The 115343-nt window shown below is 55.5% G+C and carries 114 protein-coding genes (2 of these 114 running past the window's edge); 44 read left to right on the top strand and 70 right to left on the bottom strand.

The annotated features are described in order from the left end of the window. The 5 genes in view from C9I92_RS19680 to C9I92_RS19700 are tightly spaced (at most 11 nt apart) and all read left to right on the top strand, a layout consistent with a single transcriptional unit that may run on beyond the window. On the top strand, positions 1-121 hold the final stretch of the coding sequence (locus tag C9I92_RS19680; protein WP_047887212.1) for a glycosyltransferase family 4 protein. Its footprint begins 965 nt before the window's first position; only the last 121 of its 1086 coding nucleotides appear in the window; the start codon falls outside the window, past its left edge; its stop codon occupies positions 119-121. Between the two features lie 11 nt (positions 122-132). Next, the gene (locus C9I92_RS19685; protein WP_047887213.1) at positions 133-513 is read left to right on the top strand and encodes an HAD hydrolase family protein; all 381 of its coding nucleotides are present in this window, start codon (positions 133-135) and stop codon (positions 511-513) included. Next, complete coding sequence (locus C9I92_RS19690) at positions 504-2096, top strand: phosphotransferase (protein ID WP_047887214.1); 1593 nt, start codon at positions 504-506, stop codon at positions 2094-2096. The genes C9I92_RS19685 and C9I92_RS19690 overlap by 10 nt, the downstream gene beginning before the upstream one ends. Next, positions 2093-2821 carry a glycosyltransferase family 2 protein gene (locus tag C9I92_RS19695; protein WP_047887215.1) on the top strand — a complete coding sequence of 243 codons (729 nt, stop codon included), beginning with the start codon at positions 2093-2095 and terminating at the stop codon, positions 2819-2821. Before C9I92_RS19690 ends, C9I92_RS19695 begins: the two co-directional genes overlap by 4 nt. Then, positions 2818-3771 (top strand): WavE lipopolysaccharide synthesis family protein, encoded by a 954-nt coding sequence (locus tag C9I92_RS19700; protein WP_053061929.1) that lies wholly within the window; start codon positions 2818-2820, stop codon positions 3769-3771. The genes C9I92_RS19695 and C9I92_RS19700 overlap by 4 nt, the downstream gene beginning before the upstream one ends. 57 nt (positions 3772-3828) lie before the next feature. Here the strand turns inward: C9I92_RS19700 and C9I92_RS19705 are convergent, their stop codons facing one another. The 4 genes from C9I92_RS19705 to C9I92_RS19720 all read right to left on the bottom strand — a co-directional run bounded on the left by C9I92_RS19705 (position 3829) and on the right by C9I92_RS19720 (position 6644). Then, positions 3829-4209, bottom strand: coding sequence for a hypothetical protein (locus C9I92_RS19705; protein WP_047887217.1), 381 nt, complete (start codon positions 4207-4209; stop codon positions 3829-3831). A gap of 1 nt (position 4210) precedes the next feature. Continuing rightward, positions 4211-4744: a capsular polysaccharide synthesis protein gene (locus tag C9I92_RS19710; RefSeq protein ID WP_047887218.1), complete on the bottom strand. Its 534-nt coding sequence runs from the start codon at positions 4742-4744 to the stop codon at positions 4211-4213. Beyond that, the gene (locus tag C9I92_RS19715) at positions 4741-5511 is read right to left on the bottom strand and encodes a glycosyltransferase family 2 protein (protein WP_047887219.1); all 771 of its coding nucleotides are present in this window, start codon (positions 5509-5511) and stop codon (positions 4741-4743) included. The genes C9I92_RS19710 and C9I92_RS19715 overlap by 4 nt, the downstream gene beginning before the upstream one ends. Before the next feature lie 77 nt (positions 5512-5588). Next, positions 5589-6644 carry a CDP-glycerol--glycerophosphate glycerophosphotransferase gene (locus tag C9I92_RS19720; RefSeq protein ID WP_047887220.1) on the bottom strand — a complete coding sequence of 352 codons (1056 nt, stop codon included), beginning with the start codon at positions 6642-6644 and terminating at the stop codon, positions 5589-5591. Between the two features lie 151 nt (positions 6645-6795). On the opposite strand from C9I92_RS19720, the gene waaA reads away from it, so the two are divergent. Further along, positions 6796-8070: a lipid IV(A) 3-deoxy-D-manno-octulosonic acid transferase gene (gene waaA / locus C9I92_RS19725; RefSeq protein ID WP_047887221.1), complete on the top strand. Its 1275-nt coding sequence runs from the start codon at positions 6796-6798 to the stop codon at positions 8068-8070. Here waaA and C9I92_RS19730 read toward each other — a convergent pair. Beyond that, positions 8067-8771: a 3-deoxy-D-manno-octulosonic acid kinase gene (locus C9I92_RS19730; RefSeq protein WP_047887222.1), complete on the bottom strand. Its 705-nt coding sequence runs from the start codon at positions 8769-8771 to the stop codon at positions 8067-8069. The genes waaA and C9I92_RS19730 overlap by 4 nt on opposite strands. A 92-nt stretch (positions 8772-8863) precedes the next feature. Between C9I92_RS19730 and C9I92_RS19735 the strand changes: the two genes are divergently transcribed. Together C9I92_RS19735 and coaD are read left to right on the top strand one after the other, a co-directional pair. Continuing rightward, positions 8864-9901, top strand: coding sequence for a glycosyltransferase family 9 protein (locus C9I92_RS19735; protein WP_047887223.1), 1038 nt, complete (start codon positions 8864-8866; stop codon positions 9899-9901). A gap of 26 nt (positions 9902-9927) precedes the next feature. Continuing rightward, on the top strand, positions 9928-10419 hold the full coding sequence (gene coaD / locus C9I92_RS19740; RefSeq protein WP_047887224.1) for a pantetheine-phosphate adenylyltransferase: 492 nt from the start codon (positions 9928-9930) through the stop codon (positions 10417-10419). Between the two features lie 141 nt (positions 10420-10560). On the opposite strand, the gene C9I92_RS19745 is transcribed toward coaD, so the two are convergent. From C9I92_RS19745 to C9I92_RS19775, 7 genes are all read right to left on the bottom strand, one after another. After that, positions 10561-11568 carry an NAD-dependent epimerase gene (locus C9I92_RS19745; protein WP_047887225.1) on the bottom strand — a complete coding sequence of 336 codons (1008 nt, stop codon included), beginning with the start codon at positions 11566-11568 and terminating at the stop codon, positions 10561-10563. Between the two features lie 157 nt (positions 11569-11725). After that, positions 11726-12535: a bifunctional DNA-formamidopyrimidine glycosylase/DNA-(apurinic or apyrimidinic site) lyase gene (mutM, locus tag C9I92_RS19750; RefSeq protein WP_047887226.1), complete on the bottom strand. Its 810-nt coding sequence runs from the start codon at positions 12533-12535 to the stop codon at positions 11726-11728. Positions 12536-12575: 40 nt separating this feature from the next. Next, positions 12576-13076 carry a hypothetical protein gene (locus tag C9I92_RS19755; protein ID WP_047887227.1) on the bottom strand — a complete coding sequence of 167 codons (501 nt, stop codon included), beginning with the start codon at positions 13074-13076 and terminating at the stop codon, positions 12576-12578. Between the two features lie 146 nt (positions 13077-13222). Continuing rightward, entirely contained in the window at positions 13223-13390 is a 168-nt protein-coding gene (gene rpmG, locus C9I92_RS19760; RefSeq protein WP_002535344.1) for a 50S ribosomal protein L33, read from the bottom strand. A 13-nt stretch (positions 13391-13403) separates the two neighbouring features. Then, positions 13404-13640, bottom strand: coding sequence for a 50S ribosomal protein L28 (rpmB, locus tag C9I92_RS19765; protein ID WP_047875542.1), 237 nt, complete (start codon positions 13638-13640; stop codon positions 13404-13406). 171 nt (positions 13641-13811) lie between these two features. Next, a complete protein-coding gene (gene radC / locus C9I92_RS19770; RefSeq protein ID WP_047887228.1) occupies positions 13812-14486 on the bottom strand; it encodes a RadC family protein in 675 nt (224 codons plus the stop codon). Between the two features lie 143 nt (positions 14487-14629). After that, positions 14630-16303: a methyl-accepting chemotaxis protein gene (locus C9I92_RS19775; protein WP_047887229.1), complete on the bottom strand. Its 1674-nt coding sequence runs from the start codon at positions 16301-16303 to the stop codon at positions 14630-14632. Between the two features lie 217 nt (positions 16304-16520). On the opposite strand from C9I92_RS19775, the gene coaBC reads away from it, so the two are divergent. Then, the gene (coaBC, locus tag C9I92_RS19780) at positions 16521-17738 is read left to right on the top strand and encodes a bifunctional phosphopantothenoylcysteine decarboxylase/phosphopantothenate--cysteine ligase CoaBC (RefSeq protein ID WP_047887230.1); all 1218 of its coding nucleotides are present in this window, start codon (positions 16521-16523) and stop codon (positions 17736-17738) included. A gap of 212 nt (positions 17739-17950) precedes the next feature. Beyond that, a complete protein-coding gene (gene slmA / locus C9I92_RS19785) occupies positions 17951-18541 on the top strand; it encodes a nucleoid occlusion factor SlmA (RefSeq protein WP_047887231.1) in 591 nt (196 codons plus the stop codon). A 93-nt stretch (positions 18542-18634) separates the two neighbouring features. Here the strand turns inward: slmA and pyrE are convergent, their stop codons facing one another. Together pyrE and rph are read right to left on the bottom strand one after the other, a co-directional pair. Beyond that, a complete protein-coding gene (gene pyrE / locus C9I92_RS19790; protein WP_047887232.1) occupies positions 18635-19276 on the bottom strand; it encodes an orotate phosphoribosyltransferase in 642 nt (213 codons plus the stop codon). 108 nt (positions 19277-19384) lie between these two features. Continuing rightward, positions 19385-20101, bottom strand: coding sequence for a ribonuclease PH (rph, locus tag C9I92_RS19795; protein WP_047887233.1), 717 nt, complete (start codon positions 20099-20101; stop codon positions 19385-19387). Between the two features lie 265 nt (positions 20102-20366). On the opposite strand from rph, the gene C9I92_RS19800 reads away from it, so the two are divergent. After that, positions 20367-21230 (top strand): YicC/YloC family endoribonuclease, encoded by an 864-nt coding sequence (locus C9I92_RS19800; RefSeq protein WP_047887234.1) that lies wholly within the window; start codon positions 20367-20369, stop codon positions 21228-21230. 44 nt (positions 21231-21274) lie between these two features. Here the strand turns inward: C9I92_RS19800 and C9I92_RS19805 are convergent, their stop codons facing one another. Continuing rightward, positions 21275-22216: a LysR family transcriptional regulator gene (locus C9I92_RS19805; RefSeq protein ID WP_047887235.1), complete on the bottom strand. Its 942-nt coding sequence runs from the start codon at positions 22214-22216 to the stop codon at positions 21275-21277. A 100-nt stretch (positions 22217-22316) separates the two neighbouring features. On the opposite strand from C9I92_RS19805, the gene C9I92_RS19810 reads away from it, so the two are divergent. The 7 genes from C9I92_RS19810 to C9I92_RS19840 all read left to right on the top strand — a co-directional run bounded on the left by C9I92_RS19810 (position 22317) and on the right by C9I92_RS19840 (position 31591). Beyond that, the gene (locus C9I92_RS19810) at positions 22317-23519 is read left to right on the top strand and encodes an MFS transporter (protein WP_053061931.1); all 1203 of its coding nucleotides are present in this window, start codon (positions 22317-22319) and stop codon (positions 23517-23519) included. A gap of 271 nt (positions 23520-23790) precedes the next feature. Continuing rightward, the gene (gene gmk, locus C9I92_RS19815) at positions 23791-24417 is read left to right on the top strand and encodes a guanylate kinase (protein ID WP_047887236.1); all 627 of its coding nucleotides are present in this window, start codon (positions 23791-23793) and stop codon (positions 24415-24417) included. A gap of 50 nt (positions 24418-24467) precedes the next feature. Beyond that, positions 24468-24743, top strand: coding sequence for a DNA-directed RNA polymerase subunit omega (rpoZ, locus tag C9I92_RS19820; RefSeq protein WP_047887237.1), 276 nt, complete (start codon positions 24468-24470; stop codon positions 24741-24743). A gap of 18 nt (positions 24744-24761) precedes the next feature. Next, positions 24762-26888, top strand: coding sequence for a bifunctional GTP diphosphokinase/guanosine-3',5'-bis pyrophosphate 3'-pyrophosphohydrolase (spoT, locus tag C9I92_RS19825; protein WP_047887238.1), 2127 nt, complete (start codon positions 24762-24764; stop codon positions 26886-26888). A gap of 72 nt (positions 26889-26960) precedes the next feature. After that, positions 26961-27671 carry a tRNA (guanosine(18)-2'-O)-methyltransferase TrmH gene (gene trmH, locus C9I92_RS19830; RefSeq protein WP_047887239.1) on the top strand — a complete coding sequence of 237 codons (711 nt, stop codon included), beginning with the start codon at positions 26961-26963 and terminating at the stop codon, positions 27669-27671. 18 nt (positions 27672-27689) lie between these two features. Continuing rightward, positions 27690-29771 carry an ATP-dependent DNA helicase RecG gene (gene recG / locus C9I92_RS19835; protein WP_047887240.1) on the top strand — a complete coding sequence of 694 codons (2082 nt, stop codon included), beginning with the start codon at positions 27690-27692 and terminating at the stop codon, positions 29769-29771. A 449-nt stretch (positions 29772-30220) separates the two neighbouring features. Beyond that, positions 30221-31591, top strand: coding sequence for a uracil-xanthine permease family protein (locus C9I92_RS19840; protein ID WP_047887241.1), 1371 nt, complete (start codon positions 30221-30223; stop codon positions 31589-31591). 169 nt (positions 31592-31760) lie between these two features. On the opposite strand, the gene envZ is transcribed toward C9I92_RS19840, so the two are convergent. Both envZ and ompR read right to left on the bottom strand, forming a co-directional pair. Continuing rightward, complete coding sequence (gene envZ, locus C9I92_RS19845; protein ID WP_047887242.1) at positions 31761-33116, bottom strand: two-component system sensor histidine kinase EnvZ; 1356 nt, start codon at positions 33114-33116, stop codon at positions 31761-31763. 3 nt (positions 33117-33119) lie between these two features. Further along, positions 33120-33839 carry an osmolarity response regulator transcription factor OmpR gene (gene ompR, locus C9I92_RS19850; protein WP_047887243.1) on the bottom strand — a complete coding sequence of 240 codons (720 nt, stop codon included), beginning with the start codon at positions 33837-33839 and terminating at the stop codon, positions 33120-33122. 310 nt (positions 33840-34149) lie between these two features. Between ompR and greB the strand changes: the two genes are divergently transcribed. Together greB and C9I92_RS19860 are read left to right on the top strand one after the other, a co-directional pair. Beyond that, positions 34150-34620: a transcription elongation factor GreB gene (greB, locus tag C9I92_RS19855; RefSeq protein ID WP_047887244.1), complete on the top strand. Its 471-nt coding sequence runs from the start codon at positions 34150-34152 to the stop codon at positions 34618-34620. Between the two features lie 107 nt (positions 34621-34727). Further along, a complete protein-coding gene (locus C9I92_RS19860; RefSeq protein WP_047887245.1) occupies positions 34728-37076 on the top strand; it encodes a Tex family protein in 2349 nt (782 codons plus the stop codon). 140 nt (positions 37077-37216) lie between these two features. Here C9I92_RS19860 and C9I92_RS19865 read toward each other — a convergent pair whose 3' ends face one another. After that, entirely contained in the window at positions 37217-37678 is a 462-nt protein-coding gene (locus C9I92_RS19865) for a hypothetical protein (RefSeq protein ID WP_047887246.1), read from the bottom strand. A 236-nt stretch (positions 37679-37914) separates the two neighbouring features. Beyond that, the gene (gene bioH / locus C9I92_RS19870) at positions 37915-38688 is read right to left on the bottom strand and encodes a pimeloyl-ACP methyl ester esterase BioH (protein WP_047887247.1); all 774 of its coding nucleotides are present in this window, start codon (positions 38686-38688) and stop codon (positions 37915-37917) included. A 39-nt stretch (positions 38689-38727) separates the two neighbouring features. Between bioH and C9I92_RS19875 the strand changes: the two genes are divergently transcribed. Together C9I92_RS19875 and nfuA are read left to right on the top strand one after the other, a co-directional pair. After that, a complete protein-coding gene (locus C9I92_RS19875; protein ID WP_084712684.1) occupies positions 38728-39441 on the top strand; it encodes a ComF family protein in 714 nt (237 codons plus the stop codon). A gap of 123 nt (positions 39442-39564) precedes the next feature. Next, a complete protein-coding gene (nfuA, locus tag C9I92_RS19880) occupies positions 39565-40143 on the top strand; it encodes a Fe-S biogenesis protein NfuA (protein ID WP_047887249.1) in 579 nt (192 codons plus the stop codon). A gap of 159 nt (positions 40144-40302) precedes the next feature. On the opposite strand, the gene C9I92_RS19885 is transcribed toward nfuA, so the two are convergent. The 6 genes from C9I92_RS19885 to C9I92_RS19910 all read right to left on the bottom strand — a co-directional run bounded on the left by C9I92_RS19885 (position 40303) and on the right by C9I92_RS19910 (position 45759). Continuing rightward, positions 40303-40695: a 3D domain-containing protein gene (locus C9I92_RS19885; protein ID WP_047887250.1), complete on the bottom strand. Its 393-nt coding sequence runs from the start codon at positions 40693-40695 to the stop codon at positions 40303-40305. 106 nt (positions 40696-40801) lie between these two features. After that, the gene (gene dinF / locus C9I92_RS19890; RefSeq protein ID WP_047887329.1) at positions 40802-42151 is read right to left on the bottom strand and encodes an MATE family efflux transporter DinF; all 1350 of its coding nucleotides are present in this window, start codon (positions 42149-42151) and stop codon (positions 40802-40804) included. Between the two features lie 337 nt (positions 42152-42488). Further along, the gene (gene cyoE, locus C9I92_RS19895) at positions 42489-43412 is read right to left on the bottom strand and encodes a heme o synthase (RefSeq protein WP_047887251.1); all 924 of its coding nucleotides are present in this window, start codon (positions 43410-43412) and stop codon (positions 42489-42491) included. Between the two features lie 46 nt (positions 43413-43458). Next, a complete protein-coding gene (locus C9I92_RS19900) occupies positions 43459-44526 on the bottom strand; it encodes a COX15/CtaA family protein (protein WP_047887252.1) in 1068 nt (355 codons plus the stop codon). 10 nt (positions 44527-44536) lie between these two features. After that, the gene (locus C9I92_RS19905) at positions 44537-45085 is read right to left on the bottom strand and encodes a hypothetical protein (RefSeq protein WP_047887253.1); all 549 of its coding nucleotides are present in this window, start codon (positions 45083-45085) and stop codon (positions 44537-44539) included. After that, the gene (locus C9I92_RS19910; protein ID WP_047887254.1) at positions 45082-45759 is read right to left on the bottom strand and encodes an SURF1 family protein; all 678 of its coding nucleotides are present in this window, start codon (positions 45757-45759) and stop codon (positions 45082-45084) included. Before C9I92_RS19910 ends, C9I92_RS19905 begins: the two co-directional genes overlap by 4 nt. A gap of 29 nt (positions 45760-45788) precedes the next feature. On the opposite strand from C9I92_RS19910, the gene C9I92_RS19915 reads away from it, so the two are divergent. Continuing rightward, entirely contained in the window at positions 45789-45995 is a 207-nt protein-coding gene (locus C9I92_RS19915) for a DUF2909 domain-containing protein (protein WP_047887255.1), read from the top strand. 17 nt (positions 45996-46012) lie between these two features. Here C9I92_RS19915 and C9I92_RS19920 read toward each other — a convergent pair whose 3' ends face one another. The 6 genes from C9I92_RS19920 to lexA all read right to left on the bottom strand — a co-directional run bounded on the left by C9I92_RS19920 (position 46013) and on the right by lexA (position 52121). Further along, positions 46013-46915: a cytochrome c oxidase subunit 3 gene (locus tag C9I92_RS19920; protein ID WP_047887256.1), complete on the bottom strand. Its 903-nt coding sequence runs from the start codon at positions 46913-46915 to the stop codon at positions 46013-46015. Positions 46916-46923: 8 nt separating this feature from the next. Beyond that, on the bottom strand, positions 46924-47538 hold the full coding sequence (locus C9I92_RS19925; RefSeq protein ID WP_084712685.1) for a cytochrome c oxidase assembly protein: 615 nt from the start codon (positions 47536-47538) through the stop codon (positions 46924-46926). A 24-nt stretch (positions 47539-47562) separates the two neighbouring features. Then, positions 47563-49170 (bottom strand): cytochrome c oxidase subunit I, encoded by a 1608-nt coding sequence (gene ctaD, locus C9I92_RS19930; RefSeq protein ID WP_047887257.1) that lies wholly within the window; start codon positions 49168-49170, stop codon positions 47563-47565. A 12-nt stretch (positions 49171-49182) separates the two neighbouring features. Continuing rightward, a complete protein-coding gene (coxB, locus tag C9I92_RS19935; protein ID WP_047887258.1) occupies positions 49183-50328 on the bottom strand; it encodes a cytochrome c oxidase subunit II in 1146 nt (381 codons plus the stop codon). A 273-nt stretch (positions 50329-50601) separates the two neighbouring features. Continuing rightward, entirely contained in the window at positions 50602-51402 is an 801-nt protein-coding gene (locus C9I92_RS19940) for a class I SAM-dependent methyltransferase (RefSeq protein ID WP_047887259.1), read from the bottom strand. A gap of 98 nt (positions 51403-51500) precedes the next feature. Then, positions 51501-52121: a transcriptional repressor LexA gene (lexA, locus tag C9I92_RS19945; RefSeq protein WP_047887331.1), complete on the bottom strand. Its 621-nt coding sequence runs from the start codon at positions 52119-52121 to the stop codon at positions 51501-51503. Positions 52122-52436: 315 nt separating this feature from the next. Between lexA and plsB the strand changes: the two genes are divergently transcribed. Further along, positions 52437-54893, top strand: a complete 2457-nt coding sequence (gene plsB / locus C9I92_RS19950; protein ID WP_047887260.1) for a glycerol-3-phosphate 1-O-acyltransferase PlsB — start codon at positions 52437-52439, stop codon at positions 54891-54893. Between the two features lie 561 nt (positions 54894-55454). Here plsB and ubiA read toward each other — a convergent pair. Both ubiA and C9I92_RS19960 read right to left on the bottom strand, forming a co-directional pair. Continuing rightward, positions 55455-56306, bottom strand: a complete 852-nt coding sequence (gene ubiA, locus C9I92_RS19955) for a 4-hydroxybenzoate octaprenyltransferase (RefSeq protein ID WP_084712686.1) — start codon at positions 56304-56306, stop codon at positions 55455-55457. Further along, positions 56303-56848: a chorismate--pyruvate lyase family protein gene (locus tag C9I92_RS19960; protein ID WP_047887262.1), complete on the bottom strand. Its 546-nt coding sequence runs from the start codon at positions 56846-56848 to the stop codon at positions 56303-56305. Before C9I92_RS19960 ends, ubiA begins: the two co-directional genes overlap by 4 nt. Positions 56849-57006: 158 nt before the next feature. On the opposite strand from C9I92_RS19960, the gene C9I92_RS19965 reads away from it, so the two are divergent. Next, the gene (locus C9I92_RS19965; protein ID WP_053061932.1) at positions 57007-57432 is read left to right on the top strand and encodes a flagellar basal body-associated protein FliL; all 426 of its coding nucleotides are present in this window, start codon (positions 57007-57009) and stop codon (positions 57430-57432) included. Positions 57433-57565: 133 nt separating this feature from the next. Here C9I92_RS19965 and glpD read toward each other — a convergent pair whose 3' ends face one another. The 9 genes from glpD to ftsY form a co-directional block, all read right to left on the bottom strand. After that, entirely contained in the window at positions 57566-59074 is a 1509-nt protein-coding gene (glpD, locus tag C9I92_RS19970; RefSeq protein ID WP_047887333.1) for a glycerol-3-phosphate dehydrogenase, read from the bottom strand. A 210-nt stretch (positions 59075-59284) separates the two neighbouring features. Continuing rightward, on the bottom strand, positions 59285-60046 hold the full coding sequence (locus C9I92_RS19975) for a DeoR/GlpR family transcriptional regulator (protein WP_047887263.1): 762 nt from the start codon (positions 60044-60046) through the stop codon (positions 59285-59287). Between the two features lie 146 nt (positions 60047-60192). Then, positions 60193-61554 carry a glycerol-3-phosphate transporter gene (glpT, locus tag C9I92_RS19980; protein WP_047887264.1) on the bottom strand — a complete coding sequence of 454 codons (1362 nt, stop codon included), beginning with the start codon at positions 61552-61554 and terminating at the stop codon, positions 60193-60195. 272 nt (positions 61555-61826) lie between these two features. Beyond that, on the bottom strand, positions 61827-62669 hold the full coding sequence (gene glpG, locus C9I92_RS19985; RefSeq protein ID WP_047887265.1) for a rhomboid family intramembrane serine protease GlpG: 843 nt from the start codon (positions 62667-62669) through the stop codon (positions 61827-61829). A 72-nt stretch (positions 62670-62741) separates the two neighbouring features. Further along, a complete protein-coding gene (gene glpE / locus C9I92_RS19990) occupies positions 62742-63071 on the bottom strand; it encodes a thiosulfate sulfurtransferase GlpE (protein WP_047887266.1) in 330 nt (109 codons plus the stop codon). 477 nt (positions 63072-63548) lie between these two features. After that, positions 63549-64409 carry an RNA polymerase sigma factor RpoH gene (gene rpoH / locus C9I92_RS19995; protein ID WP_047887267.1) on the bottom strand — a complete coding sequence of 287 codons (861 nt, stop codon included), beginning with the start codon at positions 64407-64409 and terminating at the stop codon, positions 63549-63551. A 116-nt stretch (positions 64410-64525) separates the two neighbouring features. Then, positions 64526-65452 (bottom strand): permease-like cell division protein FtsX, encoded by a 927-nt coding sequence (ftsX, locus tag C9I92_RS20000; protein WP_047887268.1) that lies wholly within the window; start codon positions 65450-65452, stop codon positions 64526-64528. After that, complete coding sequence (ftsE, locus tag C9I92_RS20005; protein ID WP_047887269.1) at positions 65442-66110, bottom strand: cell division ATP-binding protein FtsE; 669 nt, start codon at positions 66108-66110, stop codon at positions 65442-65444. Before ftsE ends, ftsX begins: the two co-directional genes overlap by 11 nt. A 3-nt stretch (positions 66111-66113) precedes the next feature. After that, positions 66114-67511: a signal recognition particle-docking protein FtsY gene (gene ftsY, locus C9I92_RS20010; protein ID WP_047887270.1), complete on the bottom strand. Its 1398-nt coding sequence runs from the start codon at positions 67509-67511 to the stop codon at positions 66114-66116. Between the two features lie 147 nt (positions 67512-67658). On the opposite strand from ftsY, the gene rsmD reads away from it, so the two are divergent. Continuing rightward, positions 67659-68264: a 16S rRNA (guanine(966)-N(2))-methyltransferase RsmD gene (gene rsmD / locus C9I92_RS20015; protein WP_047887271.1), complete on the top strand. Its 606-nt coding sequence runs from the start codon at positions 67659-67661 to the stop codon at positions 68262-68264. Next, the gene (locus C9I92_RS20020) at positions 68261-68527 is read left to right on the top strand and encodes a DUF1145 domain-containing protein (RefSeq protein ID WP_047887272.1); all 267 of its coding nucleotides are present in this window, start codon (positions 68261-68263) and stop codon (positions 68525-68527) included. Before rsmD ends, C9I92_RS20020 begins: the two co-directional genes overlap by 4 nt. 129 nt (positions 68528-68656) lie before the next feature. Here the strand turns inward: C9I92_RS20020 and C9I92_RS20025 are convergent, their stop codons facing one another. The 5 genes from C9I92_RS20025 to C9I92_RS20050 form a co-directional block, all read right to left on the bottom strand. After that, positions 68657-69244, bottom strand: coding sequence for a YhgN family NAAT transporter (locus C9I92_RS20025; RefSeq protein ID WP_047887273.1), 588 nt, complete (start codon positions 69242-69244; stop codon positions 68657-68659). Between the two features lie 146 nt (positions 69245-69390). Then, positions 69391-69630 (bottom strand): YecH family metal-binding protein, encoded by a 240-nt coding sequence (locus C9I92_RS20030; RefSeq protein ID WP_047887274.1) that lies wholly within the window; start codon positions 69628-69630, stop codon positions 69391-69393. Between the two features lie 111 nt (positions 69631-69741). Beyond that, positions 69742-70056, bottom strand: a complete 315-nt coding sequence (locus tag C9I92_RS20035; RefSeq protein WP_047887275.1) for a putative signal transducing protein — start codon at positions 70054-70056, stop codon at positions 69742-69744. A gap of 142 nt (positions 70057-70198) precedes the next feature. Next, complete coding sequence (locus C9I92_RS20040) at positions 70199-70822, bottom strand: lysoplasmalogenase (protein ID WP_047887276.1); 624 nt, start codon at positions 70820-70822, stop codon at positions 70199-70201. 1004 nt (positions 70823-71826) lie between these two features. Then, the gene (locus tag C9I92_RS20050; RefSeq protein ID WP_047887277.1) at positions 71827-72192 is read right to left on the bottom strand and encodes a hypothetical protein; all 366 of its coding nucleotides are present in this window, start codon (positions 72190-72192) and stop codon (positions 71827-71829) included. Positions 72193-72432: 240 nt separating this feature from the next. Between C9I92_RS20050 and C9I92_RS20055 the strand changes: the two genes are divergently transcribed. After that, complete coding sequence (locus C9I92_RS20055; protein ID WP_047887278.1) at positions 72433-72765, top strand: DUF2500 domain-containing protein; 333 nt, start codon at positions 72433-72435, stop codon at positions 72763-72765. A gap of 58 nt (positions 72766-72823) precedes the next feature. Here the strand turns inward: C9I92_RS20055 and C9I92_RS20060 are convergent, their stop codons facing one another. After that, entirely contained in the window at positions 72824-73828 is a 1005-nt protein-coding gene (locus tag C9I92_RS20060; RefSeq protein ID WP_047887279.1) for an acyltransferase, read from the bottom strand. A gap of 551 nt (positions 73829-74379) precedes the next feature. Between C9I92_RS20060 and C9I92_RS20065 the strand changes: the two genes are divergently transcribed. Next, positions 74380-75975, top strand: coding sequence for an AbgT family transporter (locus tag C9I92_RS20065; RefSeq protein ID WP_047887280.1), 1596 nt, complete (start codon positions 74380-74382; stop codon positions 75973-75975). 121 nt (positions 75976-76096) lie between these two features. Here the strand turns inward: C9I92_RS20065 and C9I92_RS20070 are convergent, their stop codons facing one another. Together C9I92_RS20070 and rhtB are read right to left on the bottom strand one after the other, a co-directional pair. Beyond that, a complete protein-coding gene (locus C9I92_RS20070; RefSeq protein WP_047887281.1) occupies positions 76097-77317 on the bottom strand; it encodes an EAL and HDOD domain-containing protein in 1221 nt (406 codons plus the stop codon). A 98-nt stretch (positions 77318-77415) separates the two neighbouring features. Further along, complete coding sequence (gene rhtB / locus C9I92_RS20075) at positions 77416-78033, bottom strand: homoserine/homoserine lactone efflux protein (RefSeq protein WP_047887282.1); 618 nt, start codon at positions 78031-78033, stop codon at positions 77416-77418. A 172-nt stretch (positions 78034-78205) separates the two neighbouring features. On the opposite strand from rhtB, the gene C9I92_RS20080 reads away from it, so the two are divergent. Both C9I92_RS20080 and C9I92_RS20085 read left to right on the top strand, forming a co-directional pair. Next, complete coding sequence (locus tag C9I92_RS20080) at positions 78206-79207, top strand: alpha/beta fold hydrolase (protein WP_047887283.1); 1002 nt, start codon at positions 78206-78208, stop codon at positions 79205-79207. 96 nt (positions 79208-79303) lie between these two features. Then, on the top strand, positions 79304-80104 hold the full coding sequence (locus C9I92_RS20085) for a Cof-type HAD-IIB family hydrolase (protein WP_047887284.1): 801 nt from the start codon (positions 79304-79306) through the stop codon (positions 80102-80104). Between the two features lie 210 nt (positions 80105-80314). On the opposite strand, the gene C9I92_RS20090 is transcribed toward C9I92_RS20085, so the two are convergent. Next, positions 80315-80773: an EVE domain-containing protein gene (locus C9I92_RS20090; RefSeq protein ID WP_047887285.1), complete on the bottom strand. Its 459-nt coding sequence runs from the start codon at positions 80771-80773 to the stop codon at positions 80315-80317. A gap of 59 nt (positions 80774-80832) precedes the next feature. On the opposite strand from C9I92_RS20090, the gene C9I92_RS20095 reads away from it, so the two are divergent. From C9I92_RS20095 to C9I92_RS20110, 4 genes are all read left to right on the top strand, one after another. Next, entirely contained in the window at positions 80833-81876 is a 1044-nt protein-coding gene (locus C9I92_RS20095; protein ID WP_047887286.1) for a membrane protein, read from the top strand. Positions 81877-81957: 81 nt separating this feature from the next. Then, positions 81958-82569: a tRNA-uridine aminocarboxypropyltransferase gene (locus tag C9I92_RS20100; RefSeq protein WP_047887287.1), complete on the top strand. Its 612-nt coding sequence runs from the start codon at positions 81958-81960 to the stop codon at positions 82567-82569. 67 nt (positions 82570-82636) lie between these two features. Then, a complete protein-coding gene (locus C9I92_RS20105) occupies positions 82637-84073 on the top strand; it encodes a coniferyl aldehyde dehydrogenase (protein ID WP_047887288.1) in 1437 nt (478 codons plus the stop codon). A gap of 13 nt (positions 84074-84086) precedes the next feature. After that, the gene (locus C9I92_RS20110) at positions 84087-84683 is read left to right on the top strand and encodes a TetR/AcrR family transcriptional regulator (RefSeq protein WP_047887289.1); all 597 of its coding nucleotides are present in this window, start codon (positions 84087-84089) and stop codon (positions 84681-84683) included. Between the two features lie 163 nt (positions 84684-84846). Here the strand turns inward: C9I92_RS20110 and C9I92_RS20115 are convergent, their stop codons facing one another. The 5 genes from C9I92_RS20115 to ftnA all read right to left on the bottom strand — a co-directional run bounded on the left by C9I92_RS20115 (position 84847) and on the right by ftnA (position 89368). Further along, a complete protein-coding gene (locus C9I92_RS20115) occupies positions 84847-85386 on the bottom strand; it encodes a DUF3332 domain-containing protein (RefSeq protein WP_047887290.1) in 540 nt (179 codons plus the stop codon). Between the two features lie 454 nt (positions 85387-85840). After that, positions 85841-87028 (bottom strand): BaiN/RdsA family NAD(P)/FAD-dependent oxidoreductase, encoded by a 1188-nt coding sequence (locus C9I92_RS20120; protein WP_047887291.1) that lies wholly within the window; start codon positions 87026-87028, stop codon positions 85841-85843. A gap of 178 nt (positions 87029-87206) precedes the next feature. Beyond that, positions 87207-88316, bottom strand: a complete 1110-nt coding sequence (locus tag C9I92_RS20125; RefSeq protein WP_047887292.1) for a mechanosensitive ion channel family protein — start codon at positions 88314-88316, stop codon at positions 87207-87209. A 111-nt stretch (positions 88317-88427) separates the two neighbouring features. Continuing rightward, the gene (gene uspB / locus C9I92_RS20130; RefSeq protein WP_047887293.1) at positions 88428-88766 is read right to left on the bottom strand and encodes a universal stress protein UspB; all 339 of its coding nucleotides are present in this window, start codon (positions 88764-88766) and stop codon (positions 88428-88430) included. 74 nt (positions 88767-88840) lie between these two features. Then, a complete protein-coding gene (ftnA, locus tag C9I92_RS20135; protein WP_047887294.1) occupies positions 88841-89368 on the bottom strand; it encodes a non-heme ferritin in 528 nt (175 codons plus the stop codon). A gap of 295 nt (positions 89369-89663) precedes the next feature. Here ftnA and C9I92_RS20140 point away from each other — a divergent pair, with 295 nt between their 5' ends. Continuing rightward, on the top strand, positions 89664-90086 hold the full coding sequence (locus C9I92_RS20140) for a universal stress protein (protein WP_047887295.1): 423 nt from the start codon (positions 89664-89666) through the stop codon (positions 90084-90086). 159 nt (positions 90087-90245) lie between these two features. After that, positions 90246-91118 (top strand): carboxylate/amino acid/amine transporter, encoded by an 873-nt coding sequence (locus C9I92_RS20145; protein ID WP_047887334.1) that lies wholly within the window; start codon positions 90246-90248, stop codon positions 91116-91118. 62 nt (positions 91119-91180) lie between these two features. Here C9I92_RS20145 and fre read toward each other — a convergent pair whose 3' ends face one another. From fre to trxA, 6 genes are all read right to left on the bottom strand, one after another. Beyond that, positions 91181-91891, bottom strand: coding sequence for an NAD(P)H-flavin reductase (gene fre / locus C9I92_RS20150; protein WP_047887296.1), 711 nt, complete (start codon positions 91889-91891; stop codon positions 91181-91183). A gap of 9 nt (positions 91892-91900) precedes the next feature. Continuing rightward, entirely contained in the window at positions 91901-92167 is a 267-nt protein-coding gene (locus C9I92_RS20155; protein ID WP_207103666.1) for a 2Fe-2S iron-sulfur cluster-binding protein, read from the bottom strand. Between the two features lie 42 nt (positions 92168-92209). Beyond that, positions 92210-94081: a 4-hydroxy-3-polyprenylbenzoate decarboxylase gene (ubiD, locus tag C9I92_RS20160; protein WP_047887298.1), complete on the bottom strand. Its 1872-nt coding sequence runs from the start codon at positions 94079-94081 to the stop codon at positions 92210-92212. Positions 94082-94217: 136 nt separating this feature from the next. Further along, positions 94218-95198, bottom strand: a complete 981-nt coding sequence (locus tag C9I92_RS20165) for a hypothetical protein (protein ID WP_047887299.1) — start codon at positions 95196-95198, stop codon at positions 94218-94220. A 236-nt stretch (positions 95199-95434) separates the two neighbouring features. After that, positions 95435-96694 (bottom strand): transcription termination factor Rho, encoded by a 1260-nt coding sequence (gene rho, locus C9I92_RS20170; RefSeq protein WP_047887300.1) that lies wholly within the window; start codon positions 96692-96694, stop codon positions 95435-95437. Positions 96695-96894: 200 nt separating this feature from the next. Beyond that, positions 96895-97221: a thioredoxin TrxA gene (gene trxA, locus C9I92_RS20175; protein WP_047887301.1), complete on the bottom strand. Its 327-nt coding sequence runs from the start codon at positions 97219-97221 to the stop codon at positions 96895-96897. A gap of 113 nt (positions 97222-97334) precedes the next feature. Here trxA and rhlB point away from each other — a divergent pair, with 113 nt between their 5' ends. Together rhlB and gppA are read left to right on the top strand one after the other, a co-directional pair. Next, on the top strand, positions 97335-98636 hold the full coding sequence (gene rhlB, locus C9I92_RS20180; protein WP_047887302.1) for an ATP-dependent RNA helicase RhlB: 1302 nt from the start codon (positions 97335-97337) through the stop codon (positions 98634-98636). A gap of 15 nt (positions 98637-98651) precedes the next feature. After that, positions 98652-100145 carry a guanosine-5'-triphosphate,3'-diphosphate diphosphatase gene (gppA, locus tag C9I92_RS20185; protein ID WP_047887303.1) on the top strand — a complete coding sequence of 498 codons (1494 nt, stop codon included), beginning with the start codon at positions 98652-98654 and terminating at the stop codon, positions 100143-100145. A gap of 152 nt (positions 100146-100297) precedes the next feature. On the opposite strand, the gene prlC is transcribed toward gppA, so the two are convergent. Continuing rightward, positions 100298-102340 (bottom strand): oligopeptidase A, encoded by a 2043-nt coding sequence (gene prlC, locus C9I92_RS20190; RefSeq protein WP_047887304.1) that lies wholly within the window; start codon positions 102338-102340, stop codon positions 100298-100300. Between the two features lie 213 nt (positions 102341-102553). Here prlC and C9I92_RS20195 point away from each other — a divergent pair, with 213 nt between their 5' ends. The 5 genes from C9I92_RS20195 (at position 102554) to C9I92_RS20215 (ending at position 110477) form a co-directional block, all read left to right on the top strand. Continuing rightward, a complete protein-coding gene (locus C9I92_RS20195) occupies positions 102554-103393 on the top strand; it encodes a 23S rRNA (adenine(2030)-N(6))-methyltransferase RlmJ (protein ID WP_047887305.1) in 840 nt (279 codons plus the stop codon). 147 nt (positions 103394-103540) lie between these two features. Then, on the top strand, positions 103541-104896 hold the full coding sequence (gorA, locus tag C9I92_RS20200) for a glutathione-disulfide reductase (RefSeq protein WP_047887306.1): 1356 nt from the start codon (positions 103541-103543) through the stop codon (positions 104894-104896). 266 nt (positions 104897-105162) lie between these two features. Further along, a complete protein-coding gene (locus tag C9I92_RS20205) occupies positions 105163-106839 on the top strand; it encodes an alkaline phosphatase D family protein (protein WP_047887307.1) in 1677 nt (558 codons plus the stop codon). A 281-nt stretch (positions 106840-107120) separates the two neighbouring features. After that, positions 107121-108485 carry a YjiH family protein gene (locus C9I92_RS20210; RefSeq protein ID WP_047887308.1) on the top strand — a complete coding sequence of 455 codons (1365 nt, stop codon included), beginning with the start codon at positions 107121-107123 and terminating at the stop codon, positions 108483-108485. A gap of 258 nt (positions 108486-108743) precedes the next feature. After that, positions 108744-110477 (top strand): hypothetical protein, encoded by a 1734-nt coding sequence (locus tag C9I92_RS20215; protein ID WP_047887309.1) that lies wholly within the window; start codon positions 108744-108746, stop codon positions 110475-110477. Between the two features lie 156 nt (positions 110478-110633). Here the strand turns inward: C9I92_RS20215 and tatC are convergent, their stop codons facing one another. From tatC to rmuC, 7 genes are all read right to left on the bottom strand, one after another. After that, positions 110634-111380: a Sec-independent protein translocase subunit TatC gene (gene tatC, locus C9I92_RS20220; protein WP_047887310.1), complete on the bottom strand. Its 747-nt coding sequence runs from the start codon at positions 111378-111380 to the stop codon at positions 110634-110636. Positions 111381-111391: 11 nt separating this feature from the next. Then, positions 111392-111733 carry a Sec-independent protein translocase protein TatB gene (tatB, locus tag C9I92_RS20225; protein ID WP_047887311.1) on the bottom strand — a complete coding sequence of 114 codons (342 nt, stop codon included), beginning with the start codon at positions 111731-111733 and terminating at the stop codon, positions 111392-111394. Positions 111734-111736: 3 nt separating this feature from the next. Next, the gene (tatA, locus tag C9I92_RS20230; RefSeq protein ID WP_047887312.1) at positions 111737-111982 is read right to left on the bottom strand and encodes a Sec-independent protein translocase subunit TatA; all 246 of its coding nucleotides are present in this window, start codon (positions 111980-111982) and stop codon (positions 111737-111739) included. A 69-nt stretch (positions 111983-112051) separates the two neighbouring features. After that, positions 112052-113686 carry a ubiquinone biosynthesis regulatory protein kinase UbiB gene (gene ubiB, locus C9I92_RS20235; protein WP_047887335.1) on the bottom strand — a complete coding sequence of 545 codons (1635 nt, stop codon included), beginning with the start codon at positions 113684-113686 and terminating at the stop codon, positions 112052-112054. Next, positions 113686-114297 (bottom strand): ubiquinone biosynthesis accessory factor UbiJ, encoded by a 612-nt coding sequence (locus C9I92_RS20240; RefSeq protein WP_047887313.1) that lies wholly within the window; start codon positions 114295-114297, stop codon positions 113686-113688. The genes ubiB and C9I92_RS20240 overlap by 1 nt, the downstream gene beginning before the upstream one ends. A gap of 7 nt (positions 114298-114304) precedes the next feature. Continuing rightward, the gene (gene ubiE / locus C9I92_RS20245) at positions 114305-115060 is read right to left on the bottom strand and encodes a bifunctional demethylmenaquinone methyltransferase/2-methoxy-6-polyprenyl-1,4-benzoquinol methylase UbiE (RefSeq protein ID WP_047887314.1); all 756 of its coding nucleotides are present in this window, start codon (positions 115058-115060) and stop codon (positions 114305-114307) included. Between the two features lie 131 nt (positions 115061-115191). Next, positions 115192-115343, bottom strand: the 3' portion of a protein-coding gene (rmuC, locus tag C9I92_RS20250) for a DNA recombination protein RmuC (RefSeq protein WP_084712687.1). It continues 1399 nt past the right edge of the window; only the last 152 of its 1551 coding nucleotides appear in the window; the start codon falls outside the window, past its right edge; the stop codon is at positions 115192-115194.

Genomic DNA, 115343 nt, shown 5'->3' on the forward strand with positions numbered 1-115343 from the left:
AAACAAAATTGCCCGATTCAGCGCCGCGGCACAAAAGAAACTGGATACGGAATTCAATGCGATGGAAACCGTACGCCATCACATCGCCTTTTTTGAAAAGCTGCTGCACCCAACGAAGTAGGACAGTCTGATATGAAAAAACTGGTTGTTGATCTAGACGGCACGATAACGCTGGCCGATACCAATGATTACGAGAACGTCGCGCCGAATCTGGCAGTGATTGAGCAACTGAAAAATTACAAGGCGCAAGGCTACACGATCACCATCAGTACGGCGCGCAACATGCGCACTTACGAAGGGAATGTAGGACTGATTAACATTCACACCCTACCGATCATTACAGCCTGGCTGGACAAACATCAGGTACCTTATGATGAGATTCTGGTGGGCAAGCCCTGGTGCGGTCATGACGGCTTCTACATTGATGACCGTGCAGTACGCCCATCAGAATTTGCCTCTCTGTCAGTAGAGGAGATCAATGCCCTGCTCGACAAGGAAAAAGCATGTTTCTGATCATGTCCGCTGCTTATGTCAGTCAGGAGCTAGAGTCGGAGTTCGGCACCATTCCACCGGCGTTTCTGCCGCTGGGTAACCGCCGTCTGTTTCAGCATCAGGTCGCCAGTGCGCCGGAAGGTAAGAAAATTTACCTCAGCTTGCCGGAAAGCTATCAGCTCGAAACTTACGATGAAGCCTGGCTGAGCAAGCACGGTGTCGCCCTGCTGCGCATCCCGGATGGCCTGTCACTGGGCGCCTCGCTGGTCTCTGCCCTGACACTGGCTGATTATGACCATAAAAGTAGCCTCAGTATCCTGTTCGGAGACACCCTGTTTTCCGAGCTGCCTGGCGGCGAAGATATCATTACGATTTCCCAGGTCGAAAACAGCTACGATTGGGCCATCGTCACCAATGATAACTCCCACTGGCTCGACACCCCACAGCATCGCCATCTGCTGGATCAGAACAACGTGGTTTGCGGGTATTTCAAATTCAGCCAGCCCCAGCGGTTGCTCAAAGCACTGACGATGGCGCACTGGGATTTCATCCAGAGCCTGAACTATTACCACGAGGAATGTGGCCTCAACAGCGTTCACGTTTCCAACTGGCTCGACTTTGGTCACCTGAATACTTACTACACCTCCAAAGCCAAGTTCACGACCCAGCGGGCCTTTAATCATCTGGAAATCACGCCCAAATGGATTCGTAAGTCCAGCACAAAAAACCAGAAAATAGCCGCAGAAGCTCATTGGTTTGAACAGGTACCGCCGATTCTTCGCACCTATCTGCCTCAATTTCTCGGTACTCAGACACAAAACGGGACAGTGTCTTACCAGCTGGAATACCTGCACCATACCGCACTGAACGAGCTGTTTGTGTTCTCCACCCTGCCGGAGCTGGTGTGGAAGCAAATTCTCAGCAGTTGCCTGGACTTTATCGACGCCTGCCAGCAACACACCCCGGCCACTGACAACCATCAGCCGATCCAGTCTCTGGAGGTATTGTTCGGCGAAAAAACACGTCAGCGGCTGACTGAATACTGCCAATCCGTTGGTTGCGAGATGGCAACACCGTGGACGTTTAACGACAACCTGAGCGCCTCCTTTGCCGATTTACTGGCGGCCAGCGAGCAATATTTGCCAACGGCATCATTGCCACCAAGTGTCATGCACGGCGACTACTGCTTTAGCAATATTTTGTATGACTTTCGCAGCGATAAAATAAAAACCATCGACCCACGGGGCATGGATGTACATGGCGACTTCACCGTGTACGGGGATGTGCGTTACGATCTGGCCAAGCTGAGCCACTCGGTACTCGGCCTGTATGACTGGATTATCGCCGGCTACTATGAGGTTAGCGTGGTACAACGTGCGATCACCTTCCGGTTGGATATTCCTAAACACATTAAAAGCATTCAGCAGCTGTTCATTACCTTGATGAAAGAGAAGTATCAGCTATCCGATAAAGCCCTGTACGCCATGCAGATCCAGCTGTTTCTGTCTATGCTGCCACTGCATGCCGACGATTTACGCCGCCAGCAAGCGCTGATGGCCAATGCATTTCGCCTTTACCAACTGATTCAGGACGCCGAAGTATGATCGTCATTCCCATGGCCGGCCTAAGTTCCCGTTTTTTCCAAGCTGGGTTTACCGAGCCAAAATACATGCTCAAAGCCCACGGAGAGACACTGTTTGCTCACGCCATTAACAGCTTCTCACACTACTTCGACACCGAGTCATTTCTGTTCATCATTCGCGATGTGTACGGAACCCGGGCATTCGTCGAGCAGGAAGTAAAACGCCTGGGTATCAAAGAAGCCCACATTTTTGTGCTGGAGGAAGCCACCCGCGGTCAGGCGGAAACGGTGTACCTCGGGTTGCAATCGCTGCCCGAATATCAGGGCCCGATAACCATCTTTAATATCGACACCTTCCGTCCCGGCTTCACTTTCCCAGCCGAGTTGACCCAGTGGGACGGTTACCTTGAAGTGTTTCAGGGCAGTGGTGATAACTGGTCATTTGCTCAACCAGCATCGGCCGACTCCACCCGCGTGGTGCGCACCACCGAAAAAGAGCCGATCTCCGATCTGTGCAGCACCGGTTTATATTACTTTGCCTCAACGGTGCTGTTTACGGATGCCTATGAACGCTATCTTGCCCGCCCTCAAGCTGAATGGGCCAAAGGTGAGCTCTATATCGCCCCGCTCTATAACACCTTGATTCAGGACGGTCACGCTATCCATTACCACTTGATTGCAACCGATGACGTCATTTTCTGTGGCGTACCGGACGAGTACTACCAATTTCTGGAGGGACAAGGTTGAGCCAGGATTTCCAACACATCAGCGTTGTGGTTCAGGGACCGGTCCAAAACTATAAAGGCCGGACCCATCACGAAGAAGGCATCACCAAACGCTGCCTGGACAGTATCCGTACCCATTTACCGGGAGCGACGGTCATCCTGTCGACCTGGCCGGATCAGGACCTGTCGGGTCTGGATTATGACTTGCTGGTGATCAGTGAAGACCCGGGGCAAAACAGTGACGGCTTCTGCCCGGTGAATTACTATCGCCAGATCGTCTCGACCAAAGCAGGCCTAGCACGCGTGACAACCCCTTATGCTGTGAAGCTGCGCAGTGACAACTTCCTCACCGGCAACGAATTCGTGGCACTGCAGCAAGCCTTCCCTTGCAGTCAGGCCGAACACCGCGTGTTTGCCGAAAAAGTGGTCATCAACGCGAACCTGTTTCGACGGACCTCACACGGCCAACGGGTGATCATGAGCCCGAGTGACTTTTTCTATTATGGCCGCACTGACGATCTGCGGAAAATCTGGGACCAACCGCCATTTACCCAGCAACCCTTCGCGGCTGAACTGATGGCGCAGGCTACCCGCCGGTCAGCCGGAGAGCCGGCACTGGAAGCTGAGCAAGTGTACTGCCAAATCTGGCTCAAGGCCTTGTTACCCGAACGCACACCTCTAATGGCCAGCCGGTTTACCAGCCGTCAGCAAGACATCACATTCTGGGAATCATTCCTGGCCAGCAACATCATTATTGCCGATCCGGAGAACAGCGGCATTGGTCTGCGGAAAATTTCCATCAGGAAGCTGAAGCGGGCCAATGAATACAGTCATATCGACTGGCTGCGCCTGTACCGCAAATATTGTGATGCCCGCCAGCCGCTGACCTATACCGCACAGCAGTTGTTACTGGAGTTGCGCCGGCTGTTCAAACTGCCGCTGAGCAAGCTGATTTATAAATGGTCCCACTAAAAAAACCGCCAAAATGGCGGTTTTTCTTCGTACTGGAGATACCGAAACAGCAAGATCCTATAATATTTCCTGCTTCAAGAAGGTTATCCTTTCCTGGTAACGCTCTCCCTGCACATACTTGTCCCGATAGGTTTGCTTGGCAATGAATGCATTCCTGTACTGTGAGAAGTCATCATCAAGCTCAGCGTAGTTATTCGATAGCAGTTGAATTTGTTGCCAAGTCTCTGCCTGGTCGTCACAGCTAACGACTTCATTAAATAAATAAAACAACCAGAAATAAGGCGCAAACCCTTTTCGTTCCAAATGTTCCAGCAAAGGATATCCACTACCGGCTTTGCTGATCAGATTCCGGCGAGCCGCAAGTTTCCTAGTTGTATTTAGCCCTCTTATCTCGAGCTTCTGTTTTCTGTGCGGCTGGTATAAATACTCAATCGCCACCTCAAGCAGCCGCTTCGGAATGACCGCTCCGCGCCGCTAAAAACCACGAGACCAGTTGACGATCATCAGAATACTTTTCGCGAAAGGAGAAAAACGGTGTGTTTTCCATATCAAGCCACTGATCCAGCGGCTTTAAACAAAATGAGGTGGCATCAGCCCATACACCACCAAACTTATACAATAAAAATATTCTCAGGAAATCACTCTTGCCTGCAGCTTTAAGATCCACCGTGAAACAATTGAAGACATCATTAAAGTTGAAGCCAAGTATGTCAGAGATATTCACTTCATTCAGGAGAATAACTTGATAATCAGGGTTTTGTGTTACCCAGCTTTTATAAGAAAGCTGCACAACCTCTGGGGCGTTGTCGAGTCCTGAATCCCAGTACATCCAGACGGTCTTCGTAAAATCACCCGCTGGAATTTCCAGGTGCTGAATATGAGACAGCGCCTCAAGACCCTTTTGATAATCCTGCTCAGAGATGACAGGTGTCGGCTGCAAGTACTTTCGCAGTTTTCGTATCATCTCTTTCATGCGTTCTTTTCTTGCTCAAGCAGCCACAGCCCAACATATTTATTGAAGTTCACCTGGGCATACGTCATGGCGACGATGAAACCCACACTGCCGTCCAGGAAACCACGACGCAGAATATAAATATGGAAAAACGTCCACATCCCTCGTAGCAGGGCAAGTACCAGGCCATGGGATTTTTTCCCTTTACGATGGTATTTCTGCGACCCCAGCCAGGCATATTTAGCGGCTTTATCCAGACCGTGACCGTAATCGCGGTGGGTGTAATGCAGCAACAAGCCTTTCATGACACCGGTCGAGCCCGGTGCAGGCACCACAGTTTCATGAACCTCATCCAGGGTAAACCTTGCGCCTTCACGTTTAAACAGACGCAGAACCGAACGGGCGCTGCGGCCATATTTGAGGGTTTTGCCGTACAACGTGACACCCCAAGGCAGACGGTACGCCGTGTGCTCAATCTGCTCTTGCTCCAGCATCGCGATCAGTGCCGATTTCATCGTTTCATCCAGCGCTTCGTCGGCATCAATAGACAGAACCCAGTCGCCAGTTGCTTTATCCAGCGCCCGCTGTTTCTGCTTACCAAACCCCGGCCAGTCAGTGATCGTCACGTTGTCGGTATAACGCTGACAAATTTCGACTGTGTTATCGGTTGAGCCACTATCCAGCACAATGATTTCATCGGCGATGTCTACGACCGATTGCAGGCACGGCTCGATGCGATCCGCTTCGTTTTTCGTGATCACAATTACTGACAATGAATGCCTTCTCATAAATTGGGCCTTTCTGTTAACGATGTTTTGAATAAGTTCTGTATCGGGCAGCTACTTGCAGGCTACATTCCCCGAGCTTACCACTTCCAGTATCCGAGTTTCTTTCGCATTTTGAATTGACGCATCAAATTCAACGGCTTGGATTTCAGCCCGGCCCGGCCGTCTGCAATCATCGCGTTGGTGGCCTGCAGTACACGCTCACTGGATGCGCCGTCAGAATACGGGTGAATCAGTTGGCAATAGCGCTCAATCTCAGCCATCAGGGCTTCCGGGCGTTGCAGAGCCTCGGTAAGCGCCGCTTCGACAGCATCCACTTCAGTGACATCCAGCAGGTACTCCCCCGGTGACTGATTGCAGAACGTCACAACCGGTTTACGCTGCAACAGGAACATCAGCAGAACCGATGAGGTGTCGCACAACATCACGTCTGCCGCCTGCAACAACGGAATCACATTGTCGGTTTCGACAAACTGCAGGTGTTCGCCCGCCAGGCTTTTGTACTTATCGACAATATCCTGATCCATTTTCGGGTGGAACTGAATCAGCCAGCGCCATTTACCGGTCTGCGACAACTGTTTGATCTTCTCAAACAGTATCGGCGCACATGTCAGGTTGCGGGAAAACGTCGAGCACATCAGCACCGTCGGCCGCGGGTCAGCCGGTGCCAGGTAAGGGTTATTAGGCTCTGGGGTAAACAGCGGATCCAGTGCCGGCCAGCCTGTTTGCGCCACTCGGAAAAAACCGTGCTCAGCGGCCAGCTGTTCAAATCGTTCGGTGGTATCCGGCCCCTGCGTGCAGTACAGATCAAAACAACCACGTATCTCAAAATGATCCTCGCGACCGCGGCGGTTGAGTTTTCCGGCATTGAAACCATGAAAGACACCCACCTTGAGCCCCGGAACGAAACTCGGCACCACATTGCCCGGGACGAACACCGCATCCGGCTGCCAGGCTTTGACATCGCCGATGGTCGCCAGCACCTGCTCGTCAGGAGCGAGGAAAGCCGGATTGACTTCATTGCCTTCCAGGAACCAGCGCACTTCCCCGCCCTGTGCCAATATGGCGTGTTGCAGCGGCCGTAAGATGGCATACGAATAGTTCTGGGCGATATACATCAAGTAACGTTTTTTCATCTAACTCTCTGCTCGGTTCCCGTCGCCGGTCTGTACATGAAACAAGACGGTTATTCTAACCGAATCATGCTGTGGATAGTGAGTTTTCCCCGCCTGTTCGTGACGAAAGAAGCCGTTATAATAGCCCTAAATCGTTCACTGGCCTTTGATTATGTTGATACGCGCCCTTTATACCCTGCTGCTCTGCCTAGCCTCTCCCGTGCTGTTGTTCGGGCTTTATAAAAAGAAACCCGGTAAACCGACTTTTGGTTCCCGCTGGAAAGAGCATTTTGGCTTCACGCCGCCTGTCCGGGGTCAGCGTCCGATCTGGGTTCATGCCGTCAGTGTGGGCGAGTCCATTGCCGCGATCCCCGTCATTAAAGCCCTTAAAGCGGCTTACCCCGACACCCCCATTGTCGTTACCACCACCACCAGCACCGGGGCCCAGCAAGTCGAAAAACTCGGGGATCTGGTGGAACACCGCTATATGCCTATCGATTTTGCTTGGTGCGTCCGCGGTTTTTTGCGCGCAGTTCGCCCCTCCGCGATGCTGATCATGGAAACCGAACTATGGCCCAATACCCTGGCGACAGTGCACAGCGCCGGGATTCCGGTGATCGTGATGAACGCGCGCCTGTCCGCCCGCTCCGCCACCCGTTATCAGCGCTTCCAGCCGGTCTTTAAACTGATTGCACGTCATCTTGACCATATCCTGTGCCTGCATCAAGATGATGCCGACCGCTTCGCCCGATTGGGCATTGCAGCCAGCCGACTGACAGTTACCGGCTCAGTGAAGTTTGATATTCATATTGATGAGAGCATTCGCAAGCAGGCACAGCAGCTGCGGACGGTGCTGGGTTCAGCTCGCCCGGTATGGGTCGCAGCCAGCACCCACAAGGGAGAGGATGAACAGGTGCTGGAAGCCTTTGCCGCGGTTCGCCACCAGCATCCCGACAGTCTGCTGATTCTGGTGCCCCGCCACCCCGAGCGCTTCGATCAGGTTGAGCAGCTTTGTCTGGCACAGTCATTACGCTGTGTTCGCCGGACCGGCGACCAGGCGGTTACGCCGGAAACTCAGGTTTATCTGGCAGACACCATGGGAGAAATGCTGTTGTTTCTGGGGGCTGCCGATATCACCTTCATGGGCGGGAGCCTGATCGGCGATCGCGTCGGCGGCCACAATATGCTGGAGCCCGCCGCAATGGGCAAACCGACCCTAACCGGGCCGAGTTTTTATAACTTTGCCGACATCACCCAGCAATTACGGGACGCCGGAGCTCTCGAGGTTTGCCAAGACGCCCGGGACTTGGGCGAGCGTTTGTCCGTATTGCTGGCGGCCCCAGAACAGCGCCAGTGCATGAGCCAGGCCGCCCTGAATGTCGTCAGGCAGAATCAGGGCGCGGTTAACAAAACCCTGACGGTACTGGCCACTCTGCTGAAAGATTAGTCGTTCCGGTATCCGGCCAGCAGCCACTGCCAGCACGAGGCATCAAACCGGATCCCCCGCTTGCCCTGCTCTTTGACAAACGAGCGGTGCAAGCGGGACAGATTCCCTTCTTTCCATTGCTCGCCCTGCTGTTCATAGCACTTATCAAAATCAATCAGCCAGACCAGCTGCTGGTCATCCAGCAGGATATTGTGACTGTTGAGATCGGTATGGCACACCTGCAGGTCATGCATCTGACGCACCATGGCCCCAATCGCGCGCCAACACGACTCTGGCAAAGCCTGCTCGGCGAGAATCGCGACCAAATCCTGCGCGTTAGCCACTTTTTCCACCAGCAAATCGGCCTGATAGGTCAGTCCGCTACGTACTGCCCGCGCCGCCACAGGTCGCGGAACCCTCACGCCACCCTGCGCCAGTTTATCCAGCAGGCGAAACTCTGCGGCGCCGCGGGTATTGTCCCAGCCTGTAAACCAGTAGGCATCTTTCACCAGCTTGCCGAACAGGCCGCCCCGGCGATAGTGGCGCAAGGCCATCGGCAGTGCTTGGCCCTCGACAAACCAGGTCGTGCCCCGGCCCTGTGCCGAGCCGGTGACCCGTCCGGCCTGTTGCCAGAAGGCCGGGTCAAAGCAACGAAGGGGCTCTTCCCGTAACAAATCCGGGTCAAACCAGATCCGCTGATTGTCTTTCGTAATCACTTGCACACTTTCTCTCCAGGCATGAGGCGACAGAGTATTTTACAATCACTTACGTGAACTGCATAATTTCCTCTCTGAATCACTAACAGGTAACTGTCATGGCGTTATTTTCAACTCCGCCACAATCCTTATGTATTCTTCGCTTGTCCGCCATCGGTGATGTCTGCCATGCCATTGCTGTCGTACAAGCGATTCAGGCTCACTGGCCGAGTACCAAAATCACCTGGGTCACCGGAAAAATCGAAGCTCAGTTGATTGGCGACTTACCGGGCATTGAGGTGGTGGTGTTTGACAAAAAAGCCGGATGGGCCGGTATGAAAGCTGTCTGGGCCGCCCTGAAAGGTCAGCAATTTGATGCCCTGCTGCATATGCAGGTGGCACTGCGCGCAAGTGCCCTGTCACTGGGGATCAAAGCCCGCTACCGGGTCGGATTTGGCAAAAACCGCACCAAAGAAGGCCAGTGGCTGTTTACCAACCGCCATTTGCCTGACACCAACAGCTTCCATGTGTTGGACAATTTCGCCGACTTTGCCCGCTATCTGGGGGTGCCGTTTGACCAGCCTCACTGGAATATCCCACTGTCCGATGAGGACACAGCATTTGCCCGGCAGCAGATTAACCAGCATCCGACACTGATCATCTCGCCGGCCGCCAGTAAAGACGAGCGCAACTGGCTGACCGAACGTTATGCCCAGCTGGCCGATTATGCGAATGAAAAAGGTATGCAGGTGATTCTATGCGGTTCACCGGCACCGCGCGAAGTCACCCAGGGTCAGGCCATCGAACAGCTTTGCCAGCATCCGGTCAAAAACCTGATCGGCCAGACCAGCTTGAAACAGCTGACGGCTCTGCTTGGACAGGCCACCGTCGTGGTCGCCCCCGATACCGGTCCGGCTCACCTGGCAACCACGCAGGGCACCCCGGTGATTGGATTGTACGCCCACAGTAACCCCCAGCGCACCGGCCCGTACAACAGTCTGAACACAGTCTGCAGCGTGTACGACCAGCATGCCGAAGCGCAGCACGGCAAACCGGTATCTGCCCTGCCGTGGGGAACCCGGGTCAAAGGCGATCAGCTGATGAAAGACATCAGTCTGGCGCAGGTGACAGCGACCCTCGACACTCTCATTTCTTAATTCAACATCAGCGACTGGTACTCATTATGACAACCCGAGTTATCTACCCTGGCACCTTTGACCCTATTACCAATGGTCACCTGGATTTGATCGAGCGAGCCGCCGCGATGTTTGATCATGTGATCGTCGGCATCGCCTACAGCCCGAGTAAAAAACCACTGTTTGAACTGGAGGAGCGCGTGGCACTGGCCAAAGCCATTACTTCGCACCTCACCAACGTCGACATCGTCGGCTTCTCCGGCCTGCTGGTTGATTTTGCCAAGGAATATCAGGCCAATGTGCTGGTTCGCGGCCTGCGTGCTGTGTCTGACTTTGAGTTTGAATTCCAGTTGGCGAACATGAACCGCCGTCTGATGCCGGAACTGGAAACTGTGTTCCTGACCCCGTCAGAAGAAAATTCTTTCATCTCCTCCACCATTGTCAAAGAAGTGGCGCTGCACAAAGGCGACGTCAGCCAGTTTGTCGACCCAGTGATTGCCGACGCGCTGGAGAAGAAGTTCAAGGCACAGGGAAAATAAAAAACCAGTCCCAGCAATATCAAAAAAGGAGGCCAAGCCTCCTTTTTTATTCGCATTACTTTGCGTCCTTCACGACTTACCGCTTTTCAGGCCGCAACATTCATGCAGTCGTATTAACACGACTGCATTAACACTACCGTTTTAACACTGATAATACTCACGGTACCAAGCCACAAAGGCCTGCACACCTTCCTGCACCGAGACCTGGGGTTTATAACCAGTGACGTCAAACAGATCCGCCGTATCAGCATAGGTGGCGTACACATCGCCCGGCTGCATTGGCATGAAGTTTTTCTTCGCGTCCATATCCAGTGCCGACTCCAGCGCATCAATGAAATCCATCAGCTTCACCGGACTGCCATGACCAATGTTATACACACGGTAAGGTGCCGAGCTGGTTGCCGGAGAACCGGTTTCGACCGTCCAGTCCGGTGAGGATTGCGGAATCACATCCTGAATCCGGATAATGCCTTCCACAATGTCATCGATGTAGGTGAAATCGCGACGCATATCGCCATTGTTATACACATCAATGGCTTTCCCCTCGACAATCGCCTTGGTGAATTTAAACAGCGCCATATCCGGACGCCCCCACGGGCCGTACACGGTAAAGAAACGCAGGCCAGTCGTCGGCACACCGTAAAGGTGGGAATAGGTGTGCGCCATCAGCTCGTTGGACTTTTTCGTCGCCGCATACAGGGAAATCGGGTGGTCGACACTGTCAGCGGTATTAAACGGCATTTTCTGATTCAGGCCGTAAACCGAGCTGGAAGAGGCATACACCAAGTGTTCTATCTTGTGATGACGACAGCCTTCCAGAACCGTCAGGTGGCCAACCAGGTTGCTGTCAGCATAGGCCATCGGATTATCAATCGAGTAACGTACCCCGGCCTGTGCTGCCAAATGAATCACCCGATCGAATTTTTGCTCTGCAAACAGCGCGGCCATACCGTCACGGTTCGCCAGATCCAGCTCCACAAAGGTGAAGCCAGGATGCTGAATTCGGGTCAGACGATCATGCTTGAGCGACACCTCGTAGTAGTCATTGAGGTTATCAATCCCGACGACCTGATGGCCCATCGCGCATAGACGTTCAACAACGGCGCTGCCGATAAAACCGGCCGCACCGGTAACCAGATATTTTTTCATCCGTTTCACCCTTCTCAGCGTGCGTCTCCCGACACACATAAAACGTATTGGATAACAGGATCATAGCACTCTCAGACTGACGAACCTATCACTAGGCATGCAACCGGGATCCCATGTCACGCAGGCCGGAAGCGATGTTCCTGTCTTTACGGTGCGCTTATTTCTGACAATCGCTGCAGTATACTGTGGTCCGCTGACCAATCTTCACTTCACTGAGCAACTTGTCACAGCGCGGGCAAGGCTGACCGGCTTTGCCGTACACCTGCAGTTCCTGAGCAAAATAGCCAGGTTTGCCGTCCGCATTCTTGAAATCTTTCAGCGTTGTGCCACCCTGCTCAATCGCAAACGCCAGCACGGCCTTAATTTCCGCCACCAGCACCGCCAACCGTTTGGCCGAAACTTTTCCGGCTTCCCGTTTCGGATGGATACCGGCACTGAACAGGGATTCATTGGCGTAAATATTCCCTACGCCCACCACCACATGGTTATCCATGATGAACTGCTTGATTGCGGTCCGCTTGCCTCGGGCTTTTTCCTGCAAATATTGTGCACAAAACGCCTCGCTTAATGGCTCAGGTCCCAATTTGGCCAGCACCGGGTGCTCGCCGCCTTTGTCCTGCCACAACCAGGCACCAAATCGGCGGGGATCGTTGTAGCGCAGTACTTCTCCACTGGCCAGACAAAGATCCACATGATCATGCTTCTCCGGCGGAATCCCTGCCGGCAAAACCCGCAGGCTGCCCGACATACCCAAATGGACAATGGCATAACCGGCATCGGTTTCCAGCATCAGGTATTTCGCCCGGCGGCTGACCCGCCGGATCTCCTGCCCAACGATTTGGCGGATCGCCTCCGGGACAGGCCAACGCAATTGGGGATTGCGGATCACGATATCAGTTACCCGCTGGCCGGTCACATGGGGGGCAATCCCCATCCGGCTGACTTCAACTTCCGGTAATTCAGGCATTTTTTCTCTCGTTCAGACCCCGCGTTGTCCGCAGGTCCGATTATTCAGACGGATTCATGTGACGCGGAAATAAATAGGCCTCATCAACCGAGACGGCCAGCCACTCCCCCTGCCAGTTCTGGAGCAGCCAGAATTGCGGTAACTGGTAAATCGTCACCCGTACCGGCTCTTCGTGGCTGGCTAGCCAGATCTCCGCGGTTCTCGGGGCCTGCAGCGTAGGCTGCAACTGAGCCATCATGTCCCGGTTAACCGGGGTCCCTTCCAGGCGCTGCCAGTGGGCAGCCAATGTCGCGGCTGGCAAAGATACCGGCGGTTCCGCCAGCCAACCCAGTTCGCTCTGTCTCAGGGCAACCTGCGGCAGGCTCAAACGGGTCATTGGGGTGTCCTCGGGCAGTAAGCGCGTCAGCCCGCTGGCAACCATCGGTTCTGGTTCGTTCGTTGCAAAACGCTGCTGCAGCAATTCCGGCAGACGGATCACCGCGATAAAACAAACCACTCCGATGATGATGACATTGTTCCAGCCTCGGCGGGACAGCCTCATAACACGACTCCTTCACATGCAGATGCGAAATCATACCATGAGTATCAGTGTATGAGAGAAGCAGGAAAGGTGGCAGGGCGCCAAATTGCAGACATAAAAAAACCCAGTCAATAAACTGGGCTTTTTACCAAGAGGCAAAAAATCAATTACTTGATTTTCGCTTCTTTGTACATAACGTGCTGGCGAACTACTGGATCAAATTTCTTGATCTCAAATTTGCCTGGCATGTTACGTTTGTTTTTGTCGGTAGTGTAGAAGTGACCAGTGCCAGCAGATGATACTAGACGGATCTTCTCACGAATGCCTTTAGCCATTGTTCAAATCCTCTTAAACGTTCTCGCCGCGAGCACGCATATCAGAAAGAACGGCGTCGATGCCTTTCTTATCGATGATACGCATGCCTTTCGCAGAAAGGCGTAGTTTAACGAAGCGTTTTTCGCTTTCTACCCAGAAACGATGAGTTTGCAGGTTCGGCAGAAAACGACGCTTGGTGGCATTACGTGCGTGTGAACGGTTGTTACCCGTTACAGGACGCTTACCAGTTACTTGGCATACACGGGACATTACTGTCTTCTCCAAATCGTTTCAGCTCGATATCAACCATGGTTAACCAAACGGAAATCTTCATTTCCGCTAACCATAGCTATCAAAGGTCGCGCATTATACTAAGTCAAAACCAGTTGCTCAAGTCCCGAGCAGATCCTTTCGCATCATTTTGATCGATTTTGGCCTATTTTATAGCCAACCTCTTTCGGCGAAAGACGTAATTTCTCCGTCTCCAATAACAAAGTGATCCAGAACCCGAATATCTACCAACGCCAATGCATCACATATGCGGCGGGTAATTCGACGATCTGCCTGACTCGGCTCAGCTACGCCCGATGGGTGATTATGCGCTAAAATGAGCGCGGCTGCATTAAGTTCTAGTGATCTTTTTACAACTTCACGCGGATAAACGCTTGCAGCGTCAATTGTGCCCTCAAATAATACTTCTCCGCTCAGAACCCGATGCTGGTTATCCAGAAACAGGACAAAAAAGGCTTCCCGATGCCGATCACGCAATAAATGACTTAAATATCGCCGAGTATGATCCGGACTGGTCAGGGCATCGCCACGCTTCAGGGTTTCTTCAAAATGACGCTGGCTCATTTCCAGCACGGCCTGCAACTGGGCAAATTTTGCCGGGCCTAGACCTTTGTACTGACAAAAGGTGAGCTGATCGGCAGCCAGCAAGGCCCGCAGTGAGCCAAATTTCTCAAGCAAGTCGGAGGCCAGTTCAATGGCATTCATGCCCGCAATACCAGTTCGCAGAAAAATGGCCAACAATTCGGCATCAGATAATGCCTGTGCGCCCCGGGCCAGTAATTTTTCCCGCGGCCGGGAATCAGACGGTAACAGTTTTAGTGACATCAGGCTCTCTCCTGGTTTTCTGCCCAGAAGAGAGCCTGACGGACCTGGCCGCAAGAGCGCCGACCGACTTATGGGAAAATGTTCGCACTCTTTACCGGCAACTTCACGACACTTTCACGGCAGTGCGAAACAAACCGATGCCATTACACCTTGAACTGCCCGACCAGACTGCGCATCTGCTCTCCGGCGGCGGCCAGCTCGGTGGTTGTGGTTCGGGTATGCCCCAGCGCGCCGACAATCTGATCCAGGATGTGCTGAATGGCGACCATGTTCGTGTTAATTTCCTCCGACACCGCACTTTGCTCTTCCGCCGCTGTGGCGGTTTGCACCCCCATGGCATTAATGCTGTTCACCGCATCGGTCACGGTCACCAGACTGGCCGTAATACGCTGCGACTCCGCCAGAGTTTCCTGACTCTGCTGCTGACTGACCGTCATCGCCTGCACCGCTTCCCGGGTGACCGACTGCAGTTCTGCCAGCATCTGATTAATTTCTTCCGTGCTTTGCTGAGTCCGTCCGGCCAGCGAGCGGACCTCATCTGCTACCACCGCAAACCCTCGTCCTTGCTCTCCGGCGCGGGCGGCTTCAATGGCTGCATTCAGCGCCAGCAGATTGGTCTGAGCGGCAATGTCACCAATCACGGTGAGCACCGAGCTGATGCGCGTGGTCTGGGTATTGAGCAGCGCCATGGCTTGAGAGGCACTATCGACATGCGCCGCCAGCTGATCGATACGGTTAACCACGGCATCTACTTCCTGCTGGGCTGCCTCCGTCTGGGCGGTCGCTTCCTGTGTCGCGGTCGCCGTGTTCACCGTGTTGTTCGCCACTTCCCGCGCTGACACGCTCAGTTCCGTCACCGCCGTCACGACCAGCTCGGTCTGGCGATGATGCTCATCCATCTGTAATCCGGCCTGCTCGGTCTGCTGTTGCAGACTACCGGAAGCATCGCTGACATGCCTTGCAACCTGCTGAACTTCACCGATCAGCTGTTGCAGCTTGGCCATAAACTGGTTAAACGCGGCAGCCAGTTCGCCAATCTCATCCCGGCTTTCCACCTGCAACCGAGCAGTCAGATCGCCACCTCCGGCCGCAATACCCTGCAAGGCAACCAGCATGTGGCTAAGTGGCTGTAGCGCCCGCCCTGTCAGCCAGGCCACCAGTGCCGCGACCAGCACTACCACGGTCAGAGTCACGCTGACTGACAGCCACACCTGATGCTCGAACCTGGCAGCAGCACTCGCCTGAAATGCCGAGACTTCGGCCTCAATGTCATCGACATACACCCCAGTTGCCAGCACCCAGTCCCATTTTGCCAGATACTCGGCATACCCCAGCTTGGGCGCGGTGGCATTTATCGACGGCTTATGCCAGCTGAAATTCAGAAAACCATCCCCGCGTTTGGCGGCATCAATCAGACCGGCAATCACCCGCACGCCGTTTTCGTCCACCACATCAATCAGGTTTTTACCTTCCAGCGTCGGCTGGGCCGCATGCAGGGTATTGATACCCTGGCTGTTATAAGCAAAGAAGTAACCATCTTCGCCAAAGCGCATCGCCACCAGCCGGGCTTTCGCGGCCGGAATATTGTTCCCGTTGATATCGGCTTCATACAGATCGGCAATGGCCGTCCGCGCCAGTTGCAGCGCCGTTTGCAGCTCCTGCTTTTTCATTGCGGTAATCTGGCTGCGGTAGGTGTCAATTTGCGACGCCAAGTCAGACTTTTGCTCCGAAAGGTAAATCCCGTTAATCAAGGCCGCCACAATCACGAGCGGCAACAAAACCAGCAGCAACAGCTTGCTACGACAGCGTAACTCCATCTGATCAATATCCTGTTTTAAACGCGGTATGCTTTAACCCTAAGGATTTCATGACAATATTCCATGAAGTCATCAACACTTTTGACATTAACAGACCGCGAGAGCTACCACATTTTCCTGATTTCATGCGCAGCGCTTGATCCCAAGCCGTGAATCTCACCGGCTTTGGTGCTATCTTGTGGGCCGGATTTACAGGTTCAGAGAGACAGGCAACACCATGCAAACACTGGCAGGAAAACATATTCTTCTTGGAATCAGCGGCGGGATTGCGGCGTACAAATGTGCCGAACTGACCCGTCGGCTGATCGAGCGCGGCGCAGAGGTGCGCGTTGTCATGACCCCGGCAGCCAAGGAGTTTATTACTCCCCTGACCATGCAGGCGGTGTCCGGCAAGCCGATCTCTGACAGCCTGCTGGATCCGGCCGCCGAGGCGTCCATGGGTCATATCGAGCTGGCCAAATGGGCTGACCTGGTGCTGCTGGCACCGGCAACAGCCGATCTAATCGCCCGTATGGCGGCAGGCATGGGTAATGACCTGCTGACCACCCTCTGCCTGGCGACCGATGCCCCGATTGCCGTTGCCCCGGCCATGAACCAGCAAATGTACCGTCACGTCGCCACGCAGGAAAACATTGCCACCCTGCAACGCCGTGGCTGCCAGATTTGGGGCCCGGCCAGCGGTGAGCAAGCCTGTGGCGATGTCGGCCCCGGCCGCATGCTGGAGCCTATGCAGCTGGTCGGACTGACTGAAACCTTTTTCCAACCGGCTGACTGGCAGGATCTTCACCTGACCATCACCGCCGGTCCGACCCGCGAAGCCATTGACCCGGTGCGTTACCTGACCAACCACAGCTCCGGCAAAATGGGCTATGCCATTGCCGCCGCCGCCGCCAAGCGCGGTGCCAGAGTGACCCTGATTAGCGGCCCGACCAACCTGGCCACCCCGGCCGGGGTTGAGCGCATTGATGTCAGCAGCGCCGAGCAGATGCACGCAGCTGCACTGACCCATGCACCGGGCAGCCAGATTTTCATCGGGTGTGCCGCGGTGGCAGATTTCCGCCCGGTAGAGGCTGCCGGGCAAAAAATGAAAAAACAGGATGGTGAAGACGAGATGGTGCTGCGGCTGGTGAAAAACCCGGACATCATCGCCAACGTGGCGGCCCTGACCACACAGCGTCCATTTACTGTCGGCTTTGCCGCCGAAACGCAGGATGTGGCCCAGTACGCCCAGGATAAACTTCAGCGTAAAAACCTGGATCTGATCTGCGCCAATGATGTTTCTCAGCAGGACCAAGGCTTCAACAGCGATCAAAACGCCCTGCACCTGTACTGGCCGAACGGTGATAAAGCCCTGCCACTGTGCAGCAAAGCCGAATTAGGCCAGCAGCTGATGGCCGAAATTGTGGCACTGTACCGCACCCACGAGTCGGCCTGACCGTTTCCAGCCCGCCGTCATAGTGCTGAAAATGCAGACGAATTAAGCGAATAAGATCAAATATAAAGCCCATTCCTTAAGGTTGGGCTTTTTTTGTCGATATAGAAAACAGTATCTACCCGCAACGCTTTTCACAATCCCACTCCACAGCTAAGATAGGCGGGTTTCACGCTGTCCGGTGACAGTCTCATTTTGAAAAGGAACGGTTATTCATGGCTGGCAACAAGAAAAACAACCGCCGCGAAGAGATTTTGCAGGCCCTGGCGCAAATGCTGGAGTCTGCTCAAGGTAGTCAACGTATTACGACCGCCAAGCTGGCCGCCCAGGTGGGTGTTTCGGAAGCGGCACTCTACCGCCACTTCCCGAGTAAAGCGCGCATGTTCGAGGGTCTGATTGAGTTTATTGAAGATTCGATCACCACCCGCATTAACCGCATCCTTGATGACGAAAAAGATACCCTGAACCGCCTGCGCATGGTGCTGCAGCTGATCCTGGGATTTGCCGAGCGCAATCCAGGCCTGACCCGCATCATGACCGGCCACGCCCTGATGTTCGAACAAGACCGTCTCCAGTCCCGCATCAACCAGCTGTTTGAGCGGATTGAAACGCAGCTGCGTCAAATCCTGCGTGAGCGTAAGCTGCGTGAGGGGAAAGGGTTTCCGGTTGATGAGAATATTCTGGCCGCACAGCTGTTGGGCCAGGTGGAAGGCAGTCTAAATCGTTTTGTTCGTTCCAGTTTTAAGCACAAGCCGACCTCTAATTTCGACGACTACTGGCGCCTGCTGAGCGCCCAGCTGGGCTAACGGCCACTGTCGAACCGGCAGTTACCGGACTACCCAATAAAAAAAGCGAGGGATACCCTCGCTTTTTTGCGGCATTCGCTCAGGCGGTAACGCTTACACGCCGTATTCAGCACGGTACGCTTTCACCGCTTCCAGATGCTGTTCCATACCCGGCTGCTCTTCCAGGAAGCTCACCACATCACCCAGTGACACAATCGAGATGACCGCGCAGCCAAAGTCACGCTCGACTTCCTGAATTGCCGACAGCTCGCTCTTCCCTTTTTCCTGACGGTCAATCGCAACCAGCACGCCGGCCAGATCCGCACCATTCGCTTTGATGATTTCCATCGATTCACGAATCGCCGTCCCGGCGGTAATCACATCGTCCACCAGCATGATACGGCCTTCCAGCGCACTGCCCACCAGGTTACCGCCTTCGCCGTGATCTTTGGCTTCTTTACGGTTAAAGCAGTATGGGGTGTCGATATCATGCTGATCCGCCAGCGCAACCGCCGTCGTCGTGGCAATTGGGATACCTTTGTAAGCCGGACCAAACAGCACATCGTACTCAATACCAGCATCCACCAAAGCTTCAGCATAAAAACGGCCTAGACGAGCCAGATCACGCCCGGTATTAAACAGTCCCGCATTAAAGAAGTACGGGCTCTTACGGCCAGATTTCAGTGTGAACTCACCGAATTTCAGAACACCTTTCTCCAGGGCAAATTCAATGAACTGACGCTGATATGCTTTCATGGTTTCTCCTTGTCATAACTATTTACTCACGCCCGTGCGCGTCCGCACGGGTTCAGGGCGATACGTAGCCCAAAAAAAAGCGGCTCCAATAGGAACCGCTCAAAATCATTAACTGCTCAACGCCTGCTTCTGCACGTTGATAATGTCGGCAATGCCCTCTTTCGCCAGAGCCAGCATTGCCAGTAATTCTTCATGACTGAACGCTTCGCCTTCCGCCGTGCCCTGCACTTCGATCATCTTGCCGTCTTCCGTCATGACCACGTTCATGTCCGTTTCCGCTGCGACGTCTTCCAGGTACTCCAGATCGCACACCGGCTCACCGTTGTAGATCCCTACCGATACCGCCGCCACCATGCCTTTCAGTGGGTTTTCTTTGATCAGGCCTTTTGCCAGCATGTAATTGATGGCATCCACCAGCGCAACCATGGCACCGGTGATCGACGCCGTGCGGGTACCACCGTCCGCCTGAATCACATCACAGTCCACCGTCACCATTTGTTCGCCCAGCTTTTCCAGATCCACGGCGGCACGCAGGCTGCGGGCAATCAAACGCTGAATTTCCATGGTACGGCCACCCTGCTTGCCGCTGGCCGCTTCACGACGGTTGCGGGAATGGGTCGCGCGCGGCAGCATGCCGTATTCGGCGGTAACCCAGCCCTGGCCTTTGCCTTTCAGCCAACGCGGAACGCTTTCTTCAACACTGGCGGTACAAATGACTTTGGTGTTCCCAAACTCCACCAATACTGAGCCTTCGGCATGGGCAGTGAAGTTACGGGTAATAGTAATAGGACGCACCTGGTTGGCATTTCTTCCGCTTGGACGCATCGGGGTTCCCTCTGGCTGATATTAACCGGCGATTATAGCCACATCTGGCTGCCAGTGCACGCGAAACCCCGCACGGCCTCGCAATCTGCCCCAGAGACCGCATCGCCCGAGGACGAACCGGGCCGTCAGATTTCTTTTATGCGCAGGGGTCAGTATAATCAAAGCACCACGAACACTGCGCCGTACCATATTCACCGGACCGACAGCCTCCGGATTGTCCGTCCTGAAGCAGTTTTCTTCTTTCTACATTAGAGGCCATCAGCCAATGATTCACAGCATGACCGCCTACGCCCGTCGCGAAATCAAAGCCGACTGGGGTACAGCCGTATGGGAAATCCGTTCTGTTAACCAACGTTACCTCGAAACATACCTGCGTCTGCCAGAGCAGTTCCGCAGCCTGGAGCCGGTACTGCGCGAGCGTTTTCGCAAGCGTCTGGCCCGCGGTAAGGTTGAGTGCAGCCTGCGTTTTGATGTTAACCCGGCCACCAACACTGAGCTGACCATCAACGAAGACCTAGCGCATCAGGTTATCAAGGCGGCCAAATGGGTGAAGAATGCTGCCGGCGAAGGCAATATCGGTCCGTTCCAGGTCCTGAACTGGCCTGGTGTCATGGAAGCGCCGGAGCAGGATCTGGATATCATCAATCAGGACCTGCTGAGCGGTTTTGATGCCGCTATTGACGACTTCATTGCCGCCCGTGCCAGCGAAGGGGCAAATATGCAGGCTCTGATCGAGCAGCGTCTGGAGGCCATCTCCACCGAAGCCGCCATGGTACGCAGCATGATGCCGGAAGTGTTGACCTGGCAGCGCGAACGCATTCTGAACCGCCTGGAAGAAGCCAAAGTCGAGCTGGATGCCAACCGCGTCGAACAAGAGCTGATCATGCTGGCCCAAAAGAGCGATGTCGCCGAAGAGCTGGACCGCCTGGACTCGCACGTCAAAGAAACGCAGAAAATCATGAAAAAAGGCGGAGCCTGTGGCCGTCGTCTGGATTTCATGATGCAGGAGTTCAACCGCGAGTCGAACACCCTGGCGTCGAAATCCATCAATACCGAAATCACTGCCGCGGCCGTCGAGCTGAAGGTACTGATCGAGCAGATGCGTGAGCAGATCCAAAACATCGAATAAGCCCGCTTATCGACGTGCAACCCGATGCCCCAAGCCCTGAACCTTCAGGGCTTGTTTATTTGCGGGCTGTTGCTGCCTTCTGAATACGTTTCGGCACCGGCCTCGCCCCACTCCGCCTGCAAGGCGTCCTTGAACACCCGCAGTTTAGCCGAATGCAGCTTTGAGGGCTGATGAACCAGCGACAACGGGTAAGCCGGGGGATTAAACTCGGTCAGGACAGGTTGCAGCTCGCCGCGGGCGATCGCCTCACGGGCAAAGAATGTCATCACCTGCACCACCCCGACCCCGAGCCGCGCGGCATCAAGCAGCGGATCGCCGTGGTCGAACACCAGATTACCGTCCACATCCAACATTTTCTCTTGATCTGCTTCAGTGAAACGCCAGCGTACCGGGCGCCCAGTATGCGGGTTGCGCACCTGCAGGCAATTATGCGCCGCCAGATCATCCGGATGCGCCGGCATGCCGTGACGGGCCAGATAGTCCGGCGAAGCGACCGTCTGCCAGGTCAGCGGCGCCAACGGTCGGGCAATCAGGCGCTGGTCCCGGATCTCCCCCGTGCGCAGCACGGCATCAAACCCTTCTTCCACCAAATCGACAATGCGATCGCTCATCACCACTTCAATATTGAGTTGCGGATGCACTGCCAGCAGCCGCGCCAGGATCGGCATCAGCACCACCCGACCAAACGCCGACGGCGCACTGACCTTCAGCACCCCAGATGGTGAACTGCGGCGATCCTGCAGTTCCTGGCCGAGTGCCTCCAAATCACCCAGCAGCGGTGCACTGCGCTCATAAAACACGATGCCGTCCGGAGTCAGGCTCAGGCGGCGGGTATTGCGGTGCAGCAGACGCACCCCGAGCTGCTGCTCCAGCCGACTGACCGCACGCGAGACCCCGGATTGGGTTACCCCGAGCTGGGCCGCCGCATCGGTAAAGCTCAGGCACTCGGCGACCTTGAGAAACTGGCGGATAGCATTGAGATCCATGATTTTATTCATTACTGAAAGGAGAGTGAGAGGGTTAATCAAACTTATTGCATAAGTGATACTGACGCAAGTGACATCAACTTCATCACAAGGATCGCTTATGCACACCTCTGCCAAGCCGAACATGCCGGTTTCCGTTTATGTCCTGGCTCTGGGCATTTTCGCCATGATCAACTGCGAACTGCAGGTACTCGGCATGATGCCGCAAATGGCCCGGGATCTGGATATCAGCCTCTCTCAGGTCGGCTATCTGGTCTCTCTCTATGCCGCCGCCATGGCCCTCGGGGGCCCGCTGCTCACCCTCGGGTTGGGAACCCAACCACCGAAGAAAATCCTCTACCTGCTGTTTGCGCTTTTTATCATCGGCGAAGTGCTGGGGGCGCTGGCGCAGAGCTATCCGCAGCTGATCGTCTCCCGGCTGATCACCGGTGCAGTGTCCGGTGCCTTCTTCGGTACCGCACTGGGCACCTGCCACCGCCTGGTGGTGCCCGAACTGGGCATCCGCGCCGTCGCCATCGTGCTGGCCGGGATCATGGTCGGGACCATTCTGGGCCTGCCGCTGGCGAGTCTGGTCGGCGAATACTACGGCTGGCGCGCCAGTTTCTGGCTCGTGGTCGTTCTGACCATGCTAGCGGCGCTGGGCACTGCCGTACTGCTCCCCGTCTTACCCGCCGCCCCCAAAATCGGCCTGCGTCAGGAGCTGGCGGCGTTTGGCAACCGCCAACTCTGGGCCGTCTTTGCTACCAGTTTCTGTGTCATTGGTACGACCTATGCCGCGTTCAGCTATTTCGTCCCCATCCTGACCCAGCTGGCCGGTTTTACCCACCACAGCGTCACCTTGCTGCTGTTTGCCTACGGGATCGCCATGCTGATGGGCAATCACCTCGTTGCCCGACTGGCCGGCAAACGTAACCTGCGCATCCTCGCTGGCGGCTTGGTGCTGCAGAGTCTGTTTCTGATGCTGCTGGCCCTGTTGGTCCATCAACCCTGGGCAGCCGTCAGCGCCATACTCGGACTCGGCCTGACCGGAATCAGCATGAATCCGGCGATGGTCAGCCGGGTGATGCAGGTCCCGAACGGCGAGCGGCCGCTGGTCAACACCGTGCACGCCTCGGTGATCACCCTCGGAATCATGTTCGGCAGCTTTGCCAGCGGGCAGGTTCTGGAATGGGGCTTCAGCCTCCACGCCCCCATGTGGGTCGGGGTCGCCATTGCCGCGCTCGGGTTACTGACCTTGCGGCTTGACCGCTCGGGTGCTGCCGCGTCGTCTCCGGCCGGGTCTGCCGACACCGTGCCACTGTAGCGCCAGGTGAACACAGGTAACGCCAGCGGGCCTTTCGCACCGTCGTATCAGTAGAAGGAGGCTCGTCCTCTTCACCATACGCGCCCTTCACCGGACACCGGGCTGTCACGTCGCAGCCCGGCCACCTCCCCTTTTTTAGCAAAAGCCATCTAGGATTAATAAGAAGCGGTTCAGATCAGAAAAAGATGATTTTTCAAGCAGCCCGCCAATTTCAATTAGCCGCAGTTCATGATAATCTGCGCGCCCTTCTATCACTGAGTGAAAACAGGCAATGAGCAAAGGTACTCTTTACATCGTGTCGGCGCCGAGTGGTGCAGGCAAATCCAGTTTGATCAACGCTCTGCTGGAAACCAACCCGACCTATGACATGAAAGTATCCGTGTCGCACACCACGCGTGGCATGCGCCCAGGGGAAAACCACGGTGTTCATTACAATTTCGTTAGCGTAGAAGAATTTACCGAGCTGGCCGAGCAAGGTGCGTTTCTGGAGCATGCCGAAGTGTTTGGCAACTTCTATGGCACTTCCCGTCTCTGGATTGAAGAGCAGCTGAACAAGGGAATCGACGTATTCCTGGACATCGACTGGCAGGGTGCCCGTCAGATCCGTAAGCAAATGCCAGCAGCAAAAAGCCTGTTTATCCTGCCGCCTTCGAAAGAAGAGCTGGAGCGTCGCCTGAATGCCCGTGGCCAGGATAGTGCTGCCATTATTGAGCGCCGGATGCAGGAAGCCCGTTCTGAAATCTCGCACTACAACGAATACGATTATGTGATCGTTAACGATGATTTCGACGTTGCCTTGATGGATTTTAAAGCCATTATCCGTGCTGAAAGATTGAAGCAAGATAAGCAAGCTGCTAAATATAACAGCATGCTCAATGCCCTATTGGCAGAACAGTAACTATTTTTGTACAATTTTCCATCTTTACTTAATTACCACTGGAGTCCTCCATGGCACGCGTAACCGTTCAAGACGCTGTTGATAAAATTGGCAACCGTTTCGATCTCATTCAAATTGCGGCACGCCGCGCTCGTCAGATGCAAACTGGCGGTAAGGATCCACTGGTTCCGGAAGAAAACGACAAGTACACAGTGATCGCACTGCGTGAAATCGAAGAAGGCCTGATCACTAAAGATATCCTGGATGCCCGTGAGCGTCAGGAAATTCAAGAGCAGGAAGCAGCAGAGCTAGCCGCAGTTAGCGCTATTGCCGGCGACAACCGTTAATTCAGGGAACCGGGCGCATTGTATCTTTTTGATAGCCTGAAAGAAGTCGTAACTGAATACCTGCCTGAGACTCAGATTGAGGCTCTCAGGCAGGCCTATCTCGTTGCGCGTGATGCCCACGAAGGGCAAACCCGCTCCAGCGGCGAACCTTACATCATCCACCCTATTGCTGTCGCTCGTATCCTGGCCGAAATGCGCCTGGACTACGAAACCCTGATGGCCGCCCTTCTCCATGATGTGATTGAAGACACCGATGTCACCAAAGAAGACCTCGCCAGCCGTTTTGGCTGTACCGTGGCCGAACTGGTGGATGGCGTCTCCAAGCTGGACAAACTGAAGTTCCGTGACCGCAAAGAAGCGCAAGCCGAGAACTTCCGCAAGATGATCATGGCCATGGCCCATGACATCCGCGTTATCCTGATCAAGCTGGCCGACCGGACGCACAACATGCGTACCCTGGGTGCCCTGCGCCCTGACAAACGTCGCCGCATTGCCCGCGAAACCCTGGAGATTTTCTCTCCGCTGGCACACCGCCTGGGTATTCACAACATCAAAACCGAGCTGGAAGAGCTGGGTTTCGAAGCCCTGTACCCGAACCGCTACCGCGTGCTGAAAGAAGTCGTGGCAGCCGCGCGTGGCAACCGTAAAGAAATGATCAACAAGATTCACGCCGAAATCGAGGGTCGCCTCGAAGACGCGGGGATCAATGGCAAGGTGCTGGGACGCGAGAAGAACCTGTACTCCATCTACAACAAGATGAAGAACAAGGAGCAGCGCTTCCACTCCATCATGGACATCTATGCCTTCCGGGTGCTGGTGAAAGATCTCGATACCTGCTATCGCGTACTGGGTCAGGTGCATAACCTGTACAAGCCGCGTCCGAGCCGGATGAAAGACTACATCGCCATCCCGAAAGCCAACGGCTACCAGTCGCTTCACACCTCACTGGTGGGCCCGCACGGGGTGCCGGTGGAAGTGCAGATCCGTACCGAAGATATGGATCAGATGGCCGACAAAGGGGTCGCCGCTCACTGGGCGTACAAAGACGGCGAAAGCTCCGGCACCACTGCGCAGGTCAAAGCCCAGCGCTGGATGCAAAGCCTGCTCGAACTGCAGCAAAGCGCTGGCAGCTCCTTTGAATTTATCGAGAACGTAAAATCCGATCTGTTTCCGGATGAGATTTACGTTTTCACCCCGAAAGGCCGGATCGTTGAACTGCCGGTTGGTGCCACAGCGGTCGATTTCGCCTATGCCGTGCATACCGATGTCGGTAACGCCTGTGTCGGTGCCCGGGTAGAGCGTCAGCCATACCCACTGAGCAAACCGCTGAAAAACGGCCAGACCGTGGAGATCATCAGCGCGCCGGGAGCCCGCCCGAACGCTGCCTGGCTCAACTATGTAGTGACCTCTCGGGCCCGCACCAAGATTCGTCAAGTGCTGAAAACCATGCGTCGGGAAGAGTCCATTATTCTCGGCCGTCGCTTGCTCAATCACGCGCTGGGCGCGCTGAACATTGATCAGATTGAGCCGGAAAACCTGCACAAGGTACTGACCGATCTGCGTCTGGACAACCGCGAAGAACTGCTGGCCGAAATTGGTCTGGGTAAACTGATGAGCGTCGTGATTGCCCGCCGCCTGCTGGGCAATGTCGAAGAGCCGTCAGAAGCCGGTGACCCAGCTGTCAGCGGTGGGGCGAACAACAAGCGCCTGCCAATCCGCGGGGCCGACGGTATTCTGCTGACCTTTGCCAACTGCTGTCACCCGATTCACGGCGACCCGATCATGGCGCATGTCAGCCCGGGTAAAGGGCTGGTGATTCACCGTGAAGAGTGTGCCAACATCCGTGGTTACCAGAGAGAGCCGGACAAATACATGCCGGTGGAGTGGAGTGACGAGTTCGAGCAGGAGTTTGTCACCATCCTGAAAGTGGACATGCAGAACCATCAAGGTGCCCTGGCGGATCTGACCAACACCATTGCTGCGACCGGTTCCAACATTCAGGGACTGTCAACCGAAGAGAAAGACGGCCGCCTGTACACCATTACAGTACGCCTGACGACCAAGGGGCGTATCCACCTGGCCAATATCATGCGCCGGATCCGGGTCATGCCGAACGTGGTCCGCGTCTCGCGACAGAAAAACTGAGCCGGTTCTGTGAACCCGATAAACTGTAAAACGCCCGCTTCCGGGCGTTTTCTTTAAACAGACACCAATACCATGACACCAGATCGCTTCCAACGCATCCAGACAGTCCTTGCCACCCGCCAGCCGGATCTCACGGTGTGCATGGAAGAAGTCCACAAACCCAATAACGTTTCCGCCATCATCCGCACCGCCGACGCCGTCGGGGTCCATAAGGTGCACGCCGTGTGGCCGCAAGAAAACATGCGCGTACTGAGCCACACCTCAGCCGGTGCCCGCAACTGGGTTGAGCTGGAAACGCATGACACCATGGTCGATGCCATTGCTGCCCTCAAAGACCAGGGCATGCAGGTGCTGGCCACCCACCTGTCTGACACCGCCATCGACTTTCGTGAGGTGGATTACACCAAACCGACCGCCATTATTCTCGGCGGCGAAAAAAATGGGATCACCTCGGAAGCCCTGGCGCTTGCCGATCAGGATATCATCATCCCGATGGTAGGTATGGTACAGTCACTGAACGTATCGGTCGCCAGCGCACTCATCCTGTATGAAGCCCAGCGCCAGCGCCAGCAGGCCGGGATGTATGATCGCGACACCACCCTGTTGCCTGACGACGTGGTACACCGCATTCTGTTTGAACGGGGTCACCCGGTGCTGGCCAAGGTGGCACAACGCAAAGGCATGCCATACCCGCCCCTGGATGAAGACGGCCAGATTGTGGCCGATGAAGCCTGGTGGCAGAAAATTCAGGCGATTGAACCGAAACGCAAAAAACGCCAATGATCTGAGACGGACCCAGCGATGAGCGGACAACTATTAGATACTATCGCCCTTACTGAACTTTCCGGTGTCGGGGCAAAAATGGCCGAAAAATTGGACAAGATAGGTCTGCGCACGGTGCAGGACCTGCTGTTTCACCTGCCGCTCCGCTATGAGGACCGTACCCGGATCTGGCCGATTGCCAGTGCCATGCCCGGCCAGTACCTGACAATCCAGGGCGAGGTGCTGAACAGCAACATCACCTTCGGCAAACGCAAAATGCTGACGGTGAAAATCAGCGACCAGACCGGCTCCGCCACCCTGCGTTTTTTCAATTTCAATGCCGCGATGAAAAACAGCCTGGCTGACGGCAAGCAGGTGAAAGCTTACGGCGAAATCAAACGCGGCAAGTACGGACTGGAAATCATTCATCCGGATTACCGGGTCTTCTCCGAGCCTACCGAGCTGAGTGTGGAAGAGACCCTCACCCCGGTCTATCCCACTACCGACGGCCTACGCCAACTGACCCTGCGCAGCCTGACCGATCAGGCTCTGGGCCTGCTCGACAAAGCTGCGGTACGCGAGTTGCTGCCGGAAGGGCTGTACGACCGCCAGATGACTCTGGCGCAGGCACTCCATGTGATGCACCGTCCGACACCGGATGTCTCGCTTGACCAACTGGAAGAGGGAAAACACCCGGCCCAGCGGCGGCTGATCCTCGAAGAGCTGCTGGCCCAGAACCTGTCGATGCTGGCGGTGCGCCAGAAAAGCCAGCGCCATGCTGCCTGGCCATTAGCCACGCAAGATACCCTGAAGCAACAACTGCTGGCCGGACTGCCGTTCAGCCCGACCGGTGCTCAACAGCGGGTCGTGGCGGACATTGAGCGGGATATGGCCCAACCTCACCCGATGATGCGTCTGGTTCAGGGGGATGTCGGCTCTGGCAAAACCCTGGTCGCAGCCTTGGCTGCCCTGCGGGCAATCGAGCACGGTTTTCAGGTCGCACTGATGGCCCCGACCGAGCTGCTGGCCGAGCAGCACGCGATTAACTTTGCCAGCTGGCTCAATCCGTTAGGGATTGAGGTGGGCTGGCTGGCGGGCAAGCTCAAAGGCAAGGCCCGCGACAGCGAGCTTACCCGGATTGAAAGCGGCGAGGCCAAAATGGTGGTCGGCACCCACGCCCTGTTCCAGGAGCAGGTCCAGTTTCACAACCTGGCACTGGTGATCATCGATGAGCAACACCGCTTCGGCGTGCACCAGCGGCTGGAACTACGGGAAAAAGGGGCCCACCAGGGCCGTTATCCCCACCAGTTAATCATGACCGCGACCCCGATTCCGCGTACTCTCGCCATGACGGCCTACGCCGATCTGGAAACCTCGGTCATTGACGAACTGCCGCCAGGACGTACCCCGATCCAGACCGTCGCCCTGCCCGATTCACGCCGCGCCGACATCATCAACCGGATTCGGGGCGCCTGCCTCAGTGAAGGGCGTCAGGCTTACTGGGTCTGTACCCTGATCGACGAGTCAGAAGTGCTCGAAGCCCAGGCGGCGTCCGACACCGCCGATGAGCTGACGGCCCAGTTGCCGGAACTCAACATCGGGCTGGTGCACGGCCGGATGAAACCAGCCGAGAAGCAAGCCGTGATGCAGCGCTTTAAAGACGGTGAGCTGCACTTGTTGGTGGCTACCACGGTGATTGAGGTCGGCGTCGATGTCCCCAACGCCAGCTTGATGATCATCGAAAACCCCGAACGGCTCGGTCTGGCTCAGCTCCACCAGCTCCGGGGACGGGTCGGCCGGGGGAGCGTCGCCAGCCATTGTGTGCTGCTCTACCATGCTCCGCTGTCAAAAACCGCCCAGAAGCGCCTCGGCGTCCTGCGGGAAAGCAGTGATGGCTTTGTGATTGCCCAGCGCGATCTGGAAATCCGTGGCCCCGGTGAACTGCTGGGAACTAAACAGACCGGCATTGCCGACTTTAAAGTCGCCGACTTAGTCCGCGATCAGCATCTGATCCCCGAGGTTCAGCGGCTGGCGCGTTACCTGCACGACCATTACCCGGAGAATGCCAAGGCCATTATCGACCGCTGGCTGGGACAACGGGAAAATTACTCCAACGCCTGATCATAGCTGGTGCCTGGCTTGCCCCGGCACCCGTTCCCCCTTCCGACCAGTGCCCCCAAACCCTGTCCCCGAGCACGGCTTCCATTCATAGTCATCAATCATAGCCACCCAGCACAGTCGCTAATCGCTGACAACTGGCACTGCCACCGTCTGACCGTGTCCAACGTTAATCCTTGCCGCCCTTTCCTTCTGCACAACGCTGTTGCACTTCACTTTTACATTTTTGTTCCGCCATTTCTGTTCGCCGTTTCCTTTGGCAACTGCGCAAACGTTTGCTTTTTAGTGAGAGATCTCTACAATAGCGGCCAACTTTTATTCATCCTCTGATTCCCTGTGGGATTTCGGTTCTGACTAACAGCAATCACAGAAAGTATCCGAACCACACAGCGGGTAACCCATTCAGCGTTACCGGCGGGAAAACAGCAACCCAGCACAGGAACCCAAGGGCCATGACACGCCAACACAGCGCTATTGAGACGCCGCGTAAATCTGATCTGATTTATCGACTGGAAGACCGTCCGCCGCTTCCCCAAACTCTGTTTGCCGCAACCCAGCACCTGCTGGCCATGTTTGTGGCGGTGATCACCCCGTCGCTGATCATCTGTCAGGCACTCGGGCTGCCGGCCAGCGATACTAACACCATCGTCAGCATGTCATTGTTCGCCTCGGGGATTGCCTCGTTTATCCAGATCCGCACCTTTGGTCCGGTCGGTTCCGGCCTGTTGTCCATCCAGGGCACCAGCTTCAACTTTCTCGGTCCGATTATCGGTGCCGGCCTGGCACTGAAAGCCGGTGGCGCAGATATCCCGACCATGATGGCCGCCATTTTCGGTACGATTCTGCTGGCCTCGCTGACCGAAGTATTCATCTCGCGGGTGCTGCAGTATGCCCAGCGTATTATCACCCCGCTGGTGTCCGGCATTGTCGTGACCCTGATTGGCCTGACCCTGATTCAGATTGGCCTGACCTCAATGGGCGGCGGCTATGCCGCAATTGAAAGTGGCAGCTTCGGCAGCCTGGATAACCTGATGCTGGCCGGGACCGTTCTGGGTCTGATTGTGCTGCTCAACCGGGTGAAAAACCCATACCTGCGCGTTTCATCCATTGTGCTCGCCATGGCTGCCGGTACCTTGCTGGCCTGGATGAGCGGGATGGTCGATACCAGCCGTATGGCTGAAACCGATCTGGTGGCCATTCCAATGCCAATGCAGTACGGCCTGGGCTTTGACTGGGGACTGCTGATCCCGCTGGTGATTGTCTTTGCCATCACCTCACTGGAAGCCATCGGGGATATAACAGCGACATCAGAAACCTCTGAGCAGCCGGTTGCCGGGCCGGTGTACCTCAAACGCATCAAAGGCGGCGTACTGGCAGACGGCATCAACTCCGCCCTGGCTGCAGTGCTGAACAGCTTCCCGAACTCCACATTCAGCCAGAACAACGGCATTATCCAGCTGACTGGCGTAGCCAGCCGCTATATCGGTTACTTTGTGGCTGGCATGCTTATCCTGCTGGGTCTGCTGCCGGGCGTTGCCAATCTGGTGCAGCTGATCCCGGAACCGGTACTGGGCGGCGCCACCATCGTGATGTTCGGCACCATCGCGGCCTCTGGCGTGCGCATCATTTCACGCTGCGAGCTGGACCGCCGTGCCATCCTGATCATGGCGCTGTCGTTCTCCATGGGTCTGGGGATCGCCCAGAAGCCGGAAATCCTACAGTTCATGCCGGATATCGTTAAGAGCATCCTGTCTTCCGGGATGGCTGCCGGTGGTATCACCGCGATTGTGCTGAATCTGGTTTTGCCGGAAGAAAAGCACTGAGCGCAAGAACTGAAAAGAGCCTGACGCTGGCAACGCCTGCAGATAACACTGGAGACAAAAAAAGCGAGCCCCAACGGGGCTCGCTTTTTTATGGGCCAGAGTGTCGGTTTCACACCCGGCTGGCGTTTCGTTCTGGTTCTGGTTCTGGTTCTGGTTCTGGTTCTGGCAATCAGTGCTTTTTCATCACCAGCGGCAAACCAATCTGAATCCGTAATCCGCCTTCACTGCGGTTACTGACCTGAATGCTGCCTTCGTGCTGGTCGACAATTCGCTTGACGATCGCCAGCCCCAGTCCGGTCCCTTCCGTTTCATTACCGCGTGCGGTATCGCCCCGGGTCAGCGGCTGGAACATCTTGGCCACCTGATCCGGCTCAATCCCCGGCCCGTCATCTTCGACGCAGAACCAGGCACAGGTACGATCCGCAGTGGCACCACTGGAAATTTTGACCCAGCCATTGCCATAACGCAGCGCATTGACCACCAGGTTGGCCACCAGGCGCTTAATCGACACGCCATTGCCAAGCACCACACCGGGAATCGCGTCCAGCGCGAGCTCAATCTGACGCTCATAACCGCCTTCCGCTTCGGCCACTTCACACAACAATCCGTTCAGATCCAGCGCTTCAGCCTCAGACAGTTTCTGGGTCGATTTGAGGTACTCCATAAACTGACTGATGATCGCATTACACTCTTCCGTGTCTTTAATCATGCTTTCAGCCAGATAACCGTCTTCCGGCGACATCATCTCCGTCGCCAGACGAATTCGGGTCAACGGGGTACGCAAGTCATGGCTGACCCCGGCCAGCAACAACGCCCGGTCATCTTCCAGCTGCTTGATGCCTTCCGCCATCCGGTTGAAGGCTTTGGTCACAGCACGGATTTCTGAGGCTCCCCGCTCCGGCAGTACCGGCGGCGACTCACCGCGGGCAACCTGCAGCGCCGCCTGCTCCAGTGCCACCAGCGGGCGGTTCTGAATACGGATAAACAGCCAGCCGCCAGCAATCACCATAAAGGCAATGATCAGGCTGTAGTTAAACAGTGGTGAAAAGTCATCTTCCTGCAACTCCGACAGCGGAATCCGCATCAGGTAGCCGGGAATCGAATCGCTTTTCAGCCACAGCACATAGCTGTCAGCCCCGAGCACCAGCCGCACCTCAGTCGGTGATTCCAGCTCGTTGCTCATTTCCTCGCTGAGGTATTCGATGACCGTGGCCTGCTCGAATTCCTGCAGCTCACCATCAGCAATCGGATCACTGCCGTCTTCGGCGTGCAGGGTTACCCCCAGCTGTTCCAGCAGTTGCCGGCGCAACGGCGTATCCAGATGAAACGTATGGCCGTCAGCCAGCTCAACGTCTTCTTTGAGCATCAACCGCACTTCATAGGCGAGAATGCGGTTGAACTGCTGCAAGCTGGGCAACAGCGCATAATTCAGCACGGCCAGGTAAGAAAAAATCTGGCTGGCAATTAACAGGCCAGCCAGCAGGATTAGCGTCCGGGTAAAGGTACTGCGCGGCGACAATCGCATGGCTTACGCCTCATTGCCGTCCGGTACAAACACATACCCCAGCCCCCAAACGGTCTGGATATAACGCGGACGGCTCGGGTCTTCCTCGATCATCCGGCGCAGACGGGAAATCTGGACGTCAATCGAGCGCTCCATCGCCGAATATTCACGGCCGCGGGCCATGTTCATCAGCTTATCGCGGGACATCGGTTCACGGGCATTGGTCACCAGCGCCTTCAGCACGGCAAACTCCCCGGAGGTCAGCGGCATCGCTTCGTCACCACGGAACATTTCACGAGTTCCCAGGTTGAGGCGGAACTCACCAAATTCGATAATCTTGCTGTCAGCACTCGGTGCACCCGGTGCTTCGACCGTCTGGCGACGCAGTACTGCACGGATACGGGCCAGCAGCTCACGCGGATTAAACGGCTTCGGCAGGTAGTCATCCGCGCCCACTTCCAGCCCCACGATACGGTCAACCTCATCGCCCTTGGCGGTCAGCATCAGGATCGGCAGCATATTGTTGGCATTACGCAGACGGCGGCAGATCGACAGGCCATCCTCGCCCGGCAACATCAAATCCAGCACCATCAGGTGGAACGTTTCACGTGATAACAGGCGGTCCATCTGCTCGCCGTTGGCCACGCTTCGCACCTGAAAGCCCTGCTCAGACAGGTAACGCTCCAGCAGCGCACGCAGGCGCATATCATCATCAACAACCAGAATCTTGTAATTTTCCTGCATATCTCACCTTACTTACATCGGTAGGCACGGGCATAGTGTACTCGAGCCTCCCTGCGACTCGCTGAATTTTGCCGCGAAAATACCCGCAAAATTGTTACCGTTTATGTCCGGCAAACCTCGCTCAACACTTTACTTAGTATGGTCAAGCTCAGCCGGACATGCCTGCCACCTAAACTACCTGAAATTCAAGGAACTATCCAAAACTAACGAACTCAGAATCAGGAACCTTGATCTTCCCGGGCAAGCGACGGAAGATCAGAGCATTGAAGGTCAACCGCATCGCCGCGAACCAACAGGAGCATGGCCGGTAATGAAAACCAACCTGATCACCCGTGAGGGCTACAACAAACTCAAGCAAGAGCTGGATTTTCTGTGGAAAGAAGAACGTCCGGAAGTCACCAAAAAAGTGACCTGGGCGGCCAGTCTGGGTGACCGCTCAGAGAACGCGGACTACCAGTACAACAAAAAACGCCTGCGTGAAATCGACCGCCGGGTACGCTACCTGCGCAAGCGACTGGAGCTGGTTCAGGTGGTGGACTATTCCCCGCAGCAGGACGGCAAAGTGTTCTTTGGTGCCTGGGTGGAAATTGAGAACGAGGCCGGTGAAGTCAAAGCCTTCCGCATCGTCGGCCCGGACGAAATTTACGGCCGCAATGACTACATCTCGATTGACTCCCCGATGGCCCGGGCCCTGCTCAAGAAAGAAGTCGATGACGAATTCGAAGTCACTACCCCGACCGGCAAAAAAGAGTGGTTCGTCAACAGCATCCGCTATCAGTAAACCCGGCACTGACGTCACGTACTGACACGCTTCTTACATGCCACACCTTGCCTGTGCCCCGTTCACCCGTAGAATGGGACCTTAAACGACAACATGAGAAACAACGGATGAGCTACACGATCAACCAGACGATTGCCCAGGAACTGAGTGTTCGCCAGGAACAGGTGAATGCGGCGATTGCCTTGCTCGATGACGGTAACACCGTGCCTTTTATCGCCCGTTACCGTAAGGAAGTCACTGGTGGGCTGGACGACACCCAGCTGCGTAATCTGGAATCCCGCCTGGGCTACCTGCGCGAAATGGAAGACCGCCGCCAGGTGATTCTGAAATCTATCGGCGAGCAGGGTAAGCTGACTCCGGAGCTGGAAGCCGAGCTACGTGCCGCTGACAGCAAAACCCGCCTTGAAGACCTTTATCTGCCTTACAAACCCAAGCGCCGTACCAAAGGGCAAATCGCCATTGAAGCGGGTCTGGAACCGCTGGCCGACAGCCTGTGGGCAGATCCGAGCCAGACGCCGGAAACCGCTGCTGAAGCATTCATTGATGCCGATAAAGGCTTTGCCGACAGCAAAGCCGTCCTGGATGGTGCCCGCGCTATTCTGATGGAGCGTTTCGCGGAAGACGCGGCGCTGCTGGAAAAAATCCGCCGTCACCTGCAGGGCCAGGCCGAACTGACCTCCCGCGTAGTGGCAGGCAAAGAGCACGAAGGCGCGAAGTTTAAAGATTACTTTGAATACAATGAGCCGCTGAAAAACATCCCGTCCCACCGCGCACTAGCGCTGTTCCGCGGCCGTAACGAAGGCGTGCTGCAACTGGCCCTGAACGCCGATCCGGATCAGGAAGAAGGGGGGCGCAGCTCTTACTGTGAAGTCATCATTGCCGATCATTATGGCGTGAAGCCAGGTACCCAGCCGGCAGACAGTTGGCGCAAACAGGTGATCAGCTGGGCATGGCGCATCAAAATCCTGATGCACCTGGAGACCGAGCTGATGGCGGCCCTGCGCGAGAAAGCCGAAGACGGCGCGATGCAGGTATTTGCCGATAACCTAAAAGACTTGCTGATGGCTGCTCCGGCGGGCCCGCGCATCACCCTGGCCCTGGACCCGGGTCTGCGGACCGGCTGTAAAGTGGCGGTGGTCGATCAGACCGGTAAGCTGCTCGATACCGCGACCATTTATCCCCACCAGCCACAGCGTCAAGTGGCCCAGTCGGCGGCAACGGTACTGGCCCTGATCGCCAAGCACAACGTGGATTTGATCGCGATTGGTAACGGCACCGCTTCACGTGAAACCGACAGCTTTGTCGCGACCCTGCTGAAAGAAAACAACCTGAAGATCCAGAGCGTGATGGTGAGCGAAGCGGGGGCTTCGGTGTACTCTGCATCGGAGCTGGCCGCCAACGAATTCCCGAACCTGGATGTGTCCCTGCGCGGCGCGGTGTCAATTGGCCGCCGTCTGCAAGACCCGCTGGCCGAGCTGGTGAAAATCGATCCGAAATCTATAGGGGTGGGCCAATACCAGCACGATGTCAGCCAGAGCATGCTGGCCAAGCGTCTGGATGCGGTGGTGGAAGACTGTGTAAACGCCGTTGGCGTTGACGTGAATACGGCGTCCCCGGCACTACTGACCCGCGTGGCTGGCCTGAACGGTACGATCGCGCAGAACATCGTGAATTACCGTGATGAAAATGGCCGTTTTGAGTCCCGCACCACGCTGAAGAAAGTCGCCCGTCTGGGCCCTAAAGCGTTTGAGCAGTGTGCCGGCTTCCTACGCATCATGAACGGTAAGAACCCGCTCGACAGCTCGGCGGTTCACCCGGAATCTTACGCCGTGGTGAAAAATATCGCCGCTGCGAACGACAAGGCGCTGGATGCCATTATCGGCAACAGTGACTTCCTCAAGAGCCTGAAACCGGCCGATTACACCGATGAGCAGTTTGGTCTGCCGACCGTCACTGACATCATTCGCGAGCTGGACAAACCGGGCCGTGACCCGCGTCCGGAGTTCAAGACCGCGACATTTGCCGAAGGCGTGCATGAAGTCAAAGACCTGATCCCGGGCATGGTACTGGAAGGCGTGATCACTAACGTGACCAACTTCGGTGCGTTTGTCGATGTCGGTGTCCATCAGGATGGTCTGGTGCACATCTCGGCGCTATCCGACAAATTCGTGGCGGATCCGCGCGAAGTGGTGAAAGCCGGTGACATCGTCAAGGTTAAGGTGATGGAAGTGGATCTGCAGCGCAAGCGGATCGGCATGTCAATGCGCCTCAGCGATGAGCCTGGCCAGGAAAAACCGGCTCGTAAACCGCAAGGCCAGTCACCCCGCCAGAACCCGTCCCGTTCGTCGCAAGGCAACGGCCAGCACAATGCATCAGGCAATGCGGCGGGCAATGCGACGAATGGCGCCATGGGCGGTGCTTTTGCGGCGGCCTTTGCGAACGCCAAGAAGAAGTAACGCCATTACCGGCAGCCATTTACTGCGACAATAAACGAAAAAAGAGCCGGCATGACTGTCAGCTCTTTTTTATTTTTCCGTCCGTCGGCGGCTCATCCGCTGACCCGTTCCGATACATCAGCAGCGGGATGCCTGCGTCGCTATATCTTTACCAGATACTCCGTCGGTGGATTGGGCAACGTCGCCTGCGCGTATTTATGGGCCACCACACCCTTGGTGCGTTCCGCCTGGCTGATCAATGCCAGCGCCTCCAGCAATTCCCGCGGCAATTTGATGTGCATGGCATACCCCAGGTCTTTGCTGTCCGCCATATAGCGGTCTGCCGACAGCACTTTCACCAGTTGCTCCAGTTCGTCGCGGTAGCCGTAATGCTGCTCAGAACCGGGCAAGTCTGAGTAATCCGGGTGTTCACTCGGATCCCAGGACGGCTTTTTCATCTGCTTTTCTTCACTGGTTACCGGCTTTTCCTGCCCGGCAGCCGCCATACTGGCCGGCGGCACAATTTTTTCGCGCACCCGGTTGTCCCGTGCAACCTGCTCGGTCGGCGGATTCACAGACGGCGCGACCGTAGGGGCGCCGACTTGGACAGGGGAGACGATCATCGGGGTGCAATGCTCCGGGCATTAACGGCCGGGCGGCACTTCAGCACCGCGCCGCCATCCAGTGATTAGGCGATGCCACCGGTCAGCCCACTCAGGCCAACCGCAAGTAAGTGGCTGTGTTTATTATCGTTACATCTATCATTATGGCCGCTCCGGGACCAAGAGCAACCGCTTGTTACCCGTTATCGGCCATCACGCGAAAAAATGCAGTGAATCACCGGCATTATTGCAGCTTATCAGTGGTTAGCGGCTAAAAAGTCGGTGAGCACCTCAAGAAATGCCTCAGGATGGGAAATAAACGGAGCATGTGACGCCGACGCGAAGATTTCCCGCTGCGATTGCGGGGCCAGCGTGTCCAGGTCGTGGGCGACTTTTGCCGGAACCAGCCCGTCCAGTCGGCCATACAACCGCAGCCAGGGTTGCTGCAAATCGGCCAGCTGATCACGCAAGTCCACCTCTGCCAGAATTTTCAGGCCATTGGCCAACGCCTGCGGATTCGGCGCAGGACGAGACAGCACGGCTTCTTTCAGGCGTTTGATATCCTGCCTCGCCGTCGGACTGCCCATCGCCTGCAGCGCCATAAACCGCTCAACCGTGGTATGGAAGTCGTCATCCAGCTGACGACGAAAATCAGCCAGCACATCCGGTTTGATCCCGCGCCAGGTTTCCCGGGCGGAAAACCGGGGGGAGCTGGCCACCGTCACCAGCCGCGAGACTCGCTCAGGCGCGCGCAACGCCGCTTGTTTGGCGACCAGACCGCCTAACGACCAGCCCAGCCAGGTGGCCTGCTCGGGGGCCGAGGCCAGCACCATATCGGTCATTTCCTCAATCTGCTCGGCAAGCAGCGCATGGCTGTGTCCGTAGCCGGGCAGATCCACCACATGCACCCGGCAGTGCTCAGCCAGTTGCGGCAGGATCTGCTGCCAGACAGCACCGTTCATGCCCCAACCATGAATGAGAACCAGATCGGAACCTTGGCCCTGCGTATGCCAGTGTAGCTTGGCTGTCATGTAAACTTCCTTTCTCTGTTGCGCCACGGGATGGTCAAGATGGTATCGCCATTATTTCAAATCACCAACTTTCTGCACCGTCATCACCGCTGTATGTTGTGCCGGCTGCCAGTCGACACGCCGGATCAGCACTGGTGTCAGCCGTGCCTGGCTCGCTTTCCGCGCACCCCATACTGCCACGGTTGCGGTACAACCACCCTCACCATGACCGAGTATTGCGGTCGCTGCCTGACCCGTCCGCCACCGTGGCAACGCTGTTACCGGCTGGGCGAATATCGGTTTCCACTGCGCCAGCTGGTACATAAGTTCAAATTCGGCCATCAGTTCTGGTTGGCCCGCCCGTTAGGCACCTTGCTGGCGCAGGCGATCCCCGAGCCAGCCCCTCTGCTGTTGCCGGTTCCGCTGCACCCCTGGCGTCAGCTGACCCGCAGTTTCAACCAGAGTACTCTGCTCGCCACGGCGATTGCGGAGGCCACCGGCAGCCGGTGTCAGCCTGACCTATTGCGGCGGACACGGCATAATCCGGCACAGCACCAGCTGAACAAAGCCCAGCGTCAGACTAACTTGCGGGATGCTTTTCGCCTGCGAAAGCCCATTGTCCGGCCATCAAGCCCCTTGCCATCCCATGTTGCCCTAGTGGATGATGTGGTCACCACCGGCAGTACACTGTCGGTTCTCACTCGCCTGCTGCTGGCTGAAGGCGTCGAACGTGTGGACATCTACTGCCTGTGCTATACCCCCGCAGGGAAATAACCTGCAAAGTCACGGTTTTATGTGGCGAAATCATAGTTACGTCGATTAGGGGGTGATAGAAAGAGCAGCAAGGAGTAGAATAGAATTAATCTTACTAATTAAGTCAGGTATTACGTCGTGTCTATGATTACTATTTCTGAAAGTGCTCAAGAGCACTTCGTTAAACTTCTGGCCCAACAGCCGGAAGGCACTAACATCCGCGTGTTCGTGGTTAACCCTGGTACGCAAAGTGCTGAGTGCGGCGTATCCTACTGTCCGCCGGAAGCAATCGAAGCGTCAGACACCGAAATCAAATTCGGTATGTTCTCGGCGTATATCGATGAGCTGAGCCTGCCATTCCTGGAAGATGCCGAGATCGATTTTGTCGCTGACAAAATGGGCTCTCAGCTGACCCTGAAAGCGCCCAATGCCAAAATCCGCAAAGTGTCGGATGATGCTTCACTGATGGAGCGCGTGGATTACGTGATCCAGACCCAGGTGAACCCGCAGCTGGCTGGCCACGGCGGTAATGTGTCCCTGTCTGAAATTACGGAAGATGGCGTTGCCATTCTGCAGTTCGGTGGCGGCTGTAACGGCTGTTCAATGGTTGACGTGACCCTGAAAGAAGGGATCGAGAAAGAGCTGCTGGCGCAGTTCGAAGGCGAACTGACCGGCGTGCGTGACATCACTGAGCACGCCCGTGGCGAGCACTCTTACTACTAAGCAATCTTACTCCGCCTTACACGAGTAAGTATTGTTAGATAAAAAAAGCGAGAGCCTGAGCTCTCGCTTTTTTGTGTCATCAATCTGAAAAAGTAGCTGTTCTTTATCATGTATCATTGTGCATGCAGAGCAGTTATTTTTTCAGGTTGTGGCTGGTTCCTACACTTCCACCACTGTGATAGTGACCTTTCGACGTCCCCAGTTTCTGGCAGCATGGATATCTTTACCCATGTAGATATCAATCTTGTTTTGCCAGCGGCGCCCCATCTTGTCCAGTACCACATACTCACCCGGTAACCCGGAGATTTTCACTTTCGTGCCTCGCTTAAAACCCCGTCCCAGCAAGTCCCGGGAAATCGCAATCGCCTTCATGCCCGGTTTAAGTCGGTCACCCCAGGCGGCAACTGTCGGGTTACCTTGGGTTTGTGCGCGCACTGAATTGTAAGCTGTGGCGGTGACATTATAGGTTTTGCCCTGGATGCTGGCAGAAGCAGGAGCCACCCAGCCTAGCATCAGAATCGTCAAAAAAAGTCCAATGACCGCTTTCCTCATCCATCCTCCTAAACAGCAAAGATTGTTCGCATTTTAACCATGAACTCCCGCCCATGGGTAGCATTTTTTGCCGAATTATTGAACGGATTTGACATGTGGTAGCTAACTATTTGTTTGCACTAAAAGGTTCCAGAAAAATATTTTTTTGCCATTGGTAAGCAAATATTACAGCCAGGCCAATGCCGCGCATCGCCAAGAAACCGAGCATCGCCGCCCACAGCGCATGGTTCCCCCAGTCAGACAGCAACCACCAGAACGCAAAAAAGCTGCTGGTGGCGACCACCATACTGTTGCGCATTTCCCGGCCCCGGGTCGCCCCGATAAAGATGCCGTCGAGCAGGAAACACCACATCGACACCAGCGGCACCGCCGCCAGCCACGGCAGGTAAAGCGCGGCTTCCTGCTGCACGGCCGGGATGTCAGATATCAGGGCGATAATCGCACCGCCCCCGAACGCAAACACCAGCGTCAGCAGCAGCGAGATCACCAGGCTCCAGAAAGTGGTGCCCACCAGCGTGCGTCCCAGTTCCTGTCGGTTCCGGGCACCGATCGCCTTACCAACCATCGCTTCCATCGCATAAGCAAAGCCATCCATCGCGTAAGAAACCAGCATCAGAAAGCTCATCAGCACCGCATTGGCCGCGACGATATCATCCCCCAGGGTTGCGCCCTGAAACGTCATAAACGTAAAGGCCAGCTGCAGGCACAAGCTGCGTAAAAAAATGTCCCGGTTCAGCTTGAGCAGACGCCCCGTGCCTTCGCGGATCGTCCCCAGTTTTTCGCGCCACGGCGGCAGGGCCTGCGCCAGCCATTGCCGGGACACAAACCACAGCCCCAGCGCCAGCCCGCTGTAATCGGCCATCACCGACGCCAGCGCCGCCCCCTGCACTTTCCAGTTCAGTCCGACCACGAACAGTACATCAAGCACGATATTGACCACGTTGGTGACGATCAGCAGCCACATCGGCAGACGCGCATTCTGGCTGCCGAGCAGCCAACCCATGATGACAAAGTTGGCCAGCGCAGCCGGCGCGCCCCAGATCCTGATCGAGAAATACTGCGCCGCGTACTGTTTGACCTCGGCACTGGCATCACTGAACTGGAACACCAGATCGGCCACCGGGTTATGGAAAATAATCAGCACCAGTGCCAGTAGCCAGGCCAGTGCCAGTCCTTGCAGGAACACAGCGGCCTGTGCCGACTTATCCGATGCACCGTACGCCTGGGCACTCAGCCCGGTGGTCGCCATCCGCAGGAAGCCCAACAGCCAGAAAGTCACGTTAATCATGGTGCTGCCGACCGCGACACCGCCCAGATACCAGGCCTGATCGAGGTGACCAATCACCGCCGCATCCACCAGCCCCAGCAGGGGCACTGTGATGTTGGACAACACCATAGGAAGCGCCAGGGCAAAAACCTGGCGGTGTAAAGACATATCTCGCAACGCGTTGAGCACAATCACCTCGACCCTTAGATTCAGACTGCACATTATACTGAGTTCAGCCTGAAACGCATGCCACCCCGGCATGTCAGCGCCGTCATGCACACGCTTCTCTATGCCACTGATCAGCTAAGTGCTTACCAGCAGTGATCACCCGCGGCAAGCCCCAATGATAGGGGGATACGAGGAAACCCGGACGGTAAAGGAATCCAGGGAGAGCAATCCTGGAAAAACAAGATGAAACAGCCAAGGCCTCAGTCAGCGGAAGCCTTGGCGTTTAGGAATGGCAAGCACATCCTGCCCTCAGCAAAACTGATGTGCAGCAGAAAGCGCTCGAACAGGCACACAGCGACTAGCGCGCCAGCAGACTGATCAGCCAGTGGTCGGCCAACAACACCACAAACAGGGCCAGCAGGTGCCAGATAGAATATTTGAAGGTCGCCCAGGCATGGCCGGGCTGATCCGCAAATTTCAGCTTCAGGGCATACCCAATAAAGCCGGCATTGAGCACACTGCTGCCGGCCAGATACAGCCAGCCGCTCATGCCCGTCAGCCAGGGTAGCAGCCCCACCAGCGCCAGTATCACGGTATACAGCAACACCATGGTTTTGGTAAACGCGATGCCGTGCGTGACCGGCAGCATCGGGATCCCGGCCTTGGCGTAATCATCGCGGCGGTGAATGGCCAGCGCCCAGAAGTGCGGCGGTGTCCAGGTAAACACCAGCATCACCAGCAGCAGCGCATGAGGATCAAACTGGCCGGTGACGGCGGTCCAGCCCAACAGCGGCGGCGCCGCCCCGGCCAGTCCGCCGATCACGATATTCTGGGGAGTGGCATGCTTCAGCCATACGGTGTAAATCAGAGCATAGCCGACCAGACTGGCAAACGTCAGCCAGGCCGTCAAGGCGTTGAGCTGCCACAGGACAGCAAAGCCCGCAACCATCAACGCCGTGGCGAACAGCACCGCTTTGTGGGTCTCCACCCGGCCTTTCGCCAGCGGCCGGTGGTAGGTACGCGCCATCTTGGCATCGAAATGCCGATCGAGCACGTGATTAAAAGCCGCCGCTGCGGCCGATTGCAGCCCAATTCCCAACAACCCAAGCGTCACCGCTTTGACCGGCGGAATTCCCGGTACAGCCAGACACATCCCGACCAGAGCCGTGAGCAGCAGCATCGCCACCACTTTAGGCTTGGTCATGGTCAGATAATCCTGCCAGACCCGATGTCCACTCCAGGTTCGGGTACTGCGTTTGGCAACAATCTCAGCTTTGGCCATATTTGCCCTCCTTTGCCTTTCCTTGGGACATCATCAAACAACACATTCAGTGCAACCGGGCGGCAGAGCCCTGCCAGTGCCGAGTCGGGCGGCGCAGCCAGAACACCTGCACATTGACGGCCACCAGCACCAGTAACAACGCCATCCCGGTCAGGTTATGCGCCACCGCCACACCCAGCGGCAGGCTGGCCACAACATTGGTAATGCCCAGCGCAACCTGGCCGCACAACACCCCCAGCATCAACAGTGCCAGCTGGCGCAACGCCGAGTGCCGCCACAGTTGCCAGGCCAGCAGTAACAGCACCAGTGTGGTAACAGCGGCACCAATCCGGTGGGTAACGTGAATCGTGACCCGCTGCTGATAATCCAGCACCCCGTACTGATAGCTGTCGTGCACCGGCTGAATCAGTGAAAACGCGCTGCTGTCGAAGCTCTGTTGCCAGTCCACTTCACACAGCGGCAACTGGGTACACACCACAGCGGCATAATTGGCGGCAGTCCAGCCGCCGAGCGCAATCTGGCCGATGACGACGGCCAGCCCGAGCAGAGCAAACAGCGACAATGCCCCAGCAGAGGCCGTTGATGACGCAAACGGCGATGATGGACGCAGCTGGGATCGCGACGGCGAACGGGGCATCGGTAACGGCCGCAATCGCAGCCACAGCACCAACAGCAACGAAGCCGTGGTAAAGCCTCCGAGCAGGTGGCCCATCACCACCACCGGCATCAGCGAAAGGGTTACGGTCCACATCCCGAGCATAGCCTGAAAAACCACGGTCACCAGCAGGCAGGCCGGTAACCCCCGGGGACGCTCCAGCCGCCGCCAGGCCAGCACATTAATCGCCAGGATCATGATGCCCAGCGTACCGGCAACATAGCGGTGCAGCATTTCATTCCAGGCTTTGTGAACTTCCAACGGGGCATGGGGATAGCGGGCGGCAGCCAGTTCCTGGTGGACATCGGTTTTCGGTACCCCGGCAAAACCGTAACAACCGGGCCAGTCCGGGCAGCCCAGCCCGGCTTCGGTCAGGCGGGTGTACGCCCCCAGACCAATCACACACACTGACAGTATCAATGCCGCCAGCACCAACAGTCTGAATCCGTTCCGTTGCATCGCCGCCTCCTTAGCCGATTTTAGAGAGCTTGAGCAATCGCTTGAGATCGCGCAGGACGTCTTTTCCCTGCGCCAGCACAGCGGTTTGTCCTTTGACCAGCGGATAGGCCATCATGACGTTCCCCATGGGATCAGCGATATAGATCGCCCGGGTTCCGTGCGCCTGCGCTTTCAGCTTCGCGACAATATAATCAGGCACCTGACGGGCTGTCACGCCCGTCGCCTGCGCCCGAATAGCAGCTGGCTGAGCGGCAAGCCCATCGCCCTGCACCAGTAACACACTGTCGAGGCGGGAGTGATCCGCTCCGACCGCCTGAGGAACCTGACGCAGGTTAAACAACGCCCCCTGACAGTAGTCATCACAGTGGTCCGGCAGCAGGTAAATCAGCTGCCAGCGATGGCGCTCGCCAAGCCAGTCCGAGGTCAGTGGCTGTTCCAGCAAATCCCCCCGGTTGGTTACCCCGCCGTGATACCAGTCCATGTCCAGCACCAGTTTGGCAATGCCCACCGGCAACACAAACACCCCCAGGAGCAGCAACAACGTTCCGTGTTTACTCATACCTTACTCCGTCTTAACCACCACACCGCCAGCCCGGATACCGCCAGCGCCATCAGGAACCATTGCAGGGCATAGGCATAATGCTTCTGCGGACCGGTCACGACCGGAATCCAGGTCTGCTCCAGCGCCACCGGACTGTCCGGATCAATCTGTAACACCCAGGGCGGCAGCGGCAATCCCGTCCGCTCTCTCAGTGCTGCTAGGTTGATATTCTGGACCCGCAGGGGAAACCCCTCCCCCAGTTGCTCCGGCGCCAGCTCCAGTAACGTTGACGGCGGGGCGATAATGCCACTGATCCGGACTTCCCCATGCAGCTCCGGCAGCACCGGGATCTGATCGCGATATGGCGGCGCAGCAATCCAGCCCAGATTGACCATCACCCAGCTGTTTTCCGACATAAAGGGATACAGCACGTGATAGCCGGGCTGGCCTCTGTACATCTGATTATCCAGCAGCACAGCCCGGCTGTGATCAAACTGGCCGCGCAGGGTCAGGCTGTACCAGCGAGGGTCTGCCGGCAGACTAGCAATGCTGTAATACATCTGCTCACTGCGAAACTGGAGGACATGGTTCAGCTGCTCTTTTTCCTGTGCCCGCGACATTTGCCACAAACCCAACTTGACCAACGTCACCAGTACCGCCACAGTAAACAATATGAACCCGATCCTTCGCATGACTGACCCCTATCCCGCCGAGGTGGCCTATGTTGCTGAAAGCCCTGATCGTTTGCCTGCTGATTTTTATCATCTTCAACTTGTTCAGAGCACTACCTGTGATGCTCAAAGGTAAGCAGGCATACCCGATGTCCCGCTACCTTGGCCGACGCATTCTGCTGTCAGTGATCCTGTTTGCGCTCCTGCTGCTGGCACTGGCGAGCGGGGTGATCACCCCCAATCCCCGCCCTTACTGAGCAATATCACGCTTCGGTCAGAGAATGTAGACAAACACAAACAGGCACAGCCAAACCACATCCACAAAGTGCCAGTACCAGGCACCGGCCTGAAACGCAAAATGCCGCTCCGCACTAAAATGCCCCCGCAGGATACGCAGCCAGACAATGAACAGAATGAGAGTACCGAGGGTCACGTGCATGCCGTGAAACCCGGTCAGCAGGAAGAAGGTATTGCCATACACCCCGGCATCCAGCGTCAGGTTCATCTCTTCATAGGCATGGGCGTACTCGACCCCCTGCAGGTAAACAAACAGTGCCCCCAGCAGAACGGTCAGCAACAGAAACAGCGTCAGGCGCGGGCGGTTATCCTGCTCCAGCGCCGTGTGCGCGATATGCACCGTCACGGATGAGGTCAGCAGGATCATGGTGTTATACAGCGGCAGCCCCCATGCTCCCATTGCCTGGGTTTCAGTACCGCCCGGGGTCATCAGCAGTGGCCACTGGGCAATGAAATCCGGCCACAGCACCGCATGGGTCATGGCGTTGTTCCCCGCCCCGCCGAGCCAGGGAACAGCAATCATCCGGGCATAAAACAGCGCCCCGAAGAAGGCCGCAAAGAACATCACTTCCGAGAAAATAAACCAGCTCATGCCCTGGCGGAACGAACGGTCCATCTGGCTGCTGTACAGCCCTCGCATGGATTCGCTAATCACATCGCGGAACCAGCCGAACAGCATGATTAACAGCAGCCCAACGCCCGACATCAGGATCCAGGGGCCCTGACCGTTGAACAGACCGCCGACCGTCGCCCCGGCCCCCATTGCAATCAGGAACAGGGCCACCGCCCCGACAATCGGCCAGATGCTGGCAGCCGGTACGTAATAGGGTTCGCTCCCCGGGGTTGCCGACTGCTCATGCTCAGAGTAAGGGTTCGCCATCTTTCACCTCATTGCGTTTGGGCCGCCGCTTCCGGCTTAGCATTAAACAGGGTGTACGCCAGGGTCAGGGTGTTAATGTCCTCCGGCAACGCCGGATCCACATAAAACACCAGTGGCAGGCTGGCTGTTGCCCCTGCCCCGAGCGGCTGGCGGTTAAAGCAGAAGCATTCAATTTTGTTGAAGTACTGTGCGCCCAGCCCCGGGCTGACCGACGGCACGGCCTGCCCCACGGTTTCCACCGCAGTCAGGTTATGGGCTTTGAAACTCACCGTGTGCGTTTCGCCGGGATAGACCACCATCCGCCGGACTTCCGGCTCGAATGTCCAGCGCATCCCCGGATGGATATACGCGACAAACTCCACCGTAACCTGACGGCTGGTATCCACCCGTTCACTGGCAGCTGTCGGGGTGTCGGCGGTTTTCCCGTTGATGCCGGTGATATCGCAGAACACGTTGTAAAGTGGCACCAGTGCAAAGGCAAAACCAAACATGCCTACTGCCATCGCGACCAGAGACCAGAACGAGCGTTTCTGACGGTCCAACTGTCTGTTCGCGCCCGGCTTGTTCACATCACGCTGGGTCGCACCAGATTTGTCAGATTCGGGTGTCGGTGTCTTGGCCATGACATGCCCCCTTCATCAGCCTGATTAATCGATACGCGGTGGCGTCGAGAAGGTGTGGTGCGGCGCCGGTGACGGCACTGTCCATTCCAGCCCTTCCGCCCCGTCCCACGGTTTGGCTGCCGCTTTCTCTCCGCCGCGGACGCACTTAATCACGACCGCCAGGAATATCAGCTGCGACAGGCCAAACATAAAGCCACCGATACTGACCACGGCATTCACATCCGCAAACTGGAGGGCATAATCGGGGATCCGGCGCGGCATACCAGCCAGCCCCAGAAAGTGCATCGGGAAGAACAGGATGTTGACCGACACCACCGAGCACCAGAAATGCCACTTGGCGAGTTTTTCGTTGAACATGTGCCCGGTCCATTTGGGGAGCCAGTAGTACGCCGCCGCCATGATGGAGAAGATCGCGCCCGACACGAGCACATAGTGGAAATGCGCCACCACAAAATAGGTATCGTGGTACTGGAAGTCCGCCGGGGTGATCGCCAGCATCAGGCCGGAAAAGCCACCGATGGTAAACAGCACGATAAAGGCGATGGCAAACAGCATCGGCACTTCAAAACTCAGCGAGCCGCGCCACATGGTGGCAACCCAGTTAAAGACCTTGACCCCGGTCGGCACCGAAATCAGCATGGTGCAATACATGAAGAACAGTTCCGCCGCGACCGGCATCCCTGTGGTGAACATATGGTGCGCCCAGACCAGAAAACTGAGCCCGGCAATCGACGCAGTGGCGTAAACCATGGAACTGTAACCAAACAGTTTCTTACGGGAAAAGGCAGGGACTATCGCCGAAATAATACCGAAACTCGGCAAAATCATGATGTACACTTCAGGGTGACCGAAGAACCAGAAAATGTGCTGGAACATCACCGGATCGCCCCCGCCAGCCGCATCAAAGAAACTGGTGCCGAAGTACTTGTCAGTCAGTACCATGGTGACCGCCCCGGCCAATACCGGCATCACGGCAATCAGCAGAAACGCGGTGATCAGCCAGGTCCAGACAAACAGCGGCATCTTCATGTAGGTCATGCCCGGCGCGCGCAGGTTAACGATGGTGACAATGACGTTGATTGCCCCCATGATGGAGCTGATCCCCATGATATGGATGGCAAACACGAACAAACCGGTACTTTCCGGACTGAACGTGGTCGACAGCGGCGCATAAAAAGTCCAGCCGAAGTTCGGGCCGCCCCCTTCCATAAACAGCGACGTCAGCAGCAGAGTGAAGGCAAACGGCAGAATCCAGAAACTCCAGTTATTCATCCGTGGCAGGGCCATATCCGGCGCCCCGATCATCATGGGAATCATCCAGTTTGCCAGTCCGGTAAATGCCGGCATGACGGCACCAAAAACCATGATCAGGCCATGAACGGTCGTCATCTGGTTAAAAAAATTCGGTTCCACCAGCTGCAAGCCAGGCTGGAACAGCTCCGCCCGGATCACCATGGCCATTGCCCCGCCAATCAGGAACATGGCAAAGCTGAACATCAGGTAGAGGGAGCCGATGTCTTTATGGTTCGTGGTCAGCAGCCAGCGTTTCAGACCGGACTGAGGATGGTCGTGATGCTCATGCTCGGTCGCGGTACTTTCGACTCCGGTTTGCTCGCGCAACATGTCCGTCATCGTCACTCTCCCCTATAGCTCTTTGCCATCGATCACAGCCTGCACTTCGGCGGCCTGAACCGTATCCCCGGTATTGTTCCCCCAGGCATTACGCTCGTAGGTAATGACTGAAGCCAGCTCTTTCAGGCTGAGCTGCGGCCCGAATGCCTGCATGGCCGTGCCGGGACGCCCATGCACCACGACGCTGATATGTTCCAGCTTGGCTGACGGGTCCACGGCGATCCCCTGTCCGGCCAACGCCGGGAAAGCGCCGGGCAGCCCCTGGCCATTCACCTGGTGACACATGGCGCAGCGGGTGTTGTAAACCTGCTCTCCGAGCGTCATCAGCTCATCCATGTCCATTTCCATCGCCAGCAGACGCTGCTCTTCTTCGCGGGCCTGCTGCTGGGCAACTTTGGTGGCCTGCAGCCACTCATCAAATTCATCCTGCGGTTTGGCAATCACCACAATCGGCATGAAGCCATGATCTTTGCCGCACAATTCCGCACACTGCCCGCGGTAAATACCCGGCTGATCAATGCGCGTCCAGGCTTCATTGATAAAGCCGGGGTTCGCATCTTTCTTGACCGCAAAATCCGGCACCCACCAGGAATGGATGACGTCCTGGGAAGTGATCAGAAAGCGGATTTTCTTGCCAATCGGCAGAATCAGCGGTCGATCCACTTCCAGCAGGTAATTGTCACGCTTGTCACGTTCGTTAGCAATTTGTGCCGATGTCGTGGCCAGAAGAGAATAAAAACCGACATCTTCGTCGAAATAGCTGTAATGCCATTTCCATTGTGAGCCAGTAATCTGCACCGTCAGATCCGGCTGCGAGGTATCTTCCATCGCCAGCAGAGTTCGGGTAGCCGGAATGGCCATGATGATAAGGATGATGAACGGGATCACCGTCCAGACGATTTCGACCTTGGTACTTTCATGGAACGAAGCCGCCTGCGCCCCTTTCGACCGGCGGTGATGGATGATAGACCAGAACATCACGCCAAATACCACCAAACCGATGGCAACGCAGATGTAAAAAATGGTCATATGGAGATCGAACACCCGCTGACTGACCTCGGTAACCCCCGGTGTCATGTTCAGGCGCATGGGTTGGGTATCAGCGTGTACCGGCACAGCCAGCAAAACACTCAGACAGCACATCAGATGGCGAATCATCACCCGGTTCCCTCCTTCCTAATCCCGCTCGCCACAACACCGGGGCGGACTCTGCACCGGATGGCAATACGAAAATGATTCGGTAACAGGCCCACCTGAACAACCAGGCAGGCTCAAGAGCAATAAAAGAGTTAACAGTTTGTTTACAATTAACTTAGGACAGGATCAGGAAAAATGCGCAATAAAATGATAGGAAAAATCTGTCGCCCGCCGGAATAAGCGCGACGGAGCACTATTGATGAAGGTGTGGCCAAATGCGGCGATTAGGAGGGCTTATAGGCGGATATGTACCAGAACAGGCACAATTCTGAATTTCATACCCGGCGTTCTCGCCAGCCAGCGTTGCCAGTGGCTCCAACGCGAACAGGCATTATCCAGTGGGCTGTACTGCCCGACCGGTTCGGCCCACGGCAGCCATTGCAGCACCTGCCTCAGGGCATTGCGAAAGCCATGCCGATAAGGTTGGGCCACGCCCATTTTTTTGGCTACCGGCCAGTGGCAGCGATCCCCGGCCATGACCAGACACAGCTCCGCCCGACCAAAATGGCAGGCCAGAGACTGCAGGAAACGGGAAAGTTCAGCGGCGGTACACTGCAATAACGCCTGGTCACACAGCAGCATAACCGGGGTTGACATCAGCGGCGGCAGCGAATGCAACCAACTGAGATCCTGAATAGAGCCAGGTAACATGCGGTAGCGCTCGCTGCGGTGAAACAGGCGCTGGCGCCACAACAGATGCTCATTGGCATCGACATCAAACCAACGACAACGGCCGTTATCAATGCGGTAGAATCGGGTATCCAGCCCCCCGGCGATATTAATGATGGTGCCGTTCGGGTGGCGGCGCAAGAAATGCTGAACCTGCCGGTCACACTGCAGCGCAAGACTGGCATGAAGCAGCTGTTGTTCTGACACATTACCGGTCAGGCAGTCCGGTTTGAGATGGCACTGGCTGCAGGCAACAGCCGCCATGGGATCATAAAGCAGACAATCATCTGCCATGCTTTCACGACTACGAAGCCAAAGAGGCTGCAGCAGATCAGGCGGGATGTCGTAACGGGCAGAATTGGTCATTATCATCTCCTTCATAACATGAACAGATGATAATGACTATCATTAACACTTGTAAAGCTTTTTGGTGTAAATTTATACGGTAAGAAAAGCCGGAAAATTTACATCCAGTCGCTGCTGCGAATCACGCCGACTGCCAGACCTTCAATCGTCAGGTGCTGGTTGCTCAAATCTACCACGATAGGCGCAAACTCTTCGTTTTCAGCATGCAGCAGCACTTGCGAGCCTTTGCGTTCCAGGCGTTTCACGGTGACGTCATCATCAACGCGGGCTACTACGACCTGACCGTCGCGGACATCCTGGGTTTTATGCACCGCCAACAGGTCACCGTCCATAATGCCGATGTCTTTCATACTCATCCCGTTCACACGCAGCAGAAAGTCTGCACGCGGTTTGAACAACGATGGATCCACATCGTAATGGGTTTCGACATGCTCCTGAGCCAGGATCGGTTCACCGGCGGCCACTTGGCCAATCAGGGGCAAACCCTGCTCCTGCTGACCAGATTCATGCTGTATCAGACGGATCCCGCGGGAGGCACCGGGAATGATCTCAATGACCTGCTTGCGGGCCAGAGCTTTAAGGTGTTCCTCGGCAGCATTAGCCGAGCGGAAGCCTAGCTCACGGGCTATTTCAGCGCGTGTAGGCGGCATTCCAGTATCTTCAATTTTTGCTTTGATCAAATCAAAGACTTCTTGTTGGCGCGGCGTTAACGGCTTCATCATTCACCCTGTCTTTTTATACAGTTCACTGTGAGTATATCCAGTGTTAACACGCTTGAAAAGGTAATTGTTTATGAAAACAGCAATTATGGCGAGAAAACGCCAGCCCCGTCCCACCCCCTCACCTACACTTGGATGAAAAGCTCGGCCGTACGAAATGTCCGGAATTAAAGATAGGAAAATTGAAACAAGTAAGCGGTTAAAAATACAATAAAAATGTCATTTAACCGCAAGTATGTGCTATTTCGCTGCTATTAGCGGCTCTTTTTCTGCTATCCTTGCGGCGCATTAAGAATTCGAGACGAGTAAGAAGATATGTCAAGTTGGCAGAAAATCTACCAAAAGATACTGGATTTGCCGCTTTCTCTGCTGGTTAAAACCCACTCTATTCCATCCAATCCGGTGGCGGATCTGGAGCTCGACCCGGAACGTCCGATTGTCTACATCCTGCCGTTCCGTTCCAACACCGATTTAATGACCCTGCGCCGCAGCACACTGGAGCTGGGGCTCCCGGATCCGCTTGAACCGCTGGACATTGCCGGTAAACAGTTCAGTCGTTATGTCTATATTTCTGACGCCCCGAGTGTCTTTGGCTCGAACAGCGAATTGCCTCAGGAATCGCTGGAACAGTTCACCGCACTGCTGGAACAGCATAAACAGGACAGCGAGCTCGACATTCAGGTCGTGCCGGCGTCTATCCTGTGGGGCCGGAAACCGGGTAAAGAGGATAACCAGAAGCCGATTCTGCGTCCGCTTAACGGGCCGGAAAAATTCTTTACCGTGCTGGGGCATGGCCGCGACTGTATGGTGCGCCTGAGCCCGCCGGTTTCGCTGCGTTACATGGCAGACAACCACGGCACCGACGATTCTATCGCCAACAAGCTGGCGCGGGTCGCGCGTATCCATTTCTCCCGCCAGCAACTGGCCGCCTCGGGGCCGAAACTGCCGGATCGTCAGGCGCTGTTCAAACGTCTGCTGGCCTCCAAAGCGATTGAAAAAGTAGTCGCCGAAGAAGCCGCCAGCCGGGATGTACCAATTGAGAAAGTGCACAAGGAAGCCATCGACATGATGGAAGAGATTGCGGCGGATTTCTCTTATTCCCTGATCAAACGCGGCGACCGTTTCCTCGGCTGGCTGTGGAACCGCCTCTACCAGGGCCTGAACGTCCACAATGCCAAGCAAGTACGTAAACTGGCGCAGGACGGCCATGAGATCGTTTATGTACCGTGTCACCGCAGCCACATGGACTACCTGCTGCTGTCTTACGTGCTGTATCAGGAAGGCCTGGTACCACCGCACATTGCCGCCGGGATTAACCTGAATTTCTTCCCGGCAGGCCCGATTTTCCGTCGCGGCGGCGCATTTTTCATCCGCCGCAGCTTCAAGGGAAATCGCCTGTACTCCACGGTCTTCCGTGAGTATCTGGCTGAGCTGTTTGCCAAAGGGTACTCGGTTGAATACTTCAGCGAAGGCGGTCGTTCCCGAACTGGCCGACTGCTGCCGGCCAAAACCGGTATGTTGTCAATGACCATTCAGGCCATGCTGCGCGGTCTCAATCGCCCAGTCACACTGGTGCCGGTCTACATCGGTTATGAACACGTCATGGAAGTGGCCACTTACGCCAAAGAGCTACGTGGCAAGCGCAAAGAGAAAGAAAACGTCGGCCAGGTTCTGCGTACGCTGCGTAAACTGCGTAATCTGGGCCAGGGCTACGTGAACTTTGGTGAGCCGATTCCGCTGAACCACTACCTGAACGAGCACGTCCCGGACTGGCACAAGAGTATCGATCCGATTGAACCACAGCGCCCGCAATGGCTGAACCCGGTGGTGAACGATCTGGCGGTGAAGATGATGACGCACATCAACGATGCGGCAGCCACCAATGCCCTGACCCTTTGCGGCGTAGCTCTGCTGGCTTCCCGTCAGCGCGCCCTGAGCCGCGAAGATCTGGAGCAGCAGATCGACTGCTACCTGCAGTTGCTGCGCAATGTGCCGTATTCCGAGCAGTTCACCGTTCCGGATGAAGATGCCAAGGCCATGGTGAAACACGCCATGGAAATGGACAAATTCGTGGTCGAACGCGACAGCCTGGGTGAAATGGTGTCTCTGGACCGCCCGCAGGCGATCCTGATGACCTATTACCGCAACAATATCATTCACCTGTTTGCGATGCCGTCGCTGATCGCCAATATCGTGATTTATCACGGGCGCCTGACCACCCGCGAGATTCTGGCTCAGGTTGAGCAACTGTATCCGTTCCTGAAAGCCGAATTGTTCCTGCGCTATCAGCAGGAAGAGCTGGCAACCGTGGTGGAATCACTGCTGGATGAGCTGGCTCGCCAGCGCCTGATCCTGCGTGACGGTGAGGTCATTACCCTCAATAACAGCCGGATCGGCCCGCTGCATCTGCTGGCCCGTACCATCTCTGAAACCCTGCAGCGCTATGCCATCGCCCTGACGCTGCTGAATTCAGAGCCGGAACTGATGAAGAGCGATCTGGAACAACAAAGTCAGATGATGGCACAGCGCCTGAGCCGTCTGCACGGTATCAATGCACCGGAATTTTTCGACAAAGGGGTATTCTCGACCCTGGTTAAAACCCTGCGTGCGGAAGGCTACCTCAACGAAGACTGCCATGTGGTAAGTCAGCCGGTTGACCAGCTCGCCGGTCTGCTGACCAATCTGGTGTCACCGGAAGTGAAGCTGACCATTCAGGCCGTGATGAACCGCGAAGAGCGTATCGACATCGAAGAAGCCGCTCCTGGTGCCTGAACCTGCTGACACTCTAAGCCAATGACCGCGATGTTCGGTACCGGACATCGCGCCATCCAGACCTATACGTAGAACGTCACATTAAAATGAAAGGGCTGCTTCGGCAGCCTTTGTTTATTCAAGCCCCTGCCATATGGCCTTCATTTAACTTGAGCCATCGCCATACCGATCTCATCGTCCGCACACCGAATCATCTACTCAGCTGAACTGAACGACTGTACAGCTTTTAGGCTCCCATATCCCAAAAGCTTGCCGAGCTGATCACGTTCTCTAATTCACATTTAATTTCAATTGGTTAAGTGTACATACTGATGTATGTAAACAGGTCGATTATCTCCCGAAGAGATCCCATGCACAGGTTTACGGGCAATTGGCCTATGGCTGCCCTAAAGCTTGCGGATACCACAAGCGTTGGTTTTTTCAGCGTGCCCGTTACGACCGGTGGCACAGAAAAAGAGCACTCCTCACCCGACCGTTTTTAACCGCCCAGGCTGGCTGCATTTGCCGCAGACAAAAAAAGCGCCCGAAGGCGCTTACTGATGTGTTGTTATAGCCGCTGCGTTACAGGCAGACACTGATCACGATGCCGAGCCAGATGAGCATGCCGACATAGTTGTTGTTCAGGAACGCTTTGAAACACGGTTCACGCTCACGCTCACGGATCAGCATTTGCTGGTACACAAACAGGGCCGAGGCCAGCAGCAGGAACCAGTAATAGCTCTGCGACAGGTTCTGCATGACACCCACCGCGATCAACAGCAGCAAAGTGCCTAGCTGCAGCACACCGATAATCATTTTGTCGAACCGGCCAAACAGGATCGCCGTCGACTTGATCCCAATGTTCAGATCGTCATCCCGGTCAACCATCGCATACTGGGTATCGTACGCAATCGTCCAGAGAATATTGGCGACAAACAGCACCCAGGCCAGCGGTGTCAATTCACCAGACTGCGCCGCATACGCCATCGGAATTGACCAGCCGAACGCCATTCCCAGCACCAGCTGCGGCAAATGGGTATAGCGCTTCATAAACGGATAAGCCGCCGCCAGCAACAGCCCCACCACCGACAACATAATGGTCAGGGAATTCATGGTCAGCACCAGCAGAAAAGAAACCAGCACCAGCAGACCAAACAGCCCCAGCGCCTCGCGCTCCGACAGCGCGCCGGACGGCAACGGGCGTTGCGCCGTGCGTTTGACATGACCATCAAAATTACGATCGGCATAATCGTTAATGACACAACCGGCCGCGCGCATAAAAATCACGCCCAGCACAAACACCAGCGTCACATGCAAATTCGGCATGCCGTCAGCGGCCAGAAACAGGGCCCAGAGCGTCGGCCACAGCAGCAATAGGCTACCAATCGGACGGTCAAAACGCGCCAACTGCCAATAGGCTCTGGCTTTGGTCATTTCCACGGTACGGTCTCCTTATAAATCGGTGCTTCCTGCAAAAACAGCTCCGCGACCAATAGCGGTTTATCGTTGATCCAGAGTCGAGAACGACGAGCCCAGATAGGCTCAGCCTCCGTCCCCACATTTGCCACTTCCAGGGCATCTCTGCGGGCGCTTTGATCGGTGAACACCCGAAAACCGAGTGGCATTTCACCCAACTGCGCTAAATCTTGCTCTTGCCCGGTCAAAGTGGATTCCGGGATCAAGGTACGGGCAAACACCCACGGAACACCGTCCCCTTTAAGGACAACCTTACGTACCAGGCAAGCCTTATCGCCAACCAGCGCACACTCGTCGGGGGTTAACTGTTCACGACCGATCGGTGCCTGCTCCACCAGCGACACCGTAAACTGCTCACAATGGCGCTCGAAACGCCGCGACAATGAGTCCGGCTCCAGCAGCCAATGCCCAAACTCAGTGCCCTCAATGTTGGCGTCTGCCGGTGCCAGCCACCGGGCGCTGGCCAGTAAGGGTTTATACAACTGCTTGAATTGCGACATTTTTCCAATAAAAACCAGCCAATCTTCCCGTGCGGGGCTTGGTAGTTCCAGGTTAATTGATTACCATGAAGAAACACTATTGTAGCAAGCTGTAACCGGTACGAATATCGTTACGATCGAAAGATCCCAAACCAACGCCTGAAAATAGCGATAACGCCATGTCATCAAAACTAAAAACCCTTTGCGCCGGATGCCTGCTCCTGCTGACTTCCCCGCTGTTTATGCCCTCGGCCTTCGCTGAGGAAGCGGCTGAGATTACCCCGCAATATTCCTATTACACCCTGGAACCGGACATTACGACCAATTACGTCACCCAGGGAAAAAAGATTGGCTATCTGCGCTTGCAGGTGGATTTGATGGTGGCCGATCCGGCCAATATTAAAGAAGTGGAGCATCACGCCCCGCTGATTCGCGATGCCATTATCAGCATTATCGGCCAGCAGCCGGAGGCCAAAATCAAATCGCTGGCCGGACGAGAGGCAATTCGCCAAGCATGCCTGAACCGCGTCAATGAGCTGCTGATCATGGAAACCAACAAGAAACTGTTGACGGAACTACTGTTTACCAAGTACCTGTACCAGTAATGTCGGCCAGTGGAATCGGCAGCTGATCGCTGATTCAAAGACCAATGACGACAAACAAAAAGGCGCCTGAGGCGCCTTTTTTACTCGGGGACGAATCTGGCTCTGAGCCCATCCGTCCTGATATCAACCGCGGTTAGGCCGCTTTGGCTGCCGCATGGCTGGCGATGTAATCCGCCACAGCCTGTTGCTGCTCGCTGCTGAGGTACAGGCCCAGCTTGCTGCGTCGCCACAGGGCATCTTCAGCGTGCTGGACGAATTCACTGCGCATCAGGTAGTCCAGCTCACGGGCGTAGAATCCTTCACCAAAATGCTGTCCCATCTCGGCTTCGCTGCTTACGCCCTCAAAGATATGAACCACGCGGGTACCATAATTGGTCACCAGACGGGTTGCCGCCAGTGCCGACAACCATGGGTACTGCTGACGCAGAGCCTGAGCCCGTGCCACGCCGTCAAACCCGGCTTCGCCACCCGGCAGGCAGGCTGATGCCGTCCAGGGCTGACCCATTTGCGGGAAGAACGGTGCCAGTTTCACCATCGCCGACTCTGCCAGCTTACGGTACGTCGTCAGCTTGCCACCGAAAATAGACAGCAGCGGCGCTTCGTTCCCTTCTTGCTCCAACTCCAGCGTATAGTCGCGGGTGATCGCCTGCGGAGAGTCAGATTCATCATCACACAACGGACGGACGCCGCTGTAGGTCCAGACCACGTCGTCACGATTCAGCTTGTGTTTGAAGTGGTTGTTATACACGTTCAGCAGATAGCCGATTTCGTTGTCATCAATGGCCACCTCTCGCGGATCGCCGTTGTACTCTACATCGGTGGTGCCGATGATAGAGAAACGGTCCAGATAAGGGATCACAAACACAATCCGGTTATCTTCGTTTTGCAGGATGTAAGCCTGCTCCTGCTGATGCACGCGCGGAACCACAATGTGCGATCCCTTAATCAGGCGGATATTACGTGGTGAACGCGCTTCCAGGCTCTGATCATAGAAGGTTTTCACCCAAGGGCCTGCAGCGTTTACCAAGGCGCGGGCACAACGTTCGAACGTATCGCCACTCACCTGATCACGAATGGTCACCCGCCAGATATTGTCTTCACGCACGGCTTTTTCGACTTTACAGCGGTTACGGACTTCCCCGCCGCGCTCAGCCACTTCCATCGCATTGAGGATTACCAGACGCGCATCGTCCACCCAGCAGTCAGAATACTCAAAGCCTTTAGTAATTTCCGGTACCAGAACAGATTCGGCACCGAACTTCAGGCCGCAGCTGGCCGGCAGCGTGGTACGTTTGCCCAGATGGTCATACAGAAACAGGCCGGCACGAATCATCCACGCCGGGCGCAGATGCGGGCGGTGTGGCAGGCGAAAGCGCATCGGACGGGCAATGTGCGGAATTTTTCGCAGCAGCACTTCACGCTCGGCCAGTGCTTCGCCGACCAGACGAAACTCGTAATGCTCCAGGTAGCGCAGGCCGCCGTGGATCAGCTTTGAACTGGCAGACGAGGTTGCCGACGCAAAATCCTGCGCTTCATACAACCCGACATTCAGGCCACGTCCTGCCGCATCTGCGGCGATACCGGCCCCGTTAATGCCGCCACCCACGACGATCAGGTCCATTACTTCTGTTGTTGCTGCCATGTCACCACCTCTAGGGAGAGCAATCCGAATACTGAAAAGTTCAAATTCGCGCGTTAATGTTCGATAACGAACATAATAGCGGATCGTTTGACCGAGATCATCATTGTTGTTTTCGATAAATGACAGATTCATGATCATGACGGCATTTTTACGAAAAAAAACGGGCTGCCAATGGGCAGCCCGTTTTCCTTTGCGCAGTCAGCGAAAAAATCAGCTCACGACTTCGACATGAATTTCATGCTCTTCTAACCGTTTCGCCAGATCTGCCGGTGGCGGCTGATCGGTAAACAGCATATCAACCTGACTGATATCGCCCAGGTTAACCATGGCGTTGCGGCCAAATTTCGTGTGGTCCGCCCCCAGCATGACGCAGCGGCTGTTCTCAATGATCGCCTGCTTAACGCGCACTTCGTGGTAATCAAAATCAAGCAGCGAACCGTCAAAGTCGATGCCGCTGATCCCCAGGATGCCGAAATCAAGACGGAACTGGGAAATGAAATCCAGTGTGGCTTCGCCGACAATCCCGCCATCGCGGTTACGGACTTCACCGCCGGCCAGAATGACCCGGAAGTCATCTTTACCGGTCAGGATGCTGGCCACGTTCAGGTTGTTGGTCACAACCCGCAGATCATTGTGGTTCAACAAGGCCCGTGCCACCGCTTCCGGCGTGGTTCCGATATCAATAAACAGGGTCGCTCCGTCCGGAATATGCTGGACCATCGCCTGAGCGATATTGTCTTTTTCATTCAACTGCATCACTTTACGTGTGCTGTAGGAGGTGTTCACCGAACTGGAAGGGATGGTGGCGCCACCGTGGTGACGACGGATTTTATTTTCGGCAGCCAGCTCGTTCAGATCCCGACGGATAGTCTGTGGGCTGACACTGAATCTCTCAACCAGGTCGTCGGTACTGACGTAGCCCTGGTTTTTCACAAGATCGATGATTTCCTGATGACGTTTGCTTTGCTTCACTGCTGACGCGGCTCCTTTTACCAAACAGAATCTCACTCCGGTCGGGCGCTATGCTGTTCAGCGTGGAAAAAAACAAGGCCCCGCGACTGCGGAGCCTTGCCATATTACCTAGGGTGCCATCAAGATGCCAATGATGGCGATCGCAATCACGCGTTTTGCTCTGCCAGACGCTCACGGTGCAGACGGCTTTCGCCAATCAGCGCCAAGGTCAGGAAGAAAATAGACAGGCCACAAGAAGCGGTCAGTACGATGAAGCCGCCATCCCAGCCGAAGTGGTCTACGGTGTAGCCCAGAATCGCGTTCGCCGCGACGGCTCCACCCAGATAACCGAACAGACCAGTCAGACCTGCTGCTGTACCTGCCGCTTTCTTCGGAGCCAGTTCTAGAGCGTACAGACCAATCAGCATAACCGGACCGTAAATCAGGAAGCCGATTGCCACCAGCGCTGCCATATCAACCGCCGGGTTACCCGCCGGGTTGAACCAGTACACCAGTACCGCAACGGTCACCAGCGCCATGAACAGGATACCGGCAGGGGCACGACGGCCTTTGAAGAATTTATCCGACATCCAGCCACACAGCAGCGTACCCGGGATACCCGCCCACTCATACAGGAAGTAAGCCCAAGAAGACTTATCCACGGTGAAGTGCTTCACTTCGTTGAGGTAGACCGGTGCCCAGTCCAGCACGCCGTAGCGGATCAGGTAAACGAAGGCGTTTGCCACTGCGATGAACCACAGCAGTTTGTTATTGAAGACGTATTTGAAGAAGATCTCTTTGGCCGTCATCTCTTTTTCGTGAGAAACGTCGTACGAGTCCGGATAATCATTCTTGTACTCTTCGATCGCCGGCAGACCACATGATTGCGGCGTATCACGCATTACCAACAGTGAGAAAGCCGCCACCAGCAAGGCGAAAAAGGCCGGTACGTAAAACGCCGATCTCCAGTCATCGTTGAACGCCCACAGGCCCAGCAGGAACATCGGACCGATCAGGCCACCACCCACGTTGTGAGCCACGTTCCAGACCGATACGATTTCGCCCCGCTCTTTGCGCGACCACCAGTGCACCATCGTCCGCCCACAGGCCGGCCAACCCATCCCCTGGAACCAACCGTTAAGGAACAACAGGATAAACATCGCCGCGATACTGCCGGTCGCCCAAGGCATAAAGCCAAAGCACAGCATGACAATGGCTGACATCGTCAAACCCGCCGCCAGGAAGTAACGCGGATTCGAACGGTCAGAAACGTTACCCATCAGGAATTTTGACAGACCGTAAGCAATAGATACCGCCGCCAGAGCAACACCCAGGTCACCACGGCTGTAGCCATATTCTTCAATCAGGTACGGCATGGCCAGGCTGAAATTTTTGCGGACAAGGTAATAGCCGGCGTAACCAATGAAAATCCCGGCAAACAGCTGCCAGCGCATGCGTTTGTATACGGGGTCGACCTGAGCGTCAGGCAATCGCGCCTGATGCAAAGCCGGTTTAAAAATCCCAAACATAAATTGATCCTTATTGTCTTGTTTTAGCGATGGTATGGGTACAAACGAGTACAAAGGTGAGCGAAAATACTCAATAACGCTCAAATCAGGCAAATTATTGCTCTAATGAAGGTTGTAAAATGTGAATGAAATCAAATACGAGGGTTTATTCTTCGTGACATCCGACCAAAACGAGCATTTTCTTCTCGCTTTATGACACTGATTGCGCTTTCAACAAAAAAGGTGAACACCGACGGTGTTCACCTTAGTTGGGACGGGGCAAAAATCCGGGGCTACTGCGCGTGCGAGCGCCCCAGCTTGGCATCAAACAGGGCCAACGCACAGCCACTGAACAAGCCGAACAGGTGAGCCATATTGGCAATGGACATGCCGAACATATCGGCAAAGCCCAGCACCAGCCACACCAGCATGAAAGTGACGTAAGAGCGCGGCATCGATAATCCCCGCTCCGGTGCCAGCCAGCCCAGCCACCACAGGTAACCCATCAGGGCATACACCACCCCGGACAGCCCGCCGAAATTCGGACCATGAAACCAGAACTGGGCAAAACCGGAAACCAAGGCCGAAATCAGGAAAATCTGAATCAGCTTACTGCTGCCGCTGTGCAGTTCCAGCTGGCCGCCGAGAATCCACCACCACAGGCAGTTAAACACAATGTGCAGGATGGAAAAATGAATCAGGGCATGGGAGAAAAAGCGCCATACCTGCCACTCATCGCCCTGCATCAGCGGGAAATGCATCAGCGAAAACAGCGGTGCCTGCATCCCCAGCAGCCACAGAATATAAATCCCGATAGAAGCGACCATCACCGTCAGCGTAAAGGGCCCTGCCTGAGATTTGATCAGCTTTACCAGGCTGGGACTGCGGTAATCAAACCGCGCGGTCCGCGTTTCGGCAACATCCCAGGAGGCACCGAGGTATTTTTTATCATAAGGATTGGCCAGAAACAGATTCAGCTCGGCCTCTGCCTCAACCAAATGCTGGCTGTCTTCCAGCCAGATGGCAAACTGCCCTTCCGGCTCGGGGGCCAGCAGCAGGGTAATACCGCGGGAGGCCATATAATCAATAAAGGCCTGAGCCTGGCGGGGATTGTTGATTCCGGCTAAGCGATGCATCTCACTCTCCAAAGTTGGCGCGCCGGTTCAAGCCCCGGCGCGGGCAGATACTACGCCGGCCGGATGACGCCGTTACGCAGTCTGCACACACGGATATGACTGGCGACGCCACGCTTCAAAACCGCCGTCGAGGCTGTACACACAGTCAAAACCCTGGTGGATCAGGTACTGAGCAGCGCCCTGGCTACTGATCCCGTGGTAGCACATCACAATCACCGGCTGCTCAACATCCACCTGGTTCATAAACTCAACCATTGTATCATTTGTCAGGTGAAATGCGCCCTCCGGATGGGCCAGGGCAAAAGACTGCGGATCACGAATATCCACCAGAACGGCATTGCTGTCAGACTGATTCAGAAGCTCGAAAGCCTGCTCGACTGAAATATGTTCAAACTGATCCATAAGGTTCACTGTCTCTCTATCATTGACGATCAGATGGCAGGATCTTCGCGTCACGCAATTAGTGTGATGATCGTCCGGTTTGGGATCCCGCCATCCCCCTCACCCGGCTGCGGCTATTGTACCTCACCAAGTTACTCACAACCCCATCGAAAAAATAAGGGTAATTACGGAGCATCCGCCGTGCTCCACCCCAGCAATCACAAGGGTTGAGGATACCCCATTCACTTCGCCCACCCGGCTATCGTACACTTTACCACCAGCTGTGGAAAAAACTGTGAATAGCGTTGATAATGTGTTTTGGCAAAAAAGGATCCACTATATGTAGATCGGATCCGCTCAAAAGCTGTGGGTAACTTTGTGAAAATTATTCCTGCCTGGAAGCTTTCTGTGACCTATCTTCCAGATTTCAGGCATAAAAAAACCAGCCTGAGGCTGGTTTTTGTGACTCACATTTTGTGGATAGTTTTTTGCGGATCCTCAGGCAAATTCGCCCACGGCTTCTTTCAGTTTCCGCATCGCATTTTTTTCCAGCTGGCGGATCCGCTCGGCAGAAACGCCGTAATGCTCAGCCAGTTCCTGCAGAGTCGCTTTGTTATCATCCAGCCAACGGGCACGGACAATGTGCTGGCTGCGCTCATCCAGGCTCGCCAGGGCCGTCGACAGACGATTGTTCGCATGCGCTTCCCAGTTGTTGTCTTCAAAGCTGCGAGCCAGATCTGAAGACTTGTCTTCCAGGTAGTAAACCGGCGCACTGTAGGCCGTATCGCGATCGTCATCTTCGGTTGGCATTTCAAACGCTGCATCCTGAGCGGCAAGGCGGGATTCCATCTCACGAACTTCGCTGGCGTCAACCCCCAGCTGCTCAGCAACCATGTTCACTTCTTCATTATTGAACCAGCCCAGGCGCTTTTTCGCCTTGCGCAGGTTGAAGAACAGCTTGCGCTGCGCCTTGGTGGTGGCGACTTTAACAATACGCCAGTTACGCAGCACATATTCGTGGATTTCCGCTTTGATCCAGTGCACGGCAAACGACACCAGACGCACACCCACTTCCGGGTTGAAACGTTTTACAGCCTTCATCAGGCCGACGTTGCCTTCCTGAACCAGATCCGCCATTGGCAGGCCATAGCCTGAGTAGCCACGCGCAATATGAACAACAAAACGCAGATGCGACATAACTAACGCCTTCGCGGCGTTAAGGTCACCATCAAAGTGAAGACGCTCAGCTAACTCACGCTCCTGCTCAGCCGTCAGCATTGGATAGCTGTTGACGCTCTGGACGTAACTTTCCAGACTATCTGCAGAAACCAGAGCCATTGATGTCATCTCTTGTGTCATCCAATAAACCTCGTGTGTTACCAATGAGAAATAGCTTTAACACGCAATAATGCCCAGAAATTGATCACTATTGCAAGTCAGCAGCCCAATTAACCCAGTTTATAGACCGAAAAATGTCAGACAGGTTCAATTTCTTTCAGGTGCCGCGCGGCCGACAAGCGGGCAGCCAGCAGGCCAAGGAACGCTGCCAGCATCAGCAGAATCAGACTTTCATCCCAGCCCAGGCCGACCAGACGAAAGCGACTGTCGTATAGCCCCGCGAGCGAGGTGACCGCCGAATCCAGCAGCAGGGTAATCACCAATGTCAGCAGGCACGCTACCGCGCCGCCAATCACTCCGTACCAGACCCCGGTATAGAGAAACGGCCGTAAAATAAAGCTGTCGGTCGCCCCAACCAGTTTCATGACTTGCACTTCATCGCGCTGGTTCAGCACCTGCAGCCGCAGCGTGTTGCCGACAATCAGGAACACAGCCATCAACATCAGACCGGAGATCACCATCGCCAGAGTCACCACTAACTGCTTGATAGCCACCAGCCGCTGTAACCAGTCACTGTCCAGTCGCACTTCATCGATCATGGCCTGCGACCGCAGACGGGAAGCCAGCTGCGTCGCCTGTTCTGGCTGTTGCCACTGCGCCCCCGGCTCCACCACCAGCACCCCAGGTAGTGGGTTATCATCGAGCAGACTCAGTGCCTGTTCAAAGCCAGCCTGCTGGCGAAACTCTTCCATCCCTTGCTGGGGAGAAATATAGTCTACGGAAGCGATTTCCGGCCACTTTGCCAGTTCATCCCGCAAATTTTCCGCCGCTGTGCCTTTGCTGGCCGGCGACAGATACAGGGTGAGCTGCGTCGGGTTTTGCCATGCCTGACCCACCAATACCAGATTCTTGGCGAACAGGTAAAACGTGGTTGGCAGCGTCAAGGCGAAAGCCAACACAGCCAGGGTCAGGAAGTTCCCCAACGGGCGACGCATCATATCAGTAAGTGCCTGCTTACATTGCTGCTTGTGGACAGCAAAAAAACCGGTGGTATTACGCGCCATACGGAATCTCCCTCAGCTGTCCCTGATACAAATCCAGGCGGCGATAGTTGCGGGTCGACAGCAGCGAAGTATCGTGGGTTGCCATCAGTACCGTCACACCGACCCGGTTGAATTCTTCAAACAAGTTCATGATTTGTTGTGACAACGCAGCATCAAGGTTACCGGTTGGCTCATCGGCCAGCAGCATCAGCGGTTTGTTCACAATCGCCCGGGCGATGCCCACCCGCTGTTGCTCCCCCCCGGAGAGCTGAACCGGCAGACAGCGTGCCTTGTCCAGCAAGCCGACTTTATCCAGCGCGGCAGAAACCCGACGCTTGATATCATTTTCACTGACCTCCTCTACCCGCAGCGGCATCGCGACATTGTCGTAAATACTGCGGTCCATCAGCAGTTTGTGATCCTGGAAAATGATCCCGATATTGCGGCGCAAAAACGGGATTTGCTTGTTATCGAGCCGCGTAATGTCGTGCCCGTTAAACATAATTTTGCCATCACTCGGCCGTTCAATGGCGCAAATCAGTTTCAGCAGGGTACTCTTACCTGCACCGGAATGCCCGGTCAAAAACGCCATCTCTGCGGGCTGTAGATGAAAATCGACCTTTTGCAGGGCCTGACGTCCGCCCCGATAAGCTTTACTTACCTGCTGAAACCGGATCACAATTTATTCCTCGTCACTAAATAGCGCTTCAATAAATTCGTCTGCGGCAAACGGACGCAGATCCTCAATCCCTTCCCCGATACCAATGTAGCGGATTGGAATATTGAACTGGTCGGCAATGGCGAAAATCACCCCGCCCTTGGCAGTTCCGTCCAGCTTGGTCAGGGTAATCCCGGTGACCGGTGCCACTTCACTGAACAGCTTCGCCTGACTGATCGCATTCTGGCCGGTACCGGCATCCACGGTCAGCATGATTTCGTGCGGCGCGTGCGGATCGACTTTCTTCATCACCCGGACAATCTTGCGCAGCTCTTCCATCAGGTTGCCTTTGTTCTGCAGACGGCCTGCCGTGTCGGCAATCACCACATCCACCTGCTTGGCGCGGGCCGATTCGATGGCGTCATAGATGACTGAGGCACTGTCAGCCCCGGTATGCTGGGCCACCACCGGCACATTGTTTCGCTCACCCCAAACCTGCAGCTGCTCCACTGCCGCGGCACGGAACGTATCGCCCGCCGCCAGCATCACTGACTTGCCCTGGCTCTGGAACTGCTTGGCCAGTTTACCGATGGTCGTGGTTTTACCGACCCCGTTCACGCCGACCATCAAGATGACATACGGCTTTTTGGTGGTATCAATCACCAGCGGCTGCTCAACCTTGGTCAGCATGTCGGCCAGCTCTTCTTTCAGCAGGCCGTACAGCGCCTCACCGTCTTTCAGATCTTTGCGATCAGCTTTGTCGGTCAGGTTTTCGATAATTTTGAGCGTGGTGTCCATGCCGACATCCGCGACCAACAGCTGCTCTTCGAGCTCTTCAAACAGGTCGTCATCAATCTTTTTACCACTGAACAGGCCAAAGAACCCCGAACCGAAATTGGTTTTGGTTTTCTTCAGGCCGCGCATCAGGCGGGCAAAAAAGCCTTCACTCTTTGGCTTCTCCTGTTCCAGTACCACTGGAGCCGGCTCAGCAGCCGTCTCAGCAACTGGCTCGCCCTGCAACTCAGCCTCGACCGTGGTGTCGGCTTCTGCGGCAAGCGCTGCGTTGGCATCGGGGCTGGCTTTCGGGGCGTACTCTGCCGCCTCTGGCTCAGCGACCGCTTCGATTTCCGGCTCCGGCTTCGGTTGTTCGGCAACGACCTCAGCCGCCGCGGCTTCCCGTGGCTTCTCCGCTTCAGCGTCCGGCTCGGCCGGATGGTCGTGCGCTACCGCGTTGTCAGCGTCCGCGTTTGTTGTCCCGCTCTCAGGTTCAGCGACAATCTTCGCTTCGACTGAATCTTCAGGTGCCTGTTTTGCTGCCTCGTCGTGTGACGGGTGTTCCTGTTGCTGTGCTGTTTGCTCGGTCTGCTCTTCAGAGCCAAAACCCAGCCACGAAAATAATCCGCGTTTCTTCTTTTCTGCCATTGGCAAATCCTAGCGCTTGATTGGTACAATTTGCGGCCTACGTATCAGGGTCTGATTCACCCTGTCCCTGTTCGCGGGCGCTCGTTTGCGCGCACACAGCGAAAGGGTTTGGGTATACTAACATTTTCTCAACGGTCGAAGAAATCTATGACGAGACGCAGACAACAATCAGGGCAAAAGTCGCCCACTTCCCGCCGCGATGGCTTCGTGCGGATCATCAGCGGACGCTGGCGTGGCCGGAAACTCCCCGTGCATAATGTTGAGGGGCTGCGCCCGACGACCGATCGTGTCAAAGAAACGGTGTTTAACTGGCTGGCACCGGATATCCCGGATGCCCGCTGTCTGGATCTGTTCACCGGCAGCGGCAGCCTGAGTTTCGAGGCCCTGTCCCGCGGGGCCGAACTGGTCACCATGCTGGAGCTGGATAAAAAAGCCGCCGAACAACTGGAGAAAAACCGCCAGTCACTGGGCGCCGACAATGCCAAAGTGGTGCAGACCGACAGCCTGACCCACCTCAAGCAGCCGGGAACGCCGTACGATGTGGTCTTTATCGACCCGCCATTTCGCAAAGATCTCCTGAGCGACGTCATTTCGCTGCTCGAGCAACAACAATGGCTGGCTCCCCACGCCATGATTTATATTGAAGCAGAAAAAGAGCTGGGTGAACTGCCGACCCCGACAAACTGGCATCTGCACCGAGAAAAAACGGCCGGTCAGGTCTGTTACCGTTTATTTGTGAGAGAGGAAGCATGAAAGCACTGATTTTACTGGCAAAGGCTGCCATTGGTTTCGTCTGGCTGGTTTTGCTGGTGAACATTTTTTACCCGTTCCCGGGTGTGGCCGCGATGGCCCTCTATATTATGACTGGCTTCCTGCTGATGATGCATGGCCTGCAGATGCTGATTTTCCTCGGGGCGTTCGGCGATAAAATCTCGATGTCGCGCTGGGAAAAATGGTCGATCCTCATCTTCGGTATCTTTGCGCTGCTGGATATCCGCCGCAAGCACATGATGTGATTACCACTTGTCAGCGCCTCGTGACCATGCACGCGCGGACTCCGTGTGATCTGACACGGCGAAAAGCATAAAAAAAGCGAGGCCGCCGCCTCGCTTTTTTTGTCCGTCCGGTACGCGGCTCAGACGAGCTTACAGTGTGAAAAACTCGCGGATCCCGTTCAGGAACATCTGGGTCGAAATCATAATCAGCAGTAAGCCCATCAGGCGCTCGACCGCTTTTAGCCCCCGCTCGCCCAGCACCCGGTTGAACACCTCGTAGAACATCAGAATGATAAACGAGGCTCCCCAGGCCAGTAATACGGCAATGACCCAGTCAAAGGTTCGGCCCGGCTCCTGGTTCGACAGCAACAGCAGCGACGCCAGTACCGACGGTCCGGCAATCATCGGAATTGCCATCGGCACAATAAACGGCTCTTCGCCCGCCGCCAGCCCGGTGACCCCACCCGGTTGCGGGAAGATCATCCGAATCGCGATCAAAAACAGAATTATCCCGCCAGAGATACTGACCGTCTCGGTAGAGACGTGAAGAAAGTTCAGCATCTTCTGTCCCCCGAACAGGAACAGCAGCAAAATAAACAGAGCAATTAGCAATTCACGGATCAGGATGAAGCGTCGTCTTTTCGGGTCGATGTGTCGCAAAATCGACAACATCACCGGCAAGTTACCGAGCGGATCCATGATCAGAAACAGCATCACCGCCGCAGAAATAATTTCCACAGAGCAGACCTCAGACAGCGTGTTTAATGAAAGAAATAAAGAGAACGCAGAACGATCAGCCAGAAAGCTGAACGATGGACGGAGAGTATAACAAACGAACAATAAGGTGGCGATAAATTTGCCACCTCACTCACAAAATTATCTGATCAGTGATTGCACATGCGCTCGCGGTTGGCCGTCAAAAACTCCCCGTCACGCAGAACCTTACGGCGTTCCAGCAAGAATGCCAGTAAGGCATCCAGCGTCAGATCCTGCTGGCTACAGGTGTAAAAGCGCACGTCAGCACCGTATTTGTTCCGCACGGTCTGAGCCAGGGTTTCCTCGGTGTAAGGTGTCTCGGTATCCAGCAACAGATGCAGGACTTCATGGGCATGAATGGTGGTCATGGAACTCTCCCGAAAGTAAGAACTGGCCTGATTGTAAAACCGGGTGAGCAAGGGCTGTTTGACCCACAACAATTAATTGCATTTTAAATGAATGTTTTTGATTTATCCGTCTCAGGCATCTCTGTCGTGCCCGCACTGCCAGCAGAGTTCGAACTGAGCCCCGTTTTGCTCGCCGCACCTGGGGCAGCACCAACCGGGCTGCTCGGCCTGTTCGTAGGCAGACAATAAACGGGCAGCCGGGATCAGGCATGACTGCGGCACCCAAATGCCCACTTCCAGCACATCGGCCGGCAGCTCTCCGGCCGCGGCGCTCAGGCTTTCGCCCTGCAACCGGACCGGAATACGCGAACTTTCCAGCATCCCTTTCAGGCTGTGAGCCTCCAGGACATTGGCCGCGCGGTACACTTCACACCAGATGTCGTCCATCGTTTCCTCCTCTCTACCGAGAGCAGACCGGTCAAGCTGACGCGTTGATTCAACCAGCCCTGCCCACCGAATGAACTCATCCAGCGGGCAAGGCTGCTAAGAAAAGGATGCTAAGAAGAGGATAGATGATGAGAAGGCAGGATCAGACCATCAAGGTCGCGACAAACAGCGACTGCGCCAGAAAATAGCTGGTCATCACCATGGTTGTCGCCGAACGGAACTCGCCGCGAAAACGGTTGATGGCCAGGCAGATGTCGGAAAAGATGAAGATCAACGCCCCCAGCAAAGCCAGCATCGCCGGCAAACTGCGCGTTGTCAGCCAGTATTCCCCGGCCGCCCAGCTCATCATCACAATCACCGCGATATAGACGGCAACCGGCACAATCAAGGTACCCAGTGATGGCAGTAAAAGCAGAAACACGATCACACCCGCAGCCGCTAGCATCGCGGGCAACCACCACACCATACCGCCATCGAGCTGGCTCCAGAAGCCAGCCGCGTAAACACAGTGCGCCAGAAGAAAACTGAGCAAACCGGGCACAAAGCGATCTTTGGGCAACATCAGGAAGATATCCCCGACCAGCGACAGCATCAGTCCGGCCATGATCGCACCATGGTAGAAACTGCCGTCGCCGGATTGCCAGGCTACAACGCCAAGCAAGCAAATAGTGAAGGGCTTAAACAAATAAAACTGCCAGCGAGGGCCGTAATATGAAGCAGTAATGTGCGCAAGCGCTGAAAGAGCAATGGCTAACCACACCCACATAAAGTCACCGTCATTATAGTTGTATGTTTTTAAATCATCGGGCCTGTCAACGGCATGGCACAGTTTAGGAGCTGAAAGGGGATTGTCTAGCGGCGAGGGTCAATAACTAGCTCCGAATCATATTTATCACACTTCTTACTGGACATCTTTTTTCATTTTCTTGCCATTTGATAACAAGCTGAATTAGCAAACGTTTGCCTGTTGTTTGCAACAATTCGCGACGTGTTAACGATTTTTCATCACCGAGAAATGGACTTTTGAACAGTGTCCATACACATCAAAATCAAATATAATTCCTATTATTTTCATATTGTTAAGAAAAAACCTCCAAAGAAAAGTCTCTCAGGCACGCTCAGCTAACGTTAACCTGACAAACTCTCCCCTGTTGCCATTAGCCAGCATAATTTACTGGCAAAGATGCGAGAATACATGCAGCGTCTGCCTTTCCAGCTTCAACTTTTCTCACAAAGCTTAAAATTAAGATCGCTAACCCAGCCCTGACAAACCTAGCTGCCATATCCTGACGTTTTTAATAAAAAGCCCATTCAACCTGTCAGCATACGGTAAAAAACAAACAACAACCCAATTAAAATCAATTGCTTATATTAGTTTAAAAACACCACCCTCACTTGGTTTGTTTTTTAAACACCTTAAAACACACCGTTTTGTTAGCAAATAAAGACCAAAGCCTGGCTACATAAATTATTTTTATGACAACAATATGACAATTTCACTTGTGAAATCGATAAAATGGATGTTAATCTAAGTCATACAAATTCACTTAGCAGCAAAAAGGAGCCTTACCATGTTCACCTCTTCTCAAAAACAAGGCCTTATGATGATCGCAGTGGTTGTCGGTTTAATGACGCTGCCTGTGATTTATTAAGCAGAAAATTTTCATAAAAAAAGGTGCCTGAAGGCACCTTTTTTTATTTGAACCGGAGGCAGAGCCTTGCTCTGTCGCTGTACAAGCTTGCCTCATCACGCAAGCCGATCATCAACCATCACGGCGTCAAATCAATATGATGCCAATGCAATGAATAGAACCACAACGCCAGCGCCGTCACCCCTAACACCAGTAACACTGCAACGCTCCAGACAAAGCGCCCGCTGCGAGGCGTCAACTCTTTTTCACACGCCTTGCACGCCGCGATAAATCCTTTTTTATCATCCAGCTGATAACCATCTTCATGTACGGTCTTATTGCGAACCGAGGCAATAAAGCGCAGCTTGGGCACAATTTCATGCGGCAAGCGTTCTTCACAGCTGTTAATCAGCTGATGCAGCCCTTTCCCTTCCGCATGATAATGCTCACGCAGCAACCGCTCGATTCGCCGTGAGCGCGTCACTACTAACTCTATATTTGCCATATGAGACACTTCCTCTTACTGTCTGGCTTTAACTTACCGCGAGTTGGCGGTAAAACAAAGCCTGGCGGGCGCGTTTTCTTCCCCCGCGAGCTTGGGATCACAGGTTTCCAAACACCTTCCCCAACAGCCTGATGCCATGAACATTTCGGCGCGGATCACGCTTTGCCCGCCATGCCATACTCGCCTACGACAACATCGGGAATAATGCAGGATATCCCACCGCTATCATGGAGATTCTGGATGCCTGTTTCGGTCATTGTGGGCCTAATTGCCCTGCTGATCATCGCCGTCGGCTATTTCATTTTGTCGTACCGCCGCCATACGCTCGGCGCCCACGCCCCGGAGCGCAGCATTGAAGTCACCGTACTGGATAAGCAGAGTGTGCCGATCATTGGTGCCCAGCCCGGAGACGAGCAGGAAGAATACTGGATTTACGTTCAGCCGACCCAAGGCGGCCCCAAGCGGGAATTCATGGTTGGCGTGCATTACTATCATGCCCTCAATCCCGGAGACCGCGGTACCATGACCTATAAAGGGCTGACTTTTCTGCATTTTACGTTACAGCGCGACTGAGTCCCTGATTCGGTTTTTACCGCCATGCCATGATGGGATGCCCTGCCCTGGCTGTCCCCTAAGGGACCAGCCAGGCCGTTTTCGGACTGCGGGCCAGCAACCAGCTCGCCGCCAGCGCCAGTGCAGTGATGATCAGTGTCAGCAGGGGAATCATGATCACCGGCGGGAAAAAGTACCAGTCATACGCCCTGACCGGCCACAGAAAGATCGGATGCAACAAATAGATACCGAGACTGTACCGGCTCATAAACGCTATCCGATCCAGCCAGCCTTCACTCATCCGCTCCGCAACCAGCCGTCCCAAGGCAAACACCATGGCAGCAATCAACGCCGTGTTGAGGGTTTTATACGACAGCCAACGCCCCACCGTATATTCCCCATTGGCAAAACTGTGGCTGATCACCATGTAAGCCGTGAGCACCAGAGCAACGCACCCCAGCACCACTAACCATCCTACCGGCGGCCAACGGTACTGAAACAGGCAGTACCCCAGCAGCAAATACCCGCTGTAAAGCACCAGCTCCTGGCTCCACGGCCCGTCAATCTTAAACAAAAACAACGCAGTAATACCCAGCCACAGACTGGTCATCGCAATCACGGCCAGGCGGTCATTATGCTGGACCAGGTAGCGGAAAAAGGGCACCACAAAATACAGCGGAATAAAGTAATAGAAGAAGCCCAGATGGTAGTAAGTTTCATGAACCGGCAGCGCTTTGAGGGTATCCCATGCAACAACACTGTCATACCCATCGAACGTCAGCCCAGACAATAGCGCGTAAAAGACCGACCAGACCAGAAACGGCAGCAGGACCTTGCCCAGCCGTCGCCGCACATAATAAGAGAGCTCAAATGGTCGGGTATCACTGAGCATCAGCGCGCCAGTAATCATAATAAAGACGGGCACAGCCCAGCGACTGAAACTGTTGACGGTGATGGCGGTCATCCACGCGCTGTCGGCAATCTCTCCCAGTTGCTCGCGATAAGGCCCCAGAACATGAATCGCCACCACGGCGAGTGCGGCAACGCAGCGCAATACATCAAAAAACCGAATTTTTTCCCTCACCCACTCCTCCTCGTCACCGCAATGGTCACGACCAGTTATTGCGGCCATGTGTTTTGACTATAGCAGTCACACCCCAGTCAATCACCGCTGTCGATATCCCAGCACCTGAGCGCAAATTCCTGCCGCCGACCACGTGGTTTTTTCCTACCGATGTGCCTTTGCTCTCTATCTTGCCGGGAAAACAGCCGGAAATATGTTAGCAGGGCGTTAAATGAAAACTGTTCAGTATGAAAAAATGTTGAAAGATGTGAACTATGACACACCCATAAAGTACCACTGTCTCTAAGGCACTGAAATGTTAGGGACTTGAAAAAGGTTAACATCCGGCCAATAAACAACTGAATTCATAGGGGCTGGACATTGCGAAGGCAAACTGAATTTATAAAATAAGGATAAAATATCAAAAATTTAACTTTATATAGACAAAAAAACAGCAACTGACACATTTGGACACAATTATTTCTTGTTTGTTGCATTAACAATAGCGTAACCTCCCCGACCCGTGAGAGAGGTATACCCATTGATGGGTTCAATGATAAATGGAGGTAGTGATGCACACGTCTGCTTCACATCAAATGCAAAAACCTAAAAAAACGTGGTTTACTCGTTTCCTCGACACCGTCGAGTGGCTGGGTAACCTGTTGCCACACCCTATTACCCTTTTCGCTCTATTTTGTGTCGCAATTCTGGTTGCTTCCGGTATCGCCGGTTATTTTGAAATGTCGGTTGCCGATCCTCGCCCGGAAGGGGCGCCAGGACGTGCCGCGGATGGCGTCATTCATGTCGTGAGCCTGCTTAACGCTGAAGGCCTGCAGAAAATCGTCGCCAACCTGGTCGCTAACTTTACCGGCTTTGCCCCGCTGGGCACCGTGCTGGTTGCGATGCTGGGTGTCGCGATTGCTGAATATTCCGGTCTGCTGTCTGCCGCAATGCGTGGCCTGGTGATGGGTGCATCACGCCGCATGGTGACACTGGTGGTGGTCTTCGCTGGTATTATTTCCAATACCGCGTCTGAGCTGGGCTATGTGGTACTGATTCCACTGGCAGCCATGCTGTTCCATTCTCTGGGCCGTCATCCGCTGGCTGGTCTGGCGGCGGCTTTTGCCGGTGTGTCAGGTGGTTACAGTGCCAACCTGCTGCTGGGTACCGTTGACCCGCTGCTGTCAGGCATTACTGAAACCGCAGCACAAATGATCGACCCGACCTACACGGTCGGTCCTGAGGTGAACTGGTACTTCATGTTCGCGTCAACGTTCGCCATCACTATCATGGGTGCGTTCGTGACAGAGAAAATCGTTGAGCCGAAGCTGGGCAAATACAACCCGGAAGACGCCAGTGATGATCTGGACCAGGACAAAATGGGTAAACTGACCGCGCTGGAGAAGAAAGCTCTGAAAGCCGCGGGTCTGGCTGCCCTGGTAGTATCTGCGCTGCTGGCTCTGACCATCGTGCCGGCAGACGGTATCCTGCGTAACCCGGAAACCGGTCTGATTTCAGGTTCACCGTTCCTGAAAGGTATTGTGGCGTTTATCTTCGTGTTCTTCGCCATTCCGGGTTTCGTGTACGGTAAAGTCGTGGGCACCATGAACAGTGACCGCGATGTGATCAATGCAATGTCCAAGTCGATGTCCACCATGGGCATGTACATTGTGCTGGTGTTCTTTGCCGCGCAGTTCGTTGCCTTCTTTAAGTGGACGAACTTCGGCCAGGTGTTTGCGGTTGCCGGTGCAGATATGCTGCAATCAATCGGTCTGACAGGCCCGATGCTGTTCTTCGCCTTCATCCTGATGTGTGGCTTTATCAACCTGATGATTGGTTCAGCGTCTGCACAGTGGGCGGTAACAGCGCCGATTTTTGTCCCGATGCTGATGCTGGTTGGCTACGCGCCGGAAACCATTCAGGCGGCATACCGTATCGGTGACTCAGTGACGAACATCATCACACCGATGATGAGCTACTTCGGGATGATCCTGGCCGTCGCGACCCGTTACCAGAAGAATCTGGGTCTGGGTACGCTGATCGCGACCATGCTGCCATACTCGATGGTATTCATCGTGGGTTGGAGCCTGATGTTCTACGTGTGGGTATTCATTCTGGGTATCCCGGTAGGCCCGGGTGCTGCCACCTACTACAACATCGGTGGCTAACAGGCCGCTACTGGGTAGCGACTGATACACCATGATGAAATAAGCCGGGCATTGCCCGGCTTATTGCTGTTTAGCACCATGACTTTATCTGCCCTCGCTCGGCGACAGTGGCGGCAAACACTTAGCCCGGCAGAGCCGCGAGATAACTTTCCGCCCAGCTCACCGCCTGCTGATAACTGTCCCCGATCCGCTCGGCACTCAGAGCCAGAGTCTGGCTGGCATGCCGGACGCTGTCCCAGTCGGCACGCTCATACGCCGTGACCAGTTCCAGCAATATCCCCAACTTCCCCTGTCGTGCCAGCAACGCGGTTGTCACCGCAGCTTCCAGCGGTAACTGTTGCAGCAGTGTTGCCAGCGGCTGATCCAGCAGCCCGTCCAGCAGGGAAAGCAGCCCGGTCATAAAGGCGATCCGGCTATCAATCGGCCCCTCACCCTCGGCGGCCAGCAGCTCACACATCTTCGCCCGTTGCAGCGATAACGCATACAACTCACTGGGTTTGTGCCGGGCAGCCCGCGCGGTCGCCACCACGCTCACAAACACCTTAAGTCGCTCTTCGCCCAGATAGATCAACGCCTGCCGAAACCCATTGATCGGCACGGTGGTACGTCGCTCGGCAGTGTTGACAAAGCGCAGCAGCAAATAAGACAGGGACACATCCGAGGCGACAATCTGCTCCACCCGATCGACATCAATCTGCGGGCGACACACTTCCTGCAACAGCCGCAGGGTCACCATTCGCTCAGGTTTGATCAGGCGCTGTTTCACCAGCTCCGGCCGACTGAAATAGTAGCCCTGAAAGAAATGGAAACCGGCTTCATAGGTCTGCATGAACTCTTCATGGGTTTCGACTTTTTCCGCCAGGAACATCAGCTTGTGGTGACGATGGTCGGCAAGGTACGCGCAGGCCGCCTCGACCCCGATTTTCATCAGATCGAGTTTGAGAATATGCACATACGGAAAAAAGCGCTGCCAGCGGGGATCCAGGTCAAAATCATCCAAGGCGATCAGGTAGCCCTGTTGGCTGAGCTGGCGAATAGCCTCCAGCAGTTGATCATTCGGCTCGCAGCTTTCCAGTACCTCAATCACCACCTGCTTTTTCGGCAGCATCAACGGCTGCAGGCGCAGCAGGCTCTTTTGCGGAAAATTGATAAAACAACGCTGGCCCAGTGCGGCCAGGCTGGAATGACCGGACAGAAAGTTTTCCACCAGCAGGCGGCAGGTCGCGTTGTTCTCTTCAATATCGGGAAATGCATTGCTTTCCCCGTCGCGAAACAACAGCTCATAGCCAGCCGTTTTCTGCTGGCGGTTAAAGATAGGCTGACGGGCAACATAAGAGTACATGGTAGCGGGGCGTGCCTCCGACGCTCTGGATCGACAAAGCCGTGGAGTATACCACCATCCCCGGCTCTCAAGTCAGTCCCCTATTACCCGTGCCTTGCTCAAGCTTTGGCGGTGGCCAGCAGAGCACCGCAGCCGATAAACATCGAGCCGAACACCCGGTTCAGGGTTGCCATCACCCGGTCAGAACGAATGTAACCAGCCAGGCGCGAGGCCAGGGTGACATATGTCAGCATCACCACCATATCCACCAGCACCGTGGTTATGCCCAGCACCAGCAACTGCGGTCCCTGTGGCTCAGTCGGCACCAGAAACTGCGGGAACAACGCCACCAGAAACACCACGGTTTTCGGGTTGGTCAGGTTCACCAAAATCGCCTGTCGGCACAGTTGCCCACTGGTCACATGCTCATGGCCGGTAGTGACCGCCATGGAACTACGATCCCGCCACTTCTGAATACCGAGCCAGACCAGGTACGCCGCACCGACCCATTTAATCGCCGTGAACGCGGTCGCCGACTGTGCCAGCAACGCCCCGAGACCCACTCCAACCAGAGCAATATGCACGCTGAGTCCGATTTGCAGGCCCAGGATCGAGGCCAGTGACTTACGCCAGCCGTACACCATCCCGTTGCTGATCGAATTGACCGTCCCGGAACCCGGGGCCAGACTGAACACTATGGCCGTTGCGAGGTAGGCCAACCAGATATCGACACTCACGTTAAGACTCCTGACAAATATGGGCACTCCGGCCTTAGCGGCCGCCGCGCAGGAATGGATGAAAAGTACTACAAATTAACAGGTGATGCGGGCAGGAAGCAACTGATACCAAGTACAGGCTGGTCGGACAATCCGTTATACTGGAGTCAATTGCGGACAAACGAGAAGGCACATGACAAGCAAGCCACCGTTGTATTTCGATTTTTCCCAGGAATCCCATTTTGCGGCCACGATGGCCGGACCTGTTGCCGAGTTGTGGCAGCAACGCCAGGAAGGCATGTTTCAGGGTGCTGCCGAGCTGAATATCGGCTGGGCCGCCCTGACCGGGCACAACGCCGACAAAGCGATCATCGTGGTCAACGGCCGGGTAGAAAGCTACTGGAAATATCAGGAAGTGTTCTACGATCTGGTCCGTCAGGGCTACGATGTGTTTGCCCTCGATCACCGAGGCCAGGGCGTGTCCGATCGCCTGACGGAAGACACCCAACTGGGTCACGTCGAACACTTTGACGACTATGTCGCCGATCTCGACACCTTCATCCAGCAGGTCATCCTGCCGCGTGGCTATCAGCAACATTTCATGCTGGCCCATTCCATGGGCGGCACCATTGCCAGCCTGTATCTTGCCCGGCACCCCGACGTGGTCGATAGCGCGGTGCTGAGCGCGCCGATGCACGGCATTCACCTCAAAAACTGGATGCGCCCGATCGCCTCACCGCTGGCGCGTATGGTCGAGCACATCAAACGCCAGCCGGACTACGCGCCGGGACAGCTGCCTTACTATCCGAAACCTTTTGCTGATAACGCGCTGTGCCAGAGTGAAGTACGTTACCAATGGTTCCGGGACCTTTATGAACACAGGCAGGAACTGCGCCTGGGCGGGCCGAGTGCGCGCTGGGTCTGGCAGGGGATGGCAGCAGCCAAACGCTGCATGTTCGAGGCCGGCAATATCACCGCCCCGGTTCTGCTGCTGCAGGCCAGCGATGACACCATCATTGATAACCGTGCCCACGGCCGCTTTTGCGAGGCCATGCACCGTGCCAGCCGGGACTGCGAACTGAAAGTGATCCACGGTGCCCGCCATGAGCTGTTGTTTGAATCTGACAAGTACCGCCAGCCGGTGCTGGCCGCTGCGATCAGCCATTTTCGGAAAGCGGAAATCTCCCCGGCATAAATTAACCTCTTTTCTCTGGGGCGAACTGGTTTAAAATCCAACCAGTTTCCCCAAAACCTGAGGTTTTGGCCCGCGGTTTTGACCACGAGAGGTTTCATGTACAAGATTATTGCTTCTGATCTCGACGGCACCCTGCTGACCCCGGATCACAAGATTGCGCCATTTACCAAAGCCACCCTGAACCAGCTGCACCAGCTCGGGAAGGATTTCATCTTTGCCACCGGCCGCCACCACATCGATGTTGCCGGGATGCGTGAGCAGCTGGGCATTCCGGCATACATGATCACCTCCAACGGCGCCCGGGTGCACAACTGCCAGGGTGAGGTTATCTTCAAACAAGACGTGGCCGAAGACGTGGCCAGCGACATCATCGCTCTGGCGAAACAGGATCCGGCGCTGAAAATCCACCTGTACCGCAACGATGACTGGCTGCTGAACGTCGAAGACGAGGAATTGAAGAAATTCCACGACACCTTCAGCTACAAGCTGTTTGATGTCGATAACCCACCGCTCCAGGGGCTGGCAAAGATCTTCTTCACCCGTGACGATCGCGATCACGACAAACTGGTCGAGTGGGAAAACACCTTCAATGACCTGTTTGGCGAGCGCGTAAACGTGGCGTTTTCGACCCCTTGGTGTCTGGAAATCATGGATGCTAAAGTGTCAAAAGGTCACGCGCTGGAAGCGGTCGCCAAAGAAAAGGGCCACACGCTGGCAGACTGCATCGCGTTTGGTGACGGCATGAACGACATTGAAATGCTGAGTATGGCCGGTAAAGGGCTGATCATGGGCACCGCGCATGAGAAAGTGAAGCGTGCCCTGCCGGAGCATGACATCATCGGAGCCTGTGATGACGAGGCCGTAGCCCACTATCTGGCTGAACTGCTGATCAAATAGGTCTTCGCTGGCGAACTCAGGTCAGTCATGCGCTGGTGTTACTCAACCAGCCTTGCTGACCTGCTAATGCATAACGACCATGAACAAAGCTGCCCACTGAGAGGCAGCTTTTTTGTCCCTGGGATTCGCACCTCAGCCCGAGGATGCAAGTAAACCTGAGATTGAAACCAAGGCAGACGCTGACGCATCCCCAAAAACCAGGCGCGCGTCTTAAAACTGCCCGGTCATCTGCAAGATTTCGTGCCACTGGACATCCGTCACCGGCATAATGCTCAGGCGGCTGCCGCGCTGTACCAAAGGCAGTTCCGCCAGGGCCGGATTGGCTTTCATCCGCTTGAGTGACACCAGCCGCAGGTGACGCTGGTATTCAATATCGACCATCACCCAACGCGGGTTTTCGGGCGCTGACTTAGGATCAAAGTACGGACTTTCAGGGTCAAACTGGAAATGGTCCGGATACGCTTCCCGGATCACCGTCGCGATACCGACCACCCCGACATCCTTGCACGATGAGTGATAGATAAAGACCTGATCGCCGACTTTTATCTCATCGCGCATCATATTTCGGGCCTGGTAATTACGTACCCCTTCCCAGCAGGAAACTTTCTGTTGTTTCAGGGTGTCTATGGAAAAAGTGTCCGGCTCTGTCTTAAATAACCAATACGCCATCCTGATACTCTTTTTTTGTAAATTGACTCACGCCCAGCCTATCACAACGAGGGAACCCGATGATACGTCCAGCCAATGCCTTTGCCCCATCACTTCTGCTGACCGCCCTGCTGGCCGGTTGTGCCGGTAGCCCGGACAAGCCTGAAGAGCCAGCCGACACCACACCGGACACCGAGGTACAGACTCCGGCGCAGGTGCAGGCCTTCATGCTACGGGGGCAAGTGGTGCTGAGTGCGGACAATCGCTATATCCAGCCATGTAACAGCCAGCAGCAGTACTGGCTGACCCTGCCGGACAAAAACCTGCCGGCCGCTGACGCCCTGGCCTCCCGTTATGGCCAGCCGCCGCTGTATGGTGAGTTTATTGGTTATCTGGAGCCGGCAGCCGATGAAGGCCGGGAAGCCGATTTTGATGCCCGATTTGTGGTGAAACAACTCAACCTGCTGTCCGCCGAAGTGGCAGACGGCTGCCAGCAACGGCCGCAGACCACCCGCGCCTTTGGCAACGAGCCGTTCTGGATGGCCGAGGTTCAGGCCGATCGCATCAGCCTGACCCAACCGGGACAGGCCACCGAGCAGCAAGCGATCACCAGCCGGGATATCCGTTCTGGACATCAGGTTTATCAGGGCACCGACAGCAAACTGACCATGAATCAGGCCCAGTGCAATGACACCATGAGCGACAGCCTGTATGGCTGGCAGTCCACCCTGAGCTGGAAAGGCCGCAAGTATCAGGGGTGTGCGACCCTCGGTGCCCGCGATGTGACCCTCACCTGGAGCGGCACTTATCAGGGCACCACGTATCTGGGAGAGAAACCGACCCTGACCACCACACTGGAGCTGAAGCCGGACCATTCGGCCGTCACCCGTTACACTTACCCGAGCGGTGAGCCGGGCCTGCAGGAGCGCGGCTTCTGGCAGCAGGCCGGTGAAGGCAAAGTGAAGGTCACCATGGCCCAGTACCAGGGCCGCCGCCTGATCAGCGAGCGGGTATTTGTACGCGACGGCGAACAACTTTCCGCAAACGAGGAGACCATCAATGGGGAAACCTACTTCCTCGGTGACAGCGGCCTGACTCTGCGTAAGCAGCCCGCACCGCAATAACCCTGCACACTGACACCACCTTTGCTTCCGCTCTCAGGTGTGCCACACTCGGCACACCTGAAAGCCCGGAAGACCTCGCTGATGACCCACCCGACTGCCTGTCCCCGCTGCGGACTGCGTTTTAACTGCATTTGCCATGCTGAACCAACCCTGGGCTGCACCGTACCGTTTGTGCTGCTGACCCACCCTAATGAACTGGGCAAAACCACCAATACCGGCCAACTGATGACACGTACACTGCCCGATTGCCAGCGTTTGATCTGGGACCGGGTAAATCCGCCGCAAGCTCTGCTCGAGCAGATAGCCGATCCACGCTACCAGCCATGGCTGCTATTTCCCGGTGATGACACCACCCCGGCTTCCCCTTTTCAGGCCCAGCCCGGCAAAACCCCGCTGATCATTATTCTCGATGCAACCTGGCAGGAAGCCCGCAAGATGGTGCGCCGCAGCCCGTGGCTGGCGGCCCTGCCTCGCCTGGCACTGGTCCCTCAGGCTGACTCAGCCTATGCGCTGCGTCGTAATCAGCAGCCCGGTAACTTGTGTACCTGCGAAGCTGGTATTGCCGTGCTGCAAGAACTGGGATTTGCCCCGGATGCCGACCGGTTGCAGGAATATTTCGCGACCTTTATCGACATTTTCCACGCCGAACAGAGCGGCCATCAGAAAAAGCCGCCCGCTCACAACAAATCCTGACCGCTTCTTCTATACTTAAAAACCGACTGATTAGTCGGTTTTTAAGTATTCAGACGGAGGCGACGACATGACCGCGGCAGAAACCCTGCACCTGCAACCGGCCCTTTGCCGGGAAATGGACACCACCCTGGCAACACAACAGGCGGCATACCACGCCAACCCGATGCCTGAGCTGGCGCAACGCAGGGCACAATTGCGGGTCCTGAAAAATGCCATCAAGCAGCACCGCCACGCATTGTGCGATGCCCTGAATACCGACTACGGCCAGCGCCATCCGCAGGACACTCTGGTAGCCGACATCCTGCCGTGCATCAACCAAATTAATTACACCGTCAAGCACCTCAAGCGCTGGATGAAACCCTCGCGACGTCATGCCGGGCTGTTGCTGGCTCCGGCCAATGTCGAGGTGCAGTACCAGCCACTCGGGGTGGTCGGCATTGTGGTGCCGTGGAACTTCCCCGTGATGCTGAGCCTGGGCCCGCTCATCACCGCCATCGCCGCCGGTAACCGGGCCATGATCAAGCTGAGCGAGTTTACCCCGGCCACCAACCGGGTCCTGCGCACCTTGCTGGCAGGTGTTTTTGCCCCGGATCAGGTTGCGGTGTTTGAAGGAGAAGCCGATGCCGCGGCGCACTTCACCCGCCTGCCGTTCGACCACCTGCTGTTTACCGGCTCCACCACGGTCGGGCACCACGTAATGCAGGCCGCAGCGGCCAATTTGACCCCGGTCACCCTCGAACTGGGTGGCAAATCGCCGGTACTGATCGCGCCGGATATGCCCATGGCGTTGGCAGTCGAACGCCTGCTGTTCGGCAAATGCATGAACGCCGGGCAAATTTGTGTCGCCCCGGACTATGTGTTGCTGCCGCGCGGCCAGGAAGACGCGTTTATCGACGCCTTTACCGCCGAATTCAACCGTCGTTACCCGGGAGGGACCACCAACCCGCATTTCGCCTCCGTTGTGAACGAGCGCCAGTATCAGCGCCTGTGCCACTGGCTGGACGAAGCCGCCGCGCTGGGTGCCGAAGTGCACGCCTGCCACGCACAGGCCAGAGATGACAGCCGCCATCGCCTGATCCCTCACCTGCTGACCAAAGTGCCTGAGAGCGCCACGCTGATGCAGGAAGAGATCTTCGGCCCGCTGCTGCCGGTCATCCCCTACGAGGATATCGACCAGGCCCTCGACTATATCCGCCAGCGCCCCCGACCACTGGCGCTGTACCTGATGAGTCTGGATCCGACCACCCAGCAAACTGTCAGCCGGCACACCCACTCCGGTGGCATGGCCATTAACGAAACCATTTTGCATGTGGCTGCAGACGATGCGCCATTTGGCGGGATCGGGCCATCCGGTATGGGGCATTACCACGGTCAGGAAGGGTTCCTGACCCTGTCGAAAGCTAAAACGGTGCTGACCCAAGGCAAGTTCCACACCACCGGGCTGATCAAACCACCCTATGGCCGCTGGTGGCAAAAACTGCTGCTCGCCTTTTTCCTGCGCTAGCGAGGAGGAAGGGATGAACCACGTATCGTCACCGGCCCGCCCCCGGCGTCTGGCGAACCTGCTGGATACCGCCCTGAGCTTGTTTGTCGCTCAGGGCATTCAGGCCACCAGCACTGCCAGCATTGCCAAAGCCGCCGGGGTCGCCAACGGCACCCTATTCCATCACTTTGCCACCAAGCAAGCCCTAGTGGATCAGCTGTACCTCGATGCCAAAACCAACCTGGCGCAGGCTCTCACAGCCACCCCGCTGACAGGCACGGCAGCCGACCAACTGCAGCAGTGCTGGCAGCGCTCTCTGAACTGGGCCAAGTTGCACCCGCGCCAGCTCTGCCTGATGCAGCAGCTCAGCCATGACCCGGCCTATTCGATGGCCCGCCACCATGCCCTGATGCTCGAAACCATGCCGTTTCTGGCCGAACTGCTCACCGACGCCCAACAGCAGGGTATGCTGGCACCGGTGCCGTTGCCATTGCTGCTCAACTTCTGCCATCACCACTTTCTGTCGACTGCCCGGCTGTTTGTCGATCAACCTGAGCTGGCCACCGATCCCGACTATCAGCACTGGGCATTCCAGTTGCTGTGGCAGGGATTACGTCCCACAGAGACCTGAACGGCACGGATCACCACAACGCGTGTCAGCTGCGCCTATCTGGCTCTGTCCGTCGTTCCTGTCCGCCGATACAAAAAACCGGGAGCACAGCGGCTCCCGGTTTTGTCAGGTTCAGTTAGGGCTGATTATCCCGGCAGGCGTCAGCCTGCCAATCAAGGTGGACTCAGGCCTGATTGCGCGCGTACTGCGCCAGCTCGTCAATGCCGACGGCGGTGATAAAGGCATCATCCAGGTAGAAGTCGACCTTCTCGCCATTACGCTCACCACGCAACGTCGCTTGCTCACCATTGCGGTAAGCGACGTGCATTTCCAGCGTATGATCGTCAAGCTGACGGAACTGCGCCGCTTCAATATCGCTGTTCTGCACGCTGGCCAGTGGCACCGTGGTAAGAGAAGAATCCAGCTGACTATTGACCTTGAAAATCGCATTCACCGGGGTATCCGCCACCGCCGGGGATTTACCGGTAATCGGGTTTTTGCCGGTCCAGAATTCCACTGTGTTGAAGATAAACAGGTCCGCGGTTGCGGCAATCCCGTATACCGGGCTCAGCAGAACAAACAGACCCGCACGGCCATAACGGTTATCCACCGCACTCAGGTTAGCTTTGGTCACCAGCTGCGAGGTACCCATCTGGCCAATACAGCCAGTCAGTGTGGTCGCCAGAATGGATAAGGCGACAGCCTGGTAAACGCGTTTTTTCATCAGTAGACATACTCCAGTTCATAAGGGCCAGGTTGCCCGAAAAAGCCGGATGAATTATAGGGATTTATATCTAAATCCTGAGGAAAGAAATCTAAATCTCTCTGATTTTTGCTGAATTTCAGCCCGACAGCCCGGTGAGCAGCCTTCGCCGAATGCGCCTAGGCACATAATGTCAACTAAACACATGATGTAAAAAAGCCGCTGTGCCATGTGGCGGCATCAGCGGCTTGAATCCCAGGCAACGCACTCTAAGCAACTAAAACTCTAGGCAACTTGTACTCTAGGCAACTAAAGTTCTAGGCGACGTCCACTCTATAAGAGTTTTTGCACTTTCGGGGACGTCCAGTCTGAGGCACTCAGGTTCTTAATGGCACAGATCATGAGGGGCAAACCACACTTAATCTAGCGGTGTTACTCCACCCATCGGAAGTCATTAGTGAAATGTGCTGAATGGTTAAACGTGCTGCCCGGCAACAAAACCGGAACTCCAGGCCCACTGGAAGTTATAACCGCCCAGCCAGCCGGACACATCCATCACCTCACCGACAAAATACAGCCCCGGCACCTGCTTGGCTTCCATGGTTTTGGAAGACAGCCCGTCAGTGTCGACCCCGCCCAGCGTCACCTCGGCGGTGCGGTACCCTTCGGTGCCGTTCGGTGCGATCGCCCACTGATGGAAATAGCTCACCAGCGCCGCCAGCTCCTTCGAGTTCAGCTGTTTCAGCGGCTTATCCGTCAGATCTCCTCGCTCAATCAAAGCTTCAATCAGGCGTTTGGGCAACAGACGGGACAGCGAGTTTTTCAGGCTCTGGTTCGGGTGCTTGTCACGCATGGCGGTCAGGGTCTCAGCCACGTCCAAATCCGGCAGCAGGTCGATCGTGACCTTCTGGCCCGGCAGCCAGTAAGACGATATCTGCAGGATCACCGGCCCGGATAAACCACGGTGGGTAAACAGCAGGTTTTCACGGAACGTGGTGCCGTTTTCGGCCTCCACGACCACCGGAACAGCGATGCCGGACAGTTCGGCAAAGGCTTCTTTGTCTTCTTTATGCAGGGTAAACGGCACCAGGCCGGCAGTGGTCGGCACCATGTTCAGGCCGAACTGCTCTGCCACCTGGTAGCCAAACGGTGTAGCACCCAGCTTAGGCATCGACAGACCGCCAGTGGCGATCACCAGTGACTGGCACTCTACCGCTTCGGTATTCAGCATCAGGCGAAAGCCGGTCTCCGTTTTCTCGATATGGTGCACATCTATCTGGTAACGCTGCTGTACTGTCGGCAGGTCGCATTCCGCCAGCAGCATCTTCACAATGTCTTTGGCCGAGTCTTCGCAGAACAACTGGCCATGATCGCGTTCTTCATAGGCGATATCATGTTTGGCCACCATGGCGATGAAATCCCACTGGGTGTATTGCGACAACGCCGATTTCACAAAGTGGGGATTGCGACAGACATAGTTGTTCGCCGCCACGTCGTAATTGGTAAAGTTGCAGCGTCCACCTCCGGAGATCAGGATTTTTCGCCCCGGCTTTTTACCGTGATCCACCACCAGTACCGAGCGCCCGCGCTTACCGGCTTCGGCGGCACACATCAGCCCGGCAGCCCCTGCCCCAATAATTACCACATCAAACTTTTCTGCCATGACTTCACCGCTGTCGCTTATTCGTTACGCTACCTGTGGCTGCTTGCCCGCAGCCTGCCTTACACCATAAAAAAGGGACGCCGCAGCCTGATGGCCGGCATCCCTGTAATGGCAACTGGCAGGCTCCCCCCACCAGGAGCGCAAATTTTACCTGTCTGGCAGGGGGAATAGCAATGGATTATCCCGCTGCCTGCTCCATCCTGACACTTTCCAGCCGGCGCTCCGGTGATTGGGCCAGGTGAAGCGTCGAGGTCGGGAAGGCAAATTCAGCACCATGCTGCTGCACAATCGCCGCCACCTTAAGCATGACATCCTGCTGAATTTCCTGATACGCCACCCAGTTTGTCGTTTTGGTAAAAGTGTAAATCAGAATATCCAGCGAGGAGGCGCCGTAGTGATCCAGATTCACAATCAGGGTGCGATGCGTGGTTTCGATATCCGGGTGCGCCACCAACATGGCTTTGATACTGTCCACCACCGACTGAATGCGATCGACATCCCGGTAGCGCAGGCTGATCTTCTGTTTAATCCGGCGGTTGAGCATACGGGAAGGGTTTTCCACCACAATGGAGCTGAAAACGGCATTCGGCACGTACAGCGGGCGCTGGTCGAAAGTCCGGATCACCGTCATGCGAAAGCCGATTTTTTCGACCGTGCCTTCAATCTGGCGGTCCGGGCTACGGATCCAGTCGCCCAGTTTAAACGGCTGATCGAAGTAAATCATGATGGCGCCGAAAAAGTTGGCCAGCAGATCCTTGGCTGCCATCCCGACAATCAGACCGCCCACTCCGCCAAAAGTCAGCACCCCAGACAAGCTCAGGCCCAGGTTCTGCATCATGACCAGGCCACCCACCACCAGCACCGTCAGACGTAGAATTTTCGAGATCGCATTGATGGTCGTGGCATCTTTGGCGTTGGCACTGATGGCATCTTCCGCATTGGTGATCAGGCGCAGCAGCACCCAGATGAAGGTCCAGACCAGCATCAGATGCCGCACCACCGAGAGAAAAGCGGTCGGGTAGTCGGTCAGGTTATCAATCATGACCCCGAGGGAAAATGCTGCCGGCCAGAGCCAAATCAGCCAGCTCACCGGTCGGCGCACGGCATGGATCAGCGCATCATCCCACACCAGCCGGGTTTTTCCGGCAGCCCGTAATAAATGGCGGGTCACCAGCAGCCATGCCGCCCAGAGGCAAGCACTCAGTAACAGTAAGAGGCCAACATTGGTCATCCAGTCTTGGCTGCTTCCCCGCTCGAGGGCATGCCACCACGCATATACTCGGTTCATGAATCCTGTTTCGCATTACTGATTAAAGGGCGACAAACTACCGCCAACCCTTTGAGTTAGCAACATAAAACAGCTTCTAACGGCATAAGTGAGAGGATTATCACCAGAAAACTAGAGTCCCATAAACGCCACGACAAAAATGGAGATGAAAAACAGCATCAGGTAGGTACTGGCCAGAATGAACAGTTTCCGGACCTTAACGCACTTTTCCATAAAAATGGGGTCGTGGTGGTTCTGGTATTGGTGACTGCGAATATAGTGAAACAGCCTGATTTGCTTGGACACGTTGCCCTGCGAGGAGAAAAAGCCCCGCCCGTCAACCTGCTGATAGAGAAGTGGGTCGCACTCGCGCATCACCGCCAACAGGGTGCGCAAGGTACTGATGTACCGGGAAACATTGACGACCGCGACCAGAAAAAGAGCGAGAATAAGTGCATCACCACTGATCATAACAACCCCCGAACAATGTGACTCAGCGGCTGACCTGTGGTTGGGGCGCACAATAAAGGCGCGCCCCCGGCCTGTTAGCCAGCCTGTGTATCCATGATCGAAGCCGATTCAGCTTTGGCCATTGCGGACAGATCTTTATCAATAAAGAACAGTGCCTTGCCGTCTTCGCCGACCAGTTCAATCTTATCCAGGACACCTTTGAACAGTTTTTCTTCTTCGTGCTGTTCTGCAACATACCACTGCAAGAAGTTAAAAGTTGAATAGTCCTGGGTAGTAAACGCAACATGAGCAAGCTTGTTGATTTGTTCTGTGATATAGCGCTCGTGCTCGTAAGTCTGACGGAACACATCTCCTAACGATGAGTACTCGTGATTTGGCGCATCAATTGCCCCCAGGATAGGCATTGAGCCTGTTTCGCTGACATACGTAAACAGACGCTGCATGTGCTCCATTTCTTCTCGAGCATGAGCACGCAGAAACTCTGCGGCACCCTCAAAGCCTTTATCTTCGCACCATGCACTCATTTGCAGGTACAGGTTGGAAGAAAAGAACTCCAGATTAATCTGCTCGTTGAGTTTTTCAACCATCGCTTGAGCTAACATCGCGTTACTCCTTCTATTCTAGTGTATACCAATCTCGTCAACTGGTATGAAATCGCTTGTCTCCCATTGTCACAATGCAACACTGAGAATGCAACTCAACAGGCGATTAGCGACGATTATGGACATTACGACGTAAAATCCGACGTTGCGTTTCAAAAAGTACATGAAATTCAACAAACTCGCCACTCAATATGAAACAATTTTAACACTTTGCCAAGTTGCGATCCGGGTAATATTTTTTCCCCGCGGGCAGTGCTAGCATGAGATAAAACCCCAAGGTTAAGGAGTGCATGCTATGGCTTACAAACATATTCTGGTAGCCATTGACTTATCTGAAGACAGTGCCGTTCTTGTCACTAAGGCCGCCAAACTGGCCGAAGCTCTGGAGGCAAAACTGTCACTCATTCACATTGACGTTAACTACGCCGAGCTGTACACCGGCCTGATTGATATCAACCTGTCAGAAGCCCAGCACCGCATGGCTGACGATGCCCAGAAACAGCTTCAGGCGCTGGCCGCAAAAGCCAACTACCCGGTCGCTCATACTCTGGTCGGCAGCGGCGATCTAAGTGATGAAATCTGCCACGCCATCGATGACCTGCACATCGAACTGGTCGTCTGCGGTCACCATCAGGACTTCTGGAGCAAAATCCTCAGCTCAGCTAAGCAGCTGATCAACCGTTCTCCGGTGGATATGCTGATGATTCCGCTCAAATAAGCTCAGTCAGAAGTACGTGTTTCCGGCCCGGTGCGATCACCGGGCCGTTTTGTTTGTGAAAGCTCTGACCTGCTTTATCCCTACCCGCTGCCTGTATTTCCCCTGGCGATTTTTCGCTACACTGGCGCTCTCTTAATTCTGGACCTCAACACTTTTATTATGGGATATCTTTCTGCTGTCACCCTGCTCTGGGCGTTTTCGTTCAGCCTGATCGGGGTATACCTGGCGGGCCAGGTGGATGCCTGGTTCTCGGTACTGACCCGGGTGGTACTGGCTGCTCTGGTGTTTCTGCCGTTTTTGCGTACCCGCCACCTGCACCGGGCGCTGGCCATCAAGCTGATGGTCGTCGGTGCCTTTCAGCTGGGCCTGATGTACTGCTTCTACTACCAGTCCTTCCTGTATCTCAGCGTTCCTGAGGTACTGCTGTTTACCATTTTTACCCCGATCTACGTCACCCTGATCTACGATCTGCTGCACCGCCGTTTTTCGGCCTGGTACCTGCTGACAGCGGCCATTGCGGTGCTGGGTGCCGCAGTGATCAAGTTTGAAGGGATTAACGAAGACTTTGTGCTCGGCTTCCTGATTGTCCAGGGGGCCAACCTCTGTTTTGCCATCGGCCAGATTGGTTACAAGCGGATCATGGAGCAAGAACGTGCCGATCTGCCGCAGCATACCGTCTTTGGTTTGTTCTACCTGGGGGCGGTCTGTGTCGCGCTGCCAATGTTCCTGCTGTTTGGCAATACCGAGAAACTGCCGACCACGAGCACCCAGTGGGGCATCCTGCTGTATCTGGGCACCATCGCTTCCGGTCTGGGCTATTTCATCTGGAACAAAGGCGCGACACTGGTCAACGCCGGGGCGCTGGCGATCATGAACAATGCTCTGGTACCGGCGGGTCTGATCGTCAACATCGTGATCTGGAACCGCGACGTCGATTACCCGCGCCTGATCATTGGCGGCATCATTATTATGGCGTCACTGTGGTTCAATGAGACTTGGGTCAAACGCCAAGTTGAGCGGGCCCGAGCCTGACCGACAACCACAAAAAACGGGGCACTCAGCCCCGTTTTTCGTTCCGCTCAGAAGTGGCGCACTTAGATAAAAGAGTACGCATCAGCAAACATCCGCTCGCGCTCCGCGCCTCTTTCGGCCGTGAACAGCTCACGGGCTGCGCCGGCCATTTCAAAACGTCCACAAATGTAGATGTCATAGGCTGCCAGGCTGACAAAATCGGTGCTCACGGCTTCCAGCACGTTGCCCACTTTGCCGCTCCAGCCTGCCGGTGCCGTTTCCACAACCGGTACATAGGTCAGGTTCGCGTGCTGCCCCGCCAGTGCCTGCAACTCGGCATCGGCATACAGCTGGCACTCATCACGGCCGCCCCAGTACAGAAAGATCGGTTGTTTGGTACCACGGCTCAGCAGGCGCTCCAGAATACTGCGCACGTATGAGAAACCGGTTCCCCCGGCGATCAGCAACAGTGGCTTCTCGCTGTCTTCACGCAACCAAGCTTCGCCGTGTGGCGCTTCGATCTCAATGCTGTCACCAGAGGCCAATGCCGCTTTCATGTGCTCCACGACTTCCAACGCGTAAGGGTTGTGCTCGGCCGCACCGATGTGCAGTTCCAATTCGTTTTCACGGCATGGACTGTTAGCGATAGAAAACGGACGCTTGTCCTTCTCGCCCATCACTGCAAGCAGGTACTGACCCGCCTTGAAAGCCACAGGCTGCGCCGGGCGCAACAAGATACGGTAGGTATAACAGGCCAGTGATTCCACTGACTTTACTTCACATTTGATGGACATTTTCTTCCTCTAATCCAGATCGAGCACCAAGTCGCTTTCCGCCATCGCCTGACAGGCAAAAATCCAGCCCTCTGCCTGCTCTTTCTCTGTGAGCATCGGTTCGAGCTGGTAACGAATCTCACCGGCCAGTTTACGGCACATACACATGGCACATGCGCCGACCTGGCAGCGATTGGGGAAAGCAATACCTGCGTTGAGCGCTGCCTCGAGAACGGTCTGGCCGTGTTCGGCCGTAAAGGTCATCTCATGAGGCAACAGGCGTACTTGGTACATGATTTCTCTCATTCCCGGCCTCTCTGGCCGGGTCGTCGTATAACGTTAGTTCAGAATACCGAGCGCATCCCAGATGGCATCAACCCGGGCAACTACCGCCGTATTCTTGGTAATCGGGGTGCCCCACTCGCGGTCGGTTTCCCCCTCCAGCTTGTTGGTGGCGTCCAATCCCATGCGAGAGCCTGCTCCCTCTGCTGCTGGCGACTTCTCAACCAGCCAGGTATCCCGGCTCGGATCCATTCGGGTGGTCACCGCCCAAATCACATCATTCCAGTCGCGCGCATTCACATCGTCATCGCAGACAATAATGAACTTGGTATTGGCCTGCGCGTCCAGCAGTGACCAGATCCCCGCCATCACGCGGCGCGCCTGGCCGGGCTCGGTTTTCTGCATGGTCACAATCGCCATTCCGCCTGCGTCGGCTTCCGGCGGCAGATAGCAGTCTACGATTTCCGGGAACTGCTCCCGCACCGCCCGGACCAGCGTATCACCATCAAACTGTGGTGTCAGGGTGCAGGCCGCAGTCGGTTGCGTGGCCACTTCTGCATCCCACTTCACCGTGGCATCCAGCCCCATTTTCGACCCCAGCCCGACCACTGGCGAAGCAAAGTCCAGCGAGTCAATCGGCGTATTATCAATCATCACCGTATCACGCAGCGGTTCCATTCGGGTCGTCATGGCCCGGATCACGCTGTTCCAGTCGCGGGCATTGACGTCATCGTCACAGACAATCACGAACTTGGTGTACATAAACTGGCGCAGGAACGACCAGACCCCCATCATGACGCGTTTGGCATGACCAGGATACTGTTTCTTCATGGTTACCACGGCCATCCGGTAAGAACACCCTTCCGGCGGCAGGTAGAAATCTTCAATTTCCGGGAACTGCTTCTTAAGGATAGGAACAAAGACTTCATTGAGCGCGACCCCCAGCACAGCCGGTTCATCCGGCGGGCGGCCGGTGTAGGTGCTGTGATAGATAGGGTCCTGTCGCATGGTCACGTGCGTGACGGTGAACACATGGTGGCGTTCAACCTCATTGTAGTAACCGGTGTGGTCACCGTACGGGCCTTCGTCCGCGAACTCGTTCGGATCAATGTAGCCTTCCAGCACGATTTCCGCACTGGCTGGCACTTCCAGATCGTTACTGATACTTTTCACGACTTCGGTCTTGCTGCCACGCAGCAAGCCGGCAAACGCATACTCAGACAGCGTGTCGGGAACTGGCGTGACCGCGCCCAGAATGGTTGCCGGGTCTGCCCCGAACGCAACCGACACCGGGAATGGCTGCCCCGGATGGGTTTCCATCCAGTCACGCAGATCCAACGCACCGCCTCGGTGCGCCAGCCAGCGCATAATGACCTTGTTCTTGCCCAGCTTTTGCTGACGGTAGATGCCGAGATTCTGGCGTTTTTTGTTCGGGCCGCGGGTAATGGTCAGGCCCCAAGTGAGCAGCGGCGCGACATCGCCCGGCCAGCAGCTCATGACCGGAATTTTATCCAGGTCAACCTGCTCTCCCTGCCACACGATATCCTGACACGGCGCTTTACGCAGCCGCTTGGCTGGCATGTTCAGTACCTGTCTGAACACCGGCAGCTTGTCGATCGCATCGCGGAAACCACGCGGCGGCTCAGGCTCTTTCAGGTATGCCAGCAGCTTGCCGACTTCTCGCAGCTCGTGCACATCCTGACGCCCCATACCCATTGCGACCCGCTCCGGTGTACCAAACAGGTTAGCCAGCACCGGAATGTCATAGCCGATCGGGTTTTCAAACAAGAGAGCCGGGCCTCCGGCACGCAGGGTGCGATCACAGATTTCTGTGATTTCCTGATCCGGGTCGACGGGCTGCTTGATACGCTTTAACTGGCCTACTTGCTCCAGGTAAGCAATAAACTCGCGCAGATCCTTGAATTTCATCAGTTAACTGTTACCCAAGATTGAAAATAGAAAGGTACCCGGCACTGTCGCCAGCCGCCGGGTACCGCAAATCATTTTCACTCATTATAACGAGTTGTTAACGCCAAATCAGCGATAATTCAAGTCATTGACGCAATCAGGGCTGCTGCGCCATCGCCGCCCGGAAGTTATTCTGCATCACTTTGCTGCGGCTGACTTCGGCCAGCTGGCGCAGCCAGTCCAGATACCCCATGCGGGCGAGTTCGATCGCCACCAGCTCGCCGTCTTCCACTTCATCCAGCTTGGCAGCCAGAAAGTCGCGGGCGGACACCGGAATGGGGTGCTGTGTAATCAGCGCTCGGTAAGCCTGACGCTTGAGTGACGGATTGATGGTGGCAGCCTTAAGCTGCTCTATTGCGTGTGTGGCCGGAGCCAGCTCCGCCAGGCGATTCAGCTCCGCCAGGCTAAACTGATCGCTGCGGCGGCGCCACAGCAGGTGGTAGACACTGTTATCACGGGAAGCCGCCGCCAGCGCGGCGATCACCGCATTATCCGGCAGCCACAACAGCTTACTGTCACTGGTAAACTGCGCGGCCAGTTTGGCGACAGCCTGCGCTGACAGATTGGGAAGTTGTTCCAGGAAAATATCGCGGCGTACGGTCTGCGACGCCAACTCGCCGGCCATCCATTCAGACAGGACCAGTTCACCGGCTTCAGCCTGCTTCACCATGGCCGCGGCCAGCTGAATGTGCTGCCACTTGCGCACCAGACTTTTCGCCTTGGCGCCATAATGGAACGCACTCTGGGTCACCAGATAGCCGTCACCCTGCTCCACCACCTGGTAGGCAGGCGTCCGCTCCGCCTGGCGCTGAAGCCAGTCGGCCTTGGCCTGATCGAGAGCACCGGATTCGACGGCATACGTCACCAGCCCGGTACGCACCGCTTCCTGCTCCAGCCCGGAGAATGCCTGTAGTTGAGACTCCAGCGTTGTAAAATCACTGGCGTCATAAAGCTTGGCCAGCACCGAGACCTGATGCTGAACCTGCGGGGAATCAAGAACCTGACGAACTTCCTGCTCCGTCACTTCCTGCGCGGCAGCAGTGGTTGCCATCACTGCGGCCAGTAATCCTATCAACATGCACCGTCCTAGTCGCATGCCACCTCCTTGGTGTTCAGGAAACATTGTAAAAACCCTCCGCCTTCCTGGCGAACGAGCTAGATATTGATAACACGCACAGTATATGGAGTTTCCAAGCTGGAAACCAGCCTGAAGCCTACAATTGAACAATGCTCAAAAACATTATGCCGTAAACTCAAGGTAATAAAAAACGCCACACAGGGTGGCGTTTCTCAAACTGTGACTCGAGCCGCGAATTACTGGCGACGCATAGCGTCAAAGAACTCGTCGTTCGTCTTGGTCATCGACAGCTTATCAATCAGGAATTCCATGCTGTCGGTTTCACTCATCGGGTGAACAATCTTACGCAGGATCCACATCTTCTGTAGCTCGTCCGGCTTCGCCAGCAGCTCTTCACGACGGGTACCTGAACGGTTGAAGTCAATCGCCGGGAAGACACGCTTCTCTGCAATCTTACGAGACAGGTGCAGTTCCATGTTACCTGTACCTTTGAATTCTTCGTAAATCACTTCGTCCATCTTCGAACCGGTATCAACCAGTGCCGTCGCGATGATAGTCAGGCTGCCGCCCTCTTCCACGTTACGGGCCGCACCGAAGAAACGCTTCGGACGGTGCAGGGCGTTAGCATCCACACCACCAGTCAGTACTTTACCGGATGATGGGATCACGGTGTTGTAAGCACGCGCCAGACGAGTAATGGAATCCAGCAGGATCACCACGTCTTTTTTGTGCTCAACCAGACGCTTGGCCTTCTCGATCACCATCTCAGCAACCTGAACGTGACGAGACGCTGGCTCATCAAACGTCGAGGCAACTACTTCGCCTTTCACCAGACGCTGCATCTCGGTCACTTCTTCCGGACGTTCGTCGATCAGCAGCACCATCAACTCACACTCTGGGTGGTTGTACGCAATGCTCTGAGCAATGTTCTGCAGCAGCATGGTTTTACCGGCTTTCGGCGGTGCCACGATCAGGCCACGCTGACCTTTACCGATTGGCGAAGCCAGATCCAGTACACGGGCCGTGATATCTTCAGTAGAACCGTTACCACGCTCCATACGCATGCGCTCGTTCGCGTGCAGCGGCGTCAGGTTTTCAAACAGGATCTTGTTACGGGCGTTGTCCGGCTTGTCGTAGTTAACTTCGTTTACCTTCAGCAGGGCAAAGTAACGCTCACCGTCTTTCGGCGGACGGATTTTGCCTGAAATGGTGTCACCAGTGCGAAGGTTGAAACGGCGGATTTGACTTGGAGAAACGTAAATGTCGTCTGGGCCGGCGAGGTAAGAACTGTCTGCAGAGCGGAGGAAGCCGAAGCCATCTTGAAGAATTTCTAGAACACCATCGCCAAAAATGTCCTCACCACTTTTTGCGTGCTGTTTGAGAATCGCGAAGATGATGTCCTGTTTTCTCAAACGCGCCAGATTTTCCAGTCCTAAGCTTTCGCCAAGCGCAACCAACTGGGAAATAGGTTGGTTCTTCAATTCAGTAAGATTCATAGTGGTGGGTTTCTTGTCAGTCAAAATTGGGGTTCTATGTTAATGAGATAAAGTCGACCAATGAGGCTGGTCAAGGAATGAACGATATTAAAATTAACGTGCAATAAGTTAGCACTAAAGACCTCATCCGTCTAGCATAGACGGTTGCCAAACCATGCACAACTGAGAAATTGTTGTGCATGGTTCGAGATAAGAGCGGCTTACAGGTTCGCGTCCAGGAACTCTTTCAGCTGGCTCTTAGAAAGTGCACCCACTTTAGTGGCCGCAACGCTACCGTCTTTGAACAGCAGCAGTGTCGGGATACCACGGATACCAAACTTTGGCGGGGTGGCTGCATTCTGGTCGATGTTTAGTTTACCAATCGTCAGCTTACCTTCGTACTCGTCGGCGATTTCATCAAGGATTGGGGCAATCATTTTACAAGGACCACACCATTCAGCCCAAAAATCGACTAGTACCGGGCCAGCAGCCTTAATCACATCGCTTTCGAAACTCGCGTCTGTCAGCTGCACAATCTTGTCGCTCATCTTCCACTCCAATGGTTGATTTTCTTAGCTGATTTGATTTTAACCAGCAAATCGGTGCTCTATTTGAATGGAATCCGTTTCGTATTGCAACCCTAAGCTGATATTCTATACGAATGAAGACGACTCACATCACAGAGCAAAAATTTGCCGACCTGGGGTTAGAACCTCGGGTATTACAAGGATTGGAGGCCAAAGGCTTTCATCATTGTACGCCTATCCAGGCGCTGGCATTGCCGGTAGTGCTCTCCGGCCGTGACATTGCTGGTCAGGCTCAAACAGGCACAGGGAAAACCCTGGCTTTCCTGACTGCGACTTTTAACCACCTATTGCTGACACCAGCAAAAGAGGACCGCAAACAGAACCACCCCCGTGCCATCATTATGGCACCTACACGCGAGCTGGCCATCCAAATTTACAATGATGCCAAGCCGTTAATCGAAAGCACCGGGCTGACCGCTGGTCTGGCCTACGGGGGTGAAGCTTACGAGAAGCAGCAGAAAATCCTGGAAGAAGGTGTCGATATCCTGATCGGTACTTGTGGTCGTATCATCGACTTTTACAAGCAGCGCGTGATCGATCTGCGTTCTATCCAGGCTGTGGTGCTGGATGAAGCGGACCGTATGTTCGATCTGGGCTTTATCAAAGATATCCGTTTCCTGTTCCGCCGCATGCCGGTGCCGCAGGAGCGTCTGAACATGCTGTTCTCCGCGACCCTTTCATACCGAGTGAAAGAGTTGGCGTTCGAGCACATGAACAACCCGGAAAGTGTGATTGTTGAGCCGGAGCAGAAAACCGGTCACCGCATCCAGGAAGAACTGTTCTACCCGTCAAATAAAGACAAGATGCGCCTGCTGCAGACGCTGATCGAGGAAGAATGGCCGGATCGCGCTATCGTGTTTGCGAACACTAAGCACCGCTGTGAAGATATCTGGGCACACCTGGCGGCGGATAACCATCGCGTCGGCCTGCTGACCGGTGATGTACCGCAGAAAAAACGCGTCCGTATTCTGGAGCAATTCACCCAAGGTGAAGTGGATATCCTGGTTGCTACCGATGTGGCGGCACGTGGCCTGCACATCCCACAGGTAACGCACGTCTTTAACTACGACTTGCCTGACGATGCCGAAGATTACGTACACCGTATCGGCCGTACCGGTCGTGCCGGTGCCAGCGGTCATTCGATCAGCTTCGCCTGTGAAGAGTACGCGATTAACCTGCCGGCGATTGAAACGTACATCGAACATGCGATCCCGCTGTCGAAGTACAATGCAGATGCCCTGCTGGACGACCTGCCGGCCCCACTGGCTATTCAGCGTCAGCCTCGCCAGAACAGCGGCCGTCGCGGCAGTTCATCCCGTCAGGGACAACCGCGCCAACGTAACCGACGCCGTGCACCGGCTGCCAAACAGCAGTAATTGATTGATATGCCCATGGAAAGAACAGTATCTCCCCTATATGCCGCTATCGACCTCGGATCCAACAGCTTCCATATGTGGATTGTCCGGGAAGTGGCCGGCACCGTGCAGACTCTGGCAAAAATTAAGCGCAAAGTCCGCCTGGCCGCGGGTCTGAACAGCAATAACGAGCTCAGTGAAGACGCCATGCAACGGGGGTGGGACTGCCTCAGCCTGTTTGCTGAACGCCTGCAGGATATTCCTGCCGGCAATATCCGCATTGTCGGCACTGCCGCCTTGCGTACTGCCGTAAACTCCGACACGTTTCTTTCCAGGGCAGAACACATTCTAGGTTACCCGGTGAACATCATTCCCGGTGAAGAAGAAGCCCGCATCATCTATCAGGGAGTCGCCCACACCTCCGGTGGCAGCGGCAAACGCCTGGTTGTCGATATCGGCGGCGCCAGCACAGAAGTCATCATCGGCGAGGGCTTTGACAACAACGCCCTGACCAGCCTGAAAATCGGCTGTGTGACTTGGCTGGAGCGCTACTTCAAAGACCGTGCTCTGACGGCCGCCAACTTCGATGCGGCCATTGCGGCAGCGAAAGGTGCCATTGCGCCGATCATCGAGCCGTACCAGGAACTGGGCTGGGAAACCTGTGTCGGGGCCAGCGGCACCGTGCAGGCTCTGCAGGAAATCATGCTGGCGCAGGGGATGGACGAAATCATCACCCTGCAAAAGCTCAAGCGCTTGCAGCGCCAGGCGATGCAGTACGAGCGACTGGAAGATCTGGATATTGAGGGCCTGACCCTGGAGCGCGCTCTGGTGTTCCCGAGCGGGCTGTCGATCCTGATCGCCATTTTCGAGTCCCTGGGTATCGAGTCGATGACCCTGGCCGGCGGCGCACTGCGTGAAGGCATGGTGTACGACATGATGAGCCAGATGCGTCATCACCATGATGTGCGGGAACGGACCCTGTGCAGCCTGCAGGTTCGGTTCCAACTGGATACCGAGCATGCCGACAACGTGGCGCAAACCGCGCTGTCGCTGCTGACAGCCTGTGACCCGATCTGGCAGGTTGAGCCGCAGGCTTACTACCTACTCAACGCCGGTGCCGCGCTGCATGAAATCGGCACCATGATTGAATTCAAGCAGAGTGGCGAACACGCGGCGTACCTGATCCACCACAGTGATTTACCGGGCTTTACCCGTGCCCAGAAGCACCTGATCGCCGAGCTGCTGCGCCGCTTCCGCGAGCAACTGACCAGCCTGCCGGAGCAACATGCCGTGTCTGCCCCGACGGCAACCCGTCTGTTGCGTCTGCTGCGTCTGGCGGTGATTCTGTGCCATCGCCGGGATACTGACCACCAGCCGCCTTTTGCACTCAGCGCCGAGGACAACAAGCTGACGCTGACCCTGCCGGCCCACTGGCTGGCAGCCAACCCGCTGACCGATACGGAGCTGCAGCAGGAAGCCAACCGTCAGAGCGACATGGGCTGGCCGCTGACCATTATTGCCAGCGACTAACCCCTGCTTCCGGGCAAAAAAGAGACACAAAAAAAGCACCCTCTTTGGGTGCTTTTTTATTAGCTGTTGCCGGTGTGGCGGTTATGGCCCGGCGATTTCACCGCAGAACCCGGTAAACCCGGCCAAGTGATCATGGCCAGGCCAACCCGTACTTACCCGGTGATGCCGGAATGACGCAGCAGCGCATCAATCTGCGGCTCGCGGCCACGGAAACGCTTGAACAACGCCATCGGCTCTTCACTGCCGCCACGCTCCAGAATGCAATCCAGGAAGCTGGCACCGGTGTCGGCGTTGAAAATACCTTCCTCCTCAAAGCGCGAGTACGCATCGGCAGACAGCACTTCGGCCCACAGGTAGCTGTAGTAACCGGCACTGTAGCCCCCGGCGAAGATATGGCTGAAGCTGTGCGGGAAACGGCCCCATTCCGGACTCGGCACCACCGACACACGCGATTTGATGCTGTGTAGGGTGTCCTGCACTTTGGCGCCGATTTCCGGGTCGTACTCCGTGTACAGCGTGAAATCGAACAGGCCGAATTCCAACTGACGTAGCAGGCCCATCGCCGACTGGAAGTTCTTGGCTGCCAGCATTTTTTCCAGCATTTCTTTTGGCAGCGGCTCGCCGGTTTCGTAGTGACCGGAAATGAAGGCCAGTGCCTCTTCTTCCCAGCACCAGTTTTCCAGGAACTGGCTTGGCAGCTCTACCGCATCCCATGGCACCCCGTTGATGCCGGAGACTGCCGGGACATCAACCTGTGTCAGCATGTGGTGGATGCCGTGACCGGTTTCGTGGAACAGAGTCACCACTTCATCGTGGGTAAACAGCGCCGGCTTGCCGCCGACCGGTTTGTTGAAGTTACAGGTCAGGTAAGCGACCGGATGCTGCAGGCTGCCGTCAGCGCGGGTACGACGGACAATACATTCATCCATCCAGGCGCCGCCGCGTTTGTTTTCACGGGCATACAGATCCAGGTAGAAGCTGCCGCGCAGATCACCCTTACTGTCAAAGATGTCGTAAAACTTGACCGACTCGTGCCAGGTATCCACACCTTCACGCTCTTTGACGTCCATCCCGAACACACGCTTAAGGACTTCAAACAGACCTGACACCACTTTGTGCTCCGGGAAGTACGGGCGCAGTTGCTCATCAGAAATGCTGTAGCGGTGCTGCTTCAGTTTTTCTGCGTAGAAACCAAAGTCCCACGGCTCAAGCTCGTCAGCCCCGAACTCGGTCTTGGCAAACTCGCGCAGCTCTGCCACTTCGCGCTCGCCCTGCGGCTTGGCACGGCTCGCCAGATCGTTCAGGAAGCCCAGCACCTGCTCAGTGGTTTCCGCCATTTTGGTCGCCAGCGATTTTTCGCTGTACGTGTTAAAGCCCAGCAGACGCGCGATTTCATGGCTCAGCTTCAGCTTCTCCGCAATGATTTCGCTGTTGTCCCACTTACCGGCATTCGGGCCGCGATCAGACGCACGGGTCACAAACACCTCGTACATTTCCTGACGCAGGGCACGGTTTTCGCAGTAGGTCATCACCGGCAGGTAAGACGGAATGTCGAGGGTGAACAGGTAGCCGTCTTGCTCTTTGGCTTGGGCAGCCGCCTGGGCAGCCTGCAGTGCCGATTCCGGCAATCCGGCCAGCTCGGCCTCATCGGTGATCAGCTTGCTCCAGCCCATGGTGGCATCCAGCACATTGTTGCTGAAGGTCGAAGCCAGCTCAGACAGACGTTTGCTGATCTCGCCGAAACGGTGCTGCTCTTTGGCCGGCAGGCCGATACCGGACAGTTCAAACTCACGCAGCGCGTCGGTGATTGATTTCTGCTGCGCCGGGCTCAGGCTGTCAAAGCTCTCGTCTGCTTTGATGGCCTTATAGGCTTCATACAACCCTTTGTGTTGGCCCAGCCAAGTGCTGTAGTCAGACAGCAGCGGCAGACAGCTTTCATATGCCTCACGCAGTTCATTACTGTTCTGTACCCCATTGAGGTGGCCGATTGGCGACCAGATACGGCTCAGACGGTCATCAGACTCCGCCAGCGGCGCACAAATGATGTCCCAGCTCGGGGCTGCGTCGTTTGCCAGCACGGTTTCCACTGCCGCCCGGCAGTCGGCAATCGCCTGCTCAACGGCCGGTTTAACATGTTCAGGTTTAATGAGTGAAAACGGAGGCAAATCCGTCATCGTAAGTAATGGGTTAGACATACGCATTTCCTTCAATCGATTGTCCTGTAATAGATGCGTCTTCCGACGTGTAAATTCAATCCCTTGGTCACGTCAGTCATCCGACCAATTCTATCATTTTAACCTGAATTTAACATCACAGCCGTGAAAGTCTGCGGCGGATACTGGCTATTCGCTGGCAAATCGCCATAATACGGGCCTTATTCATCACTTTTTTCTGTCGAGATCCCAGCCATGCTGAGCTACCGCCACAGTTTCCACGCCGGCAACCACGCTGATGTGGTGAAACACATTGTTCAAAGCCTGATCCTGGATGCCCTGAAGCAAAAGGATAAGCCGTTCGTTTACCACGATACCCACTCTGGCGTGGGCCGTTACGATCTGCAGGACGAGCGCAGCGAGAAAACCGGCGAATACAAGCAAGGCATTGCCCGCATCTGGCAGCGTGACGACATCCCGGCCGACATCGCCAGCTACATCGACGCGATCAAAGCCCTGAACGACGGCGACACCTTGCGCTACTACCCGGGCTCGCCGAAAGTGGCCCGCGCTCAGCTGCGTGAGCAGGACCGCATGGTGCTGACCGAGCTGCACCCGAGCGACTTCCCGCTGCTACTGCAGGAATTCCGCGGCGATCGCCAGGTCCGTATCTACAAAGAAGATGCGTTTGCCCGCCTGAAGGCTAGCCTGCCGCCGAAAGAGCGTCGTGGCGTGGTGCTGATCGATCCACCCTATGAGCTCAAGCACGAGTACATGGACGTGGTGAAAGCGATTCAGGAGAGCTACAAGCGCTGGGCAACCGGTACGTACGCGATCTGGTATCCGGTGGTGTACCGCGAGAACATCGACAAGATGCTCCAAGGGCTGGAAAATCTCGGCATCCGCAAAATCCTGCAAATCGAGCTGGGAGTAGAGCCGGATACCGACGAGCGCGGCATGACTGCCTCCGGAATGATCGTGATTAACCCGCCGTGGAAGCTGGAATCACAGATGCAAGCGATCCTGCCGTGGCTGCAGGAGGCCATTGCCCCGACGCACGGCTTCTACAAAGTGGACTGGATTGTCCCAGAGTAATACCTTCCTCCATGGCTGCCTGTCACCGGGCGGCCATGTGTCTTGCCAGTTCCGTCCCGACATTCTCCCTTCCCGCCTCTCGTATCTCCCTGCTTTCTTTATTACACTGTCGAGCTAATAAATCGTAAAGTCCTAGCGGAGAAAGTCATGGCAAAGCATTTTGATTACATTTGTATCGGCGGCGGCAGCGGCGGTATTGCCTCAGCAAACCGTGCAGCAATGTATGGTGCCAAAGTCGCACTGGTTGAAGCCAAAGCCCTCGGTGGTACCTGTGTTAACGTCGGCTGTGTGCCGAAAAAAGTAATGTGGCACGGTGCCCAAATTGCCGAAGCCATGCACCTGTACGCAAAAGACTACGGCTTTGACGTCGACGTGAAAAACTTCGACTGGAGCAAACTGGTAGAAAGCCGCGAAGCTTACATCGGCCGTATCCACACCGCCTACGACAACGTGCTGGGCAAAAACCAGATTGAAGTGATCAACGGCTTCGCCACGTTCGTCGACAGCAAAACCATCGAAGTGAACGGCGAACACTACACCGCAGATCACATCCTGATCGCCGTGGGCGGCCGTCCGACCATTCCGAACATTCCAGGTGCCGAGTACGGTATCGACTCCAACGGTTTCTTCGAGCTGGACGCCCAGCCAAAACGTACCGCCGTGATCGGCGCCGGTTACATCGCGGTTGAAATTGCCGGCGTACTGCACGCACTGGGCACCGACACCCACCTGTTCGTCCGTAAAGAATCGCCGCTGCGCAGCTTTGACCCGATGATCATCGACACCCTGGTGGAAGTGATGGACAAAGAAGGCCCGACGCTGCACACCCATTCCGTACCGAAAGAAGTGGTAAAGGAAGCCGACGGCAGCCTGACCCTGCATTTTGAAAACGGCGAGTCCCATAACACCGATCTGCTGATCTGGGCGATTGGCCGTCACCCGGCGACCGATGCGATTAACCTGGCAGCGACCGGTGTCGCCACCAACGAACGCGGCTACATCAAGGTTGATGAGTACCAGCGCACCAACGTTGACGGCATCTACTGTGTCGGCGACATCATGGAAGGCGGCATCGAACTGACGCCGGTCGCCGTGAAAGCGGGCCGCCAGCTGTCTGAGCGCCTGTTCAACAACAAGCCTGACGCGAAGATGGATTACAAGCTGGTGCCGACCGTCGTCTTCAGCCACCCGCCAATCGGCACTATCGGCCTGACCGAGCCAGAAGCCATCGCGCAATACGGCGAAGACAACGTGAAGGTGTACACCTCGACCTTCACAGCGATGTACACCGCAGTGACCACCAACCGCCAGCCATGCAAAATGAAACTGGTGTGCGCGGGCGCTGACGAGAAAGTCGTTGGCCTGCACGGTATCGGCTACACCGTAGACGAGATGATTCAGGGCTTCGGCGTGGCAATGAAAATGGGCGCAACCAAAGCCGACTTCGACAGCGTCGTGGCTATCCACCCGACCGGCTCCGAAGAGTTTGTTACTATGCGCTAACCGCGTGATTGCACACAATCACCGCTAAGCTTTCAGGCCAGCCACTCAGGCTGGCCTTTTTTTACCAGGCCTTTCTGTGTTGGGTCAGGGGGTGGCCGACGGCATTGTGCCACTTGCCCGTTTCCCTACCATCTTCTCCCGCGTCAACGAATGATCACCCGCCTGACACGAAAGTGTCATCTCGGCGTGTGAGTCTCCCCGCACTGGTTTGACCAGAATAATTACTCCATTTTTATCAGCCCGAACATTCAGTAAAAGGAAATGCTATGTCTTTGTCGCGCCGAGGCTTTATCAAAACTCTGTCGTCCGGAGCGGTGGCCACAACCCTGATCGGTTGTGGCAGCGATGACACTCCCGATGGCCGCACCGCCTCCATCGCCTTCAACCACGGCGTTGCCAGTGGCGACCCGACCGCAGAAGCGGTGATTCTCTGGACCCGCTTAACCACCGATGCCCGCCAACTGACCGTACAGTGGGAAGTGGCCACCGACCGTGGGTTCAGCCAGATTATCCGCGCCGGAGAAACCCTCACCGACATGTCACGCGACTTCACGGTCAAGATCGATGCTGACCAGCTCGCCCCGGCGACCCACTACTTCTACCGGTTCCGCAGCCAGGATACCGTCAGCCCGGTCGGTGAGACCAAAACCCTGGCCACCGGACACCTGGAGCAAGCAGCACTGGCGGTCGTCTCCTGCGCCAACTACCCGGCCGGGTACTTCCACGCCTACCGCGAAATCCTGAACCAGCACCAGCAAGCCCCTCTGGATGCCGTGCTCCACCTCGGCGATTACATCTACGAATACGGTACCGGTGGCTATGCAACCGAAGATGCCGAAGCCCTGGGACGGCTGCCGAGCGGCGGCACGGAATGCCTGACCATGAATGACTACCGCGCTCGCTACGCCCAATACCGCAGCGATCCGGATCTGCAGGCCATGCATGCTGCGCTGCCGATGATTGCGGTCTGGGACGATCATGAGATTGCCAACGATACCTGGCGCGACGGTGCCGAAAACCACCAGCTGGACGAAGGCGTGTTTGCTGAACGCCGCGCAGCCGCTGCCGCTGCCTGGCTCGAATGGATGCCGGTGCGCGAAAACCCGGCCTCCAGCGTGATTATCTACCGTGACTTCCGCTTCGGTGACCTGCTGGATCTCTACATGCTCGATACCCGCGTGGTTGCCCGCGATCAGCCGTTGGATTACTTTGCCCTTGAATCGTTCACCCCGGACGCCATCACCGGGTTGCTGATGCAGGCCAGAGCGGCCGATCGTCAGTTGCTGGGCACTGACCAGAAACAGTGGCTGCTAAACCAGATGGCCAGTCACAGTGGCAAATGGAGCCTGCTTGGTCAGCAGATCCTGATGGCGAAAATGGAGCTGCCGAGCACCGTGATGACGGCCCTGCTGGCCATGTATCAGGCTCCGGCAGATAGCAAACCGGCGGCGATGCAGGCGCTCAATCAGGCCATTCAGGCTTACCTGACGGATCCGGCGTCCGATCCCCTGTTGCTGCCTTACAACCTCGATGCATGGGACGGCTTCTATATGGAACGGGAATGGCTCTACAGTGTGGCGCAGCAGCTGGGCAAGCAGCTTGTCTGCCTGGCGGGTGACACCCATAACGCCTGGTGCAGCGAGCTGAAAAACCACAGCGGTGACACGGTCGGGGTAGAGTTTGCCACGCACTCGGTCAGCTCGCCGGGGATGGAAACCTACCTCGGGCTGGACGATGCCGTCATTAACCAGATGGAGCTCATGTTGCCGAACCTGGTGACGGCTCTGCAATGGACCAACCTGAAGCAGCGCGGCTTCATGCGCCTGGACATCCGTCACGACGCAATTAACACCACCTGGCATTTCCTTTCGGATATTAAGGCAAAAACCTACAGCGTGACGACCCACCACGCAACGACCAAAAATGCGTTAACTATCTCTTAACATTGAGTATTTATTCTTTAACACCACTGGCTCTATGGCCGTTAGAGCCAGTGTTTTCGGGCACTTAGCTGATCACCTCGCAACAACACACTTCACTAAATATTCCCTACCCCTCGATATAATATGAATAAAAACACAAAAAATACCGTAAAGTATTTCATTTTTTAGCAAAAAACTGTAATCTTCGAACTTCTGATTATGGATAATCAGTGAATACTTATTCCAATGACACTGAAGCACTTAATTGCTTTTTACAGAAAACAATTACTTAAAGGTCAAAGATGCAGGATCAAGTCATAACACAACCGGTCAAGAAGGCTACCTGGACGATGTTCCTTCTGCCGTCTCTACTGGGTGTCTTTCTCTTCATGGCACCGATTAACTACCAGGACACCCTGACGATCCCGATCGCCGTACTGGCCAAATCGGTACAGGCCCTGTTCGAGGGAATGCTGACCACTATCGTCACTTTTGTTATCACTCTTACTGCTGTGGCGACAGTAGCCACCAAGCTGCTGAAACCTAAAGCCGTAGTGGAAAACAGCTTCCTCAGCGCCCTGTTCAATCCGAGCCTGCCATGGTTCGCCGTGCAGCAACTGGGGGCGATCTTCGTCCTGATGACCTACTTCGGTGTGGGTCCGGAAATGATCCATCACGCCAATACCGGCGGTCTGGTACTGAACGATCTGCTGCCGGTCCTGTTCTCAGTATTTCTGTTTGCCGGGCTGCTGCTGCCGCTGCTGCTGAACTTTGGTCTGCTGGAATTTGCCGGCACGCTGCTGACCCGCATCATGCGTCCGCTGTTTAACCTGCCGGGCCGTTCTGCGGTGAACTGTTTTGCTTCCTGGCTGGGCGACGGCAGTGTCGGTGTCCTGATGACCAGCAAGCAGTACGAAAGCAAAATTTATACCGAGCGTGAAGCAGCCGTGATCGGCACCACCTTTACCGCGGTTTCCATCACTTTCAGTCTGGTGGTCATTGCTCAGGTTAACCTTGAGCACATGTTCGTACCTTTCTACCTGACCGTTTGTCTGGCAGGTTTTGTTGCTGCAGTGATCGTCCCGCGCCTGCCGCCGCTGTCCTGGAAGAAAGACCGTTACATCGACGGTGAAACACTGAAAGAAGACATTGAAGCCGTGCCGGAAGGGAAAACCATCATTGGTTATGGTCTGGAGCAGGCACTGGAGAAAGCCAGCCAGGTCACCAGCATGCGCAGCGTGTTGGCCGAAGGGGCGAAAAACGCCGTAGACATGATTTTTGGGGTTCTGCCGGTAGTCATGGCGATCGGGACAACCGCGCTGATCATTGCAGAAAACACGCCGGTATTCAGCATTCTGGGCAAGCCGTTCATTCCGTTCCTAGAACTGCTGCAAATCCCGGAAGCGGCAGCAGCCTCTGAAACCATCGTGGTGGGTTTTGCTGATATGTTCCTGCCGTCCATCCTGGCGTCAGGCATTGAGAGCGACCTGACCCGCTTTGTGATTGCCGCCATGTCGGTTACTCAGCTGATTTACATGTCAGAAATCGGTGCCCTGCTGATCGGCAGTAAAATCCCGGTGAAGCCGTGGGAACTGTTCATGATCTTCATCCTGCGCACCCTGGTGACTCTGCCAGTGATCGCACTGGTAGCACACCTGATTTTCTAACCGCGGTTCCCCGCAGCATTCTCAAGCCAGCACCCCGGTGCTGGCTTTTTTTGTGTTTGATATCCGCCCCTCATCCACCAACACCATTCTGCTTTTAGGTGCAAAGTGTTACACGCATCATAGTGATAAGCCACTTTATGCATTTAAAGATTGATAATACTCTCAACAAACCTTATAACTTCCCCCCGTCGGTGGCACGCCGGCACATAAAAAATAACTAATAAGTCTTTTAACTCATAGCATTACAAGGAACAAAGTATGCAATTCAAGTACTCCATGCTGACCGCCTCTCTGGTTGCAGCCCTCACACTTTCAGGCTGTGGCGGTGGTTCATCGAGTAACTCAAGCACTGAAAATGGCGGCAATAATGGTAATTCCGGCCAGACTGAACAACCTTTAACGCAAGGGAAATTCATTGATGCGCCGGTTGAAGGCCTGTACTACGTCGCGCAACCAAGCGGCAAACGGGGTTTGACCGATGCTGACGGTACCTTCTCCCTGACTGAAGGCGATACCGTCACATTCTACCTTGGCGGCGAAAACGGCCTGCGTCTGGGCAGCGTTTCAGCCCGTGCTGTCGTTTCTCCGTTTGAAGTAACTGGCGGTAACTACCAGAAAGCCCTGAACCTGGCGCGTATGCTGCAAAGCATGGATAACGCCGAGGACGGTGCCATCACCCTGCCAGAGAGCATTAAAGCGCCTTCAGAGGCCACCCTCACCGCTCTGAAGCAAGTTGACCTGGGCGACATGGATTCCGCACAACCGCTGAAGGAATCACTGGAAATCACCCAGTGGGTCGATGAATCAGCTGCACTGGCTCACCTGCAGGCTTCTCTGAAAGATATTGAACTGGGCAGCACCACTACTCTGGCTGACTGGCAGAAAGGCTCTGGTAAGTACCTACGCACGATTGACGTTACCCTGGCAGCTAAAAATGCCAACGTTCAAGAGCGTCTGTACGTCCACGCTGACCAACTGCTGGGCGACGAACTGTTCAAAGCCACTCAAGGGCTGAGCGCCATGACGCTGCGTCTTGACGAACAACACCTAACGGTATTGAAAGGCGCCAATGATTCAACGCTGAGCGATAGCTATGCCCAGGCCTACCTGAGCTGCCTGGATGCCGAAGGCATCAACAGTGTTTTTGTCAGCGAAGATGACAGCGAAGCAGGTTACGCAACCTGTAACGGTAAGCCAGTTGAAATGAACAGCCAGTTCCAGCTAGGCTCAGCATTCAGCTATTCGCTGCAGGATCCGTCTGAAACCACACTGGCCGATGAAACCTTCAGCTGGGATGAGCTGAAAAAACACGGTCGACTGTTCACTTGCCTGGCCGACAAGAACTGTACTGAGTCAGCCATGACAGGTTTCGAAATCACCCAGTTCGATGACAGCGATGAGCAGGACGGCTCGGATATTCAGAAAGAGACCATGTACACCAGCTACAATGCGGTGACAGGTGTCTACACCGTTGTCAGCAACGAAGAAGTACTAAGCGGCGAGCACAAAGGCCGTAAAGAAACCGCCGTCAGCTTTGCCTACCTGGTAGACAATGCGGATGCCGAGCGTTACGTCGACTTCCGCGGCACCTGGAAAGCCGTTGCCAGCCGCCCGGGTTGTGTCGATAAAGTGATCTCAACGTTTACCTTCGACGATAAAGGTGTCACCGTGAAAGGTGAAGAGTTCGTTGGGAAATGCGAAACAGAAACGCTTGACGAATTCGCCACCTATGACGAGCTGGCTGCAATGGACTACTGGTGGTTTAAGACTAACGGGGCCAACAATGACAGCAAGGCGACCCTGTCTCAGCTGAACACGACGATCCGCTGGTGTGACGATGACGAGTTACAAAACGACACCTGCCAGAACACGAAGATCAACCGATGGGAATATGCACCGGCTGGTAAAAACTGGGATCAGGGCGTCCTGTACCGCAGCACCTTAAATAGCAAAGGCGACATCATCTCGATGGTTGCCATGCAGAAGCAATAAGTCTGATGCAGCTTGGTCAGTTCGGCGCGGTGTTTTTAGCCTATTCTCTGTATGCTATTTTTCACTGACGTTTCGCACTGACCATCAATAAAAAAACCGGCCATTAAGGCCGGTTTTTTTTATGCTCACAGAAAAGGCTCAGCCCGAATTGCGCGGTTAGTCCTCAGACGACACTTCATCTTCACTTCTCACGTAAAACCGCGAGAAGAACAGACCCACTTCAAACAGCAAGCACATCGGGATGGCCAGCAGCGTCTGCGAAATGATGTCTGGCGGAGTCAGCAACATGCCCACCACAAACGCCGCCACAATGATGTACGGGCGCTTGCTGCGCAAGCTTTGCGGATCCGTCGCCCCGGTCCAGCACAACAATATGATGGCAACCGGAATTTCAAACGCGATGCCAAACGCCATAAACAGGGCCAGCACAAAGTCGAGGTAGCTGGAGATATCGGTCGCGACCTGTACTCCTTCCGGTGCGATACTGGTAAAAAACCCAAACACCAACGGGAAGACAACGAAATACGCAAACGCGACACCGGCGTAAAACAATACCGAGCTGGAAAACAGCAACGGCATAATCAGGCGGCGCTCATGCTTGTACAGACCCGGCGCCACAAACGCCCAGACCTGGTACAGAATCAACGGTACCGCAATAAAGACTGACGTTACCAGGGTAAGTTTAATTGGCGTAAAGAAGGGGGATGCCACATCCGTTGCAATCATTGAGGCTCCCTCTGGCAGACGTTCTACCAGCGGGGCCGACAGGAAAGCATAGATATCGTTGGCAAACCACACCAGGCCAAGAAACACCACAATAACGCTCAGGATAGAACGCAGCAGGCGGTTACGCAGCTCCAGAAGGTGGCTGAATAACGGCTGCGTTTCGTCAACGCTAGACATAGTGAAGTATATTAATCCTGCTTTTGAGAGGTCGTCGCCGAATGCTGCTCCTCGTTTTTCGGTGCGTAGGGACGCTGCACGTCAGAAGCGGCTTTCTTCAGCTCTTCGACGGAGTCCCTCAGCTCTGGCGAGAGATCTTTCATCCCCATCTGCTCAGCTTTTTTCAGGTTTTCCTGCAGTTCCTGGAGCTTGAGCTCCTGTGACAGTTCATCCTTCACCGAGTTCGCCATATTACGAGCAGCGCCAACCCAGCGCGATACCGTACGGATCGCGACGGGTAGGCGTTCCGGCCCCAGTACAACCAATCCCACGACGGAGATCAGTATCAGTTCCCAGAACCCGATATCAAACACGCGTTAAACCTGCTCTTTGTCTTTCTGGCTCTTCTGAGCCTGATCACCTTGCTGCTCTGCCAGTTTTTTCTGTTCAAAGTCAGCGTCCGCGTCTTTCTTGGCAACAGATTCATCGTCGCTAATCGCTTTCTTGAACCCTTTCACCGCTGAGCCCAGGTCACCACCCAGTGAACGCAGTTTTTTGGTTCCGAACAGAAGCACAATGATCAGTGCAATAATCAGCAGTTGCCAGATACTAATACCACCCATGCTTGTTTTACCTCAGCTTATTGTGGTTGATAACCAAACGTTTTCTTTAATGGCCGCATACTTTACCGTCTATTTACGGCAAGCACGCCACCCCAGTAACCAAAACGTGACGCCCATTACAGCACTGACCGCCGGATAGGTTTCAACATGATTACTAAAAAGTATGGCAGAACATACAACCAGAGTTGCACCAATGCCAAAATGGAACCTTGCCTGGCTCTGATAGCGTCGACTTTCCATGAAGTGATCATAGAGTTTATCGATTCGCTGGTTCAAAGCATTGCCCTGGCGCAAACTGTCGTAAAGTAATTCCGGCAATTCGGGTAACTTTTCCGCCCAGAACGGCGCCCGGTTTTTGACCCCTTCGATCACGGCCTGCGGCCCGACCTGACGCGACATCCAGTCTTCCAGGAACGGCTTGGCGGTATCCCACAAATCAAGCTGCGGATACAGCTGACGCCCCAACCCTTCCACGTACAGCAGGGTTTTCTGCAGCAACACCAACTGCGGCTGCACTTCCATATTGAAGCGGCGCGCGGTGTTGAACAGGTTCAACAGTACGTGACCGAACGAAATTTCCGCCAGCGGTTTTTCAAAAATCGGTTCACACACCGTGCGAATTGCAAATTCGAACTCATCGACATTGGTATCTTGCGGTACCCAGCCGGAATCCACATGCAGCTCCGCCACCTTGCGGTAATCCCGGTTGAAAAACGCCAGCAGGTTTTCTGCCAGGTAGCGTTTGTCATCCCGGTTCAGGGTGCCGACAATGCCACAATCGAGGGCAATCCACTGCGGATTGTCCGGATTTTCCCGCGAGACAAAAATATTACCCGGGTGCATATCGGCATGGAAGAAGCTGTCTCGGAACACCTGAGTGAAGAAAATCGTCACCGCGTTTTCCGACAGCACTTTCATGTCGGTGCCGTTGGCAATCAGGGCACTGACATCCGACACCTGAATCCCGTAAATCCGCTCCATGACCAGCAGATTTTCGCGGCTCAGATCGGTAAAGACTTCCGGCACGTACAGCATATCGCTGTCTTCAAAGTTGCGTCGCAGCTGGATCCCGTTCGCGGCTTCGCGCATCAGGTTCAGCTCATCGAGCAAGGTTTTCTCGTACTCGCGGACCACTTCGACCGGCCGCAGGCGGCGCGCCTCCGGCAGGATGCGAGACAGAATCCGGGCCATCCGGTACATCAGCTTAATATCCGCCTGAATCACCGGCAGGATGTCCGGTCGGATCACCTTCAGTACCACTTCCCGGCCATTTTCCTTCAACCGCGCCGTATGGACCTGGGCGATAGAGGCCGAGGCCAGCGGGGTTTCATCGAAATCAAAGAACCAGTTTTCGAGCGGCCCGCCAAGAGCGGCTTCCATCTGTTGCTTGGCCAGCCTGCCGTCAAACGGCGCCACCTGATCCTGCAGCAACGCCAGTTGGTCGGCGATATGCGGCGGGAACAGATCACGTCGGGTCGACATCATCTGACCAAACTTAATCCAGACAGGCCCCAGTGACTGCAGCGCAAGGCGCAGTCGCTCACCCAGCGGTTTCTCCGGGTGCTGGTTTTTAATCCAGAACAAGGATTGGCGCGCAGCTTTGGGCAGCTTGAGACGGGGATCGTCCGGCAGCAGTTCATCGAGGCCGTAGCGCAGCTGTACGGAGGTGATCTGATAAAGCCGTTTCAGTTCAGAAAATCCCATCATGCCGGCTGACGCTCCAACAGACGATTCAGGCGCGCCTCGCAGCGGGCCACATCGGTTTTCAGATCATCAACCTGATCAGCAAAATGGGCAATTTCCAAAGCCTGGGGAGCCAGTCGCCATTCTTCCGTGATCACTTCGGCGAGATCGCGCTGGCGACGCGCCAGTCCATGCCGGACCAGATTAGCGCTACGTTTCATACCGCTCACCAAAGTGTGGGCCACTATATCACCGGTATATTGCGATAATATTTCTTCAATATCCGGTTTTAACCCGCTGAGTAATGTAGAGAATTGCTGAGCCAGCTGAATGTCGCCATCCAGTGCCAGCTTGTCGGCTTTGATCAGCTGTGTCAGGTTTGCCTGCTGACGCAGCTCCGGCAGCACCGACAGATTGAAGGCCAGCTGACAATCAACATCGCCTTCGAACACCGCCAGCACATCAATTTGCTGGCTGAAGATAAAATACAGCTGCTTGCCGAATTCGTTGACGGTCACACCGATCACTTTGCCGCGCAAGCGGGTCAGGCGACGCTGATTTTCGTCATTATCTTTGAGCAGGGCATTGAGCGAGGTTTCAATCGCTCCGGTGACCAACGCATCTAACGGCATGGGAACCTCAGAATTTGTAACCACGGTGCAGGGCAACAATGCCCCCTGTCAGGTTGTGGTAAGTCGCTTGTTCAAAGCCGGCGGCTTCCATCATCCCTTTCAGGGTGTCCTGATCCGGGTGCATACGGATAGATTCCGCCAGGTAACGGTAGCTCTCGGCATCGTTGGCAATCATCTCACCCATTTTCGGCAGCAGGTGGAACGAGTACGCATCATAAATTTTCGACAGCGGCTCAAACACCGGCTTGGAAAATTCCAGCACCAGCAGGCGACCGCCCGGCTTCAGCACGCGGAACATCGAACGCAGCGCCTTGTCCTTGTCCGTGACGTTACGCAGACAGAAGCTGATAGTGATACAGTCGAAGAAATCATCCGGGAACGGCAGTTCCTCGGCGTTAGCCTGCACATAACCGACGTTGCCCACCACGCCCATATCGCGCAGCTTACTGCGGCCGACTTTCAGCATCGAGTTGTTGATGTCTGCCAGGATCACCTGGCCGTCTTCGCCCACAATGCGGGAGAACTTCGCCGTCAGGTCCCCGGTACCACCGCCCAGATCCAGCACTTTGTGACCACGGCGTACACCACTGCAATCGATCGTGAATCGCTTCCAGACGCGGTGGATGCCCATCGACATCAGGTCATTCATAATGTCGTACTTCGCCGCGACTGAGTGGAATACCTCAGCCACCAGCTCTGCTTTATCTTCCTTGGCTACAGTCCGGTAGCCAAAATGGGTCGTTTCTTGTGTGGTGTCCGTCATGCTAAATCCGTCATGGTTACTTGTATGAAACGCAAAAGCCTGTTGATCTCACGGCCGCTTCGGCAGCAGGCGTTCTCAGAAAAACAGGCCCTAGTGTACTTGATGGTGGAGGTTTGCTCAAAGCACTAGACTCATTCATTTGCGGTCAGACGGGAGCGCGGCGGCACGGCGACCCCATCCAATGTAGGTTCGTCATCAGCCGCACCAAGCTGGGAACGCTCAACCAGTAGCGGTGAGATATCCCGTTTAACTTCCACCCCAAGCTGGCGAAATCCTTCCGCCT

Source organism: Photobacterium ganghwense (assembly GCF_003025595.1).
Taxonomy (GTDB): Bacteria; Pseudomonadota; Gammaproteobacteria; order Enterobacterales; family Vibrionaceae; genus Photobacterium; species Photobacterium ganghwense.

Coding starts and splice junctions, on each gene's coding strand:
- C9I92_RS19685 (WP_047887213.1), top strand. CDS start 133: ATGAAAAAACTGGTTGTTGATCTAGACGGCACGATAACGCTGGCCGAT.
- C9I92_RS19690 (WP_047887214.1), top strand. CDS start 504: ATGTTTCTGATCATGTCCGCTGCTTATGTCAGTCAGGAGCTAGAGTCG.
- C9I92_RS19695 (WP_047887215.1), top strand. CDS start 2,093: ATGATCGTCATTCCCATGGCCGGCCTAAGTTCCCGTTTTTTCCAAGCT.
- C9I92_RS19710 (WP_047887218.1), bottom strand. CDS start 4,744: ATGAAAGAGATGATACGAAAACTGCGAAAGTACTTGCAGCCGACACCT.
- C9I92_RS19715 (WP_047887219.1), bottom strand. CDS start 5,511: ATGAGAAGGCATTCATTGTCAGTAATTGTGATCACGAAAAACGAAGCG.
- C9I92_RS19720 (WP_047887220.1), bottom strand. CDS start 6,644: ATGAAAAAACGTTACTTGATGTATATCGCCCAGAACTATTCGTATGCC.
- waaA (WP_047887221.1), top strand. CDS start 6,796: ATGTTGATACGCGCCCTTTATACCCTGCTGCTCTGCCTAGCCTCTCCC.
- C9I92_RS19735 (WP_047887223.1), top strand. CDS start 8,864: ATGGCGTTATTTTCAACTCCGCCACAATCCTTATGTATTCTTCGCTTG.
- coaD (WP_047887224.1), top strand. CDS start 9,928: ATGACAACCCGAGTTATCTACCCTGGCACCTTTGACCCTATTACCAAT.
- C9I92_RS19745 (WP_047887225.1), bottom strand. CDS start 11,568: ATGAAAAAATATCTGGTTACCGGTGCGGCCGGTTTTATCGGCAGCGCC.
- mutM (WP_047887226.1), bottom strand. CDS start 12,535: ATGCCTGAATTACCGGAAGTTGAAGTCAGCCGGATGGGGATTGCCCCC.
- C9I92_RS19755 (WP_047887227.1), bottom strand. CDS start 13,076: ATGAGGCTGTCCCGCCGAGGCTGGAACAATGTCATCATCATCGGAGTG.
- rpmG (WP_002535344.1), bottom strand. CDS start 13,390: ATGGCTAAAGGCATTCGTGAGAAGATCCGTCTAGTATCATCTGCTGGC.
- rpmB (WP_047875542.1), bottom strand. CDS start 13,640: ATGTCCCGTGTATGCCAAGTAACTGGTAAGCGTCCTGTAACGGGTAAC.
- radC (WP_047887228.1), bottom strand. CDS start 14,486: ATGTCACTAAAACTGTTACCGTCTGATTCCCGGCCGCGGGAAAAATTA.
- C9I92_RS19775 (WP_047887229.1), bottom strand. CDS start 16,303: ATGGAGTTACGCTGTCGTAGCAAGCTGTTGCTGCTGGTTTTGTTGCCG.
- coaBC (WP_047887230.1), top strand. CDS start 16,521: ATGCAAACACTGGCAGGAAAACATATTCTTCTTGGAATCAGCGGCGGG.
- slmA (WP_047887231.1), top strand. CDS start 17,951: ATGGCTGGCAACAAGAAAAACAACCGCCGCGAAGAGATTTTGCAGGCC.
- pyrE (WP_047887232.1), bottom strand. CDS start 19,276: ATGAAAGCATATCAGCGTCAGTTCATTGAATTTGCCCTGGAGAAAGGT.
- rph (WP_047887233.1), bottom strand. CDS start 20,101: ATGCGTCCAAGCGGAAGAAATGCCAACCAGGTGCGTCCTATTACTATT.
- C9I92_RS19800 (WP_047887234.1), top strand. CDS start 20,367: ATGATTCACAGCATGACCGCCTACGCCCGTCGCGAAATCAAAGCCGAC.
- C9I92_RS19805 (WP_047887235.1), bottom strand. CDS start 22,216: ATGGATCTCAATGCTATCCGCCAGTTTCTCAAGGTCGCCGAGTGCCTG.
- C9I92_RS19810 (WP_053061931.1), top strand. CDS start 22,317: ATGCACACCTCTGCCAAGCCGAACATGCCGGTTTCCGTTTATGTCCTG.
- gmk (WP_047887236.1), top strand. CDS start 23,791: ATGAGCAAAGGTACTCTTTACATCGTGTCGGCGCCGAGTGGTGCAGGC.
- rpoZ (WP_047887237.1), top strand. CDS start 24,468: ATGGCACGCGTAACCGTTCAAGACGCTGTTGATAAAATTGGCAACCGT.
- trmH (WP_047887239.1), top strand. CDS start 26,961: ATGACACCAGATCGCTTCCAACGCATCCAGACAGTCCTTGCCACCCGC.
- recG (WP_047887240.1), top strand. CDS start 27,690: ATGAGCGGACAACTATTAGATACTATCGCCCTTACTGAACTTTCCGGT.
- C9I92_RS19840 (WP_047887241.1), top strand. CDS start 30,221: ATGACACGCCAACACAGCGCTATTGAGACGCCGCGTAAATCTGATCTG.
- envZ (WP_047887242.1), bottom strand. CDS start 33,116: ATGCGATTGTCGCCGCGCAGTACCTTTACCCGGACGCTAATCCTGCTG.
- ompR (WP_047887243.1), bottom strand. CDS start 33,839: ATGCAGGAAAATTACAAGATTCTGGTTGTTGATGATGATATGCGCCTG.
- greB (WP_047887244.1), top strand. CDS start 34,150: ATGAAAACCAACCTGATCACCCGTGAGGGCTACAACAAACTCAAGCAA.
- C9I92_RS19860 (WP_047887245.1), top strand. CDS start 34,728: ATGAGCTACACGATCAACCAGACGATTGCCCAGGAACTGAGTGTTCGC.
- C9I92_RS19865 (WP_047887246.1), bottom strand. CDS start 37,678: ATGATCGTCTCCCCTGTCCAAGTCGGCGCCCCTACGGTCGCGCCGTCT.
- bioH (WP_047887247.1), bottom strand. CDS start 38,688: ATGACAGCCAAGCTACACTGGCATACGCAGGGCCAAGGTTCCGATCTG.
- C9I92_RS19875 (WP_084712684.1), top strand. CDS start 38,728: ATGGTATCGCCATTATTTCAAATCACCAACTTTCTGCACCGTCATCAC.
- nfuA (WP_047887249.1), top strand. CDS start 39,565: ATGATTACTATTTCTGAAAGTGCTCAAGAGCACTTCGTTAAACTTCTG.
- C9I92_RS19885 (WP_047887250.1), bottom strand. CDS start 40,695: ATGAGGAAAGCGGTCATTGGACTTTTTTTGACGATTCTGATGCTAGGC.
- cyoE (WP_047887251.1), bottom strand. CDS start 43,412: ATGGCCAAAGCTGAGATTGTTGCCAAACGCAGTACCCGAACCTGGAGT.
- C9I92_RS19900 (WP_047887252.1), bottom strand. CDS start 44,526: ATGCAACGGAACGGATTCAGACTGTTGGTGCTGGCGGCATTGATACTG.
- C9I92_RS19905 (WP_047887253.1), bottom strand. CDS start 45,085: ATGAGTAAACACGGAACGTTGTTGCTGCTCCTGGGGGTGTTTGTGTTG.
- C9I92_RS19910 (WP_047887254.1), bottom strand. CDS start 45,759: ATGCGAAGGATCGGGTTCATATTGTTTACTGTGGCGGTACTGGTGACG.
- C9I92_RS19915 (WP_047887255.1), top strand. CDS start 45,789: ATGTTGCTGAAAGCCCTGATCGTTTGCCTGCTGATTTTTATCATCTTC.
- C9I92_RS19920 (WP_047887256.1), bottom strand. CDS start 46,915: ATGGCGAACCCTTACTCTGAGCATGAGCAGTCGGCAACCCCGGGGAGC.
- C9I92_RS19925 (WP_084712685.1), bottom strand. CDS start 47,538: ATGGCCAAGACACCGACACCCGAATCTGACAAATCTGGTGCGACCCAG.
- ctaD (WP_047887257.1), bottom strand. CDS start 49,170: ATGACGGACATGTTGCGCGAGCAAACCGGAGTCGAAAGTACCGCGACC.
- coxB (WP_047887258.1), bottom strand. CDS start 50,328: ATGATTCGCCATCTGATGTGCTGTCTGAGTGTTTTGCTGGCTGTGCCG.
- C9I92_RS19940 (WP_047887259.1), bottom strand. CDS start 51,402: ATGACCAATTCTGCCCGTTACGACATCCCGCCTGATCTGCTGCAGCCT.
- lexA (WP_047887331.1), bottom strand. CDS start 52,121: ATGAAGCCGTTAACGCCGCGCCAACAAGAAGTCTTTGATTTGATCAAA.
- plsB (WP_047887260.1), top strand. CDS start 52,437: ATGTCAAGTTGGCAGAAAATCTACCAAAAGATACTGGATTTGCCGCTT.
- ubiA (WP_084712686.1), bottom strand. CDS start 56,306: ATGACCAAAGCCAGAGCCTATTGGCAGTTGGCGCGTTTTGACCGTCCG.
- C9I92_RS19960 (WP_047887262.1), bottom strand. CDS start 56,848: ATGTCGCAATTCAAGCAGTTGTATAAACCCTTACTGGCCAGCGCCCGG.
- C9I92_RS19965 (WP_053061932.1), top strand. CDS start 57,007: ATGTCATCAAAACTAAAAACCCTTTGCGCCGGATGCCTGCTCCTGCTG.
- glpD (WP_047887333.1), bottom strand. CDS start 59,074: ATGGCAGCAACAACAGAAGTAATGGACCTGATCGTCGTGGGTGGCGGC.
- glpT (WP_047887264.1), bottom strand. CDS start 61,554: ATGTTTGGGATTTTTAAACCGGCTTTGCATCAGGCGCGATTGCCTGAC.
- glpG (WP_047887265.1), bottom strand. CDS start 62,669: ATGCATCGCTTAGCCGGAATCAACAATCCCCGCCAGGCTCAGGCCTTT.
- glpE (WP_047887266.1), bottom strand. CDS start 63,071: ATGGATCAGTTTGAACATATTTCAGTCGAGCAGGCTTTCGAGCTTCTG.
- rpoH (WP_047887267.1), bottom strand. CDS start 64,409: ATGACACAAGAGATGACATCAATGGCTCTGGTTTCTGCAGATAGTCTG.
- ftsX (WP_047887268.1), bottom strand. CDS start 65,452: ATGGCGCGTAATACCACCGGTTTTTTTGCTGTCCACAAGCAGCAATGT.
- ftsY (WP_047887270.1), bottom strand. CDS start 67,511: ATGGCAGAAAAGAAGAAACGCGGATTATTTTCGTGGCTGGGTTTTGGC.
- rsmD (WP_047887271.1), top strand. CDS start 67,659: ATGACGAGACGCAGACAACAATCAGGGCAAAAGTCGCCCACTTCCCGC.
- C9I92_RS20020 (WP_047887272.1), top strand. CDS start 68,261: ATGAAAGCACTGATTTTACTGGCAAAGGCTGCCATTGGTTTCGTCTGG.
- C9I92_RS20030 (WP_047887274.1), bottom strand. CDS start 69,630: ATGACCACCATTCATGCCCATGAAGTCCTGCATCTGTTGCTGGATACC.
- C9I92_RS20035 (WP_047887275.1), bottom strand. CDS start 70,056: ATGGACGACATCTGGTGTGAAGTGTACCGCGCGGCCAATGTCCTGGAG.
- C9I92_RS20040 (WP_047887276.1), bottom strand. CDS start 70,822: ATGTGGGTGTGGTTAGCCATTGCTCTTTCAGCGCTTGCGCACATTACT.
- C9I92_RS20050 (WP_047887277.1), bottom strand. CDS start 72,192: ATGGCAAATATAGAGTTAGTAGTGACGCGCTCACGGCGAATCGAGCGG.
- C9I92_RS20055 (WP_047887278.1), top strand. CDS start 72,433: ATGCCTGTTTCGGTCATTGTGGGCCTAATTGCCCTGCTGATCATCGCC.
- C9I92_RS20065 (WP_047887280.1), top strand. CDS start 74,380: ATGCACACGTCTGCTTCACATCAAATGCAAAAACCTAAAAAAACGTGG.
- C9I92_RS20070 (WP_047887281.1), bottom strand. CDS start 77,317: ATGTACTCTTATGTTGCCCGTCAGCCTATCTTTAACCGCCAGCAGAAA.
- C9I92_RS20080 (WP_047887283.1), top strand. CDS start 78,206: ATGACAAGCAAGCCACCGTTGTATTTCGATTTTTCCCAGGAATCCCAT.
- C9I92_RS20085 (WP_047887284.1), top strand. CDS start 79,304: ATGTACAAGATTATTGCTTCTGATCTCGACGGCACCCTGCTGACCCCG.
- C9I92_RS20090 (WP_047887285.1), bottom strand. CDS start 80,773: ATGGCGTATTGGTTATTTAAGACAGAGCCGGACACTTTTTCCATAGAC.
- C9I92_RS20095 (WP_047887286.1), top strand. CDS start 80,833: ATGATACGTCCAGCCAATGCCTTTGCCCCATCACTTCTGCTGACCGCC.
- C9I92_RS20100 (WP_047887287.1), top strand. CDS start 81,958: ATGACCCACCCGACTGCCTGTCCCCGCTGCGGACTGCGTTTTAACTGC.
- C9I92_RS20105 (WP_047887288.1), top strand. CDS start 82,637: ATGACCGCGGCAGAAACCCTGCACCTGCAACCGGCCCTTTGCCGGGAA.
- C9I92_RS20110 (WP_047887289.1), top strand. CDS start 84,087: ATGAACCACGTATCGTCACCGGCCCGCCCCCGGCGTCTGGCGAACCTG.
- C9I92_RS20115 (WP_047887290.1), bottom strand. CDS start 85,386: ATGAAAAAACGCGTTTACCAGGCTGTCGCCTTATCCATTCTGGCGACC.
- C9I92_RS20120 (WP_047887291.1), bottom strand. CDS start 87,028: ATGGCAGAAAAGTTTGATGTGGTAATTATTGGGGCAGGGGCTGCCGGG.
- C9I92_RS20125 (WP_047887292.1), bottom strand. CDS start 88,316: ATGAACCGAGTATATGCGTGGTGGCATGCCCTCGAGCGGGGAAGCAGC.
- uspB (WP_047887293.1), bottom strand. CDS start 88,766: ATGATCAGTGGTGATGCACTTATTCTCGCTCTTTTTCTGGTCGCGGTC.
- ftnA (WP_047887294.1), bottom strand. CDS start 89,368: ATGTTAGCTCAAGCGATGGTTGAAAAACTCAACGAGCAGATTAATCTG.
- C9I92_RS20140 (WP_047887295.1), top strand. CDS start 89,664: ATGGCTTACAAACATATTCTGGTAGCCATTGACTTATCTGAAGACAGT.
- C9I92_RS20145 (WP_047887334.1), top strand. CDS start 90,246: ATGGGATATCTTTCTGCTGTCACCCTGCTCTGGGCGTTTTCGTTCAGC.
- fre (WP_047887296.1), bottom strand. CDS start 91,891: ATGTCCATCAAATGTGAAGTAAAGTCAGTGGAATCACTGGCCTGTTAT.
- ubiD (WP_047887298.1), bottom strand. CDS start 94,081: ATGAAATTCAAGGATCTGCGCGAGTTTATTGCTTACCTGGAGCAAGTA.
- C9I92_RS20165 (WP_047887299.1), bottom strand. CDS start 95,198: ATGTTGATAGGATTACTGGCCGCAGTGATGGCAACCACTGCTGCCGCG.
- rho (WP_047887300.1), bottom strand. CDS start 96,694: ATGAATCTTACTGAATTGAAGAACCAACCTATTTCCCAGTTGGTTGCG.
- trxA (WP_047887301.1), bottom strand. CDS start 97,221: ATGAGCGACAAGATTGTGCAGCTGACAGACGCGAGTTTCGAAAGCGAT.
- rhlB (WP_047887302.1), top strand. CDS start 97,335: ATGAAGACGACTCACATCACAGAGCAAAAATTTGCCGACCTGGGGTTA.
- gppA (WP_047887303.1), top strand. CDS start 98,652: ATGGAAAGAACAGTATCTCCCCTATATGCCGCTATCGACCTCGGATCC.
- prlC (WP_047887304.1), bottom strand. CDS start 102,340: ATGTCTAACCCATTACTTACGATGACGGATTTGCCTCCGTTTTCACTC.
- C9I92_RS20195 (WP_047887305.1), top strand. CDS start 102,554: ATGCTGAGCTACCGCCACAGTTTCCACGCCGGCAACCACGCTGATGTG.
- gorA (WP_047887306.1), top strand. CDS start 103,541: ATGGCAAAGCATTTTGATTACATTTGTATCGGCGGCGGCAGCGGCGGT.
- C9I92_RS20205 (WP_047887307.1), top strand. CDS start 105,163: ATGTCTTTGTCGCGCCGAGGCTTTATCAAAACTCTGTCGTCCGGAGCG.
- C9I92_RS20210 (WP_047887308.1), top strand. CDS start 107,121: ATGCAGGATCAAGTCATAACACAACCGGTCAAGAAGGCTACCTGGACG.
- C9I92_RS20215 (WP_047887309.1), top strand. CDS start 108,744: ATGCAATTCAAGTACTCCATGCTGACCGCCTCTCTGGTTGCAGCCCTC.
- tatC (WP_047887310.1), bottom strand. CDS start 111,380: ATGTCTAGCGTTGACGAAACGCAGCCGTTATTCAGCCACCTTCTGGAG.
- tatA (WP_047887312.1), bottom strand. CDS start 111,982: ATGGGTGGTATTAGTATCTGGCAACTGCTGATTATTGCACTGATCATT.
- ubiB (WP_047887335.1), bottom strand. CDS start 113,686: ATGGGATTTTCTGAACTGAAACGGCTTTATCAGATCACCTCCGTACAG.
- C9I92_RS20240 (WP_047887313.1), bottom strand. CDS start 114,297: ATGCCGTTAGATGCGTTGGTCACCGGAGCGATTGAAACCTCGCTCAAT.
- ubiE (WP_047887314.1), bottom strand. CDS start 115,060: ATGACGGACACCACACAAGAAACGACCCATTTTGGCTACCGGACTGTA.